The organism is Rhizobium sp. CG5 (assembly GCF_023701945.1).
GTDB lineage: Bacteria > Pseudomonadota > Alphaproteobacteria > Rhizobiales > Rhizobiaceae > Allorhizobium.
The window spans coordinates 168,443-281,650 of the sequence record NZ_JABAEF010000007.1 but is presented as its reverse complement, the minus strand read 5'-3'; the positions used below and the strand labels follow the sequence as shown (position 1 = coordinate 281,650).

General features: G+C 62.3%; 109 protein-coding genes and 2 pseudogenes (2 of these 111 only partly in view). 39 read left to right on the top strand and 72 right to left on the bottom strand.

Features of this window, described 5'->3' with window-relative positions; translation table 11 throughout:
• From HGO38_RS14265 to HGO38_RS14230, 8 genes are all read right to left on the bottom strand, one after another.
• Positions 1-70, bottom strand: the 5' end (the start) of a protein-coding gene (locus HGO38_RS14265) for an NAD(P)/FAD-dependent oxidoreductase (protein WP_250956562.1). 1,253 nt of this gene lie to the left of the window's left edge; 70 of the gene's 1,323 nt are visible here — the first part of the coding sequence; the start codon lies at positions 68-70; the stop codon falls past the left edge of the window.
• A 15-nt stretch (positions 71-85) separates the two neighbouring features.
• Complete coding sequence (locus HGO38_RS14260; RefSeq protein ID WP_250956561.1) at positions 86-970, bottom strand: ABC transporter permease; 885 nt, start codon at positions 968-970, stop codon at positions 86-88.
• A gap of 16 nt (positions 971-986) precedes the next feature.
• On the bottom strand, positions 987-1,937 hold the full coding sequence (locus HGO38_RS14255; protein ID WP_250956560.1) for an ABC transporter permease: 951 nt from the start codon (positions 1,935-1,937) through the stop codon (positions 987-989).
• A 93-nt stretch (positions 1,938-2,030) separates the two neighbouring features.
• The gene (locus tag HGO38_RS14250) at positions 2,031-3,707 is read right to left on the bottom strand and encodes a peptide ABC transporter substrate-binding protein (RefSeq protein ID WP_250956559.1); all 1,677 of its coding nucleotides are present in this window, start codon (positions 3,705-3,707) and stop codon (positions 2,031-2,033) included.
• A gap of 85 nt (positions 3,708-3,792) precedes the next feature.
• Positions 3,793-5,124 (bottom strand): NAD(P)/FAD-dependent oxidoreductase, encoded by a 1,332-nt coding sequence (locus tag HGO38_RS14245; RefSeq protein WP_250956558.1) that lies wholly within the window; start codon positions 5,122-5,124, stop codon positions 3,793-3,795.
• Positions 5,125-5,126: 2 nt separating this feature from the next.
• Positions 5,127-5,825, bottom strand: coding sequence for an SDR family NAD(P)-dependent oxidoreductase (locus HGO38_RS14240; RefSeq protein WP_250956557.1), 699 nt, complete (start codon positions 5,823-5,825; stop codon positions 5,127-5,129).
• Between the two features lie 23 nt (positions 5,826-5,848).
• Positions 5,849-6,334, bottom strand: a complete 486-nt coding sequence (locus HGO38_RS14235; protein WP_250956556.1) for a MarR family winged helix-turn-helix transcriptional regulator — start codon at positions 6,332-6,334, stop codon at positions 5,849-5,851.
• Positions 6,335-6,615: 281 nt separating this feature from the next.
• Positions 6,616-8,262, bottom strand: a complete 1,647-nt coding sequence (locus HGO38_RS14230; RefSeq protein WP_250956555.1) for an ABC transporter ATP-binding protein — start codon at positions 8,260-8,262, stop codon at positions 6,616-6,618.
• Between the two features lie 354 nt (positions 8,263-8,616).
• Here HGO38_RS14230 and HGO38_RS14225 point away from each other — a divergent pair, with 354 nt between their 5' ends.
• The 8 genes and pseudogenes from HGO38_RS14225 to HGO38_RS14190 all read left to right on the top strand — a co-directional run bounded on the left by HGO38_RS14225 (position 8,617) and on the right by HGO38_RS14190 (position 14,403).
• The gene (locus HGO38_RS14225; RefSeq protein ID WP_250956586.1) at positions 8,617-9,042 is read left to right on the top strand and encodes a helix-turn-helix domain-containing protein; all 426 of its coding nucleotides are present in this window, start codon (positions 8,617-8,619) and stop codon (positions 9,040-9,042) included.
• A gap of 624 nt (positions 9,043-9,666) precedes the next feature.
• Positions 9,667-10,869 carry a tetratricopeptide repeat protein gene (locus HGO38_RS14220; protein ID WP_250956554.1) on the top strand — a complete coding sequence of 401 codons (1,203 nt, stop codon included), beginning with the start codon at positions 9,667-9,669 and terminating at the stop codon, positions 10,867-10,869.
• Between the two features lie 13 nt (positions 10,870-10,882).
• The gene (locus HGO38_RS14215; RefSeq protein WP_250956553.1) at positions 10,883-11,101 is read left to right on the top strand and encodes a hypothetical protein; all 219 of its coding nucleotides are present in this window, start codon (positions 10,883-10,885) and stop codon (positions 11,099-11,101) included.
• Positions 11,091-12,293 (top strand): YcaO-like family protein, encoded by a 1,203-nt coding sequence (locus HGO38_RS14210; protein ID WP_250956552.1) that lies wholly within the window; start codon positions 11,091-11,093, stop codon positions 12,291-12,293. The genes HGO38_RS14215 and HGO38_RS14210 overlap by 11 nt, the downstream gene beginning before the upstream one ends.
• Positions 12,290-12,997: a TfuA-like protein gene (locus HGO38_RS14205; RefSeq protein WP_250956551.1), complete on the top strand. Its 708-nt coding sequence runs from the start codon at positions 12,290-12,292 to the stop codon at positions 12,995-12,997. The genes HGO38_RS14210 and HGO38_RS14205 overlap by 4 nt, the downstream gene beginning before the upstream one ends.
• Positions 12,998-13,113: 116 nt before the next feature.
• On the top strand, positions 13,114-13,350 hold the full coding sequence (locus HGO38_RS14200) for a hypothetical protein (RefSeq protein WP_250956550.1): 237 nt from the start codon (positions 13,114-13,116) through the stop codon (positions 13,348-13,350).
• Positions 13,351-13,553: 203 nt separating this feature from the next.
• A complete protein-coding gene (locus HGO38_RS14195) occupies positions 13,554-13,904 on the top strand; it encodes an MbcA/ParS/Xre antitoxin family protein (protein ID WP_250956549.1) in 351 nt (116 codons plus the stop codon).
• An 8-nt stretch (positions 13,905-13,912) separates the two neighbouring features.
• Positions 13,913-14,403, top strand: a pseudogene (locus tag HGO38_RS14190) (RES family NAD+ phosphorylase).
• Between the two features lie 207 nt (positions 14,404-14,610).
• On the opposite strand, the gene HGO38_RS14185 reads toward HGO38_RS14190, so the two are convergent.
• The 12 genes from HGO38_RS14185 to nifH form a co-directional block, all read right to left on the bottom strand.
• Positions 14,611-15,237, bottom strand: a complete 627-nt coding sequence (locus HGO38_RS14185; protein ID WP_250956548.1) for a nitrogen fixation protein NifQ — start codon at positions 15,235-15,237, stop codon at positions 14,611-14,613.
• A gap of 41 nt (positions 15,238-15,278) precedes the next feature.
• Positions 15,279-15,596 carry a ferredoxin III, nif-specific gene (gene fdxB / locus HGO38_RS14180; protein WP_250956547.1) on the bottom strand — a complete coding sequence of 106 codons (318 nt, stop codon included), beginning with the start codon at positions 15,594-15,596 and terminating at the stop codon, positions 15,279-15,281.
• Positions 15,596-15,796 carry a CCE_0567 family metalloprotein gene (locus HGO38_RS14175; protein ID WP_250956546.1) on the bottom strand — a complete coding sequence of 67 codons (201 nt, stop codon included), beginning with the start codon at positions 15,794-15,796 and terminating at the stop codon, positions 15,596-15,598. The genes fdxB and HGO38_RS14175 overlap by 1 nt, the downstream gene beginning before the upstream one ends.
• 27 nt (positions 15,797-15,823) lie before the next feature.
• The gene (locus HGO38_RS14170) at positions 15,824-16,309 is read right to left on the bottom strand and encodes a NifX-associated nitrogen fixation protein (RefSeq protein ID WP_250956545.1); all 486 of its coding nucleotides are present in this window, start codon (positions 16,307-16,309) and stop codon (positions 15,824-15,826) included.
• 13 nt (positions 16,310-16,322) lie between these two features.
• Positions 16,323-16,823, bottom strand: a complete 501-nt coding sequence (gene nifX, locus HGO38_RS14165) for a nitrogen fixation protein NifX (RefSeq protein WP_250956544.1) — start codon at positions 16,821-16,823, stop codon at positions 16,323-16,325.
• Positions 16,789-18,171, bottom strand: coding sequence for a nitrogenase iron-molybdenum cofactor biosynthesis protein NifN (gene nifN / locus HGO38_RS14160; RefSeq protein WP_250956543.1), 1,383 nt, complete (start codon positions 18,169-18,171; stop codon positions 16,789-16,791). Before nifN ends, nifX begins: the two co-directional genes overlap by 35 nt.
• A complete protein-coding gene (nifE, locus tag HGO38_RS14155) occupies positions 18,171-19,676 on the bottom strand; it encodes a nitrogenase iron-molybdenum cofactor biosynthesis protein NifE (protein WP_250956542.1) in 1,506 nt (501 codons plus the stop codon). Before nifE ends, nifN begins: the two co-directional genes overlap by 1 nt.
• Positions 19,677-19,852: 176 nt before the next feature.
• Complete coding sequence (locus HGO38_RS14150) at positions 19,853-20,245, bottom strand: type II toxin-antitoxin system VapC family toxin (RefSeq protein ID WP_250956541.1); 393 nt, start codon at positions 20,243-20,245, stop codon at positions 19,853-19,855.
• Positions 20,242-20,556 (bottom strand): type II toxin-antitoxin system Phd/YefM family antitoxin, encoded by a 315-nt coding sequence (locus HGO38_RS14145; RefSeq protein WP_250956540.1) that lies wholly within the window; start codon positions 20,554-20,556, stop codon positions 20,242-20,244. The genes HGO38_RS14150 and HGO38_RS14145 overlap by 4 nt, the downstream gene beginning before the upstream one ends.
• Positions 20,557-20,669: 113 nt before the next feature.
• The gene (gene nifK / locus HGO38_RS14140; RefSeq protein ID WP_250956539.1) at positions 20,670-22,211 is read right to left on the bottom strand and encodes a nitrogenase molybdenum-iron protein subunit beta; all 1,542 of its coding nucleotides are present in this window, start codon (positions 22,209-22,211) and stop codon (positions 20,670-20,672) included.
• Between the two features lie 167 nt (positions 22,212-22,378).
• The gene (nifD, locus tag HGO38_RS14135; RefSeq protein ID WP_250956538.1) at positions 22,379-23,890 is read right to left on the bottom strand and encodes a nitrogenase molybdenum-iron protein alpha chain; all 1,512 of its coding nucleotides are present in this window, start codon (positions 23,888-23,890) and stop codon (positions 22,379-22,381) included.
• Positions 23,891-23,987: 97 nt separating this feature from the next.
• Positions 23,988-24,887, bottom strand: coding sequence for a nitrogenase iron protein (nifH, locus tag HGO38_RS14130; protein WP_028738197.1), 900 nt, complete (start codon positions 24,885-24,887; stop codon positions 23,988-23,990).
• Between the two features lie 498 nt (positions 24,888-25,385).
• Between nifH and HGO38_RS14125 the strand changes: the two genes are divergently transcribed.
• From HGO38_RS14125 to nifA, 11 genes and pseudogenes are all read left to right on the top strand, one after another.
• Entirely contained in the window at positions 25,386-25,706 is a 321-nt protein-coding gene (locus tag HGO38_RS14125) for a HesB/IscA family protein (RefSeq protein WP_250956537.1), read from the top strand.
• A gap of 16 nt (positions 25,707-25,722) precedes the next feature.
• Entirely contained in the window at positions 25,723-26,136 is a 414-nt protein-coding gene (locus HGO38_RS14120; protein ID WP_250956536.1) for a NifU family protein, read from the top strand.
• Positions 26,137-26,159: 23 nt separating this feature from the next.
• Entirely contained in the window at positions 26,160-27,362 is a 1,203-nt protein-coding gene (nifS, locus tag HGO38_RS14115; RefSeq protein ID WP_250956535.1) for a cysteine desulfurase NifS, read from the top strand.
• Between the two features lie 30 nt (positions 27,363-27,392).
• Positions 27,393-28,544: a homocitrate synthase gene (gene nifV, locus HGO38_RS14110; protein ID WP_250956534.1), complete on the top strand. Its 1,152-nt coding sequence runs from the start codon at positions 27,393-27,395 to the stop codon at positions 28,542-28,544.
• A 14-nt stretch (positions 28,545-28,558) separates the two neighbouring features.
• A pseudogene (gene cysE, locus HGO38_RS14105) lies at positions 28,559-29,329 on the top strand (serine O-acetyltransferase); the annotation flags it as partial.
• A gap of 12 nt (positions 29,330-29,341) precedes the next feature.
• Positions 29,342-29,725 (top strand): nitrogenase stabilizing/protective protein NifW, encoded by a 384-nt coding sequence (gene nifW, locus HGO38_RS14100; RefSeq protein WP_250956585.1) that lies wholly within the window; start codon positions 29,342-29,344, stop codon positions 29,723-29,725.
• A gap of 273 nt (positions 29,726-29,998) precedes the next feature.
• Positions 29,999-30,853: an electron transfer flavoprotein subunit beta/FixA family protein gene (locus HGO38_RS14095; protein ID WP_250956533.1), complete on the top strand. Its 855-nt coding sequence runs from the start codon at positions 29,999-30,001 to the stop codon at positions 30,851-30,853.
• 16 nt (positions 30,854-30,869) lie between these two features.
• Positions 30,870-31,973, top strand: coding sequence for an electron transfer flavoprotein subunit alpha/FixB family protein (locus tag HGO38_RS14090; protein ID WP_250956532.1), 1,104 nt, complete (start codon positions 30,870-30,872; stop codon positions 31,971-31,973).
• Positions 31,974-31,985: 12 nt separating this feature from the next.
• Positions 31,986-33,293, top strand: coding sequence for an FAD-dependent oxidoreductase (locus HGO38_RS14085; protein ID WP_250956531.1), 1,308 nt, complete (start codon positions 31,986-31,988; stop codon positions 33,291-33,293).
• A gap of 53 nt (positions 33,294-33,346) precedes the next feature.
• On the top strand, positions 33,347-33,646 hold the full coding sequence (locus HGO38_RS14080) for a ferredoxin family protein (RefSeq protein ID WP_250956530.1): 300 nt from the start codon (positions 33,347-33,349) through the stop codon (positions 33,644-33,646).
• 244 nt (positions 33,647-33,890) lie between these two features.
• Positions 33,891-35,636 (top strand): nif-specific transcriptional activator NifA, encoded by a 1,746-nt coding sequence (gene nifA / locus HGO38_RS14075; protein ID WP_250956529.1) that lies wholly within the window; start codon positions 33,891-33,893, stop codon positions 35,634-35,636.
• 48 nt (positions 35,637-35,684) lie between these two features.
• Here the strand turns inward: nifA and HGO38_RS14070 are convergent, their stop codons facing one another.
• The 6 genes from HGO38_RS14070 to nifB all read right to left on the bottom strand — a co-directional run bounded on the left by HGO38_RS14070 (position 35,685) and on the right by nifB (position 39,838).
• Positions 35,685-36,569, bottom strand: coding sequence for an SIR2 family NAD-dependent protein deacylase (locus HGO38_RS14070; RefSeq protein WP_250956528.1), 885 nt, complete (start codon positions 36,567-36,569; stop codon positions 35,685-35,687).
• Positions 36,570-36,612: 43 nt separating this feature from the next.
• Positions 36,613-36,825, bottom strand: coding sequence for a putative nitrogen fixation protein NifT (gene nifT, locus HGO38_RS14065; protein ID WP_250956527.1), 213 nt, complete (start codon positions 36,823-36,825; stop codon positions 36,613-36,615).
• Positions 36,822-37,157 (bottom strand): nitrogen fixation protein NifZ, encoded by a 336-nt coding sequence (locus tag HGO38_RS14060; RefSeq protein WP_250956526.1) that lies wholly within the window; start codon positions 37,155-37,157, stop codon positions 36,822-36,824. The genes nifT and HGO38_RS14060 overlap by 4 nt, the downstream gene beginning before the upstream one ends.
• 3 nt (positions 37,158-37,160) lie before the next feature.
• The gene (locus HGO38_RS14055) at positions 37,161-37,970 is read right to left on the bottom strand and encodes a 4Fe4S-binding leucine-rich repeat protein (protein ID WP_250956525.1); all 810 of its coding nucleotides are present in this window, start codon (positions 37,968-37,970) and stop codon (positions 37,161-37,163) included.
• 143 nt (positions 37,971-38,113) lie between these two features.
• Positions 38,114-38,308, bottom strand: coding sequence for a 4Fe-4S dicluster domain-containing protein (locus tag HGO38_RS14050; RefSeq protein WP_250956524.1), 195 nt, complete (start codon positions 38,306-38,308; stop codon positions 38,114-38,116).
• A 48-nt stretch (positions 38,309-38,356) separates the two neighbouring features.
• A complete protein-coding gene (nifB, locus tag HGO38_RS14045) occupies positions 38,357-39,838 on the bottom strand; it encodes a nitrogenase cofactor biosynthesis protein NifB (protein WP_250956523.1) in 1,482 nt (493 codons plus the stop codon).
• Positions 39,839-40,228: 390 nt separating this feature from the next.
• Here nifB and HGO38_RS14040 point away from each other — a divergent pair, with 390 nt between their 5' ends.
• Genes HGO38_RS14040 through HGO38_RS14020 form a run of 5 tightly spaced genes read left to right on the top strand, consistent with a single transcriptional unit; the run spans position 40,229 to position 45,032 of the window.
• On the top strand, positions 40,229-41,368 hold the full coding sequence (locus HGO38_RS14040) for an ROK family transcriptional regulator (protein ID WP_250956522.1): 1,140 nt from the start codon (positions 40,229-40,231) through the stop codon (positions 41,366-41,368).
• A complete protein-coding gene (locus tag HGO38_RS14035; protein ID WP_250956521.1) occupies positions 41,365-42,135 on the top strand; it encodes an ATP-binding cassette domain-containing protein in 771 nt (256 codons plus the stop codon). Before HGO38_RS14040 ends, HGO38_RS14035 begins: the two co-directional genes overlap by 4 nt.
• A gap of 33 nt (positions 42,136-42,168) precedes the next feature.
• The gene (locus HGO38_RS14030) at positions 42,169-43,209 is read left to right on the top strand and encodes a sugar ABC transporter substrate-binding protein (protein WP_250956520.1); all 1,041 of its coding nucleotides are present in this window, start codon (positions 42,169-42,171) and stop codon (positions 43,207-43,209) included.
• Positions 43,210-43,269: 60 nt separating this feature from the next.
• On the top strand, positions 43,270-44,265 hold the full coding sequence (locus tag HGO38_RS14025; protein ID WP_250956519.1) for an ABC transporter permease: 996 nt from the start codon (positions 43,270-43,272) through the stop codon (positions 44,263-44,265).
• Positions 44,262-45,032, top strand: a complete 771-nt coding sequence (locus HGO38_RS14020) for an SDR family NAD(P)-dependent oxidoreductase (protein WP_250956518.1) — start codon at positions 44,262-44,264, stop codon at positions 45,030-45,032. The genes HGO38_RS14025 and HGO38_RS14020 overlap by 4 nt, the downstream gene beginning before the upstream one ends.
• A gap of 80 nt (positions 45,033-45,112) precedes the next feature.
• On the opposite strand, the gene HGO38_RS14015 is transcribed toward HGO38_RS14020, so the two are convergent.
• The 8 genes from HGO38_RS14015 to HGO38_RS13980 form a co-directional block, all read right to left on the bottom strand.
• Complete coding sequence (locus tag HGO38_RS14015; RefSeq protein WP_250956517.1) at positions 45,113-46,027, bottom strand: TIM barrel protein; 915 nt, start codon at positions 46,025-46,027, stop codon at positions 45,113-45,115.
• A gap of 30 nt (positions 46,028-46,057) precedes the next feature.
• Positions 46,058-46,807: a glycerophosphodiester phosphodiesterase family protein gene (locus HGO38_RS14010; protein ID WP_250956516.1), complete on the bottom strand. Its 750-nt coding sequence runs from the start codon at positions 46,805-46,807 to the stop codon at positions 46,058-46,060.
• A 34-nt stretch (positions 46,808-46,841) separates the two neighbouring features.
• The gene (locus tag HGO38_RS14005) at positions 46,842-47,723 is read right to left on the bottom strand and encodes an ABC transporter permease (protein ID WP_250956515.1); all 882 of its coding nucleotides are present in this window, start codon (positions 47,721-47,723) and stop codon (positions 46,842-46,844) included.
• Positions 47,724-47,734: 11 nt separating this feature from the next.
• Positions 47,735-48,661, bottom strand: a complete 927-nt coding sequence (locus HGO38_RS14000) for an ABC transporter permease (RefSeq protein ID WP_250956514.1) — start codon at positions 48,659-48,661, stop codon at positions 47,735-47,737.
• A 14-nt stretch (positions 48,662-48,675) separates the two neighbouring features.
• Entirely contained in the window at positions 48,676-49,662 is a 987-nt protein-coding gene (locus tag HGO38_RS13995) for an ABC transporter ATP-binding protein (protein ID WP_250956513.1), read from the bottom strand.
• Positions 49,663-50,661, bottom strand: a complete 999-nt coding sequence (locus HGO38_RS13990) for an ABC transporter ATP-binding protein (protein WP_250956512.1) — start codon at positions 50,659-50,661, stop codon at positions 49,663-49,665.
• 105 nt (positions 50,662-50,766) lie between these two features.
• Positions 50,767-52,401: an ABC transporter substrate-binding protein gene (locus HGO38_RS13985; protein WP_250956511.1), complete on the bottom strand. Its 1,635-nt coding sequence runs from the start codon at positions 52,399-52,401 to the stop codon at positions 50,767-50,769.
• A 133-nt stretch (positions 52,402-52,534) separates the two neighbouring features.
• Positions 52,535-53,254 carry an HAD family hydrolase gene (locus HGO38_RS13980; protein ID WP_250956510.1) on the bottom strand — a complete coding sequence of 240 codons (720 nt, stop codon included), beginning with the start codon at positions 53,252-53,254 and terminating at the stop codon, positions 52,535-52,537.
• Positions 53,255-53,448: 194 nt separating this feature from the next.
• Between HGO38_RS13980 and HGO38_RS13975 the strand changes: the two genes are divergently transcribed.
• Entirely contained in the window at positions 53,449-54,390 is a 942-nt protein-coding gene (locus HGO38_RS13975) for a sugar-binding transcriptional regulator (RefSeq protein WP_250956509.1), read from the top strand.
• Between the two features lie 24 nt (positions 54,391-54,414).
• Here HGO38_RS13975 and HGO38_RS13970 read toward each other — a convergent pair whose 3' ends face one another.
• The 11 genes from HGO38_RS13970 to HGO38_RS13920 all read right to left on the bottom strand — a co-directional run bounded on the left by HGO38_RS13970 (position 54,415) and on the right by HGO38_RS13920 (position 65,371).
• Entirely contained in the window at positions 54,415-55,302 is an 888-nt protein-coding gene (locus HGO38_RS13970) for a MurR/RpiR family transcriptional regulator (RefSeq protein ID WP_250956508.1), read from the bottom strand.
• A gap of 6 nt (positions 55,303-55,308) precedes the next feature.
• Positions 55,309-56,370, bottom strand: coding sequence for an ABC transporter ATP-binding protein (locus tag HGO38_RS13965; RefSeq protein WP_250956507.1), 1,062 nt, complete (start codon positions 56,368-56,370; stop codon positions 55,309-55,311).
• Entirely contained in the window at positions 56,367-57,116 is a 750-nt protein-coding gene (locus tag HGO38_RS13960) for a glycerophosphodiester phosphodiesterase family protein (protein WP_250956506.1), read from the bottom strand. The genes HGO38_RS13965 and HGO38_RS13960 overlap by 4 nt, the downstream gene beginning before the upstream one ends.
• 18 nt (positions 57,117-57,134) lie before the next feature.
• Positions 57,135-57,944, bottom strand: coding sequence for a carbohydrate ABC transporter permease (locus HGO38_RS13955; protein WP_250956505.1), 810 nt, complete (start codon positions 57,942-57,944; stop codon positions 57,135-57,137).
• Positions 57,934-58,803: a carbohydrate ABC transporter permease gene (locus tag HGO38_RS13950; RefSeq protein ID WP_250956504.1), complete on the bottom strand. Its 870-nt coding sequence runs from the start codon at positions 58,801-58,803 to the stop codon at positions 57,934-57,936. The genes HGO38_RS13955 and HGO38_RS13950 overlap by 11 nt, the downstream gene beginning before the upstream one ends.
• Positions 58,804-58,878: 75 nt before the next feature.
• Complete coding sequence (locus HGO38_RS13945; RefSeq protein ID WP_250956503.1) at positions 58,879-60,138, bottom strand: ABC transporter substrate-binding protein; 1,260 nt, start codon at positions 60,136-60,138, stop codon at positions 58,879-58,881.
• A gap of 346 nt (positions 60,139-60,484) precedes the next feature.
• Entirely contained in the window at positions 60,485-61,408 is a 924-nt protein-coding gene (locus HGO38_RS13940) for a ribokinase (RefSeq protein WP_250956502.1), read from the bottom strand.
• Between the two features lie 85 nt (positions 61,409-61,493).
• A complete protein-coding gene (locus tag HGO38_RS13935; RefSeq protein ID WP_250956501.1) occupies positions 61,494-62,321 on the bottom strand; it encodes an HpcH/HpaI aldolase family protein in 828 nt (275 codons plus the stop codon).
• Positions 62,322-62,392: 71 nt separating this feature from the next.
• On the bottom strand, positions 62,393-63,406 hold the full coding sequence (locus HGO38_RS13930) for a TRAP transporter substrate-binding protein (RefSeq protein ID WP_250956500.1): 1,014 nt from the start codon (positions 63,404-63,406) through the stop codon (positions 62,393-62,395).
• Positions 63,407-63,448: 42 nt separating this feature from the next.
• A complete protein-coding gene (locus HGO38_RS13925) occupies positions 63,449-64,729 on the bottom strand; it encodes a TRAP transporter large permease subunit (RefSeq protein ID WP_250956499.1) in 1,281 nt (426 codons plus the stop codon).
• 90 nt (positions 64,730-64,819) lie between these two features.
• Positions 64,820-65,371 (bottom strand): TRAP transporter small permease, encoded by a 552-nt coding sequence (locus HGO38_RS13920; protein ID WP_250956498.1) that lies wholly within the window; start codon positions 65,369-65,371, stop codon positions 64,820-64,822.
• A gap of 238 nt (positions 65,372-65,609) precedes the next feature.
• On the opposite strand from HGO38_RS13920, the gene HGO38_RS13915 reads away from it, so the two are divergent.
• Together HGO38_RS13915 and HGO38_RS13910 are read left to right on the top strand one after the other, a co-directional pair.
• Complete coding sequence (locus HGO38_RS13915; RefSeq protein ID WP_250956497.1) at positions 65,610-66,626, top strand: LacI family DNA-binding transcriptional regulator; 1,017 nt, start codon at positions 65,610-65,612, stop codon at positions 66,624-66,626.
• Positions 66,627-66,634: 8 nt separating this feature from the next.
• Entirely contained in the window at positions 66,635-67,399 is a 765-nt protein-coding gene (locus HGO38_RS13910; protein ID WP_250956496.1) for a hydratase, read from the top strand.
• Positions 67,400-67,474: 75 nt separating this feature from the next.
• On the opposite strand, the gene HGO38_RS13905 is transcribed toward HGO38_RS13910, so the two are convergent.
• The 3 genes from HGO38_RS13905 to HGO38_RS13895 are packed head-to-tail and all read right to left on the bottom strand — an operon-like array spanning position 67,475 to position 73,082.
• Positions 67,475-70,531 carry an efflux RND transporter permease subunit gene (locus HGO38_RS13905; protein ID WP_250956495.1) on the bottom strand — a complete coding sequence of 1,019 codons (3,057 nt, stop codon included), beginning with the start codon at positions 70,529-70,531 and terminating at the stop codon, positions 67,475-67,477.
• Positions 70,528-71,658, bottom strand: coding sequence for an efflux RND transporter periplasmic adaptor subunit (locus HGO38_RS13900; protein WP_250956494.1), 1,131 nt, complete (start codon positions 71,656-71,658; stop codon positions 70,528-70,530). Before HGO38_RS13900 ends, HGO38_RS13905 begins: the two co-directional genes overlap by 4 nt.
• Positions 71,658-73,082, bottom strand: a complete 1,425-nt coding sequence (locus HGO38_RS13895; protein ID WP_250956493.1) for an efflux transporter outer membrane subunit — start codon at positions 73,080-73,082, stop codon at positions 71,658-71,660. Before HGO38_RS13895 ends, HGO38_RS13900 begins: the two co-directional genes overlap by 1 nt.
• 148 nt (positions 73,083-73,230) lie before the next feature.
• Between HGO38_RS13895 and HGO38_RS13890 the strand changes: the two genes are divergently transcribed.
• Both HGO38_RS13890 and HGO38_RS13885 read left to right on the top strand, forming a co-directional pair.
• Complete coding sequence (locus HGO38_RS13890) at positions 73,231-73,917, top strand: response regulator transcription factor (protein WP_250956492.1); 687 nt, start codon at positions 73,231-73,233, stop codon at positions 73,915-73,917.
• A gap of 2 nt (positions 73,918-73,919) precedes the next feature.
• Entirely contained in the window at positions 73,920-75,206 is a 1,287-nt protein-coding gene (locus tag HGO38_RS13885) for a HAMP domain-containing sensor histidine kinase (protein WP_250956491.1), read from the top strand.
• Positions 75,207-75,341: 135 nt separating this feature from the next.
• Here the strand turns inward: HGO38_RS13885 and HGO38_RS13880 are convergent, their stop codons facing one another.
• From HGO38_RS13880 to HGO38_RS13840, 9 genes are all read right to left on the bottom strand, one after another.
• Positions 75,342-76,049 carry an ABC transporter ATP-binding protein gene (locus tag HGO38_RS13880; protein WP_250956490.1) on the bottom strand — a complete coding sequence of 236 codons (708 nt, stop codon included), beginning with the start codon at positions 76,047-76,049 and terminating at the stop codon, positions 75,342-75,344.
• Positions 76,046-76,789: an ABC transporter ATP-binding protein gene (locus tag HGO38_RS13875; protein WP_250956489.1), complete on the bottom strand. Its 744-nt coding sequence runs from the start codon at positions 76,787-76,789 to the stop codon at positions 76,046-76,048. The genes HGO38_RS13880 and HGO38_RS13875 overlap by 4 nt, the downstream gene beginning before the upstream one ends.
• The gene (locus HGO38_RS13870; protein ID WP_250956488.1) at positions 76,786-77,790 is read right to left on the bottom strand and encodes a branched-chain amino acid ABC transporter permease; all 1,005 of its coding nucleotides are present in this window, start codon (positions 77,788-77,790) and stop codon (positions 76,786-76,788) included. The genes HGO38_RS13875 and HGO38_RS13870 overlap by 4 nt, the downstream gene beginning before the upstream one ends.
• 2 nt (positions 77,791-77,792) lie before the next feature.
• Positions 77,793-78,653, bottom strand: a complete 861-nt coding sequence (locus HGO38_RS13865) for a branched-chain amino acid ABC transporter permease (protein ID WP_250956487.1) — start codon at positions 78,651-78,653, stop codon at positions 77,793-77,795.
• Positions 78,654-78,689: 36 nt separating this feature from the next.
• Positions 78,690-79,907, bottom strand: a complete 1,218-nt coding sequence (locus tag HGO38_RS13860; RefSeq protein ID WP_250956486.1) for an ABC transporter substrate-binding protein — start codon at positions 79,905-79,907, stop codon at positions 78,690-78,692.
• Between the two features lie 364 nt (positions 79,908-80,271).
• Positions 80,272-81,300: a SphA family protein gene (locus tag HGO38_RS13855; RefSeq protein WP_250956485.1), complete on the bottom strand. Its 1,029-nt coding sequence runs from the start codon at positions 81,298-81,300 to the stop codon at positions 80,272-80,274.
• Positions 81,301-81,324: 24 nt separating this feature from the next.
• On the bottom strand, positions 81,325-82,548 hold the full coding sequence (locus HGO38_RS13850) for an MFS transporter (protein ID WP_250956484.1): 1,224 nt from the start codon (positions 82,546-82,548) through the stop codon (positions 81,325-81,327).
• A 157-nt stretch (positions 82,549-82,705) separates the two neighbouring features.
• Positions 82,706-84,178 carry an aldehyde dehydrogenase family protein gene (locus HGO38_RS13845; RefSeq protein WP_502941556.1) on the bottom strand — a complete coding sequence of 491 codons (1,473 nt, stop codon included), beginning with the start codon at positions 84,176-84,178 and terminating at the stop codon, positions 82,706-82,708.
• 301 nt (positions 84,179-84,479) lie between these two features.
• Entirely contained in the window at positions 84,480-85,946 is a 1,467-nt protein-coding gene (locus HGO38_RS13840) for a carotenoid oxygenase family protein (protein WP_250956482.1), read from the bottom strand.
• 93 nt (positions 85,947-86,039) lie between these two features.
• Here HGO38_RS13840 and HGO38_RS13835 point away from each other — a divergent pair, with 93 nt between their 5' ends.
• Positions 86,040-86,660, top strand: coding sequence for a TetR/AcrR family transcriptional regulator (locus HGO38_RS13835; RefSeq protein WP_250956481.1), 621 nt, complete (start codon positions 86,040-86,042; stop codon positions 86,658-86,660).
• Between the two features lie 20 nt (positions 86,661-86,680).
• On the opposite strand, the gene HGO38_RS13830 is transcribed toward HGO38_RS13835, so the two are convergent.
• Entirely contained in the window at positions 86,681-87,433 is a 753-nt protein-coding gene (locus HGO38_RS13830) for an IclR family transcriptional regulator (protein ID WP_250956480.1), read from the bottom strand.
• Positions 87,434-87,699: 266 nt separating this feature from the next.
• Here HGO38_RS13830 and HGO38_RS13825 point away from each other — a divergent pair, with 266 nt between their 5' ends.
• From HGO38_RS13825 to HGO38_RS13815, 3 genes are read left to right on the top strand one after another with little or no spacing between them, the layout of a single operon-like run.
• The gene (locus HGO38_RS13825; protein ID WP_250956479.1) at positions 87,700-88,551 is read left to right on the top strand and encodes a VOC family protein; all 852 of its coding nucleotides are present in this window, start codon (positions 87,700-87,702) and stop codon (positions 88,549-88,551) included.
• A gap of 16 nt (positions 88,552-88,567) precedes the next feature.
• Positions 88,568-89,431: a fumarylacetoacetate hydrolase family protein gene (locus HGO38_RS13820; protein WP_250956478.1), complete on the top strand. Its 864-nt coding sequence runs from the start codon at positions 88,568-88,570 to the stop codon at positions 89,429-89,431.
• Positions 89,428-91,077 carry a bifunctional 3-(3-hydroxy-phenyl)propionate/3-hydroxycinnamic acid hydroxylase gene (locus HGO38_RS13815; RefSeq protein ID WP_250956477.1) on the top strand — a complete coding sequence of 550 codons (1,650 nt, stop codon included), beginning with the start codon at positions 89,428-89,430 and terminating at the stop codon, positions 91,075-91,077. Before HGO38_RS13820 ends, HGO38_RS13815 begins: the two co-directional genes overlap by 4 nt.
• Before the next feature lie 42 nt (positions 91,078-91,119).
• Here the strand turns inward: HGO38_RS13815 and HGO38_RS13810 are convergent, their stop codons facing one another.
• The 14 genes from HGO38_RS13810 to HGO38_RS13745 all read right to left on the bottom strand — a co-directional run bounded on the left by HGO38_RS13810 (position 91,120) and on the right by HGO38_RS13745 (position 107,752).
• The gene (locus HGO38_RS13810) at positions 91,120-92,292 is read right to left on the bottom strand and encodes a MalY/PatB family protein (protein ID WP_250956476.1); all 1,173 of its coding nucleotides are present in this window, start codon (positions 92,290-92,292) and stop codon (positions 91,120-91,122) included.
• 176 nt (positions 92,293-92,468) lie between these two features.
• On the bottom strand, positions 92,469-93,866 hold the full coding sequence (locus HGO38_RS13805) for a M20/M25/M40 family metallo-hydrolase (protein ID WP_250956475.1): 1,398 nt from the start codon (positions 93,864-93,866) through the stop codon (positions 92,469-92,471).
• 43 nt (positions 93,867-93,909) lie between these two features.
• Positions 93,910-95,124, bottom strand: coding sequence for a trans-sulfuration enzyme family protein (locus tag HGO38_RS13800; protein ID WP_250956474.1), 1,215 nt, complete (start codon positions 95,122-95,124; stop codon positions 93,910-93,912).
• 120 nt (positions 95,125-95,244) lie between these two features.
• Positions 95,245-96,021 carry an amino acid ABC transporter ATP-binding protein gene (locus tag HGO38_RS13795; RefSeq protein ID WP_250956473.1) on the bottom strand — a complete coding sequence of 259 codons (777 nt, stop codon included), beginning with the start codon at positions 96,019-96,021 and terminating at the stop codon, positions 95,245-95,247.
• 3 nt (positions 96,022-96,024) lie between these two features.
• On the bottom strand, positions 96,025-96,936 hold the full coding sequence (locus HGO38_RS13790; protein ID WP_250956472.1) for an amino acid ABC transporter permease: 912 nt from the start codon (positions 96,934-96,936) through the stop codon (positions 96,025-96,027).
• 3 nt (positions 96,937-96,939) lie between these two features.
• Positions 96,940-97,791, bottom strand: a complete 852-nt coding sequence (locus HGO38_RS13785; RefSeq protein WP_250956471.1) for an ABC transporter substrate-binding protein — start codon at positions 97,789-97,791, stop codon at positions 96,940-96,942.
• A gap of 236 nt (positions 97,792-98,027) precedes the next feature.
• Positions 98,028-98,903 carry a LysR substrate-binding domain-containing protein gene (locus HGO38_RS13780; protein ID WP_250956470.1) on the bottom strand — a complete coding sequence of 292 codons (876 nt, stop codon included), beginning with the start codon at positions 98,901-98,903 and terminating at the stop codon, positions 98,028-98,030.
• A 157-nt stretch (positions 98,904-99,060) separates the two neighbouring features.
• Positions 99,061-99,981, bottom strand: coding sequence for an ABC transporter ATP-binding protein (locus HGO38_RS13775; RefSeq protein WP_250956469.1), 921 nt, complete (start codon positions 99,979-99,981; stop codon positions 99,061-99,063).
• Positions 99,978-100,988, bottom strand: coding sequence for an ABC transporter ATP-binding protein (locus tag HGO38_RS13770; protein ID WP_250956468.1), 1,011 nt, complete (start codon positions 100,986-100,988; stop codon positions 99,978-99,980). The genes HGO38_RS13775 and HGO38_RS13770 overlap by 4 nt, the downstream gene beginning before the upstream one ends.
• A 69-nt stretch (positions 100,989-101,057) precedes the next feature.
• Positions 101,058-101,915, bottom strand: coding sequence for an ABC transporter permease (locus HGO38_RS13765; RefSeq protein WP_250956467.1), 858 nt, complete (start codon positions 101,913-101,915; stop codon positions 101,058-101,060).
• Between the two features lie 9 nt (positions 101,916-101,924).
• A complete protein-coding gene (locus HGO38_RS13760) occupies positions 101,925-102,842 on the bottom strand; it encodes an ABC transporter permease (protein WP_250956466.1) in 918 nt (305 codons plus the stop codon).
• 94 nt (positions 102,843-102,936) lie between these two features.
• A complete protein-coding gene (locus tag HGO38_RS13755) occupies positions 102,937-103,956 on the bottom strand; it encodes an NAD/NADP octopine/nopaline dehydrogenase family protein (RefSeq protein WP_250956465.1) in 1,020 nt (339 codons plus the stop codon).
• A gap of 59 nt (positions 103,957-104,015) precedes the next feature.
• Entirely contained in the window at positions 104,016-105,677 is a 1,662-nt protein-coding gene (locus tag HGO38_RS13750) for a hydantoinase B/oxoprolinase family protein (protein WP_250956464.1), read from the bottom strand.
• A gap of 5 nt (positions 105,678-105,682) precedes the next feature.
• Entirely contained in the window at positions 105,683-107,752 is a 2,070-nt protein-coding gene (locus HGO38_RS13745; RefSeq protein WP_250956463.1) for a hydantoinase/oxoprolinase family protein, read from the bottom strand.
• 144 nt (positions 107,753-107,896) lie between these two features.
• On the opposite strand from HGO38_RS13745, the gene HGO38_RS13740 reads away from it, so the two are divergent.
• The 6 genes from HGO38_RS13740 to HGO38_RS13715 form a co-directional block, all read left to right on the top strand.
• Positions 107,897-108,538: a GntR family transcriptional regulator gene (locus HGO38_RS13740; RefSeq protein WP_250956462.1), complete on the top strand. Its 642-nt coding sequence runs from the start codon at positions 107,897-107,899 to the stop codon at positions 108,536-108,538.
• Positions 108,539-108,656: 118 nt separating this feature from the next.
• Positions 108,657-109,499 carry an alpha/beta fold hydrolase gene (locus tag HGO38_RS13735; protein ID WP_250956461.1) on the top strand — a complete coding sequence of 281 codons (843 nt, stop codon included), beginning with the start codon at positions 108,657-108,659 and terminating at the stop codon, positions 109,497-109,499.
• 40 nt (positions 109,500-109,539) lie between these two features.
• Positions 109,540-111,051, top strand: coding sequence for an ABC transporter substrate-binding protein (locus tag HGO38_RS13730; protein WP_250956460.1), 1,512 nt, complete (start codon positions 109,540-109,542; stop codon positions 111,049-111,051).
• 158 nt (positions 111,052-111,209) lie between these two features.
• On the top strand, positions 111,210-112,667 hold the full coding sequence (locus HGO38_RS13725; RefSeq protein WP_250956459.1) for an NAD(P)-binding domain-containing protein: 1,458 nt from the start codon (positions 111,210-111,212) through the stop codon (positions 112,665-112,667).
• Complete coding sequence (locus HGO38_RS13720; protein WP_250956458.1) at positions 112,664-113,146, top strand: CMD domain-containing protein; 483 nt, start codon at positions 112,664-112,666, stop codon at positions 113,144-113,146. Before HGO38_RS13725 ends, HGO38_RS13720 begins: the two co-directional genes overlap by 4 nt.
• Positions 113,143-113,208, top strand: the 5' end (the start) of a protein-coding gene (locus tag HGO38_RS13715; RefSeq protein ID WP_250956457.1) for a peroxidase-related enzyme. The gene runs 501 nt beyond the window's last position; only the first 66 of its 567 coding nucleotides appear in the window; its start codon is at positions 113,143-113,145; its stop codon lies beyond the right edge, outside the window. Before HGO38_RS13720 ends, HGO38_RS13715 begins: the two co-directional genes overlap by 4 nt.

Genomic DNA, 113,208 nt, shown 5'->3' with positions numbered 1-113,208 from the left:
CCGTCGTTACTGGTGCGGGCGTTGCGGTCGCATACCACAGGGTCGTCTCGAACGGGGAAAACCGTGTCATCGCCTCGTCCTCCGTTCAACTGTGGTCGCTGCGGGCGTCGAGCGCATCGCGCAGGCCGTCGCCGATGAAGTTGAAACTGGTGACCGCCAGCGTGATGGCCACACCGGGCACGATCGCCAGCCATGGCGCGCGGTCGAGATATTGCTGGGCACCGTTCAGCATATTGCCCCAGCTCGGCAGTGGCGGCTGGATGCCATAGCCAAGAAAGCTGACATAGGCCTCCAGCAGGATAGCACGCGCCACGGTCAGGGTGGCGGCGACGATGATCGGCCCGATGACGTTGGGCAGCAGTTCCCGGAACATGATCCAGCTGTTGGAGAGGCCTAGCATGCGCGCCGCCAGCACGAAGTCACGCTCGCGCAGCGAGCGCACTTCGGCTTCGACGATGCGGGCGATTTCCATCCAGCTGGTGATGGCGATGATGACCGTGATCATGAACGGGCTGGGCTTGATGAAGGCGGCCAGCGCCAGCAGCAGAAAGATGCTGGGGAAGGACAGGAAGGCATCGACGAACCGCATCAGGGCAGCACCAATGCGGCCGCCGTAATATCCGGCGCAGACGCCGATGACCGTGCCGATCGCCGTCGACAGCAGCATGGCAAAGAAGCCGACCAGCAGCGAAATGCGGCCGGCCATGAACAGACGGGCGGCAAGATCGCGGCCGAGCGGATCCGTGCCGAAGATATGATAGCCGGTCAGCGGCGGCGCGAAACGGGCGCGCAGGTCGATGAACAGTTCATCGAACGGCAGGAGATAGGGCCCGATGATGCAGGAAAGCGCCAGGACGGTGATCATGACGACCCCCAGCATGGCCAGCCTGTGGCGGGCAAAACGCCGGAACGTCCGGCTCTGCCACCAATGGATTTTCGGGGACGTGGACGTGGACACGATGGCGGACATGTTCGTTCTCCTGATCCTAACCCAGCCTGATGCGGGGATCGACGAAGGCGACAAGCAGATCGGTGATGAGACTGCCGATCAGCACGAGGATGGCCGAAAACATCAACAGCCCCATCACGACCGGATAGTCGTTGTAGCCAAGACTATCGAGAAATAGCCGGCCCATTCCGGGCCATGTGAAGACTGTCTCGGTGACCAGCGCGCCGCCCAGGATGGTCGGCAATTGCAGGCCGGCGAGCGTGATCATCGGCAGAAGAGCGTTGCCGATCACATGCTTCATCAGCACCCGTCGCGCCGAAAGTCCCTTGGCCTTGGCGGTGCGGACGAAATCCTGGTTGATGACGTCGAGCGTCGCGGTCCGCATGTAGCGGCTCCAGACGGCGACATTGACCAGCGCCAGAACCACCGTCGGCATGATCAGGTGAATGGCATAGTCGCGGACCGAGCCATCGCCGATCGTGTACATGTTGCCGGCCGGCAGCCATTTCAGCCGCAGAGAAAAGAGATAGATCGCCACCAGCCCGAACCAGAAGGTCGGGATCGACAAAGCCACCATGGCGCCGACCGTCGCCGTATAGTCGAAGATCGAGTAGCGCTTGGTGGCGGCCTTGATGCCAAGCCAGGTGCCCACCGCGATCGACAGGACGGTCGACGAGCCCATCAGAAGCAGGGTGGCAAACAGGTGTCCGGTGATGATGCCGAGAACCGGCTGGCTGTCACGATAGGAGCGGCCCCAGTCTCCCTGCAGCAGATGCCACAGCCAGTCGAGATACTGGATCGGCAGCGGGCGGTCGAGACCCATCTGCTTGGCGATGCGGTCCAGCGCCTCCTGGGTCATGCCCGGTGTCAGCGCATATTGCGACAGCGGACCTCCGGGGGCGAGATTCAAAACCGCAAACCCGATCATCGACACGAGGAACAGCAGGATCAGGCTTTGCCAGAGGCGGCTGACGAGATAGCGCAGCATCGCAGGTCTCTCCGATTTCTATGGGTATGGTCGAAACACTCCGTTGAGCCCCTCCCCGCAAAACGGGGAGAGGATGTATCAACGGACCGTGTTTTACGAGGCCCAGTACCAGCTCCCCGGGTTCCAGCTGTCGATGCGGACATTGACGTTGTAGGCGATGCCCTCCGCGCCGGTTTTGTAGCCGCGGACCGTCGAATACTGGAACATCGGCAGGAACGGCAGATCGGCGCGCATGATCTCCTGGATCTTCAGGTAGATCTTCTTGCGCTCTTCCGGCACGAAGACCTGGCCGCCCTCGTCCAGCAGCTTGTCGACCTCGGGGTTGGCATATTGCCAGTTGTTCTGCCCGGCGCCGCCCTTGGCGCCGATCGACGTGGACTTGAAGTAATCCGAGGTATCGGGATCGGCGCCGGTCAGAAAGTCGAGGCCGACGACGACGCTGTCGAATTTCGACATCATCCAGTACTCGCCCCACATGACGGCCGGCGGCAGGTTGGAGATGGTCATCTCCACCCCGATATCCTTGAACGACTGCTGCATGAACTGCTGCACCTGTTCGCGGATATGGTTGCCCGCTGTCGTCGAGTTGGAGAAGGAGAGCTTGACGCCGTCCTTGGCGCGAATGCCGTCGCTGCCCGGCACCCAGCCGGCCTCGTCGAGGAGCTTCTTGGACTTTTCCGGATCGTATTCGTGCTTGGGCAGATCCGGATTGGCGTAGAAGGATTGCTGCGGCATGTAGCTTTCGGTCGGCGTCGGAAGGCCGTAATAGAGCGCCTCGATGATGGTTGCCTTGTCGATCGCATGATAGAGCGCCTGACGGACGGCCAGTTCCTTGAACTGCGGCTTCTCCATGTTGAAGGTTACGGATTCCACCGTCGAGCCCGGCACGACGACCACGGTCTTGCCGTCCAGCGCCTTGGCTTCCTCGTAGTGGTCCGGGGTGATCCATTGGAGGCCGGCAACGTCGATATCGCCGGTCTTGAACTGGGTGTAGAGCACCGTGAGGTCGGGAATATACTTGTAGATGATCCGCTCCAGATACGGTCCGTCGCCGAAATAGTCGGCATTGGCTTCGAGCGTGATGTGGTCGCCCGCGACCCGTTCCACCCATTTGAACGGGCCTGTGCCGATCGGCGCATTGTTGAACGGCGCAATGTTCTTGTCCTTTTCCGCGCCCAGCACATGCTTGGGCACGATGAAGGTGGAGGCGAGGATCGACGGATAGGGCGCAAACGGCTTTTCCATCTTCCAGGAGATCTCGGTAGGCGAAACCACGGTCAGCTCGCGAACCAGTTCGTGGCCCGTCTTGCGCCAGCTGCGGAACTCCGGATCAACCATCAGTTCGAGCGTGAACTTGACGTCTTCGGCGGTGAACGGCGTGCCGTCATGCCATTTCACGTCGTCGCGCAGCTTGACCTTCCAGGACAGACCATCGGCCGAGATGCCGCCGTTCTCGACGGTCGGCACGTCGATCGCGAGCGCCGGCGTGAACTTGCCGTCCGGATCGATGGCGAAGAGTGGATCGAACACGCTGAAATGGATGCCTTCGTCGACCTCGATATGCAGCATATGAGGGTTGAAAACGGTCGGCTCCTGCGAGAAGCCGACGATCATCTGGCCGGTCGGCTTGGCAGGCGGCGTTGCCGCAAAGGCCCGGTCCCGGCCGAGCAGATTGGGCATGACCAGACCGGAGGCGCTGGCAAGGGCCATCATGGTCAGGGCTTGGCGGCGTGTCGGATTGAGAATTGCATTGCTGGATTTGTCAGACATCAGTCTATTCCCTTTGCTGTTGCTCAGTCACTGTTCCACTTTGTTTTTCTTATCGTTTATGCGCTCTGCCTTCGTCTCGGGCAGACTAGAACCCGCTGATCAGCTCGATCTTCGAGCCGTCGGAAAAGCGGGAGAATCGGAAATCCTTCGGGTCGACGATCGGCGGTCTGCCGGTAACGATATCGGCCATCAGGCAACCCGCCGCCGGTCCGATGCCGAAGCCATGGCCGGAAAAACCGGTGGCGATGTGAAAGCCGGGGATGGCGTCTATGGCCGATATGACCGGCACGGCATCCGGCGTCACGTCGATATAGCCGGCCCAGCGCTGGGCGATCTCGGCCTTCTCGAAGACCGGAAACGCCTTTTTCAGATTGGCAAGCGCCAGGTTGGACAGCTTGGCGGAGGGCTTTGGATCGAGCACGCGGTTATATTCGAACGGGCTCGCCTCATCCAGGGACCAGCGGTTCGGGATGCGCGCCTCATCGAAGAAGCGGCCGCCGAGCCGGAACTTCAGCGAGCGCCATTCCGTGCCGAGTGCGGGCAGGAATTGCCGGGCATAGCGGAAGGATTTCGGCACGATGTCGACGATATTCTCGTGCCCGGAGGCGATCGTGTAGCCGCCATCCTGGCGCTTGCGCACCGCAAAGCCGTTCGACCAGATCGCCTGTTCCGGCCCACCCTCAAGCGGCTTAGTGCGCAGCACCGAATTCATCACCTTCAACTGCGGCAGGTCGATGCCGAAATTTCCCGAGAACAGACTGGACCAGGCGCCGCCGGCCAGAACCACGGCGCTGCAGGCAATGGATCCGCGCTCCGTCACAACACCGGAAATCCGGCCGCCGGAGGTTTCGATGCCACGCACGGCGCATTCCGTCAGGATGGTCGCCCCCTTCTCGCGGGCAGCTTCCGCAATGGCAGGCGCTGCCTTCTGCGGCTCGGCCCGTCCGTCGGCACTGGTAAACAGCGCGCCCTTCACGTCGAGATTGGCGGTTGGAAACATCGCCTTGAACTCGCCGCCGCTCAGCATGCGCGAGTCGAACTGGTAGCCCTCGAGATTGCGGTTCCAGCGCTCGTGCTCGGCATATTCCTTGTCGGTGGCGCAGGTGAACATGATCCCGGCGCGCGTATAGCCGAGATCGCGTCCGGTTCTCTTGTCGAGCGTGCTCCAGATGCGCAGCGCCTCCGCCATCAGCGGCACCTCACGGGGGTCGCGGCGCGAGATCCGCACCCAACCCCAGTTGCGGCTCGATTGCTCGTGGCCGATGCCGCCCTTTTCGCACACGGCAACCCGCAGGCCGCGTTCGGCCAGTTCAAGCGCTGTCGACGTGCCGATGATGCCGCCGCCGATGACGACGACATCCACTTCCTTCGGCAAATCACTGTCCCCGTGGACGGGAACGACATAAGGTCCGGGCATGATCAGTAGGACTCCTCAAGCTGGCAATTGATGGCAAATTCCGCGACGCTCGCCTCGTTCGGCAGGTCGAGCAGCATGGCAATGATGCGCGCCAGATCGCGCGGGTCGGTCATCTGGTCGTCGGCGCGGTTGGTCAGGCCTCGCGCCATGTCGGTGGCCACAAACCCCGGGCAGACGGCCGTGGCGCGGATGCCTGCATCCCAGCCGGCATGCCGGATGCCGTGGGCAAGGGCGACGGCTGCAAACTTGGACAGCGAATAAAGCCCGGCGCTGGCGCTCTTCACCCGCTTGCCGGACAGCGAACAGAGAATGATGACCCGGCCGCGGCCACTGGCCGCAAGGGGCTCCCAGGCGGCCTTGGCAAGCCGACGCGGCGCTCGGACATTGACCGCCATCGTTGCCTCGAAATCCGCTTCGTCCGCCTCGATGACGGTTTTCGGGATCATGATGCCGGCATTGGCGACGATGGCATCGATACGGCCGAAGGCGGCCATGACCTCTGCCACCCAGGCGGCTTCTGCCTCTATGTCGTCCGCATCATAGGCAAAGAGCCTGACCCGATCGGCATCCGCCCAGTCCGGCAATTCAGGCTTGCGCATGCCAAGCGAAAGGCTCCAGCCCTGGTCCCAGAGCGACCGGGCCACTTCAGCGCCGATGCCGCGATTGGCCCCTGAAATCAACGCTACACGTCCTGCCGTCATGGCATGGTCTCCAAGTTAAAGGCTCAGGATAGGCCGGCGATCCGCCGATAGGCCCGGCGCAGGATATCCATCAGCAGGGCCTGTTCGTCTTCCGGAATAAAATGGAAAAAGTCCTTGGACTGCTGGGTCACGATGGCGCGCACCTGCTCGGCCAAGGCTGCGCCCTTCGCCGTGATGTAGAGTTCCTGCGCCCGATTGTCGTCAGCCGATGTCTCACGGGTCAGAAGCCCGTGCGCTTCCATCTGATCGACCAGCCGGCCGGTTGCCGACCGGTCCTTCAAGATCAGCTGGGCAATGACGGAGGGGCGAATTCCCGGATGGCTGTCGACCATCAGCAGGGTGGTGATCTTTCCGGTGCCGCGCGCCACATCATAGCCTTCCAGCCGCTCGTCGAGATCCCGAGACACGGCCAGATTGACGGTGCGGATGTAGAAACTCAGCGTATCCTCCAGCACATCGAGATCGATGTCGCTGATGGAGACGGGCGGAGATTTCTTTCGATTACGCACGGCGAAGGCTCCGAAGAACAAAGGAATAGCGCCCCTGTTCTCGACACGAGAAAAGGATTGAACGGATGGGTGGCCGGCAGGGTCAGGCTGTCTTGCGAGGACCATGATTTGCCAGATAGTGGATAAATGCAATTATTTTTTTGAGGCCGCCGCCGGTATTTTATTCACGGCATTGCCGTGCCTATCCGATGGGCGGTCAACCTGTGCAGATGCTGCAGAAATGACAAAAGCCGCCCCGTTTCGCGGCTGGACGGCTTTGCAAAATCCGCGGATGCCTGTCGTCAGGCGGCAGGCTCCCATTCGGCGCCGGGAATGGCCGACACCAACTTGCGCGTATACTCATGGCGCGGAGCGCGAAAGATCTGCGAGGGCGGCCCGTATTCGACGATCTCACCCTTGTACATCACGGCCACCTCGTCACAGATCTGGCTGGCGACGCGCAGATCATGGGTGATGAACATCATCGCCACCTTGGTTTCCTTCTGGATCGCCGTCAGCAGCTCCAGAATCTGCGCCTGGATCGACACGTCGAGCGCCGAGACGGCCTCGTCGGCCACCAGCAGCACCGGGTCGAACATCAGCGCGCGGGCGATGCCGATGCGCTGCCGCTGGCCGCCGGAGAATTCGTGCGGAAAGCGGTCATAGGCGCCGTCATCCAGGCCGACGAGTTTCAGGGTTCGAAGCGCTTTCGCCTTGGCCTCCGCCGCGGAAACGCCGTGCGCCATCGGCCCGACGGTCAGCACTTTGCCGATCGTGTGGCGCGGGTTTAGCGAGGCAAACGGGTCCTGGAAGATCATCTGGATATAGGGACGCATCGAGCGAAAGTCATCGTTCGACATCGGCGCGATGTCACGACCGTCGAACAGGATCTTGCCGCCATCCGACTCCATCAGCTTGAGGAGAACACGGCCGAGCGAAGACTTGCCGGAGCCGGATTCGCCGACCACGCCGAGGGTTCGGCCCTTGCGGATCGAGAAGCTGACATCGTTGACGGCCTTCACCGTCCGTCCTTTGGAAAAGAAGCCGCCCGACGTCTGGTAAGTCTTGCTGAGGTTTGAGACTTCCAGCACGACCGGCGTATCGTCCGCCCCTTCGCGATCCCGAGCGGTCATGCGCGGCACAGCCGCGATCAGGCGCTTCGTATAGGGATGCTGGGGCGTCTTGAGCACCACCTCGGCCGGACCCTGCTCGACGAGATGACCCTTTTCCATGACGATGACGCGATCCGCGATCTCCGCCACGACGCCGAAATCATGAGTGATGAACATCACGCTCATGTTCTTGCGGCGCTGGATCTTGCGGATCAGGTCCAGAATCTGGGCTTGCGTGGTGACATCGAGCGCCGTCGTCGGCTCATCGGCGATCAGGACGTCCGGATCGAGCGCCAGCGCCATGGCAATCATGACACGCTGGCGCTGGCCGCCGGACAGCCGGAACGGATATTGATGCTGCAGCAGTGCCGGATCGGGCAGGCCGACCTCGTTCAGGAGATCGAGGATCTTGGCGGCACGGCTTTCGGAGGTTCCGACATCATGGGCCTCCATCACCTCGGCAATCTGGTCGCCGATCGTCATCAGCGGATTGAGCGCCGATAGAGGGTCCTGGAAGATGATCGACACGGCACGGCCGCGCAACGTCCGCAGTGTTTTTTCCTCGGTCCGGATCAGGTCCATGCCTTTGAACAGGATGCTGCCGTGGGTGACGGTGATGGCGGAGGAGAGCAATCCCATGATGGCATTGGCCGTCACCGACTTTCCCGAACCGGATTCGCCGATGATGCAAAGGATTTCGCCCGATCGCAGATCAAAGGAGATGTCGCTCACCGCATGGACCCGCTCCATGTTCTTCGGCAGGCTGACGGTCAGCTCCTTGACGGACAACACGATCCCGTCGTCGGCTTTCGTTTGTGTCGGCTCAGTCTGCGGCATGGCGGGGCCTTTTTTGGTTCGATTGTCACAGGATACTAAGCAAGAATGATGCCGAGTGCGAAGTCCACCCATTGAGTGGCGTTTGCCAAATCGGATTGCCCACGAGGGCAAGCATGCCCCAAGACTGCCATTTGGCAAGCGATTTTGGCCAAGGGGAGTCAACCGGATACGATCTGGCATATGAAGCGCGAGGCAGTTCGCCATTTCGCCGATAGGGTCTGTTAAATGCGGCCGACCACAGCTCAGGCGCGATCTGCGGGAGTGCCAATAACACTCAAGGCGTTCAAAACGCAGTTGCATAACGGTATAATTTCAAGCAAGGATGTAGGATCGACACCAAATGGTAGAGCCGAAATGAAAAAAATTCCTAATGCAATCGATATTCACGTGGGATCGCGGATCCGGCTTCGCCGAACAATGCTCGGCATGAGTCAAGAGAAGCTCGGCGACGGGCTCGGCCTGACATTTCAACAGGTTCAGAAGTACGAAAAGGGCACCAACAGGGTGGGCGCCAGCCGTCTCCAGCACATTTCGGAATTGCTGAACGTGCCGATCCCGTTCTTCTTCGAAGGCGGACCCGGCGCCATGTCGGATACGGATATCGGCCCAAGCGTTCTGACGGAATTCATGAATTCCAAGGAAGGCATCGCCCTTGCTGCAGCCTTTTCCGCCATCGAGGACAAGCGTGTCCGCCAGACCGTGCTCAGCCTGATCCGATCGCTGGGCGTCGATGCGGATGCGTCGCTGCCAAGCGAGGAAACTCGAAAAGCGGTCCAGTGATGAGCGATGGGTCTTGCCCTCACCACGTTTGGAACGTGCCGGCTTGAAGACGACGGCGGGCACGCCTTAAGGGTCCCGCTGATCTCCCTCGTCATGTTGGCCTATCTCTACGACAGGGGCCAACCCATATCGCGGCGAGAGCTGGCGACGCTGTTTTGGCAAGGCAGCCGGGAGACGGCTTACACGAACCTTCGTTCCACATTGCGCCGATTGGCCATGGCGACGGCCGAGACGCTTGCCCCGCTCATTGAGAGCGACGGCCAGACGCTTTCGGTCAATCGGGCAACGCTTCGCTGTGACTTGAGCCTTGTGGAGTTGGCCGATCCGATCGACCGGCTCCGGGCGGCCAATGACGCCGTTGCCATGCAGTTTCTGCCGTCCATGGGCCACGGAACAACCCAGCTCGACAGCTGGGTTCGCGACGTGCGCACCAGACTGGCCGGATTTCTTCGGTCCGAACTGATGCAGCATCATGCCTCGCTGAACACCAGTGCATGGCGAGGCGAGCTGAGACGGGCCGCAATCCTGCTTCTGGAATGCGATCCGGCCGACGATGAGGTCCGCACGCTTCTCACATCCGGATTGGATGCCAGGCGGCCAGAACCGGCAGCGGCCAGCATCCGTGTGGACGCGACGCCGCAACCCCTGGCTTTCAAGGATCCCAATTTCGGCGTGGCCGAGCAGCCGCCTCTGCGGCTCGCCTTGCTGCCACCTGAGACCGTGCAAAGTGCGCGGAGGGATGGATCGGTCGCCAATGCATTGATCGAAGATTTGACGATCAGCCTCTGCGCAAACCGAACGGTCTCGATCGTCGCACCGTACACGGCCGAACGGATCCAGGCCTCCAAGGACAAGGCAGCCGTTCTGCAGCAATACAATGTGGTCTACGCGCTGGATACAAAACGAACCGAGGATAGCCTGTTCGTCCAGCTGATCTTCATGCCTGCCGACGAGGTTGTCTGGGCCACTCGCTTCAAACTCGATGCCAATGCAATCGTCGAACAACGAACAGTGATCTCGACAGCCATCCAGCGGTCGATCATCGACAAAATATCGGTCAGCACCGAAATCGCCGGCGATTTCCGCCAACGGCCGGAAGCCTATTATGCCTATCTTCACGGCCTCACGGGCCTGTCGACACTGACTTTGCCGTCGATCAGAAAGGCCCGCAAGTATTTCAAGCAAGCGCTCGAAGACGAACGCGGCTTTGCTCCGGCTCTTGCCGGCACCGCACGAACGTTGAGCATGGAATGGCTGCTGACCGCCCGTGGCGATAATGAACTGCTTCTTCATGCCGAAAGGCTTGCCCAGACCGCCATCACCAAACACGGCCCCTCCGCCGGCGCGCTGAAGGAACTGGGCGTCAGCCAACTCTATCTGGGCAAGATCGACGAGAGCCTGGAGGCGCTCAGCGAAGCCGAAGCAATCAGCCCGCATTATGCCGACGCTCTTTACAGCCACGCCGACAGTCTGGTGCACGCCAGCAATCCCGCTGCAGCGCTTGCCAAGATTACCTCGGCCATCGCGCTGAACCCAATTCCGCCCGACACATATTTCTGGACAGCGGCTGGCGCCAGCTACTTTCTAGGTGAATATCAACAGGCACTCGGCTACATTGACCGCATGCGCGATAGCCGTCCCGCAAGCCGGCTGGCAGCCGCGAGTTGGGGGATGTTGGGGGAGGTTACGAAGGCACGCGCATGCCGCTTGAGAGTTCTAAAAGACAACCCCAGTTTCGATCTGAACCTGTGGCTGGAAATGATACCGCACAAAGAAAATTGGCAGACTGAACTTTATCGGGACGGCCTTTTGAGGGCTGGTTTTTAACAAGGAGAGCACAATGGCGAATGCTGCAATTATTGGCGTATCGGGTGAAACGGGTCTCTGGCTGGCCGACTTTGCGGCCGGAACGATCGTGGCTTTGACTGAGCCCTTGTCGGGCGAGCTTGCAACGACCGCATCCCTGCGCGGGCAAGGCGTGACGGTCATCAAGGGAATTGACGTTGCGGTTGCCCTGGCATCTGCGGCAGAGGTGGCATCCAGCCATCATGAAGGCTGATCGTAGCCGATTGGATCACAGCTTTTATCGTGTCTGTGCACCAAGCGAGACCCTTGCGAGGGTCTCGTCTCACCTGCTGCGCCTCGGCATCACACGAATCGCTCGACAAACAGATCTCGACCGCATCGGCATTCCGGTGTGGTGTGCCTATACCCCCAATGCCAAGGCCATTGTCATCTCCCAAGGCAAGGGGCTTGATGACGATGCCGCCAGGACATCGGCGGTTATGGAAGCCATCGAACGATCCGTGGCGACCGACCCTTCCTGTGCGGTGACCACCCAAAGCCTGCGATCGCTGCAATTGGAAGGGCGAACCGCCAATACGCTGGATTGCCTTCTGGCACGCGCCGCCCATTCCATCGACCTCGATGAGCCACTTCAGTGGACGCCTGCAACCGACCTTCAGACCGGCGGGATCGTCTGGCTTCCGTTCGAGGCTGTGCATCTTGACCGAACGGTGACGGCGCCACGATACTGGCAATCCTCCGATGGGCTGGCCTCGGGCAATACGCTGGAAGAGGCGATCCTGCATGGACTGCTCGAACGCATCGAGCGGGATGCGCTCACCCTTTGGCACGTGTCCTCGCCGGCAAGACGTTACGGCTGCAGGATCGACACAGACAGCATTGCCAATGCCGATCTGCAGGCTATCCTGAGCCGGATCCGAAATGCCGGCCACGATGTCGCGCTTTTCGACATCAGCAGCGACCTCGCCGTCCCTTGCGTGGTGGCCCTTCTAGGCCCGCAACAGCGCCGCGGCTTGTCACCGCTGCGGCATGTGGATGTCACCCTTGGAGCCGGTTGTTCGACATCACCCGGTCAGGCAGCGATCCGGGCGGTGACCGAGGCGGTCCAGTCGCGCATGACATTCATCGCCGGCGCACGGGATGATCTGCTGCCGGAGACCTACACCCGCCCCCTTCATCCAGAGACCCTGACGGCCTTCGATGCGCCACCATCTCGCAGGCTTGAGGATATGCCGGCCCTGCCCGTCACCTCGATCGACGAAGCAACCACCTCCATTCTCGGTCGCCTTGCGGCCCGTGGCATCTCCGGCATCTATGCTGTCAACCTCACACCGCCATGGTTGCCGGCCTTCGTCGCCAAGATCATCATCCCCCAACTCGAAAATCCCGAAGGCGAGCGCCGCCAGCGCTATGGATCTCGTGCGCTGAACAGGGCCTTTCAGTGAAGATCGCCTTTGTCGGACCGAGCCTGCCGCAGGCATCTGAGTTTGCCGGGCCGGACCTGGAGATCAGGCCGCCCGCCTGCCAGGGCGATGTCATGCGTGCCGTGGCCGACGGGGCAACGGTCATCGGACTGATCGATGCCCAATTTGAGTATGTCACGCCGGTCTGGCACAAGGAACTGCTCTTTGCCCTGTCGAACAATATCCAGGTGTTCGGAGCAGCCAGCATGGGGGCGCTTCGGGCAGCGGAATGCGCACCCTTCGGCATGATTGGCATCGGCCGGATCTTTGAAGACTTCATCTCCGGTCGACGGGTCGATGACGCCGATGTCGCCCTGTCGCATGGCCCCGCCGAGCTGAACTATCTCGCCTTGAGCGTGCCGATCGTCAGCGTCGATTCCACCTTGGAACAGGTGTGCGAGCTTCGGCTCCTGTCTGCTCAACGCTGCTCCGAGATCGCTGCGGCCGCCCGGTCTGTGTTTTTCAAGGACAGAAGCTGGAAGCGCATTGCACAGGCCGCCGGTCTGGACTGGGCCGCCCTACGGCCGATCATCGAACAAGCCTGGGTTGACCAGAAACGACTGGACGCCCTCGAACTGCTTGGCAGGCTCAACGGCCAGACGGCAGCAACAGCGCTTCAACGGGCCTGGCGTTTCAATGCGACGCCGCTGTGGCGGAAATTGTATCCGTCGGGCCAAGACCTATAGCTGACAATCGGAAATTCGCATGAATCACGCCACGCGTGTGCAACGGCTTTGCAACGCGCGCGGTGCGCTCTCTTGTGAGACTATGATTTCAGACGAAGCATACAGGGACCGCCAAAATGGCACACACAATCAGCGACCTACAGACGAGCGAACGGCAACAGGAGCTTTTGGCTCTGATCAACATGATGGGTTATGCCGTCGGCATAGCCGAAACGCTGGGGGTCACGACCGCCGCGACGCATCTCAATACGGCCCGCCAGACGCTTGTATCAGAGTTGCAGGGCGACCTGACCAATACACTGTCCATGGACGGCATCAAAAGACTGGCTTCAGCGCGCGCCGGCAATTGCTGATTGCACCGATCGGGTGCCATCGCGAGGTCCTTGCCTTGTCGCGTTCAGCCCTGGAGTTCAGGCCTTAGAGCGCTTGAGCCAAGGGCTTAACGTTGCTGATCCTCAAAACAGAACCGCTCCCTCCGGAAAACCGGATTGTCTTCCGCTGTTTCTGACGCTATATTGCGTCTAAATCATCGGCATTCAGCAGGGAGACAAACTCCATGGGCCTTGCCCAATATGCAGACGGCGGTCTTTTCTCGCCACGCAAGATCGCTGACACGCTGCGCACGACGAGCGAGGAAATCGCGCGCACGGCAGGGCTGGGGAAAGACGCGATCCAGCGCAAGGAGCGCATAAGGTCCGACAAGACGCAGCGGCGCTTGCGCGAGATGGCGGAAATCCTCAACAAGACTGAGCCGCGATTTGGATCGGCCCTGATGGCCTATGCCTGGTTTCGGTCCGAGCCTTTGACCGGCTTTTCCGGTCAGACCGCGATGCAACTGGTCCGTGACGGACGCGCTGACGATGTGATGGACTATATCGATGCCGTGGATGCCGGCATTCACGCCTGATCCAGCCGATGCATTTTAAGGGCAAACTCTATCGGGCGATCAACCCGATCTTTGCGCAAGACCCCTTGTCGGGCCGCGGTGAAGCCCTTTATGGCGGGCGTTTCAATCGCAAGGGCACCCCTGCGCTCTATACGTCCCTGTCCATCATGACGGCGTTGCGGGAGGCAATCAGGTTGGCAATCTGCAACCAACCCTGCTGGTCTCCTATGATGCGGATATCGAGCGGGTTTTCGATGGTCGAGACCAGGCCGCCCTCCAAGCCGAGGGTATGAATGCAACAGCACTGGCCGATAGGACATGGCGCGATCAGATGAAAGCGAGCGGCGAAGCCAAGACACAAGGTTTCGCCCGAAGGCTGGCGGAGGCCGGCTATTGCGGATTGCTGGTCGAGAGCTTCGCTGCCGGAGCAACCGGTGACGACCTCAACCTCGTTTTGTGGGCATGGAGCAATACGGCGCCTTGTCGGCTCACCCTGATCGACGATGAAAAGCGCCTATGACCGTCACCGTCGGCCAAGATCCGGCAAATCTGGATATCATGAATCTTTGCACGATCCCTTGGGTTGGAGCCTCAAAACAGATATTTCAGCTCAATCGCTTGAATTCCCCGCGTCACGCGATCTGCCAGCAGTGTCGCAAAATGGACAAGACCGTTGATCGACAAGCCGACCTGTCGAGCCCGATGAGTCAGAGCGCTGGAGCTATCGTCAGGCATGGGCCACCAAGCCGTTCTTCAGCCGCGCCAGACGGCTCTCGCCGCTCTCCTCGCCGAAGCACGCCTCGAAATCATTGCATTCGCGACAACTCGGTGCGCTGCACAGCGAAAAGCCTTCGGCCTCGCAGAGCCGGCGATAGAAATACTTCTTCCACTTCATATCGCTGGTATTGCCACGCGCCAGACCTGGGAAGTGACGGTTCAGCAGGCGGGTCAATTCGCGCCGATCGAACAGGCCCAGATCCTGCCAGAGATGATCGTCGCGCATGGCGCGGCGGGCGACGATATGAGCGAAAAACGCGCTGTTGATCTTGGCGCCATCGGCATGGTCCAGCAGCAGTGCCAGCAGCAGATCCTCCTCCACCTCCCGCTCTAGCTCGGTGCCGGCGCCGCCGACATCGAAGAAGCTCAGACAGACGCCAGGAAAATTGCAGGCAATGACCGAGGCCAGATCCCGCGAGCCGAGCCCGCAGGCTGCACCGAATGTTACAGAGCCGGCAAGCGCTTCGTCGCGGGCCATCGAAAGGGCGCAGGCCAGCGCGTGGTGGTCGAAGGCAGTGTCGGCATCGATGGCAGGCCATTGTCCGGCCATCAGGCAGGCGTAGTGATCAGCAAACATCGAAGCACTCCTCTCTGGCTCAGGTCGGACGGGCAACGGGGTCAGGCCGCAAGCGCCCCAGCCTTCACATGGGTCTGACAGTTTTTCGGACAGACGCGCGCACAGGCGCCGCAGCCGATACAGGCGCCGGCCTGGTCGACGACCATGATCATGCGGTTCAGGTCGCCGTCGAAATCGTCGCCATCATTGTCGCAACGACCGAGGATCTCACCCTCGTCATCGACGCCGTAGAGGTGCATCACCTCGCGCGAACAGACCTTGAAGCAACGGCCGCAGCCGATGCAGGTCGCCCCGTCGATCGCCGTCAGGTAGTCCGGCATCCAGGCAGATCCGTCGCGGGTTTCAAACGGGGCGGCCATCAGGCGTTCTCCAATGCGATCAATTGCTGCCTGGCCGCGTCCAGCTCGGCAAACACCGCATAGGTGCGCTCGGCCACCGCCTTGATCTCCGTCCAGTTGACCGGCAGGTCTTCCGCCAGGTCATGCAATTCCATCTTGGCATTGCCGGCCCGGGAGTTCAGCTTGCGGACCGTCTTCTGCAGTTCCTCGAGTTCGGACATGCGATGTCTCCTTGATCGAACAGGGTTTCAGTAGCGAGCCACCTCGGGATATTTCTCGATCATCTCGACGGCATCGCGCATCAGCTTGTCGCCGGCGTCCGACAGCTTGGCGAGCGTCTCGAAGCCGAAGCGGTGGACATCGCGCAGCGATTTCAGCACGACCACCAGCCGGCCGGCGGTCAGCAGCACCCGACCGAAACCCTCATGGCTCATCTTCATCATTGGCGAGGCGATGATGCCGGTCTCCTGCTCGATGGCCAGCCCGATGGCGGAATAGAAGATATCGAGCCGCCACAGCACATCAGGATCCGGATCGCCGATGATCGGAATCTCGCGGCGCTGTTCCTTGGTCAGGATGTAGTCGCCGAGGATCGACGCATCGGAGCGGCCCTCCCAGGCGTCGTAAGTGTCCTGGGCGCGCATCAGGCGCACCAGGCATTTCATGAAAGGTGTCGCGAGTGCGTCGACATCATCATTGGCGGCGAGCTTTTCCAGTACGGCTGTCGGGGTCATGATCGGTTCCTTTTCAATTGTCGTCGTCATCGAAGGAGGGTTTCGTCTCGCCAAGGCCGGCTTCGGCCAGAACCTTGCGCAGCCAGGGCGGCGGCGCGGTCTTCAGCATGGTCTGGGTCCGTGCCAGCACCTCGTCGATCGAGGACGGCTGCGGCACTTTGATCGGATGGATCTTGGCGGAGACGACCTTGGCGGCCGACGGGCCGCCGATCGCCAGGCAGAACAGCAGGTGGCAGCCTTTCAGCGCCTCCACCTTGGGCGTGATGCGGTCGTCGCCCTCGGATTTGTGATTGCCGCTTTCGTCTGACACGTCACCGAAACCGACGGCTTCCACGAACTGCCAGCCGGCGGGGGTGACGTCGTAGACGGCAAACAGCTTGGCAGAACCGAAATGGGCGTTCAGCCCCTTCATGTCCTGCGTGGCAATCGCGATGCGAAGCACGCCCTTCGGGCGCTCAGGTGCAGGTGCCGGCATCTCGTCAGTGACGAGTGATAGACGTCGGACAGCTGTCATTGTCGGTCTCCCTGTTGCGGAACGGGTTGAGGCCTTGCGGGGTCGGCGGCTGGATATTGGCCTGGAAGATATTCGCCGCCTCGAAGATCATGGTGCGGGCGCCCTCGTAGAGAACGCTCAGCTTGTGCTGGCTGCCGAGCCGGTCGAAGATCGGGAAGCCGACCCGCATCAGCGGAATGCCGAGGCGCTCGGCGGCCTGGCGGCCGTGCGAATGGGTGACCAGCAGATCGGCGCCTTCGGCGAGGAACTCGAGATCGGAGAGGTCTCCGACCTGCACGGTGTCGGTCGGCACTTTAGACAGGATGCGTGAGCCGCTGGTGGTGGTCACCGCGGCGGAGATCTCGGCACCAAGGCCGAGAAAGAACGTCGAGAGCTGGTAGAGATGATCGGGCTCGGCACCGATGGCGATCTTCTTGCCGCCGAAATGGAAATGGCCATCGAGCAGGGCATCCTGCAATTGCGCCCGGCGGCGGCGGATCGGCGCCGGCACCGGCTTGCCGGAGATGAGCGCCAGCATGGTGATGAAACGGTCGATACTCTTCAGGCCCGACAGTTGCTGGAACAGCGAATAGGGCACGCCGGTTCTCGCCTGCAACGCTTCGGCCGGCGCCCGCATGTGTTCGCCGATGGCGATCGCCTGGAAGCAGGTGCCGAGGTCGCGGATATCCTCGACGCTAGTGCCGCCATAGGTGGTCGGCACCCAGCGCTCCGGCACGGTACCGTCGAGCGAACCGGAGACATCCGGCAGGATGACCGGCGTCAGGCCGAAACTTTCCACCGTTTCGCGGATATGCTCGATATCGGCGACCGTCAGGTGCCAGCCGGGCAGGATCGCCACCTTTTTCGGATCGCGCACCCGGTCGCCCGCGATCGTCACGCCATCGATCATCGAGGTGACGGCCTTGGCCCAGCCCTCTTCGATGGCGCCGTCGAAATCCGGCGTGGTCGACAGCACAACTTCGGTGCCGGCCAATTCCTCGGCGCGGCGCGCCTTGATTGCGGCGACATCGCCGGCGAAATCCTCGCCGCGGGTTTCCACCAGCGCCGTGGTGCAGATGCCGATCAGCGAGGGCTTGGTGCGGCTCTTCAGGTTGAGGATCGCCTCTTCCAGGTGGTCGGCCCCGCCGAGAATGGTCGCCACCTCGTCCATGGCGGTGGTCTGCAGCGGGATGGTTTCCTTGAAATGGCGCACGAACAGCACAAGCGCGAAGGAGGTGCAGCCCTGGCTGCCGTGGAACAGCGGCATGGCGCCATCGACGCCGAGATAGGCGAAGGCAGCGCCCAGCGGCTGCGAGGATTTGAGCGGATTGACCGCCGCGGATTTGGTCTGGTGCAATACGCGGGCCATCAGCATTCTCCCATGTCGTCGGCGGTGGTGGACAGAAATTTTCGAAAGGCATGGGCTGGCGCCGGCAGCGCCGCCTCGTCGCCTGGCGGAGACACAACCGCGGCGATTTCGGCCGGATTACCCTCTCTGTCCCAGGGACAGGGTTCGCGCACCGTCTGCCAGACCGGATTGTGGATGGCGATGTCGATCTGGCGCACCAGTTCCACCATGCCGTCATAGCCGGCATAGGGATGATGGCGTTCCTGGTTGATATCGAGCCAGGGCATCTTGGCTTTCAGCGCGATGAACTGGGTACGCCCGCCCGACAGCATGATGTCGGCCTTGTGCTCGGCCAGCATGGCATAGAGGTCGCGCGGCGCCATCGAGTCGAACATATGGTTCTCGTCTTTGAGGATCTGCTTGATGCGCTCCTTGTCCTCAGGCGTCGACTTCTTGACCGATGTGCCGACGATCTCGATGCCGATTTCCTGCAGCGCATGCACCACCGACCAGGACTTCACCCCGCCGGTGTTGAGCAGCACGCGCTTTCCTTCAAGGCGGGGACGGAATCCCTCGAGGGTGGCCCAGGCGGCGGCCTCCTCTTCCTCGATGAGGGATTCCGTCCGGTCAAGGAGCTCAGGGGACGCTCCTTGATTGACCAGCAGCCGCGCCAGCTGGCGCAGGGCATCGGATGTGTCGGAAATGCCGTAGAACGAGCCTTCGAAATAGGGGATGCCCCAGCGCTCCTCCATCTTGCGGGCAAGATTGATGAGCGCGGTGGAACAGACCATCATCGTAGCCCGGGCGCGGTGGGCGGTCGCGACATCGTGGTAGCGGGCATCGCCGGGAATGCACGCACGGATGCGCATGCCGAGCTTTTCGAGCAGCGGCTTCACCATCCAGAACTCACCGGAGAGGTTGAACTCGCCGAGAATATTGACGTCCATATCGGTGACGTCGTCCGGCTCCTCGGTGCCGATCACATGGTCGAGCAGCGCCTCGCCGGCCAGCTTGTTGCCGAGGTTCTTCGAGCCGACAAAGCCCGGCGCGTTGACCGGCACCACGGGAAGCCCGAACTTTTCCGCCGCCCGCCGGCAGACCGCTTCGATATCGTCGCCGATCAGCGCCGTCACGCAGGTCGAATAAACGAAGATCGCAGGCGGTGCGTATGTCTGCGAAATCTCGCGGATCGCCTTGAACAGCTTCTTCTCGCCCTGCCCGAGCACGATGTCGAGTTCCGTCAGGTCTGTTGTGAACGAGGTGCGCCACAGATCCGGCCCAGAGGACGCCGCCCCGCGGTTGTCCCAGGAATTTCCCTCGCAGGCGAGCGGCGCGTGGATCAGATGGGCGACATCGGTGATCGGCTGCAGCACGATTTTGGCGCCATCAAAGGCGCAGCCGCCGGCCGCCGCCCCCGGCGTCAGCGGCTTGGAACAGCCCTTCTTGCGCGCCTTGGCATCCTTGCCCTGGTTCTTGTCGCAACCGGGCTCGTTGAACACGTCGTCGATCTTTGCTTTCAGCGACATTGGCGAGTTCCTTGTTCGAACCACCTCCGGAAAGGAGGCGACAAACAGGGTTCTGCAAACGGCATGCCAGCATCAAGAAAGGCAATTTTTCATAGGAAATTCATAACGTTCCGGAACTGCCCGGAATCCGGTTGCGACAAAACCGTTGTCGGCTTGTCAGCTTCCCGACAAAGTGGTCAGGCAAGGCCAATTGCCGGGCGGATATCGGTCCGCGCAAAATCGTTGCCGACGAATAGCAGCGGCAGATCGCGCTCCTTGGCCAGAGCGTAGGCGAAGCAATCGCCGAAATTGAGACCGGCAGGATGGAAGCCCTTGCCCCATTGGCGGTAGGCTTTGCCGATCATCGCCGACGAATGACTATCGACAGGAACTATCTCAGGTCGGATTTCGACCAGCAATTCTTCCAGCTTTTGCGACACAGCCCTGCCAAGGGCAACGATGCGTGCCTCAGCCAAGGTTCCAGCAGACATCAGAATCTGTTGTTCAGACGATAAAATCTGCTCGCAAGAACGGCTTTCCGGTTCTTGAAAAATGACCGCGAGAAGCGCCGAAGTGTCCGCAACGATCACTTGGGCAGCCCGGATTCGTCATAAAGGTAATCCTGACTTCTGGCGGCGGAGACGCCCTTCGGCAGGTTCATGGCTTTCACATCAGCCTGGATTTTCCTGATCGCCGCAAGCTTTTCTTCCGGGGATTTTACCGGTTTTTCGGCCTTCCGGTCTTCCTCTGTATAAACGACAGCAGCATCGGACGGATCGACCTCCGCCTTCAACCTTGCAACCGCTTTTCCAGCGTCGGTCAGGACAATCTCCTCTCCCGCTTCGGCACGGCGGACGAGTTCGGCAAGCTTTTGGGCGGCTTCGCTGACGGAAATGTTCATGACTGTCTCCATGGTCCGACCGACATATACCATGCCTGACTGCGAAAATCAGCGCCCAAAGCAAAACCGGCCCCAAGAGGAGCCGGTTTCGGTGTTGCAGGATGCTGCACGACTTAGCGCGTCAGGTCGAAGGAATAGTCCGTCTTCGACGGGACGATCGTCTGCTGGTCGTAGACGTCGAAGAACTTGTCGAGGATCGTCGTCAGGACCCGGAGACCGCCCTGGTAGCCCATGACCGGGAAGCGGTGATGGTGATGGCGGTCGAAGATCGGGAAAGTGAGGCGTAAGAGCGGCGTGCCGGTGTCGCGCTCCAGGTACTTGCCGTAGGAACTGCCGATCAGCAGATCGACCGGCTCGGTGAAGAGCAGCGAGCGCATGGCCCAGAGGTCCTTGCCGGGCCAGACCTGGCAATCCTTGCCGAACGGCGAGGAGGCGAACAGGTCCTTCATTTCCTCTTCCCAAGCCTTGGTGCCATTGGTGGCCAGGCAATGGGTCGGCTCGCCGCCGGTTTCCAGGATGAAGCGCGCCATGCCGTAGACGAAATCCGGATCGCCGTAGATCGCGTATTTCTTGCCATGCAGATAGGCCTGGCTGTCGGCCATGGCATCGACCAGGCGGCCGCGCTCCATGCGCAGTTCTTCGGGGATCTCCTTGCCGGTCATCTCCGAGACCTTCATCAGCAGGTCGTCGGTGCCGCGAACCCCCATCGGATAATGCAGCGACGCGACCTTCTGGCCAACCTCCTTGCAGTAATCCTCGGTCTTGCGGGTGTTGTAATGCTGCAGCGACAGGGTCCACTCGGCATTCAGCGCCGCCTTGACGTCATCGATCTTCGTGCCGCCGTCATACATGCGGTACTCGCCATCCGAGGGCGTGTCGTACTGGTCGGAGGCGTCCTGGATGAAGGTATAGTCGACGCCCATCATGGCCAGGATCCGCTTGATCTCGCGGTTGTTGCCGACGCAGAAGCCGTCGAAGCCGGGGATCAGGTTGAAGCGGCCCTTGATCTCGGTGCGCGGCTGCCCCTTCCAGAAATGCTCGAACACGCCGCGCACCATGTTGTCATAGCCATCGACATGGCTGCCGACGAAGGCCGGGGTGTGGGCAAACGGCACGTCGTAATCGGCCGGCACGGAGCCTTCGTTCTTGGCATTCTCGATGAAGCTGCGCAGGTCGTCGCCGATGACTTCGGCCATGCAGGTGGTCGAGACGGCAATCATCTTCGGCTCATAGAGCGTGTAGGTGTTGGCAAGCCCGTCGATCATGTTCTTGAGGCCGCCGAATACGGCGGCATCTTCCGTCATCGACGAGGAGACGGCGGACGACGGCTCCTTGAAATGACGCGACAGGTGCGACCTATAATAGGCGACGCAGCCCTGCGATCCATGCACGAAGGACATGGTCTTCTCAAACCCGGCGGCGGCAAACACCGCGCCGAGCGGCTGACAGGCCTTGGCGGGATTGACGACAAGGGCCTCGCGGGCAAGGTTCTTCTCGCGATATTCCCAGGTCTTGGTCAGCTCGCGCTGATCATCGACCCATTCGCCCGGATGCGGGCATTCGAAGTTTTCCTTCTTGTTCTTCAACATCTCGACATATTCGGGCTCGCGGAAGAGCGGGGCGTGGTCGAGTATTTTTTCAGCCGACTGTGGCATGACTGGTCACCTCCATCCTTGCAGGCCGCGCCATACGGCGGCACTGGGACATATGAGACATTGAAAGGAACCGGACGGGCACTGCCCACCGGCGCTGGTTCATTCCGCCGGTCTCGCCGGACCGGATGTCGGCATTCCCGTTTCGCGGACGAAGCGGGAATGGTTCTTCATTCGGCGGCGATCGCCATCGGAGCCGGAGCCTTGTTCTTCCACGGTGCGTCGTAGAGGCCCCAGACCGGGTTATTGATGGCCAGATCCATGTCGCGGGCGAAGATCGCGAAGCCGTCATAGCCGTGATAGGGGCCGGAATAGTCCCACGAATGCATCTGGCGGAACGGAATGCCCATCTTCTGGACCGGGTACTTTTCCTTGATGCCGGAACCGACCAGATCGGGACGGATGCCCTCGATGAACTTTTCCAGCTCGTAGCCGGTGACGTCGTCATAGATCAGCGTGCCACTTTTGACGTAGTGGCTGGTGCGCTGGTAATCGTCGTTGTGACCGAACTCGTAGCCGGTGCCGACGATCTCCATGCCGAGATCCTCATAGGCCGTGATGACGTGGCGGGGGCGCAGGCCGCCGACATAGAGCATCACCGTCTTGCCTTGCAGGCGCGGGCGGAAACGGTCGATCACGGCATCGACCAGCGGCCGGTACTTGGCGATGACGGCTTCGGCATTGGCCTCGATCTCCGGCCCGAAATACTTGGCGATCTTGCGCAGGCTGGATTCGATCTGGGAGGGACCGAAGAAGTTGTATTCCGTCCAGGCAATGCCGTATTTCTCTTCCATGTGGCGGCAGATATAGTTCATCGACCGGTAGCAATGGATGAGGTTGAGCCTGGCCTTCGGTGCCCGCTCGATTTCGGCAAGCGTCGCATCGCCCGACCAGTTGCCGACCACCCGCAGGCCCATTTCCTCAAGCAGGATGCGGGACGCCCAGGCATCGCCGCCGATATTGTAATCGCCGATGATGTTGACGTCGTAGGGGCCGGTCTCGAACTCGGCATGCTTGTCTTCGCCGGAGAATACCCAGTCGCGGATCGCATCGTTGGCGATGTGGTGGCCGAGCGACTGCGACACGCCGCGGAAGCCTTCGCAGCGCACCGGCACGATGGTCTTGTTGATCTCTTTCTTCTTCTTGCGCGCCACCGCTTCGATGTCGTCGCCGATCAGGCCGATTGGACATTCGGACTGGATCGTCACGCCATTGTTGAGCGGGAACAGCGCCTCGATCTCGTCGATGACCTTTTCGAGCTTCTTGTCGCCGCCGAAGACAATATCCTTCTCCTGGAAGTCGGAGGTGAACTGCATCGTGACGAAGGTGTCGATGCCGGTCGTGCCGATATAGTAGTTGCGGCGTTGCGACCAGGAATACTGGCCGCAGCCAACCGGTCCGTGGGAGATGTGGACCATGTCCTTGACCGGACCCCAGACCACACCCTTGGAGCCGGCATAGGCGCAGCCGCGGATGGTCATGACGCCCGGAATGGACTTGATGTTCGACTTGACGTCGCACTCGGACAGCGGCTTGCCGTCTTCGGCATCGACCTCTTCGCCTGTCTTGGCGACGTTCAGATGTTTCTTGCGGCGCTTGGCCGTCTTGTCGGGATAGTGCGACAGCACGTCCTCGATCAGTTTCTCGTGGAGCTGGCTGTCGTTTTCATAATCGAGGCTCATGGCAATCGACCCCTTCTTCGAAGATGGATGGCGGCAGATCCGCCGGGTTTGAAAGGAGCGCCGGGTCAAGGCCGGCGCCCGGTTTCGTCTGTGCCGATTACACCGCGGCAACGGCCTGCTTGGCGGCTTCCTTGGCGGCCAGTTCGGCCAGCATCTGCTCGTCGGTTTTCATGATGCCGAAGGCGAGCAGCATGTCTTCCAGCTCTTCCATGGTGATCGGGGTCGGGATGGTGCCCTTGCCCGAATTGTTATGGATCTTCTGGGCCAGCTGCCGGTACTCGTCGGCCTGCTGGGAATTCGGCGCATATTCGATGACCGTCTGCTTGCGCAGCTCGGCATGCTGCACGATGTTGTCGCGCGGCACGAAGTGGATCAGCTTGGAATTGAGCCGCGCCGACAGAGCCTCGGCGAGATCAAGCTCGCGGTCGGTCTGGCGTTCGTTGCAGATCAGGCCGCCCAGGCGCACGCCGCCGGAATTGGCGTATTTCAGAATGCCCTTGGCAATGTTGTTGGCGGCATAGAGCGCCATCATCTCGCCGGACATGACGATGTAGATTTCCTGGGCCTTGTTTTCGCGGATCGGCATGGCGAAGCCGCCACAGACCACGTCGCCGAGAACGTCGTAGGACACATAGTCCACGTCGTCATAGGCGCCGTTTTCTTCCAGGAAGTTGATCGAGGTGATGACGCCGCGGCCGGCACAGCCGACGCCTGGCTCCGGACCACCGGATTCGACGCACTTGATACCCTTGTAGCCGATCTTCAGCACGTCTTCGAGCTCGAGATCCTCGACGGAGCCTTCCTGGGCCGCGAGCGACAGGACGGTGTCCTGGGCCTTGGAGTTGAGAATGAGGCGGGTGGAGTCCGCCTTGGGGTCGCAGCCGACGATCAGAATCTTCTGACCCAGATCGACGAGAGCGGCCAATGTGTTCTGGGAGGTGGTGGACTTGCCGATGCCGCCTTTCCCATAAAATGCAATCTGACGCAGAGCTGCCATGACTTTTCCTTCCTTCGCTTAGGCAACCGCGGCAAGGCCGCGAGTTGGATACCGGATCGGCAGGCTTGACCGCCGCCGTCTCTCTCGTTTCAAAAGCCGTGCCAGTTTCGAAAAGCATCGGAGGAATTTTTATTTCTGCATATATTTCATAGACTTGAGAATTCCGGATGCAGCCAGAGCGCCCCGACACGCCGTGTCGCAGACCCGACAAAAGCGACAGGAACGTCTGCTCGGGATCGGTCCTGTCGGACGGACCGTCCGGTGATCGGAACGCCACGCCTGGATCTCCCTAAGACGGGGGCACAGGGTCGACTGCCCGGCGCAAGGCCGGCGCACGGATTGTCGCAGCGACGTCTCCATGTCGTGTGGACTTGCCGACTTTGTCGGATTGCCGACATTGATGAAATAGACCTATATCATTGATATTGAAGCGCTTTTATTGTTGGCACGCCCTGTGCATGGCTGTCTCTGTCCGCATCTCACCAAGGAGACAGTGCCATGATTATTCTGACCGACAATGCCGTTTCCGCCGTCAAATCCGCCTTGCTGCGGGCGAGCGAGCCCGCCGAAGGCTTGCGCATCATGGTTCAGGCCGGCGGCTGTGCCGGCTTCAAATACCTGATGGGCCTGGAATCGACGTCCCGCGATGGCGACGCGGTGATCGAAACCGATGGCGTCAAGGTCTATGTCGATGCCAGTTCGCAGCCTCATGTCGCCGGCATGACCGTCGATTTTGTCACCGGGCTCGAATCCTCCGGCTTCGTCTTCAACAATCCAAACGCTGCGGACAAATGCGCCTGCGGCAAGTCGTTCGGCTGAACCGGGGAGCGGGATCATGCAGAACAACAGCCATGCGGCACGCATCACGCTTTATGACGGATTGCGTGATCGCCCAGTAAAGCCGGCGGCCCTTTCGCTGCGAAACAGTGCGACGGCCGATCCGGGCGATGTCGGCGGCCGGCAGGAGGATGCCGCCGCCGATCCGGACGGCAAGGCGGCAGCGCTCAGGGCCGTTCTGATGGAACGCCGTCGTCCGCTGATCGAGGCAGCCCTCGAAGCGATCCGACCCAATCTGCGGCGAGACGGCGGCGATTGCGAACTGGTCGAGATCGTCGGCGATGCGGTGCGCGTCAAGCTGTCGGGTGCCTGCGTCGGCTGTCAGCTGGCCTCGCTGACCCTGAGCGGTGTGCGCCAGAAGCTGATCGAGGCAACCGGCATGCCGACGCTGCGCCTCATCCCGATCAACTGACGGCTTCAGCGGAGGTGCCGGATATGGATGCCGTCTATCTCGACAACAATGCCACGACCCGTGTGGCGCCAGCCGTGGTCGATGCCATGCTGCCGTTCTTTGGCGACCAGTTCGGCAATCCCTCGTCGCGGCACGCCTTCGGATCCGGCGTCAGCGGCGCGTTGAAGGCCGCCCGCCGGCAGGTCCAGGCGCTGATCGGCGCCGAGCACGACCATGAGGTGATCTTCACCTCCGGCGGCACGGAGAGCAACAGCACGGCGATCCTCTCGGCGCTGGAGACCATGCCGGGCCGCAACGAGATCATCACCACAGCCGTCGAGCATCCGGCGATCCTGGCGCTATGCGCCCATCTGGAACAGCAGCGCGGCATCCGGGTCCACCGCATCCCGGTCGATGGGCTGGGCAGGCTCGATATAGGCGCCTATCGCGCCGCACTGTCCAACCGGGTGGCAATCGCCTCCGTGATGTGGGCCAATAACGAGACGGGCACGCTGTTTCCGGTGGCCGAGCTGGCCGAATACGCCCGGCAGGCCGGCGTCCTGTTCCACACGGATGCGGTCCAGGCGGTCGGCAAAGTTCCTATCGACCTCAGGTCCACAGCCATCGACATGCTGTCATTGTCCGGCCACAAGCTGCATGGACCGAAAGGCATTGGCGTTCTCTATGTCAGGCGCGGCACGCCCTTCTGTCCGCTGCTGCGCGGTGGGCAGCAGGAACGCGGCCGCCGGGCCGGGACGGAAAACACGCCGGCTATTGTCGGGCTCGGCAAGGCCGCCGAATTGGCTCTTGGTCATCTCGGCGAAATGGGCGGCCGGGTCCGGTTCTTGCGCGACCGGCTGGAAGGCGCGCTCTTGCAGCGCATTCCCGATGCGAGGGTCACCGGTGATCTTGATCGGCGCATGCCCAACACGGCCCATATGACCTTTGCCGATGTCGATGCCGAGGGGATCGTCGCGCTGCTCGATCGCCAGGGCATCGCCTGCTCGACCGGCTCTGCCTGCGCCTCCGGGTCGATGCAGCCGAGCCATGTGCTGCTTGCCATGGGGTTTTCCGCCAGCGCCTCACACGGCGCTCTGCGCTTTTCGCTATCGCGCGACAGCACCGAGCGGGACATCGACCGGGTCATCGCGACCTTGCCCGGCATCGTCGCCCGGCTGCGGGATCTCCCGCCCGTCGGACGAGCGGCGGGCGCGACACCGAAACGTATCAATCCCGCTTTCGCCTGACGGCGGTAGAAGCGGCAAGGACAGGATCAGATGACTGACACGGTTTTCCTCAACGACACGACGCTGCGCGATGGCGAGCAGGCGCCTGGCGTCGCCTTTTCCCGATCGGAAAAGCTGGGCCTTGCCGAAGCGCTGGCGGCGGCCGGCGTGGCCGAAATCGAAGCCGGGACGCCGGCCATGGGCGAGGATGAGATCGCCGCGCTCCGAGACATCGTGTCGCTCAACCTGCCATTGCGAGTGATGGCCTGGTGCCGCATGACGGATGTCGATCTGAACGCTGCCCTTCGAAGCGGGGTCGAGGCGGTCAACCTGTCCCTGCCGGCCTCAGACCTGCAGCTGTCCGCCAAGCTCGGGATCGGCCGGGCGCAGGCGCTGTCGACCATCGACACCATGGTCCGCAGGGCTGTCGGCCATGGTCTCTTCGTCGCGGTCGGCTGCGAGGATGCCTCGCGGGCCGATCCCGCCCATCTTTCCGACGTCATTGCCGTGGCCGCCGGCGCCGGCGCCAGACGCGTTCGCCTGGCCGATACGGTCGGCATCCTCGATCCCTTCTCGACTCTGGAATTGCTAAAACCCCTTGCCGCCCGGGCGCCGATCGATCTGGAATTCCACGCCCATAACGACCTCGGGCTTGCGACCGCCAATACCTTGGCGGCCTATCGATCCGGCATCCGCCATCTGTCGGTCACCGTCGGCGGGCTCGGCGAGCGGGCCGGCAATGCCGCACTGGAGGAGGTGGTGGCCGGACTGAGCCTGCTGCATGGCAGCGCCAACACCGAGATCGACATGACCGCCCTGCCCGGTCTGGCTGCCCTGGTGGCGCAGGCCTCCGGCCAGGGCATCGCGCCCGCCAAGCCGGTGACCGGCGCCAATGTCTTCACCCATGAATCCGGCATCCATGTTGCCGGTCTGCTCGCCGACCGCCAGACCTACCAGGGCCTCGATCCCTCGGTGTTCGGCCGCGACCACCGTATCCTGATCGGCAAACATTCGGGCGCTGCCGCCATTGCCCATGTGCTCGACCAGTCGGGTCGCATGGCGCCGCGCCGCGATCTGGTCGAGGCGCTGGTCGCGCCGGTGCGGCGGCTGGCCACCGAGACCAAGGCTCCGATTGCGCCGACCGACCTCATCCGCCTGTACGACCGGCTGGCGTCCCGGCTCAACGAGACCTTGAAAGGATAGCCATGTCGTTCGTCATGCTCACGACATCAGCCAAAACAGGAAAACGGGATGTCCGGCCCAGACGGAAATCCCTTCGTCGCATCATCCTGGACGATATTGCCTGCGTCATGGCCCGCGATCCGGCCGCCCGCAACCGGTTTGAGGTTCTGCTGACCTATCCTGGGGTCCATGCGATCATCTGGCACCGGCTCGCCCATCGGCTCTGGCGGCGGGGGCTGCGCTTTCCGGCCCGCTTCGTCGCCTGGCTCTCGCGTCTCGTCACCAATGTCGATATCCATCCGGGCGCGACCATTGGCGAGCGTTTCTTCATCGACCACGGCGCGGGCGTGGTGATCGGCGAGACCGCCGAAATCGGCGATGACGTCACGCTCTATCACGGCGTAACGCTCGGCGGCACATCCTGGTCGGCCGGAAAGCGCCATCCGACCCTGAAGAATGGCGTCATGGTGGGTGCCGGGGCCAAGATCCTCGGACCGATCACCGTCGGCGACGGCTGTCGCGTCGGCGCCAATTCCGTGGTCGTGGAGGATGTGCCGGCCAGCATGACGGTCATCGGCATCCCCGGACGGGTGGTCCGGCCGGCAAGCGACCGGCGACGCATCGGCCATGGCCGCATCGATCTCGACCACCACCTGATCCCGGACCCTGTCGGCGAGGCGATCTCGGCCCTGATCGACAGGATCGAGTTCCTCGAAGTGCGGCTCGCCCATCTTCAGGGTCCGCGCGGTCCAAGGCACGACAACGCAGACCAGCCATCCACGGCCACGGCCGAACCATCTCAGCAAAGGGAGACCATCATGAGTGAGTGCTCGTCCAATTCGCGTCCCATCGACGTCGATAACATTCTCGAACGGCTGCGGGGCCTGTCCTCGGCGGAAGAGTTCTTCCACCAGCTCGGCGTGCTCTACGATCCGCAGATCCTCAATGTCGCGCGCCTGCATATCCTCAAGCGTATGGGTCAGTATCTTTCGGAAGAGGATTTCGAAGGCCTGCCCGACAGGGTCATCGCGGCGCGGGCCCGCTCGACGCTGGAACGCGCCTATGCCGATTTCGAGACGGCCTCGCCCCTGTCGCAGCGGGTCTTCAAGGTGCTGAAGGACCACGATCCCGACAAGCCGGCGGAAAAGCGCGGTGCCTTCGTGTCGTTCGATGCGGCACTCAAGCCCTTCGCCGAGCAATAGAGCCTTCCCCCGCGCTCCCGATCGGGGCGCGTTCCCGACTGGGCCGGTGCGCCAGGCGCGACCGGCCCCTTTTTTGTTCCGGACGCAGGCCGATAATTCTGCAGAGGACACGACGCGACAATGTCGAGAACCCGACAAATCCAACAAGCGCATCATCACGATTTTATATAACCGTTATTTATCAATGACCTGCACGACATCGACGCGTTTGGCACGGTTTATGCTGATGATCTTGCAGAGCATATTTGAACAATCAGGCTGGAGGTCGGGAGCATGCATATCGTCGTCTGTATCAAGCAGGTGCCGGACTCGGCGCAGATCCGCGTGCACCCGGTGACCAACACCATCATGCGCCAGGGCGTGCCGACCATCATCAATCCCTATGACCTGTTCTCGCTCGAGGAGGCGCTGCGCATGCGCGACACCCATGGCGGCGAGGTGACCGTTCTGACCATGGGTCCGCCGATGGCCTCGGATTCCTTGCGCAAGGCGCTGACCTATGGTGCCGATCGCGGCGTTCTCCTGACCGATCGCTATTTCGCCGGCTCCGATACGCTGGCGACGTCGTTTGCGCTGTCGGCGGCGATCGAAAAGATCGGCGCCCTACTCGGCAAACCCGACGTGATCTTCGCCGGCAAGCAGACCATCGATGGCGATACGGCCCAGGTTGGCCCCGGCATTGCCAAGCGCCTCGGCCTGCTGCAACTCACCTATGTGGCCCGGATCGGTTCGGTCGATCCGGATGCGGCAGAGATCACCGTCGAGCGGCGCGCCGAGGGCGGAACGCAGGTGCTGAAGACCCGGTTGCCCTGCCTCATCACCATGCTGGAAGGCTCCAACGAAATCCGTCGCGGCACGATCGACGATGCGTTGCGTGCAGCACGGGCCGAGATCGTCACCTGGAATGCCGCCGATGCCGGGATCGAGGATCTGTTGAAATGCGGCCTTCGCGGTTCGCCGACCGTCGTCAAGCGCGTCTTTGCGCCGACGGCGCGCCAGGACAAGGCCGTGCTGATCGGCGAACCCGGCGACCTGCCGCGCGACCTCGCCGACAAGCTGATCGCCGATCTCTTCAGCCGCAAACCCGCAATCGAGGCGGCGCTTGCCGCCGAAAACTGCCTCGCCTGAGCAAGGAGCATCCACCATGACAGACGCCCCGAAAGCTGCCCCCGCCGCCGGCCGAGCCGGCATGAAGAAGGAACTGCCCGAGCATTTCAAATCCTACAAGCATGTGTGGGTTGCGGTCGAACTGGAGCGCGGCCAGGTGCATCCGGTCTCCTATGAACTGCTGGGCTGCGGTCGCGTGCTGGCCGACAAGCTCGGGGTGCAACTGGCCGGCGCCGTCATCGGCCCGCCGGGCGAGGCCACCTGGCATGCCGTGGCCGAAAGCTTCGCCCATGGCGCCGACATGGTCTATCTGGTCGAGGATCCGGTTCTCAGGGACTATCGCAACGAGCCCTATTCCAAGGCGCTGACCGATCTGGTCAACGCCTACCAGCCGGAGATCCTGCTTTTGGGTGCTACGACGCTCGGCCGCGACCTTGCGGGGTCGGTCGCCACGACGCTCAAGACCGGGCTCACGGCCGATTGTACCGAACTCGATGTCGACGAGGACAAGTCGCTTGCCGCCACCCGCCCGACCTTCGGCGGCTCGCTGCTGTGCACGATCTACACGCTGAACTTCCGCCCGCAGATGGCAACCGTGCGCCCCCGCGTGATGCCGATGCCGGCCCGCCAGGAACGGCCGATCGGCCGCGTCATCCAGCACACGCTGTCCATGGTCGAGGAAGATATCGTCACCAAGGTGCGGAGCTTCATTCCCGACGCCCAGTCGTCCAAGGTCAATCTGGCCTATGCCGACATCGTGGTGGCCGGCGGGCTCGGCATGGGTGCCGCGGAAAATTTCCAGCTGATCCGCAACCTCGCTGCCACGCTTGGCGCCGAATATGGCTGTTCGCGACCCGTGGTGCAGAAAGGCTGGATGTCGTCCGACCGCCAGATCGGCCAGACCGGCAAGACGATCCGGCCGAAGCTCTATATCGCTGCCGGCATTTCCGGGGCCATCCAGCACCGGGTCGGCGTCGAGGGTGCCGATCTCATCGTCGCCATCAATACCGATCCCAAGGCGCCGATCTTCGATTTCGCCCATGTGGGCATCGTCACCGATGCCGTGCGCTTTCTGCCTGCCCTCACCGAGGCCTTCGTCAGACGGCTCTCGCCCCATAACCGCGACAAGCTCGCAAGCTGAGGAGCCCTGACCATGATCGAGGAAAAATTCGACGCGATCGTCATCGGTGCCGGCATGTCCGGCAATGCAGCCGCCTATACGCTGGCGAGCCGCGGGCTGAAGGTGCTGCAGCTGGAGCGCGGCGAATATGCCGGCTCGAAGAATGTGCAAGGCGCCATCATGTATGCCGCGATGCTGGAAAAGATCATCCCGGACTTCCGCGAGGACGCGCCGCTGGAACGCCATCTGGTGGAACAGCGGTTCTGGATGATGGATGACAGCTCCCATACCGGCATGCACTACCGCTCCAACGACTTCAACGAGGAGAAGCCGAACCGCTACACGATCATCCGCGCCCAGTTCGACAAGTGGTTTTCCTCCAAGGTCAAGGAAGCCGGCGCAACGGTGCTCTGCGAGACCACCGTCACGCAACTGGCACGCGACACCACCGGCAAGGTCATCGGCGTCCACACCGACCGGCGCGGCGGGGCGATCTTTGCCGACGTCGTGGTGCTGGCCGAAGGCGTCAACGGGCTTCTGGGCACCCGGGCCGGCCTGCGCGACATGCCGAAGCCGGAAACCGTGGCGCTCGCCGTCAAGGAGATGCACTTCCTGCCCGAGGAGGTGATCTGCCAGCGCTTCGGCCTGACCGGCAACGAAGGCTGCGTCATCGAGGCGGCCGGCACGTTCTCGCAGGGCATGACAGGCTTGGCCTTCCTCTATACCAACCGCGAATCCATCTCGCTCGGTGTCGGCTGTCTGGTGTCCGACTATGCCAAGACCATGGAAAGCCCCTATGCCCTGCTGGAGGAGTTCAAGAACCATCCCTCGGTCCGGCCGCTGCTCGTCGGGTCCGAGGTCAAGGAATATGCCGCGCACCTGATCCCGGAAGGCGGCTACAAGGCCATCCCGCAGCTCTATGGCGATGGCTGGGTGGTGGTGGGCGACGCCGCGCAGTTGAACAATGCCGTGCACCGGGAAGGTTCAAACCTCGCCATGACCTCCGGCCGCATTGCCGCCGAGGCCATCTTCCAGGTCAACAGCCGCCGCGATCCGATGAGCGCTGCAAATCTCAGCCTCTACAAGACCATGCTGGATGACAGCTTCGTCGTGAAGGACCTCAAGAAGCATAAGGACATGCCGGCGCTTCTGCATACCAATTCGCAGAACTTCTTCATGACCTATCCGCAACTGATGTCGGCTGCGGCGCAGAATTTCCTGCGCGTCGACGGTACCCCGAAGATCGACAAGGAAAAGGCGACGATCGGGCAATTCGTCAAGAACCGCAGCCGTTGGGGCATGGTCTCCGACGCCGTGAAGCTGGCGCTTGCCTGGCGCTGACAAGACCTTTGATTCCGCATGCCTTTCAACACACGTCAACGAGGAACTTTGCAATGACCATTGCCATCAAGGACGTCCGCGTCGAGGACAAGCTTTTCCAGAACCGCTACCTGGTCGATGTCGGCCGGCCGCATATCACGGTGCATCCGCACGAGACGCCCAGCGCCAATCTGCTGGCGCTGACCCGCGTCTGTCCTGCCAAATGCTACGAGCAGAACGACACCGGACAGGTCGAGATCACCGCCGACGGCTGCATGGAATGCGGCACCTGCCGCGTGCTGTGCGAGGCGACCGGCGAGATCGAGTGGAACTATCCGCGTGGCGGCTTCGGCGTGCTGTTCAAGTTCGGCTGAACCAACAGACCGAGCCGCCCGATCGCCGGCAGCCCCCTGCGCTGCTGGCACCAGGCGGTCACTCCGTGGCGTCAAAAACCAGTCATGAATCGCCTGAAAACCCCGCATTTGCGGGCCCTCTGGCGGTCAAGGCGAATTGACAAATGGGACGATGGGCGTAAGCTTGCATGCAAGATCAAAAAATACGGTTTAGGGAGGTTGCCCTTGGAACAATCCAACTGAGGATAGTCCAAGAGGTATACAGATGAACCAATATGTCGAGCGAGTTGCCCCCCCGTCGGCAGGGCAGAAGCTCTCCGAAACCGCGATCAGTTCCAACCGACGCGCCAATATATCGTTGAGTGGAATCTACGAAATCTCCAAGGTGCTGGCCGAGCCGGCGCGACTGGAAATTACCCTCGCCAATGTCGTCAACATCCTGTCGTCCTTTCTGCAGATGCGCAAGGGCGCGCTGATCGTGCTTGATGAAGACGGACTGCCAGAAATCATCTCGACGGCCGGATATAGCCATCGCGCCGGCGAAGATCATTTCATGCCGGTGCCGCAGGCGGTGATCGACCAGATCGTCGCCACCGGGACGCCTCTCGTCATCCCCGACACCAGCCGGTCGCACCTGTTCGCCGATGTCGAAACCTCCGGCCCGGCCGTGTGCTTCATCGGCGTGCCGGTCAAGGTCAATCATGCCGTGCTGGGCACGCTGTCGATCGATCGCACCCGCAAGGAAGGTGGCGACTTCACCCTGGACGACGATATGCGCTTCCTGACCATGGTCGCCAATCTCGCCGGCCAGACGATCCGGCTTCACCGGATCCTGAGCGAAGACCGGCAACGGCTGATCGAGCAGCAGCGACGTCTGGAAAAGACGATCGAATACGCGGCCGAACCGCAGCCGCGCCGCATGCCCGGCAAACCCAGCCGGATCGTCGGCGAAAGCGCCTCCGTGAAGACTGTCCTCGACACGATCAACATCGTCGCCAAGACCAATTCGACGGTGCTGTTGCGCGGCGAAAGCGGCACGGGCAAGGAGCTGTTCGCCCAGACCATCCATGAGCTCTCGCCCCGCCACGACAGACCTTTCGTCAAGCTCAACTGCGCTGCCCTACCGGAATCAGTGCTTGAATCCGAGCTTTTCGGCCATGAAAAGGGTGCCTTTACCGGCGCCACGAGCCAGCGCATCGGCCGCTTCGAACTGGCCCATGGCGGCACGCTGCTGCTCGACGAGATCGGCGAGATCTCGGCATCGTTCCAGGCCAAGCTGTTGCGCGTGCTGCAGGAAGGCGAGTTCGAAAGGGTCGGCGGCAACAAGACGATCAAGGTCGATGTCCGGCTGATCTGCGCCACCAACCGCGATCTTGAGGATGCCGTGCGGCGCCACGAATTTCGCGCCGATCTCTACTACCGGATCAGCGTCGTGCCGGTCACGCTGCCGCCGCTGCGCGAACGCAAGGGCGACATCCCGCGCATTGCCGAATCCTTTCTCGAGCGCTTCAACCGCGAAAACCGGCGCAAGATGACATTCAGCAAGAACTCCCTGGACCTGATCTCCCGATGCTATTTTCCCGGCAACGTCCGTGAGCTGGAAAACTGCGTGCAGCGAACCGCGACCTTGACCCGATCCGAGGTGATCGACACCCAGGATTTCGCCTGCAGCACCGGCCAATGTCTCTCGGCCCTGTTGTGGAAGGGAAACGGCAAGGGGCCGCCCAGTGCCATCGACGCGCTGGCCAGCGGCAGGACATTGCCGGTCGGCGCTGCCGAAAGGCCTGCACCGGCGGAGCGTGACGCCTCGCCGCGTCCTGCGCGGTCCTGCGATCCCGAGGATGCCGACTGTCCCGCCCAGGCCGGCCGGTTGACGGAGCGCGACAGGCTGGTCGATGCGATGGAGCGGTCCGGCTGGGTTCAGGCCAAGGCGGCGCGGATCCTCGGACTGACGCCGCGCCAGGTCGGCTATGCGCTGCGCCGGCACGATATCCCGGTGAAGAAGTTCTGATCGCGGCGGGGTCGGGCGGAACCGGCGTGGTGCGCCAGCCCTTCCCGGCTAAAGCCTGACCAGCCTGTCGATCGCGGCGCCAAGCGGCATGTCGACCAGCGTGATGCCGTTGTCGGCGAGGAAACGTCGCTCGTTTTTCGTCAGTTCCGCTGCGATCATCACGGCGAAATGCGGCCCCTTCGACCGTTTCATGATCTGGCGCGCATAGGTGCGCAACATCTGGTCGTGGAAGCGGCAGCCGAGGAAAACGAAGCCGAGGGCGCCGCGCCGCTCTTTGACCACGTCCGGAATGGGCGTCTGGATATCGATTTCCGTCAGGACCTCGACATAGTCGGAATCGGCAACCAGGAAATTGCCGGACGGCCGCGCGCCGCCATGCGGTTCATAGAGCACCGTCGTCGCTTTGTCAGCGGCCTCCTCATCGGTTTGCGTTCCGTCCAGCCGGTAGGCCTTGCTCCAGATATCGCGAAATTCCCCTGACCGGGTGATGCCCTGGATCGACACGACATCGTCCCGGCCGCTGTCCAGCAAGGCGGCACGCATCCCGCCATCATACCAGGTATCGACGACCAGCGGCAATGGCATTCGCGCCAGCCAGTGGTGCAGGGCGCAAGGCCGCGGCTCGGCGGCAAAGATCTCCGACATCCATTTGGCAAGCGTCGATCGATGGCGGCGCTGCTCGATGAACTGCGCGACCGACCACATGTTAGTGCGGATGCGCGATGGTGCCGGTGCCCGCGCATGGAGTTCGGCGGCCACCTGTTCCGGCGAAACCGGCACGGACGATCCAGCCTCGTCGAGCGACAACAGGCCGGGCCCGAGATAGGGGACGAGACGGCCCGCCAGGAGATCAGCACCGATCCCGTCAAGGGCCGCTTCGGCCTCCGCACCATCGACGGCGAAGAGAAAGTCATTGTTCAGTATGGCGTTCATCGGCTTGATCTCCATGGTCGCGTGAAGGACTGTGGCTGCAGTGTCAGTCATCCCCGGACAGTTTGCGGGCCTCGACGGTGATGGGAAGGCGGGTGTCGGCAGGCATATCGGGCAGATCCAGCCGCCAGCCGTTCTTCAGGGTCACGACCCCGCCCCAGAGCGTCTCGTTGTCCGCCTTGACGACCGGCTCCTCCAGATCCTTTTTCGGGACATAGACGGAAAAGCCGCGATCGGACTTCCGGATCATGATCTTCATGGCATTGCACTCCCGGCATCGGCCGTTTGGGGTTGGTCAGGCGCCGGCACCGGCGGCTTCACGGGCCTGTCGAGGCTCTCGAGTTCCCGGGCGCGCATGCCGACCAGCGTGCCGCGGTCGACCCACTCGACGGAATAGATGTAGAATTGCTGGAGAAATGTCCCGATATCGCGGACATAGCCGACGTCGCCCTTGCGCACGAGATTTTCGCCGATCTCCTTGCCGGGATAGGTGCCGTCATTCTTGACGTGGCGGGTGGCCCGCACCCGCTCTCCCGGATTGAGCACCGGCGGCCGGCGGATTTCCACGTCCTGTTCGCGTCCAAGTCCCATGGCTCAGGTCTCCTTGTTGTCGATGCCAAGATTGTAGATGCCAACCTTGTCTATGCCGGCGCGTTCCCGCGCGATTTCGCGCACCGCCTCGTCCTCGTCGGTGAGGAAGAGGGCAAGATCGTCCACGGCCACCCGCTCGGCGACCGCGTAGCGCACCCGGAAATCGGGGTCGCGACTGAGAAGATGCAGCCGACCGACCTCCAGCCGCCGCGCCACCTCGATGCGCACCAGCGGCTCGGGGTCGCCGACCAGCGCCGGCAGGTGAACATGATCGATCCGGCGCGCCGCCTCGCGGCGGATATCGGGCTCGGGGTCGTCCAGGCACGAGACGAGCAGCGCCGGTGTGGCGGCCCGCGCCGCCGACAGGCGCACCTGGTAATCGGGATCCGCCAGCAACGGCAGCAGATCGTCCCCGGACAGGCGACGCGCCAGCGCGATCCTGACACGCCGGTCGGGATCGCGGCGCAGGGCCAGCACCCGCGCCACCGGCAATCGCAGCGCCGCCATGGCCCGCACATCAGGTTCCGGGTCCGACAGCAAGGGAATGAGCCGGAACGGCGAGGCATAACGGGCCGCGATGGTGCGCAGCTCGAAGAAGGGGTGCGCGAGATAGTTTTCGGCCAGATCCGGATTGATCGAGAAGAACCGGTCGATCCGCCGGGCCCGCAGATCGCGCACGCAGGCCCGGCCGAGATCGCAACGGCCGGAGATGCGGTTTTCCTCATGCGGGCAATCGCCGCACGAGACCGGATTGCCGAGCCAGTCGATCGCCGGCACGTCCTCGCCCGGCGCCATGTCTTTCCCTTCGCTCATCATCGCTGCCGCCTTGCCGGTTGAAAGACGCCCGTCCTGTGCCGACGGGCTCTCGGGCGAGATCGTATCCGGGACAGTGCCCGGCTGCCGGCAGACGGGGTCAAAGCCCGAATGCGGCAGCCGGGTTGTCCGGCCCGGATGGATCAGGCGGGGACGCAAGTCTTGGGCACCGGACAGACCGCCGCACATTGCTGGGTCTCGAAATATCCCTCGCATTCGGTGCATTTGTTCGGGTCGATCACGTAGGTCTCGCCCTTGAACTTGATTGCCCCGGTCGGGCATTCGAATTCGCAGGCCGAGCACTGCGTGCATTGCGATGCGATGATCTTGAAGGCCATTTTTCCATCTCCTTTGGCATCTTCGGTTGCGGATCACGGGCTGGGATGTCAGGCGCTTTCGGCGAGCAGCTCCATCCCGAATTCGGCGGCATAAAGCGCGCCGATCGCCGATTCGATGTAGTCGAAGCCATAGGCATCGGTCGCCCTGATGCCGGCCTCGGTCAGTTGGTCTTTCGGGCAATCGCCGATCTTGGCGCACAACACGACATCGACCCCTTCCAGCGCCTCGATCACGCCGTCGAGCGTGGCGTCCTCACCGAAGCCGCCCAGGCAGTATTGCTCGACCTTGCGATGACCGACGAAGTTGATGCCCTTGGGCGAGGCCTCATAGACCTGGAATTCACGGGCATGGCCGAAATGCTCGTTGACCCGGCCGCCGCCCTTGGTGGCGACCGCCACCAGCAGCGCGCCGCGCGCCTCGGTCTCCTTGACGGTCGCGACCGCGGCCTGTTTGGCCGCCACGTGATCGCCGCGCTCGCGGGCCACGACCTCGCGATAGGTCTCGCGCTTGGCGGGATCGTAGGAGACCTCTTGCGGGATCTGGTCGAGCGTGAATTCCTGGCCGCGATCCTCACCGAGCAGGCCGACGGCATCGGCGCGACATTGGCGGCAATGGCGCATCAGCTTGGCGCCCCCCTCCAGCTTGTCCTGCAGGACCTTGAGCTCCATCGCCTTCGGCCCCCGCTGGCCGGTCAGGCCGTAATGGGTGCCGTGCGCCGGATCGGAAATCAGCGGCATGACATTGTGCAGGAAGGCACCGCGCTCCTTGACCCACTTGTTGACCTCGATGAGATGCTCGTCGTTGACGCCGGGGATCATCACCGAATTGACCTTGGTCAGAATGCCGCGCGCGGTGAGCATCTCGAGACCCAGCATCTGCCGCTCATGCAGGATCTGCGAGGCCTCCAGACCGGTGTAGCGGCGGTTCTTGTAGAAGATCCACGGATAGATCTTCGTGCCGATCTCCGGATCGACCATGTTGATGGTGATCGTCACGTGGTCGACATTCATCTCGGCGAGTTCGTCGACATGGTCGGGCAGCATCAGGCCATTGGTCGAAATGCACAGCTTGATGTCGGGGATCTCGCGGGAAACCTCGCTAAAGGTCTCCTTGGTCTTGCGCCAGTCGTAGCAGGCGTCACCAGGTCCGGCAATGCCGAGCACGGAGAGTTGCGGAACCTCATTGGCGACCGCGATCACCTTGCGCGTGGCCTGATCCGGCGTCAGCTTTTCCGAGACGACGCCGGGACGGCTCTCGTTGGCGCAGTCATATTTGCGGTTGCAGTAGTTGCACTGGATGTTGCAGGCCGGCGCGACGGCCACATGCATGCGGGCGAAATAGTGATGCGCCTCCTCCGAATAGCACGGGTGATCCTTGATCTTCTCCCAGACGGCCGGATCCATATCGTCCGGCTTGGCCGACGAGCCACAGGACGAGGAGGAACAGCCGCCCGAGCTTGCCTTGGCGAGCATGGCTTCCATGGACGTTGCGGAGGCGAGACTTTCCAGTGAGATGAGCGGTGCGGACATCGATGGCTCCGTTGCGGCGGGTGAACGATGCAAGGAAGGAAGCAAGGCGCGTGCCACCACGATTTGTCCTTGAGATACAAAGACTTGATGTTCAGTAAAGATCCCCGTTGTCGGATTGAAGACGTCTTTGTCGGATGCACGACAAAGCCCTCGACGGGCCGAATTCGAACCGGCCCGATCCTCGACCTGGTCAGTCCGACGCTTCTCGGCACGCGGCGGGGCCGGTCGTGACGTGCACGGATCACGCACACAAAGGCACGTGCGGAATACCGTTTCGATCGTCTTCGCCAGCTACCGATGACACATGACGCGTTGCTCGATTCTTTTTTGAAAACCATTTGACTAAATAAAAAAGCGATGTCAGTCTTTGGCCATTCGGAGGCGTTTGGCATGGCACTGCGCGGCACCAATCAGGAATCGGGAAGGCCCTTCAACCGGCGGATCGTCCTGGAATCGATCCGCCTGCAGGGACCGGTGACGCGCGGCGACATCGCCAGCCGGGTCGGTCTCACCGTCCAGACCGTGTCGACGATCGTCCGGGAACTGGAGGAGCAGGGGCTGATCCTGTCGGTGCGGGAAAAGCCGAAAGGCCGTGGCATTCCGCCCTCGGCTCTGACCATCAATCCGGAAGGTGGCCATGCGGTCGGCATTCACCTGACCCCGCTCGGCATCGAGACGGCCCTGGTCAATCTGCGCGGCGATGTCGTGGAAAGCCGCCGCCGCTATGCGTCCAACCCGATGCCGGACGATGCCTTTGCCCTGATCGGCGAGATGGTGGACGAACTCAAGGCAAGCCCGCGCCGCGGCCGTTTGCTCGGCGCCGGGCTGGCTCTGCCGGGACCGTTCGACGTGGAATCCATCAGCTTCATCGGCCCGACGACGATGACCGGCTGGCAGAATGTCGACATCCGCCAGCGCCTGACCGATGCGACCGGCCTGCCGGCCTTCATGGAAAACGACATGGCGGCAGCCGCCCTGGGCGAGCAACTCTATGGTCTCGGCCAACAGATTTCGGACTATTATTACCTGTTCTTCAGCGTCGGCCTTGGCGGTGCGATGATGCATGACGGTACGGTGATGCGCGGCGCCTGGGGCAATGCCGGTGAAATCGGCCATATCCCCGCCGTGCCGGATGGCGAGCCCTGCCCCTGCGGAAACAACGGCTGCCTTGAGCGCTATCTCTCGCTGGAGGCGTTCAAGCGGCGCGGCTTGTCCGAGGTCGATTGGGTACGCGAGATCGCGCCGATCTTCCGCAATGCCATCCGCACCATTGAAAACCTCTTCGACCCCGAGACCGTGGTGCTCGGTGGCCTGGCGCCGCAGTCATTGATCGAGCAGCTCGCCACCCTGGTCAACGGGCTGAACAATTCGATATCGGCCCGCGCCAACCGCAGCCATCCGCGCGTCGTCGTCGCCAGCGATTGCCAGCATTCGGCGCTTCGCGGCGCTGCCGCACTTGCGGTGTTCGGCGTCTTGTCACCGCGCTTCGGCCAGATGTTTGAAGCTTCAGAGAAAGGGATTTCCGAATGACCGAAAAACTGCTGGTCCTTGATGATATTCGCAAGAATTTCGGCGCCATCGAAGCCCTCAAGGGCATCAGCTTTTCGATTGGCAAAGGCGAGGTCGTCGCCCTTCTCGGCGACAATGGCGCCGGCAAATCGACATTGGTAAAAATCATCTCGGGCGGCCTGCAGCCGACGTCGGGCCGCATGCTCTTCGAAGGACAGGACTATCAGGCCAAGACCCCCGCCGAGGCCAAGGCCGCCGGCATCGAGACCGTCTACCAGGACCTGTCGCTGTGCACCAATGTCGATGTGGTCGGAAATTTCTTCATGGGCCGCGAAATCACCCGCAAGGTCGCCGGCATCCCCTTTCTCGATGAACGCGCCATGGAGGAGATCACAACGAAGGCTCTGACCAGCGCCGGAACCCGCATTCCCTCCATGCGCACCAAGGTCGAACATCTGTCGGGCGGTCAGCGCCAGGCGATCGAACTCAACCGCTTTGTCCATTGGGGCGGCAAGCTGGTCCTGCTCGACGAGCCCTTCGCAGCGCTCGGCGTCGAACAGACGCGGCGCGGGCTGGACATGATCCGCCATGTCGCCGACCAGGGCATCGGAGTCGTCATCATCACCCATATCATGCAGCAGGCCTTCCAGGTCGCTGACCGCATTGTCGTCATCCGCCACGGCGTCGTCGCCGGCGATGTCGAGCGAGCCAAAACAAGCCCGGATGCAGTGATCGAGATGATCACAGGGCAAACCCTTACCGGAGCCGGACCGGTGGGCAAAGAATGAAAAGGGGTCCGGCTCAAACTGGAGAGAACGATCATGAACCGAATAATGCGAACCCTGCTGAGCGTTCTGGTGCTCGGCCTGTCCATGCTCACGACGGCCGCCGCCCAGTCCAAGGGCACGGTCTATTATCTCGTGCCGACCTTGCTGGATGAATTCCAGACCGGCTCGGTCAGTGCCTTGGAGATGTTCCTGAAGCAGACCGGCTACGAGATGAAAACGCTCAATGCCGACAACAAGACCGATGCCCAGCAATCGCAGATGAACGACGTCATCGCACTCAAACCAGCGGCGATCGTTCTGGCGGCCGTCGATTTCAATGCGCTGAAGCCTTCCATCGAAGCGGCACGGGCCGCCGGGATCCCGGTCGTCGAGTTCGACCGCCAGATCACCTCGACCCCGTCCGATTTTACCTCCGTCGCCGGCACGATCGAGATCGGCCATGTCGCTGCCGACCAGGCAGAGGCGATGCTCAAGGCCAGACATGGCGACGTCAAGGGCAAGATCCTGCAGGTTCTCGGCGATCCGGGCGATCCCTACACGCTCGATATCCAGAAGGGCTTTGAGGAAAAGATGAAGGCCTTCCCCGGCGTCACCATCGTGTCGGTGCCGGCCCTCATGTGGGAAGCCAGCAATGCCGGGACGATCGTCTCCGACCAGATGCTGGCCAATCCCGATATCGACCTGATCTTCCTGCATGCCGCCCATCTCTCGGTTGCCGCCGTCGCCTCGCTGGAGTCGGCCGGCAAGAAGCCGGGCGACGTCATGATGATGAGCTCGAACGGCGCGCCGGTCGGCCTCGACCTGATCCGCAAGGGCTGGCTCAACGCGGAAGTGGAACAGCCGCTTTACGCCCAGGCCGCCGCCGTTGCCATGTTCATGGACAAGATCGTCGGCAAGCAGGAAATCAAGGCCGGCGACTATGACGTGCTTGGCCTGAAGGGCGTCGTGACGATCGAAGCCTGGGGTCCGAATATCAAGATCCCGGGTGCTGCGATCACCAAGGAAAATGTCGACGACCCGGCCTTCTGGGGCAACATGAAGCCGCCGACCGCAGCGGTCAAATCCGTCGAGTAACGACCCTTCATCCGGGGTCGCAAGACCCCGGACTCCTCCCCTCAAATCCGGATTTGCCGCATGACGCCTCGTACGCGCAAAACACTCGAATTCGTGCTCGACAATCTCGTCTGGTTCATGCTGATCCTCGTGCTCGCGCTGTTTTCGGCGCTGATCCCGAACTATTTCCAGATCGGTATCTTCACCAACATCATCGAGGCGTCGAGCGTGCTCGGCGTCATGTCGATCGGCCTTGCTCTGGTGATCATCACGGGTCACATGGACCTCTCGGTCGAATCCGTGGCCGCTCTTTCGGCCATGGCTGTCGGCATCCTGTTCTGCTCGGCAGGCATCGGCCTGGGCATCAAGCTGTCGCCGGAATGGCTGATGATCCCCGTTTCGCTGCTGATCGCCTGTGCGATCGGCGGATTGATCGGCCTCTTCAACGGCTTCCTCGTCGTCAAGCTGAAGATGAGCGCCTTCATCATCACGCTTGCCTCCTTTATCTGGGTGCGCGGTATCGTGCTGGCGGTCTCCGGCGGACGCTCCGCCCAGGATCTCGACCCGGCCATCCGCTGGTTCGCGATCGAGCGGGTGGCTGGCATTCCGCTCTCGGCCTGGATCGCCATCGCCTGTTTCGTTGTTTTCTCGGTGCTGATGGCCAAGACGCCGTTCGGTCGGCACCTGATCATGATCGGCGGCAACGAGACCGCCGCCTACCGCGCCGGCATTCGCGTTACCCGCAACCTGATCATCGCCTTCGTGATGGCCGGCGCCATTGCCGGTCTTGCCGGCTGGCTGCTGGCCGTTCGCACGTCGGGCGCCACCGCCAATCTCGGTGTCGGACTGCTGTTCAACGCCTTTGCGGCCGTGGTAATCGGCGGCGTCAGCCTCAAGGGCGGCGTGGGCGCCCTGCCCGGCGTCTATGCCGGCGTGCTGCTGCTGTCGTCGATCAACACGGCCATCAACCTGATGGGCCTGCCGGCCAACTATACCCAGGTCATCCACGGCTTCCTGGTGCTGGCGGCCGTTCTCCTCGACACGTTCAAACAAAAGCTCCGCCAGAGGCTCGCATGACAGACAGATTGAAAGACAAGGTGGCGCTGGTCATCGGTGCGGCGCGCGGCATCGGCAAGGCGATCGCCGTCCGCTTCCAGGAGGAAGGCGCAAAACTGGTGCTGGCCGATTTCGAGGCCGAAGAGGGCAAGGCGGCGGCCGATGAACTCGGCATCGACTTCGTCCATACCGACATCTCGAAGATGGAGGACGCCGTTGCTGCCGTCGCCTTCACGCTTGAGCGTTACGGCCGGCTGGACATCATCGTGCAGAACGCCGGCATTTATCCCTGGCAATTGATCGAGAACACCGAACCGGAAGACTGGGACCGGGTGATGGCGGTCAACCTGCGCGGCTGTTTCAATGCCGCGCGCGCTGCCCTGACGCCGATGAAGAAACAGGGCTCGGGGCGCATCCTGTTCACCTCGTCGATCACCGGCCCGCATGTCACCAGTCCGGGTCATGGCCATTACGCGGCGAGCAAGGCAGGCATCAACGGTTTCATCCGCTCAGCTGCGCTGGAGTTCTCGTCCTACGGCATCAACGTCAATGGCGTCGAGCCGGGCAATATCCTGACCGAAGCAATCCAGCTGCATCGCAGCGCCGCCTTTATCAAGAACATGGAAGACGCCATCCCGCTGGCCCGCCTGGGCTCACCGCGCGACGTCGCCAATGCCTTCCTGTATCTCGCCTCGGACGACGCAAGCTATGTGACCGGCACCACCATCGTCGTCGATGGCGGGCAGCTCCTGCCCGAGGGCGCCGATTTCAGACTGTTGCCCTCCTGACCGGTCGCCTGTGGACCGGCCGCAAGGCAGTCCAGGGGCGTTGCTTCTCGCAGCAACGCCCCTGAACGCAGCGCGAAGAACTACTCTGCAGCGACGGCCTGTCTGCCGTCGTTGAGCGCCAGGAGCTTGCGGGCGCGTGTGAGGCTTTCCGGCTGTTCCCGGCGATAGCGCGCACCGACTTCCATCATCGCCACCGTGCCGGGTAGGAAGGTGAGTTCGGAGAAGATGTCCTCCCAGTCGATGTCGCCCCAGCCGAGCGGCATGTGTAGGTCGCCAATCCCCATGGCGGTATTTTCCTGCAGGTGGTGGCCTTTATAGAAGCCCTGCGGACGGCCAAAGCTGTCATGCAGGTGCAGATGGCCGGTGACCGGCGCCATGGCGGCGATCTGTTCGCGGAAATTGAGGCCGCGATAGGTCGATTCGATATAGGCATGGCTGAAGTCGATCAGCGCCACGACATTGGGATGGTTGACCGCCTTCACCGTTTCGGCAAGCTCTGCCGGGGTCTGGCGGTACTGGCCAGGCTCGGTGGTAAAAATGTTCTCCAACGCGATGCGCACGCCGTAGGGCTTGCAGAATTCGGCAAGCTCGAGCAGGGCCTCGCGCTCGCGCTCGTCGGCGGCCGCGCGGTCAAAGATCTGCTCGGCGCGCAGGCAGCCGCCATGCTGGACGATGACGCGGGCGTCGATGCGGTCGCAGACCTCGACGAGCGCCTTGGCCGCGTCAATCTGGTAGCGGCAGGTGGCCGGATCCATGAAGTTCGACGAGACCAGGCCGTGCACCGTGTAGCGGAAATCGAACTGGCTGGTCATGGCCACAAGGGCGTCGGCCCGCTCCTTGATGATGCGGCCGCCGGCGATCAGGTCGAGCGTGGTCACGCCCAGTTCGACCGTATCGACGCCGATATCGGCAAGCGCGCTCAGATCCTGTTCCAGGCTGTCGATTTCGCCATTGTTCGAGGCGGCGTTGAAGCCGGTTGCAATGATATTGCCCATGATGGGTCTCCTGATGATCGGGGTTGAGGGTTATGCCGCGGCTGGTGTGTTCGCCCGCAGGGACAGGGCGATGTCCGGACTATCCGAAGTGAGATGGCCGATGCCGCGCTCCAGCCATTTGCGGATGAGGTCTTCGTCGTTCAGCGTCCAGACGCAGAGCCGCTCGAGCGGCAGGATCTTGGTGATCAGCGGCCATTGCGCCTCCATCAACTCGTGGTGGATCGCGACGATCTCGACCAGATCGCCGACCCGGCCGAGAAAGGTCTCCAGTCCGCCCTGCTTCTCGGCCCAGGCGGCGTTGACCGAGACGAGGCGGCCGATCTGCGGCGCATGGCTACGGCAATCCTCCAGCACGGAGACGTCGAAGGAGGTGAGCAGGCTGCGGTCGGCAAGCCCGAAGCGGGCGATCTCGGCTGCCACCTTGGCGGCGATCCCCGGATAGGGCGCACCGGTCTCGTCGCTCTTGATCTCGACATGCAGGGCGATACCGTCGGACGTCGAAAGGACCTCAAGAACCTCGGCGAGCGTCGGGATGGTCTCGTCGCTGTCCTTGAGCTTGACCGTGCCGCGGGCGTCTGGCGTCAGCGCCCGCACAGGCCCGTGCCCGTCCGTCGTGCGCTCCAGCGTTGCGTCGTGGATGACGACCAGTTCGCCGGCATCGGTCAGGTGGACGTCGAATTCGACGGCGTCGACGGCAAGGCCGAGGACGTTGCGAAAACCTGTGAGCGAGTTTTCGGGCCAGAGATTGCGGGCGCCGCGATGGCCGGTGATCAGTGTCATGAGTGTGTTCCTGCTATATTGGGATGCGTTACGGTCAGCGCATGGTCGGATCGAGCTTGTCGCGCAGCCAGTCGCCGACCAGCGAGATCGACAGCGTCGTCAGCATGATGACGACCGAGGGGGCGAGCATGATCCAGGGCGCGCGGGTCAGATATTCGCGGCCGAAGCCGACCATGTTGCCGAGGCTGGTTTCCGGCGGCTGCACGCCGAGGCCAAGGAAGGACAGGCCGCTTTCCATGAGAATGATTTCCGGAAAGGTCAGCGTCATTGAGACGATTAGCGTCGAGGCGACGTTCGGCAGGATATGGCGGAAATAGACACGGGAAGGCTTTGCCCCGAGCTGGACGACGGCGGCCGCATAGCCTTGGGCGCTGGCCGAAATCGCCAGCCCCCGGGCGATGCGGGCATACCGCTCCCAGCCGTAAAAGCCCATCAGGCAGACGATCAACACCATCGACGAGCCGAAGAAGGCCAGCACCGCCAGCGACATGATCAGGAACGGCAGCGCTGCCTGGAAATCGGCCAGCACCAGCACCAGATGTTCGACCCAGCCGCGGAATTTTGCCGCGGCAAAGCCGAGCACCGTGCCGAACACCGCCGAGATGATCGTGGCGCCAAAGGCAATCACCAGCGAGACGCGGATCGACTGAATCAGGCGTGACAGCACGTCGCGGCCGAGTTCGTCGGTGCCGAGCCAGTGCTTGGCATTGCCGGGCCCGGCAAGCCGGTTGGACAGGTCCATCGCCGTGATGTTGAACGGCCGCAGGCTATCGGCGAAACAGGCGACCAGCACCATCAGCGCCAGCCAGCCTATTCCGAGCCCAATCGAGAGCGGCAGGTTGCGGCGGAGGGCGGCGATCGGGCCGGCGGCGCGGCGGCGGGCCGGTATCGCCTGAACGGTGTCAGCAGAGGTCATGACATCTCCCCTCAATGAGCGGTTTGGGCGCGCAGGCGCGGGTCGAGCCAGCCGTAGAGCAGGTCGACGATCAGGTTGGAGACCACCATGGCCGCGGCGATGATCAGCAGGATGCACTGCACGACGGCCAGATCGCGGTTGGCGACCGAGACGACCAGAAGCCGGCCGATGCCGGGCCAGGAAAAGATCGATTCGACCACGACGGCGCCGGCGATCAGCGAACCGACCATGAAGCCGACGATGGTAACGATCGGCACGGCGGCATTCGGCAGAGCATGGCGCCAGACCACTTCCGGCCATTTCAGGCCCTTGGCCGAGGCCGTGCGGATATAGGGCTGGCCCATCACCTCGATCATGGCGCTGCGGGCAAAGCGCGCCAGGATGCCGATGCCGCCAAGGCTCATGGCAATGGTCGGCAGGATGCCGTGCATCCAGCTGTCCTGGCCGCCCGAGGGCAAGACGCCGAGCATCACCGAGAAGACCAGCACCAGCAGCAGACCCATGACAAAGGACGGGATGGTAAAGCCGAGGATCGCCAAAAAGATGACGCCGCGATCGATGACGCTCTGGCGGTGCAATGCGGCAAAGACGCCGGCCGGAATGCCGATCACCAGTTTTAAGAGCAGCGCCGGGATCGTCAGCTGCAGCGTGGCCGGCACGCGCTCCAGGACCAGATGCAGGGCGGACGCCTTATCGCGCATGGAGACGCCGAAATCGCCGGTGAAGATCGACTTGATATAGGCGAGATACTGGATCCACATCGGCTGATCGAGGCCCCAGGCCTTGCGGAAGGCGTCGACCGCATCCTGCGGCACATCCGGGCCGAGCATCACCTGGGCCGGATCGCCCGACATGCGCAGGACGACAAAGGCGAAGGTGACGACGGCCAGAATGGTCACGGCGGCGCGCAGCAGGCGCGAAAGAACGAAGCGGATCATCGTGCCATCCCCCTTTAAGCGGCGATCGGCGCGACTGCGCCTTCGACCATATGACAGGCAGCCGTGCGCTGCTCGCCGACCATGCGCAGCGGCGGAACAGACGTGCGGCAGATCGGTGCGGCAAGCGGACAGCGGGGGTGAAAGGCGCAGCCGGAGGGACGATTGGCCGGATTGGGCGGCTCGCCCTGCAAGATGGTGCGGCCGGTCAAGAGCTTGCCGGGAACCGGCACGCTGGAGACCAGCGCCTTGGTGTAGGGATGCAGCGGCCGCTGGAAGATGACGTCGGAGGAGGCCTCCTCGACGATCCGGCCGAGATACATCACGGCGACGCGGTCGGCGATATTGCGCACGACTTTCAAGTCATGGCTGATGAAGACCATGGCGACATGATTGTCCTGCTGCAGGTCGCGCAACATGTTGACCACCTGCGCCTGGATCGACACATCCAGCGCCGAGACCGGCTCGTCGCAGACCAGAAGCTTCGGGCGGGAGGCAAGCGCCCTTGCAATGACGGCGCGCTGGCGCTGTCCGCCCGACAGTTCGTGCGGATAGCTGCCGGCCTGATCCTTGCGCAGGCCGACCGCCGTCATCAGCTCCTCGACACGGGCGGCCCGCTCTTCCTTCTCCAGAAGACCGTGGATCTCCAGCGGCTCGCCGATCTGGCTCTCGATGGTCAGCCGCCGGTCGAGGGCTGCAAGCGGGTCCTGATAGACAAACTGCATGCGGGCCCTCAGCGCCCGCCATTCGGCCGTGCCGAAGGCCGGCATCGCCCTGCCCTCGAACCTAACCGTGCCGGACTGCGCCGGATCGAGGCCAAGCAGCATGCGCCCGAGCGTCGATTTTCCGGATCCGGATTCGCCGACGATGCCCAGCGTTTCGCCGGGCAGAACGCTAAGCGAAATGCCATCGACGGCGCGCACGCGGGTTATCTTGCCGAACACGCCGCGGCGCAGCTGATAGACGCGCGTCAGGTTGTCGGCTTCAATGAGCGGAGTGTTCACTTAGACGCCTTCCAGAATCGCTGTTTTGACCGGCTGCGAATGAGGGACCGGGACCGGGCTGAAACAGGCAAGCTGCCGGCCATCGTCCATCGGCTCCAGCAATGGCCGTTGGAAATCGCAGGCCTTCTCGGCGCGGCCGCAGCGCGGCGAAAAGGCACAGCCCGGCGGCAGGTGCTTCGGGTTCGGCACGGTGCCCTGGATGGGCACCAGCCGGCTGCGTGGGCCGTCGATCCGCGGGATGGCGTCGAACAGGCCGCGCGTATAGGGGTGGCGCGGTGCCGAAAACAGCTGTTCGATCGAGCCCTGTTCGACGACGCGGCCGGCATACATGACGCAGATCCGCTCGCAGACCTGGCTGACGGCACCGAGATCATGGCTGATGAAGATCGTCGCCATGCCGGTTTCGGCGCGAAGCTGGATGAGGAGGTCGAGGATCTGTGCCTGGATGGTGGCGTCGAGCGCCGTGGTCGGCTCGTCGGCGATCAGCAGGTCGGGTTGACCCGCCAGCGCCATGGCGATCATCAGCCGCTGACACTGGCCGCCGGAAAATTCATGGGCATAGTGGTCGACACGCCGGCGGGCATCGGGAATGCCGACCATGTCCATCAGCCGCAGCGCTTCCGCCCTTGCCGCCTCGCCAAACAGGCCGCGATGGACGGCAAGCGCTTCCGTGATCTGCCGGCCGATGCGCAGCACCGGGTTGAGCGAGCTCGAGGGATCCTGGAAGATCATGGCGATCCGCCCGCCGCGCACCGCTTCAAGCGCACTGCGCGGTGCGCCGCAGATCTCGCGGCCGTCGATCCGCACCGAGCCGCTGATGCTCGCCTTGCCCGGCAGGAGGCCGAGCGCTGCAAGCCAGGTGACCGACTTGCCGCAGCCGGATTCGCCGACCAGGCCAAGCGCCTCGCCGGGTTTCACATCGAGATCGATGCCATGCAGAACCTGAATGCCGTCGAAGGCGACTTTCAGATCGCGAAGTTCCACGAGATTGGGGGTCATGGCGGTCTCCTGCTTCAAGGCCCAAGCGGCAATGCCTCTGGCGCGCCGACGCGGCTGGAAGGAAAATCCGGCGGCCGAAAGACCGCCGGAGCGAACGGACGTTGATTACATCGTCCAGTTGTTGCTGCGGAAATCCATGGCAAAGGCGGGCGCTGCCTTCCACTTCAGCGAGGCCTTCATGCCGGTGAACACGGCGTTCTGGTGCAGGACCTGATAGACCGGGTCTTCGCGCTCGCAGATTTCCAGCATGCGGGCGAAGGCCTTCCTGCGCAGTGCATGGTCGGTCGAGGTCTCGAGGACGACGGACAGTTCGTTCACTTCGGCGTTGGTCCAGTCCTTCTTCTGCTGCATCTCGCCATTCGGGCCGAACTGGGTGACCATCGGGGTAACCGGATCGTTGATGCTGGCACCTGCCGACCAATCGCGCACGCCCTTGATGCCTTCCGGATCGTGGATCTGCGCCCAGTTTTCCTTCATCTGGATCTCGACATTGAGGCCGACCTGCTGCCACATCTCGACCATGATCTGACCGTTGGCGGTCTGGTTGGTGTAGTAGTTGTTGAGCAGGCGGTAGGGGATCGCCTCGCCCTTGTAGCCGGCCTGCTTCAACAGGTCCTTGGCGATCTCGGGATTGTATTCCGGCGGCTTCCAGCCCTCGATGAACATGTCCGTCGCCTTGTAGGATTCGAACTGCAGACCAGCCGGGATGACAGTGCGGCCAGCCCAAAGCGCCTCGACGATCGCCTGACGGTCGATCGCATGGGTCATGGCGCGGCGTACCAGCGGATTTGCCAGGACCTGGTTCTGGGTGTTGAACACCGAGATACGATGGTTCTGGATGGTCGAGCCCTGCACTTCGAAACCGGCCGTTGCCTGGATGGCGCCGATCTGGTCCGGCGGCAGGTCGCAGGCGAAATCGTATTCGCCAGACAGCAGGCCGTTGACGCGGGAGGAGACTTCCGGGACCTCGACGAAACGGATCTGTTCGAGCGGCGGGCGGCCGCCCCAGTATTCGTCGAAGGCCACCAGCGTCAGCGACACGTCCGGCTTGTAGTCGCCGACCTGATAGGGGCCGGTGGTGATGGGCTTGCGGGCCCAGTCGGTATAGGATGCAGCCTCGTCCCAGGAGCGCCGATTGGCGATCTGGCTGCCGAAGGCGTAGAGGCGGCCCTCAAGCGTCACGTCCGGTGTCGCATTGTGGAAACGCACGGTATATTTGTCGACGGCTTCGACGCCGGCCAGTGCCGGCCACAGGCGGCGGGCGATCCCCGGCAGGGCCGCGGGCAATTCCTTGACTGATGTCGGCTTGTGGTCTGCCTCGAAAATGGTCTTGCCGCCCTTCGGCTCGGTATTGCCGAACAGGCGCTCCTTGGAGAAGGAGAACACGACGTCATCGGCAGTCAGTTCGTCGCCGTTGTGGAACTTGACGCCCCGGCGCAGCTTCAGCTCGACGGTCTTGTCGTCAAGCCGCTTCCATTCGGTGGCCAGACCCGGCACCGGGCCCTGGTTGCCCATCCAGTCGCGCAAAATCAGGCCTTCCCACAAATTCGGGAAAAACACCCGTTCGCCGACGTTGGACTGCTCGTTCCAGATGTCGAGCGTGTTGTTGTTGGTGATCTTTTGCACCGCGATGGTCACGGATACGCGCTTGCCCTGGCTGAAGGCCAGGCGCGGAATGATCAGGCTGCCGGCGGTCGCGCCCATGAGGCCGAGCGCGCTGCGTCGATTGATGGAAAGCATCGGACATATCTCCTTTTGCAAAATGTACATCGGAAAGGCGGTGGGGTTTTCTACGCTTTCCAGATGTCTGTTTCCGGATGGGCTTGTGAATTTTCAGTGACGCACCCGCCGCGAAGACCGCGGCGGACATCGATCAGAGCGGGACCGCAACATCCGCGACGCGGCGTTGCGGTAGAGGGCGGAATGAAGTGGATAGAACCGTATCGAAAGCCTGGCGCAGTTCGTCGGCACCGCTGGCAACCAGCATGGCACCGGCCTCTTGCAGCACCGCATGGCGCCCCTTGCGCGGATCGGACGGATCGACAAAGCCGATTGCCCGCATGCCGGCGGCAACCGCGCCGACGATGCCGTGGGGACTGTCATCGACCACCAGGCAACGGGCCGGATCGACGCCGAGTTTTTGGGCGCACAGCAGGAACAGGTCCGGCGCCGGCTTGGGCCGCGCCACCATGTCGGCGGAGAAGATGTTGGGGGCGAACGCATTCCACAGGTCGAAGAGGCCGAGACTGTTCTCCAGCCGCTCCATGCTGCTGTTCGACGCCACGCATTTGGCATGGGCAAGCGAACCGATCAGGTCGGCGATACCGGGCATCAGGGTCAGCGAGCGGGCGAACTCGCCATAAAGAGCGGTGCGTGACCCCGCGAACACCGCTTCGAGATCGTCGAGACCCAGATCCTCCAGGCAGATGCGCCGAGCGTCTTCTTGCGAACAGCCGGTAAAACGATTGTGGACCTCGGCTTGCGAGATCGTCGCGCCGGCCCCTTGCAGGGCCTGCCAGACGACCCGGCTCGCCAATGGTTCGCTGTCGATCAGCACGCCGTCGCAGTCGAAGATGAGGAGTTCGGTGGTCATGAAGCGGATGCCCGGTTCCTGTGGGTCGAAATGGCTGATGCCGGCAACCGCATTCCCTTGAGGAATGGCCGCCAGGACGGGTTGCCGACCGACAGGCTTTCGTGAGAATTGCCTTCGGGGTCGCGACCGTCTATGCAGCGGTTCTAGGTTACATATGTTACGCGCATGTGACATTTGAGCGGGAGGGGAAACGCTTGGACAACCAGCAACTGATGGTGAAGGCGGCGTGGCTCTATCATGTCGAGGGCCTGACCCAGGCCCAGATCGGCGAGCGGATGAACCTGACCCGGCGCCGCGTCAACGAACTTCTGGCCGCGGCGCTGGAAAGCGGCGTCGTGCGCATCAGCTTCAGTTCACCGCTGTCGGAAAATGTCGAACTGGAGGGCGAGCTGTGCCGCCGTTTCGGCCTGCAGGAGGCGGTTGTCGCCCCGACGCCGTCGGACCCCGGGCATATGCATGCGGTACTCGGCCGCAGCGCTGCCACCTTCCTCGATCGCCTGATCGAGAGCCGTCAGCCGCGATCGATCGGCGTCGGCTGGGGGGCGACCCTGAACGAAACCGTGCAGCAGATGACGCCGGCCAACGCACCGCAGATCAAGGTGCTGTCGCTGATGGGCGGCCTGACGCGCGGTTCGGAAATCAACACGTTCGAGATCGTCCGGCGCTTTGCCAAAGTGCTGAAAGCCGAATGCCATTATTTTGCGGCACCGATCTACGCCGACAGCATGCAGTCGCACGACGTGATCATGGCTCAGCCAGTGTTCCGCGAGTTCCTGCGCGAGAGTTCCAGCGTCGATCTTTCATTCCTGAGTGTCGGCGACGTGACCGGTCAATCGCTGCAGGTCCGCTACGGCCTGCCGCCCCAGACCGATATCGGAGAACTTGTCCGGGCCGGTGCGGTTGGCGACCTGCTCGGACACTATCTCGACGCCGACGGAAAGCCGATCGATCACCCGCTCAACCGTCAGGTCATTTCGCTCGACCTCAACGCCTACCGCGACATTCCCAGTCGAATCATCGCCTCGGGCGGCCTGCACAAACAGGCAATCCTGCGGGCCACCCTGAAGGCGGGGCTTGCAACCGCGATCGTGACCGACGCTGACAGTGCGCGGGCCCTGCTGGCCAATCCGGGGTGATCGTGACCCTTTCCGAACCGGATGTCAGCAGAGATTGGCAGAGAGACCGGATCCGGCCCTGAACGCCTTGAACTGCTGCAGCGAGCGCAGAGACCGGCCGTGGTCGATGGCCGCCAGATCGAGGATCACCGCGTTGGCAATCGTCATCGGCACGACCAGCGACTGGGATTCGCCGGGCTCGCCGCGCGACACCAGGATCTGGTGATCCGGCACGGGGTCGATGCGGGTTCCGCCGACATCGGTGATCGCCAGGATTTTCGCGCCGCATTTTGTGGCGATCGCACAGACTTCCTGCAGAAGCGGCGGCGCCCGGCGAAAGGCCAGCAGCCAGACGACGTCTTCGGAGGTCAGCGTCGCCAGCGCCTCGGCCAGTTGATGCATCTGGCTGGCAAGATCGACGGAGTCATAGCCTGAACGGTTGAGCCGCAAGGCAATCAGTGACGACAAGGCCGCGAAATGCCCCCGGCCGAAAACAAAGACCCTTCGGCAATCGCGCAGGCTTTCGGAAAAGGCGCGGATATCGGCATCGGACACGCTGTTGCGGGCCTGTTGCAGAGCGGCGATCTCGCTATCAAGCACGGAGGCCAGCAGGCCGCCTTCCTCGGCGCGGACAAGGCGAGCCGCCATGCGGGCGGCCGGGCTTTCGAAATCGTTGCCGCCTTCCAACAGATTGGCCTGCAGGAAGCTGCGGAATTCGGGATAACCCTTGAATCCCAATCGGCGGGCCAGGCGCACGGCCGATGCCGGATGAACCCCGGCGCGGAACGAGACATCCTTGCCGTTTTCCATGGCCGCACGGATCGGATCCTGGATCAAGACGTCGAGCAGGCGCGTATCGGCCTCGGTCAACCGGGTGGAGTAACGGCTGATCAGGTCGCCCAGGGCCTGCGGCATCGGTTCCTGCTTGTCCATCAGTCCTCAATCCTGCGTGGCCCGGACGCTTTGACGGTCGCCGGCCAGATCGACCCGTTCGCCGGTCTGATTGTCGAAAAACAGGGCACGGTCAAGGTCGCAGGAGATCCAGATGTCGCTGGCGTTGTGGGGCACATCCCGGCGCGGCGCCGAGACCGTCAGCCGGCCGGCGGCAGTGTCGCAATGCAGCAGCATGTCGGAGCCGGTCATTTCCGACATCATGACCCTGGCCGGCAAGGCCGGGCCAGCAGGTGGGCCGGCGTGAATGGACAACATTTCCGGCCTGAGGCCCACCGTCAATGCCGGCAGATGCTGCAGGCCAGGGAGTTTTTCGGACGGCAGGAAGTTGATCGGTGGCACGCCCAGGAACCCGGCCACGAAACGGTTGCGCGGCCGGTCATAGATCACATCCGGCCGGTCGAATTGCAGAAGATGGCCGTCCTTCAGCACGGCAACCCGATCCGCCAGCGACAGAGCCTCGGTCTGGTCATGGGTCACATAGACCATCGTAGCGCCAAGCTGCCGGTGCAACTCCTTGATCTCGGTGCGCATGGCGACGCGAAGGGAATTGTCGAGGTTGGACAGCGGCTCATCCATCAGGAAGGTCGACGTGTTGCGCGCCATCGCGCGCCCCATCGCCACGCGCTGGCGCTGGCCACCGGAAAGCGCGCCCGGTTTGCGGTCGAGATAGGGCTCGAGCTGCAGCATTTGGGCGACCTCAAGAGCCCGCGCATGGCGCTCCGCCTTCGGCACGCCGCGCAGTTCCAGGCCAAAGGCGATATTGTCACGCACGCTCATATGCGGATAGAGCGCGTAATTCTGGAAGATCATCGCGATGTCGCGATCCTGCGGCGCCAGATCGTTGGCGCGCCGGCCGCCGATCTCCACCTCGCCGGCGTCACAGCGTTCAAGGCCGGCAATGAGCCGCAACAGGGTCGACTTGCCGCAACCGGACGGACCGATGATCACGACGAATTCGCCTTCCTTGATGTCCATCGACACCCCGTGCAGAACGGTTGGCCCACCCGGATAGGCCTTGCGAATGTCGCGCAGTGAAATGCCGCTCATGCCGTGATCTCCCGGCGATATTGGTTGCGGATGGAAATGGCCAGGCTCGGCCGGTCGGTGGTGAAAACCGAAACCCCGAGCCGGAGCGCCTTTTCGATCTGTGCGGGGCTATGCGCCGCCCAGCAGCCGAAGGTAAGACCAGCACCGGTGACACGCTCCATCAGGGCGTCGTCCGCCGTGTCGATATGGACGCCGATCTCCGGGATACCGTGCGCCTGCGCCACCTCGATAACCACGTCGGGCCCGAGTTGGCGGAGCACGGCCGGACTGACCAGCCACAACCTTGGCCGATCGGTCGCGGCCGCAAGCTCGTTGACCGACCTGACGAGGAAGGACGAAAAACTGGTGCGCTCCAGCATCCCCTTGTCGGCAAGCGTCGCGATGACTTTCGGCACGAAATCCTCGTAGGGCCGGCCGCCAAGACCAGGCTTGATCTCGCAGCGGAAATTCACCCGGCTGCCAGCGTAGAGGGCGCAGAGATCATCGAGGGTCAGCGGATGTCCGCCAGCGCCATAGTTGATGACGGCCGACTGCACCTCAGCCAGCGTCAGTTTGGCAATCTCGCCCGTCCTATCGGTCGTGCCGTCGAGGGTCGCATCGTGATGGACGACGATGCCGCCGTCTGCGGTCGGATGGACGTCGAATTCCACTTCCTCAAGGTCCATGCGGGCGGTTGCGGCAAAACCCTGCGGCGTGCTGTCGCCGAATTCCAGGGTTCCACCGCGATGGGATGCTATGCGTGTCATGATTGTCCTGTCCTTGAATTACTTGACGGCGCCCATGGTGATGCCGCGCACGAGATGACGCTCCACCAGCAGAAAGCCGATGAGAACCGGCAGGATGGTGATGGTGGACGCGGCCATGACCAGCGGCCAGTCGATCAGACCTTCGCCGGGATTGATGCGATAGAGCCGGGAAAGCCCGATCTGCAGGGTGTAGAGGTCCGGCTTGCCGACCGCGACCAGCGGCCAGATATAGCTGTTCCATTCGGTGATGAAGATGTAGAGCGCCATCGACGAGATGGCCGGCCGCGACAGGGGCACGATGATGCGCCAGAGGACCTGCAACGGTGTCGCGCCATCCATATAGGCGGCCTCGTCCAGGGCCTTGGGAATGCCGCGGATATATTGCCGCAGGAAAAATGCCGCAAAACCGTTGGAGATCGCCGGCAGGATCAGCCCCGCATAGGTATCGAGCAGACCCAGCTTGGCCAGCGACAGATAGTTCGGGATCAGGCTGATATGGCTCGGGATCATCAGCGTTGCCACGGTCGCCCCGAACAGCAGATCGCCGCCGCGAAAGGTGAAGCGTGCAAAGGCGAAGGCCGCCAGGGTGGCCAGCGTAATGCCGATCAGGGTCACGAGCCCCGATACGATCAGGCTGTTCAGCAGGTAGCGGGCAAAATGGAACTGGCCGATGGCGCGTCCGTAATTCTCCAGCGTGAACTCCAGCCCGCCGGCATAATAGGCCGCCGACGTCTGGAAGGACATCCAGATCGAATAGAGCACCGGCGACAGGAAGATCAGGCCGGCGACAAGCGCCAGCCCGGCTCGAAACGGATTGTCAGGCTTCATAATGCACCTTGCGTCCGACGATGCGGGATTTGAGGATGGCGAGGCTGACCAGGAGGACGAACAGGATGACGGCCAGCGCCGAGCCGCGACCGATATCGAACAGAACGAAGCCGACCTCGTAGAGCAGGTTGACCAGCATGTCGGTGGCGCCGGCCGGTCCGCCATGGGTCATCACGTTGACGATGGTGAAGACCTGGAAAGCTTCGATGACCGAGATCACCAGCAGGAAATAGGTGGTCGGCATGACGAGCGGCAGGGTGATACGCCGGAAGATATGGGCACGACGGCCGCCATCGACGGCGGCGGCATCGTAGAGTTCCTGCGGTATGGCCTGCAGCCCGGCAATGTAGATGACGATATCGTAGCCGATCTGTTTCCAGGTGTTGACGAAGATCAGCACCCACAGCGCCAGATGCGGATCCTGCAGCCACGGCACCTTTCCAAGTCCCAGCAGTCCCAGCATCCCATTCATCATGCCGTAATCCGTGGAGAACACCCAGGAGAACACCACGGCGATCGACACCGTCGATGTCACGAAGGGAAGAAAGAGGGCTCCGCGCAACAGGCGGGACGGCAAGGTCTCGCGCGCCAGATAGCTGGCAATCAAAAGTGCCGCGCCAAGCCGCAGCGGCACGGAAAAGACCGCAAACAGCGTGGTCACCCAGAGCGAGTTCCAGAATTCCCGCGACGAGAAGAGATCCTGATAGTTGCGTAGCCCGACAAAGGGCATGTCCGGTGTCAGGAAATTCCACTGCCGGACGCTCAGGTTGAGGCTGGCGAGGATCGGCACATAGGTGAAGGCCGCGATGAAGATCATCAGCGGCGCAACGAACAGGTAAGGCGTGAGCTTGCGGATCATGGGCAATGGCACTTCATGCTATGGCAAGCACCGGCGGGCTTTCGACAGGCCCACCGGTGGCGTTTTAGGGGAGGATCAGTTGCTGGCGCGCTGGCTTTCCTTGCGCGTCTGTTCGGCAAAATCCTTCAGAGCGTCGGCGGCGGTCTGCTGTCCGAATGCCATGGCTTCCCACACCTTGTATTCCGTGGAGCGCATCCAGGTGACAACCGTTGAGCGGGCGCGACCATGGGCGACGGGCAGCGAGTCGATCGCCACATCGATGCCGGGCTGCGTTTCAAGCGCCTTTACGGCGACGGGAAGTGCTGCGCTCTTCTTGTTGATCGGCAGATAACCGGTCGCGGCGAACCAGATGGCATTGGCCTCAGACGATGCGGCATAGCTGACGAACTTGTAGGCTGCATCCTGCACCTCCTTCGGCGAGGAGGCCATGATGCCGATCCCGGCGCCGCCGATCGGCACGGAGCAGATCTTGTTGCAGGGCATGGGCCGCACGGCGAGATTATCGCCGATCGCCTTCTTGGCGCCGCCGTAGTTGCCGGTGGAGTTCATCATGATGCCGACCTTGCCGGCAAGGAAAGCGTCGCGGCCATTATCCTCATCGGTCACGCCGTCGGGAGAGGCGACCTTGTGCTCATGCACCAGCGAGGCCATCCACTGATAGGCTTCGATCGTGTTCGGCGTGTCGAGCAGGATCTCGTTGGTCTTGGCGTCGATCAGATCGCTGTCATTGGCCATCGCAAGGCCCCAGCGGACGAACTGGCCGGGTGCGGCAATGCCGGAAATGCCCTCGGCGCCGAGCTTGTTCGAGATGGTCTTGGCGGCGGCCAGGATTTCGTCGAAGGTCTTCAGGGACGTATCGGCGGCAAGGCCGGCGCGGGCGAAGATGTCCTTGTTGAAGTAGAGCACCGGCGTCGAGGAGTTGAACGGCACGATATAGTTCTTGCCGTCGATCACGCCCACTTCGCGGGCATAGTCGTAAAGGTCGTCCTTCAACGGATCGGCGTCGACATAGGGCGTCAGATCCGTCAGAATGTTGTTGTTGGCGAAGAGACCATAGCGGGTCACTTCAAGGATAACGGCATCAGGCGCGCGGCGCGCCGGGATCGCCGCCTGCAGCTTGGCGACAACGTCGTTGTAGTTGCCGACGAATTCAGCCTGGACATCGATGTCGGGGTTGGCGGCCTCGAAATCGGCAATGATCTTGTCGAGCGCCTCACCGTTCCCCTTGTTGAACGTATGCCAGAAGGTCACAGTCGTTGCGGCTTCGGCGGTGCCGATGCTGGCAAACAGGGCAAGGACGCTGGCAGCGATGGTCGTGTGCAATCTGCGTGTCATCTCTCTCTCCTTTGCAATATGAATTGCATGACCCCGTTTAGCGCGGCTGAGAGACGGTTTGGTGAAGCTTGCAAGAACCTTTTGTGACAACGCACAGGCCCGAGATAACGGACGTCAACTTGACGGCAGACCGCAATGCCTCTTCGAATCATCCTCGGCCTTGAGCCGAGGATCCATATCTTTCAACGGGTTATGAATGGTCGGGTCAGGCCGGACCATGACGAAGGAGAGATTGCCGCACGTTTCCGAGCGTCTGCCATCCGTGATAACCGCGTGCGTGATAGCAGCCGGACCTCATGCTGGACGCATTTCGATCCGTCGATCCTTACGCAAGAGTGATGTCAGGTCAGCTCAGGGCTTCAGCCGCCGCGAGCATAGCCATATCGACCTCGGCCTGAAGGGGAATGGCGGCCTGCGCGCCGCGGTTCAGGCAGGCCAGCGATCCTGCGACCGCGGCATGGCGAAGGGCGGCGCCAAGATCCGCGCCACGGTCCAACGCAGCAGCGAGGTAGCCGCAAAACGTATCGCCGGCACCCACCGTGTCGACCGGCGTGATCGCAAGCCCATGGGCGCGGAAGAACTGGCCTTCCTGCATGGCCATGGCCCCCTCGCCACCAAGCGTCACGACGATGGTCTGGCCACTCTTGGCATGCAGCTGTCGCAGCATCGCCTCGCGCGCGCCGGTGCTGTCCAGCACCTCGCCCGCCAACAGCTCGAATTCCGTTTCGTTGGCGATCACGATGTCGGCAAGATCTGCCAGCCGCCGTGCGTCCGCCACCAGCGGTGCGAGGTTCAAGATCGTGCGGATGCCGCGCTGCCGGGCGAGATTGAGGGCCTGTTCGACGATGGCCGCCGGTACTTCGAACTGCAGCATCAGGATATCGCCGGCCTGCATGCCATCGAGCGCTCGTTCGGTATCCGCCGCAGTCAGGGCGCCATTGGCGGCTGCGATCACGGTGATCATATTCTCGCCGTCACCGCCAACCAGGATCAGCGCCGTCCCGGTGCTGCCCGGCACGGTTTTGACCAGCGTCAGATCGGCCCCGGCCTGGCGCAGCAATGCGACCGCCGGCTCGGCGAAGGCATCCGTGCCAACCGCCCCTGCCATGCGCACCATGCTGCCGGCGCGGCGCGCCGCCAGGGCCTGGTTGGCACCCTTGCCGCCGGCAACCGTCATGAAGCTGTCGCCGGAGACCGTTTCGCCGGGACGCGGCAACCGGGCCGGCGTCGCCACGAGATCCATGTTGATGGAGCCGAGCACCGTGATCATCGAAGGTCCTGTCGTCGCTGGGAATGACTAAAACAATGGCAGAGGCGGACCCGGAGGCCCGCCTCGTCTGGCAGGTCGGATGCGCTCAATAGGACCGGGCGAGGCCGCCGGCCGCAGCCGATCCGTCACCCTTGGCGCGCGCGTCCACAAGCGCCTTGTAATCGTCCATCGCAGCACGGCCGGCATCGCGCAGCAGCGCCACGTCATGCGGGCCGGCGATGATGCGATAGCCACGCTCGAGCAGTTCGCCCACCGATGCGCCGCCGTTCGGCACAGTGCCCATGATCTTGCCCGAAGCGAGGATGGCCTGCTCGGCCTTCTTGACCAGCGCCTGCACATCCGGATGGCCGGTCTGTTCCAGACGGCCGATCGAGCCCGCGAGATCGTTGACGCCGATGAAGATGATGTCGGCACCTTCGACGGCGGCAATCTCGGCGGCATTGTCGACGGCGGTGAAGGATTCCAGCTGCACCGCGATCAGCATCTCGGCATTGGCCTTGTGGATGTAATCCGGCTCCAGCCCGAAGGTCGAGGCGCGCACGACGCCGGCGGCATAACCGCGGATGCCATGCGGCGGGTAAAGGCAGGCAGCGACAGCCGCGCGCGCGGCCTCAGCCGTGTCGACCGACGGGATCATCACCGACTGCACGCCGGCATCGATGACCCGCTTCAAGAAGACATGGTCGTTCCACGGAACGCGCACCAGGGCCGGTGTCGGCGTCGTTTCGATCGCCCGCAGGGTCTCCATGATTTCGCGCGTCTCACCGATACCGTGTTCGTGGTCTGCCAGCAGGAAGTCGAAGCCGGCATGGCCGAGGATCTCGGCATTGGTCGGAGATCCGCCCCCGACCCAGCAACCGTAGACGGTCTCGTTGGCAAGAAGTCGGGCCTTCAGGCGGTTGGGCTTGTACATCGGATAACCTTTAAATGACAGAATAGAAAAAAGGGACGCGGAGGCTTACCCTCCGCGTCAGGCGGGGAGAACTATTTGGCCGCGCGGACCTGCTGGATGGTGTCGTTCATCAGCTTGACCAAAGCCGGATCGGCGGCGGCAGAAAACTTGTCGGCGACAGGCTTGGTGGCTTCGCGGAACCGGGCAACTTCCTCCGGAGCAAGCTTGGTCACGGTCATTCCGGATGCCTCGAGCGCCTCGACGGCCTTGGCATCGGCGTCCCGCGACGTCTGGCGCTGGAAGGCGGCGGCCTCGCTGGCGGCCTGCTGGATCAGGTCTTTCTCATCCTGGTCGAGCTTGTCCCACAGTGGCTTGGAAAACAGCATGACCATCGGATTGTAGGTATGACGGGTCAGCGTCATGTAATCCTGCACTTCGTTGAGCTTGGCCGTCAGGATGGACGGAGCAGGGTTTTCCTGACCGTCGACCGTGCCGGTCTCCAGCGCCGTATAGACTTCCGGGAACGGCATCGGCACGGCATTGGCACCGAGCGCCTGGAACATTTCCAGATAGATCGGCGACTGCACGACACGGATCTTCAGACCCTTGATGTCCTCGACCTTTTCCACGGCATGGCGGCTGTTGGTCAGGTTGCGGAAGCCGAGCTCCCAATAGGCCAGCACGACAAGGTTCTTGGCGTCGAGTTCCTTGGCGAAGATCTTGCCGACCTCGCCGTCCATCACGGCATCGGCTTCCTTGGCGTTTTCAAACAGGAACGGCAGGTCGAGCAAGGCGAAATTCGGGGCAAGGCTTGCCATCAGGCCGGCATTCATCACCGACATCTGCATAAGGCCGCCCTGCAGCGCAGTGACGGACTGCATGTCGCCGCCGAGCATGCCGGCCGGGAAGACCTTCACGTCGATCTTGCCGCCGCTCTTTTCCTTGACGATCTCGGCAAACTTGCGCTGGCCGATGACCAGCGGCGAACCTTCCGAGCCGGCGCTGGAAAAGCGGATGACCTGTTCATGGATCTCGGCCTTGGCCGGAAATGCGGCGACGGATGCCAGCATGGCGCCGACGAAGAGTGCATTGACGAGCTTGCGCATATGTTTCCTCCTGGTTGTTATGCGAAAACGGATTTCATCGGGTCAGCGCGACAGCCAGGCGGCCGGAACGGTGACGAGTTCGGGAAAGACGATCATCAGACCCAGCATGATGAGCTGGGCGATCATGAACGGCGTGACGCCGCGGATCACCGCATCCATGCTGGTGCGCGTCACGCCTGCCGTCACATTGAGCACGGTTCCGACGGGCGGCGTGATCAGGCCGATCGAATTGTTGATGATGAAGAGCACGCCGAAATAGATCGGTTCGATCCCGGCTGCCACCACCACCGGGACCAGAACCGGCCCGAGGATCAGAATGGTCGGCGCCATGTCCATTGCGGTGCCGACGACGACGATCAGGATCATGATGACCAGCATCAGCAGCCGCGGGCTTTCCATGAAGGGAGCGAGCAGTTCCACGACCTGGCCGGGCAGATCGGCAATGGTGATCAGCCAGGCGGAAACCAGGGCGGCCGAGACCATGAAGATGACGACGCTGGTGATCTTGGCCGAGGACACGAAGACGCCGTAGATCTGGCTGAGGCTCAGTTCGCGGTAGATGACCATGGAGACGAACAGCGCATAGACGGCGGCGACGACGGCGGCCTCGGTCGGCGTGAACAGGCCGAATTTCAGGCCGAAGATGATGATGACCGGCAGGCCAAGCGCCCAGAGGCTCTCGCGCAGGACCTTCAGGCGTTCCGCAGCCGAGGTGCGCGGCCGCAGCTCCGTCTTTTCCTTGCGGGCCACGATGAACCACGCCACGGCGAGCGCAAGCCCGATCATCAGGCCCGGTGCAATACCTGCCATGAACAGCTTGGAAATCGACAGATTGGTGGTGACGCCGAGCAGAATGAAGGCGATCGAGGGCGGGATGATCGGCCCGATGATCGAGGCCGAGGCGACCAGACCGACGGAGCGCGCCTTGTCGTGACCGGCCTTCACCATCATCGGCACCAGCAGCGCGCCAAGCGCCGCAGCGTCAGCGGCGGCCGATCCCGACAGCGCCGACAGGATGCAGGCGGCTATGATCGCGACATAGCCGAGGCCGCCGCGCACATGACCGACCAGCGTCAACGCCAGGTTGACGATGCGGCGCGACAGGCCGCCGACATTCATCACCTCGCCCGCCAGCATGAAGAAAGGAACCGCCAGCAGCGTGAAGCTGTCCGTGCCGCCGACCAGGTTCTGCGCCAGGATCTGCGCATCATACATGTCGAGTTGCAGCATGAGCGCAACGCCGCAGAGGATCAGCGCATAGGCGATCGGCATGCCGATGGCCATGGCAGCAAGCAGCGAGGTGACGAAGATCAGAATTGTCATGGATGTGGTTTCCGGCAGGGACGGGACGCCGTGCGCGCCGCGCTGTCATGCTTGGTTGTTGAACGAGGGGCCGGCGGTTTCGCCGAGCTTTCAGGACTTGCCGTCGTCCTTCTTTCGATAGGCGTCGATATCCACCTCTTCCTCGCTTTCGCGCACGCTGATCAGTTCTTCGTCTTCAATCCGGCCCATCAGCGTGCGCAGGATCATCAGGCTGAACCAGCCGGCCGATATGGCGGCAAACACCAGAAGCGGCGCATAGAACCAGCCCTGCGAAATCCCCATGACCGGCGAGGTCATGCCGAGATTGATTTCAAACTGTTTCCAGGTGCCCGTGGCGATCAGCCAGGTGGCGTAAAGCATCAGCGCGTTGGAAAGCGCAAAGCAGACGATGCGGCCGGACCGCGGCAAGGCATGGACCAGCGTATCGACACCGAGATGGGCACGCTCGAACAGGGCCGCCGCCGCTCCGAGAAAGACCATCCATACGAAGAGCAGTCGCGACAGTTCGTCGGAGACCGAGATGCCGCTGTTCATCGTATAGCGCAGCACGACATTGCCGAAGACCAGCAGCAACATCACGGCCAGGCAGCCGGCGATAATCGCTTCGATGGGCTTGAGCAGGTTCTTCTTGACCGCGTCCATGGTCTCTCCTCCGCATACGCGCCTCCGGATCCGGCGTCCAACCGCCGCTTCCGCCTCCAGGCGCTACATAAATGTAAGCGCATACATATCAGCAAAAGCAAGGCTGTCAAGCAATCGGCACTTGATCCCGGCGTCAGAACCTTTATCTCATTGTACGCGAATACATAATTTTGAAAGGGAGCGGATGGGGCGGGGAGCAAAGGAGAGAGGCAAGGCGACAGGGCCACGGGCGCTCGATGTGGCAGCGGCTGCCGGCGTGTCGACGGCGACGGTGTCGCGCGCCTTCAACGCGCCGGAAAAGGTTGCCCCCGAGATCCGCGAGAAGATCCTGAAGATTGCCGCCGATCTCGGCTGGATGCCGCATCCGGCAGGGGCCGCCCTTGCCAGCCGCCGCACCTGGCTGGTCGGCGTACTGATCCCCACCCTCGACAACGACGTCTTCGCCTCGCAGGTCGGAGCCCTGCAGACACGGCTGGCGGAGGCCGGCATCACCGTCCTGATCGGCTGCTCCAACTACGATGGCCGGCAGGCCGAGGCCCAGGTGCGCGCCATGCTGGCCCGCGGCGTGGAGGCGCTGGCGATTGTCGGCGAATCCCAGCGCGACGGCGTGTTCGATATGATCCGCGCCCGCGGCGTGCCCTATATCGTCATGTATTCCTATCGCGCCGAAGCGACGCATCCCTTCGCCGGCTTCGACAACAGGGCGGCCTTTCGCCGGGTGGCCCGTCATCTTCTCGATCTTGGCCACCGGGATTTCGGCCTGATCCATCAGCCGGCCTTCGACAACGACCGCGTGCTCGCCCGGCTGGAGGGTTTGCGGGGAACGCTTGCCGAAGAGGGTATTGCGCTGCGGCCGCACCATGTGCACGAGGGTCCGCCGACCATCGTGTTCGGACGACAGAGCCTCAAGGCCATCATGGAGGCGCCCGGCCCCCGCCCGACGGCGATCGTCTGCGGCAACGACACCCTGGCGATCGGCGCCCTGATCGAGGCGCGCGCACTGGGCATCAAGGTGCCGGACGAGCTGTCGATCACCGGTTTTGACGATGTCGCCATGGCCGAACAGATCGACCCGCCGCTGACCACGATGCGGGTCGAGAATGCCGAGATCGGCCGCCGCGCCGCCGACTATCTGCTCGCCTGCCTCGAACAGGGCCACCCCATTGACCCGCCACCGGTCGAAAGCCAGCTTATGATCCGCGGCTCGACCGCCAAACCGCCATCCCGTCCTGACCAACACTCTATTTCCGGATGATCCCCGCCATGTCCCAAGTTATAAACATCCACGACCTCGCCAAGGTCCTTTCTGCGGCCGGTGACCGCCTTTCCGCGCCAGATCTGCCTGTGCCGGCAACTGTCACGGAGGCCATGGCGGTCCAGAAAGCCTCCTATGAACCCGCACCTGCCGGGCCGGTCGGCTATAAGGTCGCCTGCTCCCCGGATGGCATTGCCGTCATCGGCCGGCTGCTGCCGCTGGCGATCGAAACCGATCCGGTCCCGGCCCTCCCCTGGCGCAAGGGCGCGCGGATCGAAGTCGAGATTGCGGTGCGGTTTGCGACGGCCCTGCCGCCGCGACAAGGCGGCTACAGCCGCGACGAGGTCAAGGCTGCCATCGGCAGCGTTCATCTCGGTATCGAGATACTCGACAGCCGAATCGCGGAAGGCAGCAAGGCGCCGTATCTGCTGTTTCTCGCCGACCGGATTGGCAATGCCGGCTACGCGCTCGGCCCGGAACTGCCGAACGATATGCTGGAAACCGTCGGGGGGAACCCTTTGGAGGTCCTTCTGGAGGGATCGTCCATCCATGCCGCAGACGCCCGTCACCCCGCCGATGACGCGATGGCCTGGCTGATGGATTGGGCCAATGACAGCACGCGCCCGCTGGACACGCTTTCGGCCGGCGAAATCATCACCACCGGTAGCCTCTGCGGCGCGCTGGATATCAGCGGCCCCGGCCTGCTGCGCACCCGGCTCGCCGAGACCTGGGAGATGAGCCTTATCCTGGAGGATCGCCTGCGCGGCGATTGACCTGCGCCGGGGATCCCGGCTTTTCGTAAACTCAACCGAAGCGCCTCTACAGATGCGCTTCGGTTGAGCAGGGCCTCAGGCCGCAGTTTTTCCCACTCTCGCACGGAGCCATACCACCACATCATCCAGAAATGTGAACACCACCGGGATGACGAGAAGGCTCAGGAACGTCGAGGTGATCAATCCACCGATCACGACGATGCCCATCGGTTGGCGGAAGCTCGAATCCCCCGACACGAGACTGAGGGCGGCCGGTAGCATGCCGCCTGCCATGGCGATGGTCGTCATGATGATCGGCCGTGCGCGCTTGTGGCAGGCATCGACCAGCGCATCATAGCGCGACATGCCTCCCCGGCGCGCCTCGATGGCGTATTCGACGAGCAAGATCGAGTTCTTGGACACGATCCCCATCAAAAGAAGCAGACCGATCACCGCGGGCATCGAGAAGCTGGTCCCGGTCAGCACCAGGGGCAGCAGGGCACCGCCAAGCGCCAGCGGGAGTGCCATCAGAATGGTCACGGGCTGCAGGAAGTCGTGGAAGAGAAGCACCAGAACCGCATAGACGCAGAAGATGCCGATTCCCATGGCCAGACCGAAACTGCTGAACAGCTCGCTCTGACGCTTCAGTTCGCCCTGCTCGACGAATTTGATCCCCTGCGGCAGATTCTTGTAGCTGGAGAGCTGCGCGGCCTCCGCCGTGACCTCCGACAGGCTCCTGCCATTCAGTTCAATGGTCAGCGAGACATTGCGCGACCGATCGAGCCGGTCGATCTGACTGGGGCTGGATCCCATCGAAATATCGGCAACCGCACCCAGAGACACATTGCCCTCGGCGCCCTCGACAGGGATCAGGGATATCGCGTCGAGCGACTGCCGGCTTGATGTGTCGAGCATGACCCGGATCGGCACCTGGCGTTCCGGAAGGTTAAGCTGCGACAGGGCGGCATCATAGGCCCCGGATGTGGCAACCCGGATCGCCTCGGCGATCGCCTGAGAGGTCACGCCAAGAGATGCGGCCTGCGCCAGATCCGGCTTGATTGTGACCTCGGGCGCTTGCCGGGCAGCAGAGGATGTCACATTGCCGATGCCCGGCAAGGTGCGCAATTCGGCCTCGAGGCTGCCTGCTGCCTCCTCCAGAAGGTCGGAGTCATCGCCAGCCAGGGTGAGCGTGAGTTCGGTGCCATTGCCGCCAGAGCCTATCTCGAGACGAACGCCCGGCAACGCCTCCAAGGCCTTGCGCAGATCGTCTTCGATCTGCGACTGCTTGACATCGCGATCGTCGATGGGCGTCAGATTGACGACGATCGTGGCGCTGTCGGTGCTCGAACTCGTGGAACTGTTCGCGCCGCCGGTCGACGCTGTGCCCGTCGCCTGAAACACCGAGGTGACATGGTCGACGCCGGCGATGATTTGCGATGCCTTTTGTGCCGCGGCATCGGTAAATTCAATCGTCGATCCGGGAGGCGTGGTGACGGAGACCTGGGTCTGCCCGTCATCCGACGCCGGGAAGAATCCGGTCGACAGATGGCTCAGCAGCAAGGCCGAGAATGCCAGGAACGCGACAGTGCCAAGTACCGGGATCCAGCGATGCCGAAGGGCGCCTTTGACAAGCCAGAGATAGCCACTCATCAGGCGGCCGTCGTCTTCATGGGTCTTGCCGGTCGCCTTCAACAGATAGGCCGCCATCATCGGCGTGACCAAACGTGCCACGACAAGCGAGGCCAGCACGGCGACCGACGCCGTGATCCCGAATTGCTTGAAGATAATGCCGGGAATTCCGCCCATGAAGGCCGTCGGCAAGAACACCGCGACCAGCGTGAACGTCGTGGCGATAACCGCCAGGCCGATCTCGTCTGCGGCCTCCATTGCCGCCTCGTAAGGGCTCTTGCCCATATTGAGGTGTCGCTCGATGTTCTCGATCTCGACGATCGCGTCATCGACAAGAATCCCGACGACCAATGATAGGGCCAGCAGCGTGATCGTGTTCAGCGAGTAGCCAAGCAGATACATGACCAGAAACGTCGGTATGATCGACAGGGGCAATGCCACGGCGGCCAGAAGCGTGGCGCGCCAGTCGCGAAGAAACAGCCAGACCACGAAGATTGCGATGATCGCACCCTCATAGACCATGTGCATCGACGATTCATAATTCTGTTCGGTCGGCACGATGGTGTTGTAGGCTTCCTCGATGGTCACACGCGGATTGGCTTCAGCAAAGGCCACCATCGCCTCGCGGACATCGTCGGTGACCGCAATGTCGGAATATCCCTTGGAACGCTTGATCTGCGCCGCAATGACCGGCTTGCCGTTCAGATAGGCAAGCGAACTGAGATCGCTGTGGGAATCGGTCACGGTACCAAGTTCGTCCAGCCGGACCCAGCTGCCCTTTGGCAGCGGGATCGGCATAGCCTTAAGCTGCTCCGCGCTGTCTGCCGCCGCCAGGGTGCGAACCGACTGGCTTTCGCCGCCAATGCGCCCCTTGCCGCCGGACAGATCGGACTGCACCGCTTCGAGCTGCCCGTTGACGTCGTTTGCCGTCAAGCCCAAGCCGTCGAGCAGGTTTGCGTTGAGCTCGACCCTGATCTCCCGGTCGACGCCTCCCAGGCGACCGACTTCGCCGACACCATCCACGGCCATCAGCGCGCGCGCCATGTCATTGTCGATGAACCATGACAGTTCCGCATCGTCCAATGTGTCGGAGCGCACCACATAGGTAATCAGCGGTGACGAGTTCAGCGACTGCTTCGAGACGGTTGGCGCATTCATTTCCTCCGGCAGGTCGTCCTGCGCCTCGTCGACGGCGCTTTTGACCTCGTCAAGCGCTTCTTGCGTGTCTTTGCCGACTTCGAAGGCGACGGAGATACTGACAGAGCCGTCGGTGATCGTCGTGGTGACCGAATCCAGCTGGACCAGGCCCGTCAGCTCATCCTCGATCTTGCGCGCCACCTCCGTTTCCAGCTGAGAGGCGGCCGCTCCATCGAGCGAGGCGCTGATCTCGATCGTTGGAAGATCCATGTCCGGGAAATTCTGGATGTCGAGACGATTGAAGGCCCATAGGCCACAGGCGGTCAGCAATGCAAAAAGCAGGACCGGCGGAACGGGATTGCGGATGGACCAGGAGGAAAAATTCATTTCGAAGCCTCAGTCTGGGCCGCGGCCGACACGTCGGTGACCCGCACGACCGAACCGTCCGCAAGGAATGCACCGCCTGCTGTCACGACTGCGTCGGCTTTCTCGATTCCCGATACGATCTCGATGCGATCATCTTGTCGCCGGCCGGTCTCGACGCGTTTTCGCGCCACTGTCGCCGGGTCTCCCTCGTTGACAACGAACACGTAGGAAAAGCCGTCCCGCATGATGACGGCGGTCGCGGGCACCGTAAGGGCATCGGTACGGTCAAACTCGAAATAGCCACTGATCAGGATGCCGGTCTTTGGTTGCGGCATGCCGACGGCGGGCTGCAAGGCCACATAGACCGTCACCCGACCGTTGTCGGTCGATGTGGTCGGCGCAATCAGCCTGACCTCGCCCCTCACCTCGCCGAGCGGCGTGGGGATGACCGCCGAAGTGCCTTCCTTGACGTCCGCCAGGCGCTTGACCGGCAGCTCGGCCTTCCACTCGACCCGGTTCTGCCGGATCAGCTTGAACAACTCGTCGCCGGCCGTGACGACCTTGCCAAGCGAGGCCGAGCGTTCGGAAATCACCCCATCGTCGATCGCGTAGATCTTGGTGCGGTCCAGCGTCAGCTGGGCGGATGCCAATGCGGCGCGCGCCGAGGACAGTTCGGCTTTCGCCTTGCGCTCGGTAATCAGATATTCCGTGATCTGCTGGCTCGACAGCGCACCCGAGCCCGTCAGTCCCCGTGCGCGGTCAGCGTTCGCCACCGCCTGATCAAGATCGGCTTCAGCCTGCTCGACCGAGGCTTTCTCCTGGTCAAGGTCTGCCTGCGCGGTCTCGGGGGCGAACTGAACGAGCAGATCGCCTTTCTTCACGGACGTTCCGACATCTGCCCTGATATCCGTGATCCTCTGCCCGCTCACCTCCGCGGCAACGATGGCTTCATGCCATGCAGCAAGACGGCCACTTGCCGGGATGGTCACCGACCATGACTTTGTCTCCGGCTTGGAGGCGCTGACCGTCAGGGCCGCTGCCTGACTGCTGCTCTGTTCGGCATCCTGGGCCTGGGCCGAGATGCTGAGCGCAAGATAGGGTGTGCAGGCGAGGACCGCCGCGACAGGAAGAAAGGCAAATCTACGCATCAGTGTATTCCGTTGACAGAGGCTGTTGAGACGGCATCCGGAGCGGACCATCCGCCTCCCAGAGCTTTATAAAGTGCGATCCAGTATCGAATCGCGTCGCGCCGGATTTCGATCAGGGTGATCGCCGCTGACTGTGCCGAGCGACGCGCTTCTTCGCGATCGAGGATACTAGCCCCTCCGGATTTCCAGTTCTGGTCAACCGAATTGAAGTAGCTTTGATAGTTGTCAGCCGCGATCTTGGCATCAGAGATGCGTCTGAGCGCCGTATTGACCTGGACAAGAGCCGTCTCGACGTCGGAGACAGCCGTCAGAACGCCAGATTTGTAACTCGCGACCGCGACATCGTAATCCGCGACAGCACTTCTGACCGCTGCGCGTCTGGCTCCGCCATCGAGCAACGGTATCGAGAGCGCCGGACCGAACGACCAGGGGACAGATGTGCCGCTTAACGAGGACTCGCTGATGGAGATCGATCCGCTCAGGCTGAGACTGGGGTACAAATCGGCCTTGGCGGCACCGACGTCGGCAATGGTCGCTGCGACTTCGGCTTCCAGGGCATTGACATCAGGTCTTTGCCTCAGGACCTCGGCGGGCACGGAGACGATCCGCAATGCAGATGGCTGCGGAATGCGGCTCTTTCCCTGGTCCAGGAGCTTTCTGACGAGGGGTTCATCACCACCCGTCAGCTGGACCAGCGATTTCACGATGATGTCGCACTCTCCGCGCTGCTCCGTCAGGCTGGACGACGATGATGCGGCGCTCGCCCGGGCCAACGCCAGATCGGCCTTCGAGGTAAATCCCGACTGCGCCGATTTCTCCGTCGCACGGATTGTTTCGCGCTGCGACGCAAGCTCGTCCCGGTAAAGCCATTCCAACTGGCGGCACGCGCGATATTGCACATAGTAGTCACCGACTTCGGCCGCCACGGACACCCGTGCGTCATGCCACGACCAGACCTGACCCTCGGCGCGCAATGCCGCAGCCTGCGTCTCCTTCTTGGTCTTGCCAAAGAGGTCAAGCTCCCAGGAAGCATCAAGAGCGCCATCCTTGCTGGTTGTGGCCCCGACCCTATTGGCTTTGTCGCCTTTATCGCCTCCCCGCGTCGCAGAGGCCGAGCCATCGAGCGACGGAAAAAGCCCGGCTGCCGCGCTATCTAGCGAGGCCCGAGCCTTGTCGATATTGGCGACCGCTTCCTGGACGGTGGGATTCTCGCGTTCCGCCAGACCCAGCAATTCAGTCAGCGACGGGTCTTTGAAACTTGCCCACCAGGCCACCAAATCGGTCGAACGACCGCCATGCGGCAATGTCGCGTGCCAATAGGCGGCCACCACAGACGTTGAGGGCTTGAGTGTGCCCAGGCTCGTGCAGCCGGAGAGAAACGCCACCGTGGCCAAGATCGAAATGGAGGAAAATATGACGCGCATGGTATCCGTGCTGCTTCGAAAGCTATCGGCCGCACTATAGGGATCGCGATGTAAATGTCGGTCAAGAACGTGTTAAGATGTGTAAAAGTGCTGTATTCCCGGCCTGCAAGGATTAAAGGTGCACGCATCGACCGGACGGATGCAAGACATGACCAAGGTGCTTTTGATCGATGATGATATCGAACTCACGAATCTGCTCAGCGAATACCTGACCGAGGAAGGTTTCTCCGTGGAAACAACCGCGGATGGCCGGATCGGGGTCGCCGAGGCGATGGCGTCCTCGACCGATCTCATCGTGCTGGATATCATGATGCCGCGGATGAACGGCATAGAAGTCTTGCGGAAAATCCGACAGGTGAGCGATGTGCCGGTGCTGATGCTGACGGCGCGCGGCGACGATATCGACCGGATCTCCGGTCTCAATCTGGGCGCAGACGATTATGTCGCCAAACCCTGTTCGCCGGGCGAACTGGCAGCCCGGATCCGGGCGATTTTGCGTCGTTCCGGCCGTGCCGGCCGCGAGGGCGCTGTCGAAGAAATCAAGACCGGCGCGCTGGTCCTTTATCCGTCGAACAGGAGAGCCGAGTGGCATGGCAGCCAGCTTGAGCTGACGGGCACGGAATTCAGCCTGTTGGAGGTGCTGGTGCGGTCTGCTGGCCAACTCGTCTCCAAGCAGGAGATCTCGCTTCGCGCCTTCGGCCGGCCCTTGACCGCATTTGACCGACGGATCGATGTGCATATCAGCAGTATCCGGCAAAAGCTTGGGGCGCGGGCGGACGGACAATCCTGGATACAGGCGGTTCGGGGCCGTGGTTACCAGCTTCTGGAAGGCTAGTCATGAGTCGATTGTTCTGGAAGTTCTTCAGCGTCGTTTGGTTGGCCATGGCCGGATCCATAGCGCTGCTCTTTGCGATCAGCACGCTGTTTCAGTCGCCCTTCGAGGAAGAGGCCGTCAACCGTGAACATGCTCTCGTGCTGGAAACGGCAGCGCAGCTTCTGCAATCCGACGGACTGGACGCAGCAACGCATCTGATCACGGCCGTTCAACGGACGGGCCACGTGGTCCCGATCGGCATTACACAGATTGGACCGGCAATCGACTGCACTTCGACCGACGGGAAGGGTTTCGTCAGACATGCGGTCAGCGACGGGACTTGCTATCGGCTGGAGATTGCCAGATCGGCGCAGAGCGCGATATCCAGGGTCTGGCCGCGGGCAGTTCCCTGGCTGGCGGCCCTTTTTGCCGCGGCTGCCGCCGCATACTGGCTCGCCCGTTACTTCATCACGCCCGTCGAACAGCTTCGATACGGACTCCGGGCCCTGGCAAACGGCCAGCTCGATGTTCGGATCGCCCATACGATCGGCAGCAAGCGCGACGAGATAACCTCTCTCGCCCATGACCTGGACATTACCGCCACGCGGCTTCAGGCGCTCCAGGTTGCCCAGCAGCAGCTGTTCCATGACGTCTCCCACGAACTGCGCTCGCCCCTGTCCCGGCTCCAGGCCGCCATCGGCGTGCTGCAGCAGAACCCCGCGCGACTGACGGCAATGATCGAGAGAATGGGACGGGAGGTCGAACGCCTCGACGAACTGGTGGGCGAAATCCTGACCCTGGCCAGGCTCTCCGAGCGCAGCACCCCGCGCTTCGAGCGGCAGACCCTCGATGTTGTCGATCTCGTTCGGGAGATTGTCGAAGACGCCGGCTTCGAGGGGCAAGCCCGCGGCATCGTCGTGACATATAAAGGCGTCGATTCCTTTGTCGCCTCCGTCAATGGCGAGCTGATCTACCGGGCGATCGAGAACGTGATCCGCAACGCGATCGCCCATACCGGGGCGGGCACGTCGGTCCTCGTCGCCTCTGAGGTCCGGCACAAGCAGCTGATGCTGTCGATCGAGGACGAAGGCCACGGCGTGCCGGAAGCGGAACTGGAGGCGATTTTCCAGCCATTCTCTCAAAGTTCGACGGCGACCACGCGCTCAGGCTTCGGCCTCGGGCTGGCGATCACGCGACGGGCCGCCGAATGGCATGGCGGCAGGACAACGGCCAGGAACACAGAGTCCGGCGGGCTGCGCGTCGAGATTACCATTCCGGAACATCCCGCCAGCGACACCAAGTCTCGATAACGGGAAACGTCCGACCGGCGGGACGTATGGCCGCCGGCCGACAGGCACAAGTCAAAGGCGGATGCAGCGGGCACCCAATCGATGCCGCTTGCCATCCGGAACGCCGGCACGTCCCGCCTCAATGGGTGACGGCCCTCAATGGGTGACGGCGAGCATATCCTCGATCTCCTGCCACCGACCGAGCAGGTCTTCCTTCGTGCCTTCAGTCCGAATCCGTCCGCGCTCCACGATGATGGCCTGTTCGGCGATCTCCAGCGCCATCCGCGCATGCTGCTCGACAATGATCAGGGACAGGGCACTTTCTGCCCGCAGACGGATCAGCGCCTCGAGCAGCATATCGACGATGACAGGTGCCAGGCCTTCGAAAGGCTCGTCCAGCAGCAGGCAGACCGGATCGCTCATCAGCGCGCGCGCCAAGGCCAGCATCTGCTGCTCGCCGCCGGAAAGCTGCCCGCCGCCGTTTCGGCGTCTCTCCGCCAGCCGCGGGAACAGGTCGTAGACGCGCTCGACGCTCCAGCCGCGGCCGAGATCGGCCACACGCAGGTTTTCCTCGACGCTGAGCGTGGCAAAGATCTGCCGCTCCTGGGGAACGAAGCCTATTCCCCGCCGGCAGCGTTGGCTGGCGGGTAGAGTTCCGATGTCCGCACCGGCAAGGCGGATACTGCCTTCCTTCAGGGGAAGACGGCCGGCGATCGTGCACATCAGCGTCGTCTTGCCCGCACCGTTGCGGCCGAGAAGGGCCAATCCGCCACCCGCCGGCAGGGAGAGACTGACGCCGTCGACGATTCGTGTCGGACCGTAGCCGCTGACGATATTGCTGATTTCAAGCACGGCTTCGGTCATGAACGATTTCCCAGATAGGCGGTACGGACCTGCGGATCGTGACGGATCTCGTCGGGCGTGCCGCGCGCTATGACGGTTCCCTCTGCCAGCACGGTGATCTCTCGGGCAAAGCGGAAAACGAGCGGCATGTCATGCTCGACAAGCAGGACCGCCACGTCCGCCGGCAATTCGTCAAGAACGCCGAGGATAACCTCATGGTCCGAGGCAGGAAGCCCTGCGGCCGGCTCATCGAGCAGAAGCACTTTCGGTCTGAGGGCCATCGCCACGCCAAGTTCCACCAGCCGCTGCTGACCATAGGCGAGATCGCGGACCGGCATATGCGGAACCTTGGCCAGGCGCATGCGACGGGCGATCTCCTCGGCTTCCTGCACCACTGTCGTTGGAAATCCATGGTGACCCGCCACCGAAAGCCCGTATCCCTCCCGCTCGCTGATCGCCAGCGCGATGTTCTCCATTGCGGTAAAACTGGTGAAAAGATTGGTCACCTGGAAATTGCGGACAAGCCCCATCCGCGTGCGCCGGTGTTGCGGCAAGCCCTTGAGATCAGCCCCGTCCAGCAGGACGGTGCCCTTGCGCGGCGCCAGCCGGCCGGTAATCAGATTGATCAGCGTCGTCTTGCCGGCCCCGTTCGGACCGATCAGCGCGTGGCGCGCGCCTTTTTCAAGGGTCAACGACACGTCGTTGGTGACCATCAGCCCGCCGAATTGCAGCGTGAGGTTGCGGAGTTCCAGCGCGCTCATCGGCCAAGCCTTTCTCTCAGGCGGATATACAATTGCGTGAGGCCGCCGGGCGCAAACAGCACCAGGCCGACAATCAGGATGCCGAGCCAGAGCTGCCACAGAACCGGATTGTCTTTTGACAGCATGTCCTGGGCCACCAGATAGACCACGGGCCCGAGGATGGCGCCGTAGAGCCGGCCGGATCCGCCAAGCGCCAGCATGACGAGGATGGTCGCCGACAGCTCGAAGCTGATATCCTTCAGGCCGACGAACTGATTGATCTCGGCCTGCAATGCGCCGGCAAGCCCTGCAATAAAGCAGGATATGACGAAGATCAGCAATTGTCGCGGCAGGACCGCCATGCCGATGGCCGCTGCCCGTCCGGGATTGTCGCGGATGGCCATGATCGACAGGCCGAGCGGCGAGTGTACCAGGCGGCGAACGGCCATCCACACCACCAGAAACACCGCTGCCGCAAACCAGTAGCCGGCGCGTCCAAACAGGTCGAATTCGAATGTGCCGAAGATCGGCCAGGTCTCCATGCCCAGCAGGCCGTCGACCCCGCCGGTAATGCTGGTCGCCTTGTTGGCAATTTCGCCAAACAGAAAGACGGTGCAGAGCGTGATCATCAGCAAGGTGAACCGGGACGTGCGCAGCACGATCGCACCGATGACAACCCCGGCCAGGGCCGCGGCAATCCCCCCGATCAACAGGCCGCTCAAGGGTTCCCCCCAGCCGCGTTGCGAGGCAATGCCGGCGGCATAGGCGCCGACGCCGAAGAAGGCGGCATGTCCCAGCGTCACGATGCCGGCATAGCCGACCAGCAGATCGAGGGAGAGCGCAAAGATGATGGCGACGAGGATCTGCGCACCGAGCGCGTAATACTGGTCGCCGAACAGCGGCACCAGCGCCAGAGCGACCAGGATCAGGCCTTCAGCCGGGCGCAGGCCGTGCTTGCGGCGCAAGACATCCGCGAAAGCCGCTTGCTGCGGGGTGGGGGGCGGAGAGACAGGTATGTTCACGTTCAGATCCTTCCGAACAGGCCGCGCGGCCGGAACAGCAGCAGGACGAAGACGGCGAGAAAGAGGATAAAGGTGCCGAAGGCCGGCAGATAATAGGCCGAGACGGTCTGGATGATGCCGACCAGCAGGGCTGCGATGAAGGAGCCGCGCAGCGTGCCGAGACCGGCCACCGCCACGACGATCTGCACATAGACCAGAATGTCGAGGGCGTAGGACGGGTTGAGGCCGAACACATCTGCTCCCAGCATGCCGCCGAGCGCTGCCAGCGCGCCCCCGAAGGCGAAAGTCGCGGTGAAGACGAATTTCGTGCGCACGCCGACGGACTCCGCCATGCCCCTGTTTTCGACTGCGGCGCGAATGACGGCGCCGATCCTTGTGCGCTCCAGCGCAATCAGAATGGCTCCAGCGGTCAGGGCGCCGATGCCGACGACGACCAGTTTATAGACATAGAACGAGGATTGTCCGATCGCCACGCTCTGCATCAGGCTTTCAGGCAAGTCGATGGGGCGCATCAAGGGTCCGAAAAACATGCGGGCCAACGCCCCGACGATAAAGATCAGGCCGATGCAGAACAGCACCTGATCAAGCTCCGAGCGGTTGTAGAGACGCCCATACAGGGTCTTTTCGGCAACCGCCGCCAGCACGGCAACGGCCAGCGGCGCACACACGAGCATGACGAGCCAGGGCGCGCCCCAGTCTGCGATCGCGACGGCGGCAAAATAGCCGCCCGCCATCGCGAAGACGCCATGCGCCAGATTGACGAAGCCCATCAGACCGAGCGTGACAGAGAGCCCGACCGAGATGAGATAGAGGACGCTCGCATACGCGAGCGCCTGAAAGGCGATTTCGACCACTGTATTCATGCGTCTCTCCAGGGAACCGACAGGTTTGGCGGAATATCAGAGAGGATGTTCCGCCTTCCATGGATCCTTGACGCCCGGAATGGTCTCGATCTCGACATTGGCCAGTTCGCCGCCAACCTCACGAACCTCGCGAATGTAGATGTTCTGGACGATGTCACGGGTTTGCGGATCGATCGAAATCGGGCCGCGCGGGCTTTCGGCGCTGAATGTCGTCATGGCCGCCATGGCGGCAGGGGCGTCTGCGGTTCCGGCCGTTGCCGCAATCGCAGTGCAGATCAGATGCATGCCGTCATAGGCACCGGCTGCCATGTAATTGGGCCGCACGGGCGAAAACGTATAGGCCTTCTTCCACGCCTCGACGAAGGCATGATTGGCGGGACGGTCTCCTGCCATGCTGTATTGCCCGGCGGTAATGACGCCGAGAGCCGCAGCACCGATATTGGGAAGTTCCTCGTCGCTGGTCAGGTCGCCTGGGCCGACGAGCTGGATGCCGGCGCCCCGCAGGTCCGCTTCCTGGCAGGCCCGCATGAAGGCCGACGCCTGCACGCCGCCGGGATGAAAGGCAAAGACCACGTCCGGCTTGGCATTCTTGGCGGCCAGCAGGAAGGGCACGAAGTTCGGGCTCTGGATCGGCATTTTCACCGAATCGATGACCTCGCCGCCCTTTGACGTGAAGCCTTTCGTGAAGGCCTCTTCGGCATCATGCCCCGGAGCAAAGTCGGTGGTCAGCAGGTAGGCCTTCTTGAAGCCTTTTGAGCCGGCCGCCCACTCGCCGAGCGGCTGGTTTACCTGCCAGTGGGTAAAGGCGGTGCGCGCAAACCAGGGCGCAAGCTGGGTCGTGTTGGCGCCCGATGCATTGAAAAGCACGCAGGGCAATTTCGCCTGCTTGAGCAAAGGCGCAATGGCGTTGGCGTTCGGCGTCCATTGAAACCCGCCGAGATACTGGACCTTGTCGCGCGTCACCAGTTCCTGCACCAGCCGCTTGGCCACATCAGGATTGGCGCCGCCATCGTCGCGGATGACGAGTTCCACCGGAATGTCGCCCAGTACCTTCTTGCCCTCGGTCTCCAGATAGAGCTTCGCCGCATTGGCCATGATCTGTCCGCTCGATGCGAACGGGCCGGACATGGTGAGCACGAGCCCGATCTTGACCGGTGCGCCGGCGGCGCGCGCCTGTACGGCCCAACCGGCCAATGGCGCGGCGGCAAACAAGCCAAGCGCCCTGCGGCGCGTCAACTGCAATCCTGTCGACATATTATCTCCTCCCAAGAGCGTTCTTCAGACATGAGCCAACCGGCACTAGACGCGGTCATTCGTGCGCTGAATCCATCCGATTCCGGAACAATCTCCGCTTTGCCGCTGCCTTTGCTCCGGCCTCCACCTCCCGATGCAGGCCGGTGCCCAGCGACGCCCTTGAGTATTCTCAGATTTTGATAAAGATCAAGATGTTTCTCAAATTACGCTATCTCATTATGGATATTTTTTCACAATTATCGTTTTTCGATATTTATAACGAATACACGTGATGGAAATCGAGCAGAAAACATGGGGCTAGGCCGCCATCCCGCTCGCAACCGGTGGCATTCCCCCCATGTTGCGAGCAGGCAGGCAAGAGGTCTCACCAGATCTTACGAATGAAGCTCAACTGCAGATAGTCGCCGTCGAAAGCGTTGCGGGTATAGACATCGGTCAGGTATTTCAGCGACACGGTCGTGCGCTGTTCCGGGAAATCGATCGCCAGGATCGGACCCAGCCGGATCGATTTGTGGCGTTGTCCGTCGGAGGCCGGTATGGCCGGCGACCCCTCGTCGTCTTCGATCTGCCAGCGGACGTTTCCGGCCAGACCGAACTGGAACCGATTGTAACGCTCGGTCACCGCAAAATCCGCCGAGAGATAGTCGCCGTCTCGATAGTCGAAGCCGCCGGTCGAATCCTCCCGCTCGAAGTTGTGATTGTAGTACACCCGCCCCGAGAATTCCGTGGCATCCAGCAGGATCGGCCTGGTTCGATAGGTGAACGCGACATTGGGCGACAGCACCCAATTGTTGAAGCCGGGATTGCCGACTTCCTGATTGTCGAAAACGCCGATCGGAATGGTGACGCCGAGGCCGAGGCCGAGCGTGAAGCCAACCGGCATGGGCGGCACGAAGTCGGCAGTCGGCTTCGGCTGGCCCGGCGCGCCGGGCGGTGGGCCTTCGTACCAGCTCTTCGACCAGAAGAAGAGATCGGAATAGGCGTCGAAGGAACCGGTGGTCTCGCTGCTGAGGTCTGCCGGTGTCGTCTCGGTAATGGTCATGTCATGCTTGCCGTAGGCGAAGATCAGCGAGGAGGCCATTCGTCCGCCGAGGTATTCGCCTGGGTAGACATAGAGTCCCCCCAACTGCCCCTGCAACAGGGTCTCGTCCGTATCGGGAAACATCGCGTTTCCGTCCCCGTCGTTCAGCCGATCGCGCCAATTGCCCCAAAGACCGCCGATCGCATAGAAGCCGGCCTCCGGCGGCAGTTCTGCTGCCCTGATGTCTGTGGTCGCCCCCGGCGTCGTGGTCTGGTAGAATTCGGCTGCCTGCGCGGCAGAGATGGTCCCCAGAAGACACAGTCCAGACAGAGCAGCAGAGCCCCACCCGGTATTTGCTGTTCGTTTTGCCATTTCAGTTCCCCCGTTAAAAAGATGTCAGTGTGTCGCAATGATGGGCGCACCGGTTGCCGCAGGCTCGCGCAACGCCCGGCCGGATGCGAAACCCATGACGAGAAGAAGCGCCACAAACCCGGTAAACGTGGCGAAGAACGCCATTGCGGCGACCATGCCGCCGCCCAGCGTGGAGACGGCAGAGACCCAGAGCGGACAGACGAACTGGCCGATAAAGAACATCGACGTCCAGGCTCCGGAGGCGCGGCCGCGATACGCATTGGGCAGCCTGCTCATCGTGTAGGCCAGCACGAGAGGCAGCGAGACACCGCAGCCGACATTGTTGATGAACATGCCGACAACTCCGCCGATCAGTGACGGCTGCGTATAGAGAATGACGAAGCCCAAGGATTGCGCCGCCAATGCCGCGATCAGCAGGATCCCGATCGAACGTTTGGACTGGAAGCGGAAGATCGTTGCCCCGGCCACCACGCCAAGCGAGCCGATGGCGCTGGCCAGGCCCAGCATGGCCGGATCCGCAATGCCACGCTCGCTGAGCACCAGCGAGATGTGGACGGGCGTGACGTAAAACAGGGCCCCGCACACCAGCGTTATCCCCAGGCAGCCGATGAACCGCGCCGTGAACAGACGCTGGTCATCCTCCTGCGGAGATTGGGCCGGTGTCTCATTCCCGGCGCCGCGGACCGGCTCGAAGATGATCAAGAAGATCAGCGGAATGAACAGGGCGGTCGCTCCGTAGACCAGGAACGGCGCACGCCAGTCGTAGCCCCCCAGAATTCCGGCGAGCACGAAGCAGACCGTCGCGACAAGCGAGGCCGATCCGAACTGCACGGAGAGCCAATGGGCCCGCCGCCTGCCGGTGAAATAATCGCAGATAAGGGCGGTGCTGGCCGTCATGACGCCCGCTTCGGCGATCCCGACCACGGCCCGGGTCAGGATGATGACGTAAAGATTGTCGAGCCAGAACGGTGCGACGCCCGCCAATGCATAGAGCGCGAGTGACGCCATCAGGATGCGCTGCCGGCCGATGCGATCGGTCAGCATGCCGGCAAGAGGGGCAAGCAGGGCCACTAAAAGGGCCGGCGTGACCAGAGCGATCGGCGCGAGCAGGGCGGCGTTCGGCACGTCGGCAAAATGCGCGATCATATGGGGCAGAACCGGCGCGAACAGGGTGGATCCTATTGGCGCCAGCCACGCGACCGCGACCAGCAGCAACCCATGACGGGCGCTGGCTTCGAATTTCTGCATGCTCTCTTCCTCCTTAAAGGGCACACGTCATCCTTCCCTCGCAAGGCGAAGGGCTAACTGTTTGTCCTTGTGCGTAAATGACGTCTCAGTGCCGAGCGCGACCCGCCGGCTCAAAAAGGTGGTCCGGCGCCCTTGTCCTCCGCGGGCGCCGAGCCGTTTATCGCTGGATCGAGATGAAGTGATCCGTGGTGAATTCCTCGATAATCCATTTGCCGTTGAAGCGGCCGAGGCCGGAGTTCTTTTCGCCGCCGAACATCACATGCGGATAATCATGGATCGTGATGTCGTTGATATGGGTCATGCCAGCCTCGATTTGCTGGGCGAATGCCAGGCCGCGGGCCTCGTCGCGCGTAAAGACCGCGCTGGAAAGACCGAATTCCGTGTCATTGGCAAAGGCCAGCGCCTCCGCCTCGTTGGCCGCCTTGATGATCGGCGCGACGGGGCCGAAGATCTCGTGGCGGGCAAATTCCGAAGAGTTCGTCACGTCGGCAAAGACATGCGGCGCCACCACGCGGCCTTCGATAGGGCCCGACACGCATTCCCGAAATCCGCTTTGGCGCGCACGGGCAATGCTGTCCGTCACGTTGCGCAACTGGCTGTCGTTGCAGAGCGGGCCGACCAGCGTGTGAGGATCGTTCGGATCGCCATATTTCACCGTCTTGACCGCTTCGGTAAAGGCCTCAACGAAGCGGTCATAGATCGAAGCGTCGACGATGATGCGGTTGGTGCTCATGCAGATCTGGCCCTGATGCATGAACCTGCCGATCAGGGCGGCACCGACCGCCTTTTCGAGATCGGCATCGTCCAGCACCACCAGCGGCGCATTGCCACCGAGTTCGAGGCCCAGCCGTTTCAAAAGGGACGATTCCCCCGCCACTTGCGCAATGTGACGGCCGACGGGCGTGGAACCGGTGAAGGTCAGCACGCGCGGCACGGGATGCCGGGAAAAGGCATCGCCAATCACCGCGGAACTGCCAACGACGACATTGAGGACGCCGGCCGGCAGTCCGGCCTCCTCGTAGATTTTCGCCAGCAGCAGGCCACCGGTGACCGGCGTGTCGTTCGACGGCTTCAGCACCACCGCATTGCCAAGCGCCAAGGCCGGCGCAACGGAACGGTTGGAGAGATGCAGCGGAAAATTCCACGGGCTGATGACACCGACGACGCCGACCGGCTTTTTATAGACGCGGGCTTCCTTGCCGGGCTTGTCGACGGGAATGATATGGCCTTGGGCTGCGGCCGGCATGGTCGCCGCCTCCAGCATGCCGGCCCGCACCGCGCCCCATTCGACGCCCGCCTTGATGCGCGAGCTACCCGACTCGCGGATAAGCCAGCTGACGATTTCCTCCTTGCGGGCATCCATGACCGAGACGGCCTTTAGAAAGACCGATGCCCGCTCGCTGGGCAGCGTGCGCGCCCAGGCTCCCTGCGCCGCCTTGGCAGCATGAAAGGCCTGATCGAGATCTGCCAGGCTCGCCTGGGAAATTTCCGCCAGGACAGAATCGTCATAGGGGTTTCTGTCAACGGTGGTCGAGCCCGCCGTGCCGGCGATCCATCGACCGGCGATATATTGTCCGTCAAACCCATTGTAGGCGGGCCTGGATGAAGGCTGTTCGTTATTGTGTTGCAAAGCAATTCCTCCTTGTGCGGCCCTCACCCACACCATTTGTCCGGCAAAGATGTGGTGACAAATAATGTCTTGAGGCTCCTCCTGCCGGTGATTTAGGCACCGGATTTACCATTCGTCAATACCATTATCATATTTTGATAAAACTATTTTATATGAAAATAATATTTATCATTATTCGATAATAATAGATATCGACATCCACTCAGCCCTAGGGGTCTGTGGATCCTGCCGGATTTAAATATCGATCGTGCGATTGGCGAGATTCACACCCGCCAGCGCTGATCTTTAAGGCCAAAAACCCTCAGGAGGGCCGGAGCACGGCGCCCGGGACCCAATTGCCATGCAGCGACATCCGCAACCGCACGGGCAACTTGATCGTGGCAATCGGCCCCTCGTCAATCTGCTGGGCATCCAGCACCAGAAGATCGGTCGTGCGGTCCGCCAGACGGTTGCACAGGCCGATCACATAGCCGACGCCCTCTGGCGCATCCGCATGTTTCGGCACGAAGATCGGCTCCTGAAAGCAGGATTGCGCGTCGGCAAACCAGGTCTTCGTCTGACCGTTCGTGACGTTGATATGGGCCAGCTGATTGAAGAACTGGAAGGGTCGCGGTCCGATACGCGCCTCGTCGAAGGGCTTGGTCGGGTCCATGGCAATGACGAAGCCGTGCTGGTAGGGCCGTCCCATATAGCGGTCGTCGCTGCGCGGAAACTCACAGGCAAACCGCGTCAGCGGCGTCATGTCCAACCCGTTGCTGCGCCCGTTCATGTCGATCGTCAGCCGCATCATATTGGACGACAGCGTTTCCGGTGGCGGAACTTTCCCATCGGCCTGCGGAAAGAAATAGAAGATGTTGCCGCTGGTGATCGGCATGTCGATGTAGATGCGACCGCCGTCATCGAAGGCGTTCAATGTATGGCCCTGGAACCCGTTGGGGGCCGTGAACCAGCGTATGTCGCGGCCATCGCCGTGGCGTCGAAGCACGCCGAACAGCTGATCGAGACCCGGCTGCCACTGGAAATGCTTGCCACCGTCTTTCAGGCGCTGCAGATCGGAGGTCAGCGGCATCAGCGGGAATATGACGTAATTTTCAGTGACCGCAAAATCGTGGATCATGGCGGCATAGGGCGCAACGATCCAGGTTTCGCGCTTCATCCGCCCCTTGGCATCGATCTCGTAATAGACGATGTCCGGCGTCGCGTCGCCCTTGGCCTCATATCCGAAACAGAGCAGATCGCCGGTCGCCGGGTCGATCTTGGGATGGGCCGTGAAGGTGGCACTCGTCAACTGGCCGTCGAAATCCCACAGGCCGATGGTTTCCATGGTGATCGGATCGAGCGCATAGGGTGCGCTATCCTCTTTCAGCGCCAGAAGCTTGCCGGCGTGGACGACCACATTGGTATTGGCGGTGCTGTTGTTCAGATCACAAACGCTCGGGTCGTTGGTATACGGATTGCGGTAGACGCCGTGCAGCGAGGCTCTTGCCGCCCGCTGCGCCTTCAACCGCTCCGTCATCACATAGCGTCGCTTGAAATCGACATGACCGTTCTTGAATTCAAAGGCGCTGATGGCCCCGTCGCCGTTGAAGAACATGTCCTGGCCGAGCATGGGCGGATATTGCGGATCCGGCGCCACCTGAAAAAATGTCCCGTCGATTTCGTCGGGGACCTTGCCCTCGATCTCCAGATCAAAGATCTCGCCCTCGAATCGGGCAGGCGTGTACAATGCGCCGGTGAACTCGGGCGCATTCGGGAATGGTGCTGTCATTGAATCCTCCCCATAACAGTACCAATGTGTACTATTATAAACTTTGCAGTTTGTCAACTTAACAGTACTGACCTTTACGTTTATAAGGCAGCCATGCGCGTCAAGACCGAGAAGAAACGAAATGAAATCATAGCCATTGCCGGCGAGCTTTTCCGCTCACAAGGCTACGGCACCGTCTCCATGGCAACGATCGCATCAGCGGTCGGGGGCTCCAAAGGCACGCTCTACGGCTACTTCGCCTCCAAGGAAGAGCTTTTCGCTGCCTTTGTCGTCACAGCAGGTCAAATGCGATGGCAGGAATTCATAGCCCTTCCCGATCACGGCGTGGGCATAGACGCCAAGCTCCGGGCGCTCGGTCGCAACTATCTGCGCTTCCTGCTGTCGGACGAGATCATGTCAGTGAACCGGCTGGTGATCGCGGAGGCCGTGCGCTTCCCGGAGTTGGGGCGCATCTTTTACGAAAACGGCCCAAGAGGCGTGATCGGCGTCATCGCGGACATCCTGCAGCAGGCTGCCGAGGCTGGGGAACTGGATATCGCCGACGCCACCGAAGCCGCCTGGAGGTTCAAGGCGCTCTGCGAGGCCCGTCTGGTCGAACAGGCCTTCTGGGCGATCCGCAGCAGCGTCACCGATGCGGAAATCATGGCGAATGTCGAACCGGCCTGCCGGATCTTTTTAAAGAGCTTCGCGCGCAGCGCAGTCGACGACGGATAGGCACGGAACGCTCTCAGCCATCAGGCCGATGCGTTCGGGACGATGTCGCGCAGCTTGCGGGACAGCAGATCGGCGGCCGGCATGATGGTCATCAACAGCCGCCGCTCGATGCTCTCGCTGCTATCGGCAGCGCGGATGATCAGGCTCATGCTGGCGTGTATGGCAGCCTCCGGACAGGAGACCGGCACCGAAATACCGACCAGCCCGCTATCGACCTCACTCCGGGTAATCGCGTAACCCTGGCGTCGAATGGCGGACAATTCGGCAACGGCCTCCTCCTTGAGGACATGCTCATGGCCCTTTGCCTTGATGACCTTGCCGAGCCGCGCCTTCGACAATTGCGCCAGAATGACCTTGGAGGTCGCCCCCCGCAGCAACGGCATGGGACGACCCCGCTCGTAACTGCTTTCGACGGCCACGTCCTGGGTCGCGCGATCCGCCACGCAGATGACCTCGTCGCGATAAAGCCGTGCCAGCACCGCGACGCAGGGCACATTTGCCGCGGCCATCACATCTGCCAGCATCGGATCTCCCTCGCGGATCAACGGATCGGAAATGCGCAGGCGCCGATCGAATTCGATGAAGGCAGCACCCAAGCGGTAGTGCGCTTCGATCGACGGATCGAGAAACCCCTGCCCCACCAATTCACGGACCGTGCGATAGACGGTGCTGGCCGGAACATTCATGGCGCCGGCCATTTCCTGGATCGTCCAGTCCGGCTTGCGCTCATCGAAAAGTCTCAAAATTTCGACAAACCGGTCGAGTCCCGCCATGATCTCTTCCTAGGAAATGCCAAATAAGAGCGTTCAAGTGCATTCTTGTTCGCATTTGACACGCGCCGAAGTCAATCCGCACGGATGATTTTGTCACGCCAGCTGAGCCAGGGCGCCATCGCCGGCGCAAGCCTCACTGGCGGCAAGAACCGATGATTTCACAATCGTGAGCAATCGTAATTATCAAAATATAATAATTTTGGCATTCTCCTATTGCCATATTGGGTTTTTTCGATAACTTTGCTGAGAAGCAATTGGAGGATCCGATGACATACAACGCAGTTCAGGCTGGTGCATACCTGCACCACGTCGCCTTTGAGAGTTCAGACCCGAAGCGGCTTGCGAGCTTCTATGCCGCCAATATGGACATGGAGCTGATCGAAGTATCGCCGGACGAATATCGCTGCGAGGGACCGCTTCGCCGCTTCGTCGCGGTGAAGGGAGAGGACAAGGCGCTCGCCTATGCCGGCATGGCCTGCCGCAATGCCGACGTGCTGGCGGGATTGCGCCTTCACGCCGAGAAAAATGGCGTGGAGATCCTCGAAAGCGTCTCTCCCTATTTTGAAGAGGGCGCGTTTGCCGTGCGCGACGGCGACGGCCATCTGATCTGCTTTGGCGTCGGCTCCGACCGGACTATTGCCTATGCGCCAGGTCGCGAGGGCATCCATGCCCCGACCCAGCACCTGACCTTTGCCAGCCAGAACGTCCAGGGTTTCAAGGAATTCTACGTCGACAAGCTTGGCTTTTTCCTGTCCGACCGCGTCCTGCACGAAAATGGCGATCTGGCGACCGTGTTCACCACATCGAACCATGAGCACCACACCATTGCCTGCTTCAAATCCGATCGCACCGGCGTCGACCATCATTCCTACGAGGCCGGTACCTTCGAGAATATCAAGAAATTCTGCGACCGCTTCGCATCCAACGATGTGTTGCTGACCTGGGGACCGGGCCGCCATGGTCCGGGCAACAATCTCTTCGTCTTCTACACCGACCCGGACGGCAACTGGATCGAGATCTCGGGCGAGCTTGAGACCATCTACGATCGCGAGGTCATCGACTGGCCGCAGCATCCGCGCACGCTCAACAAATGGGGCCGGGCGATCCTGCGATCGTAACGGGAGGAGACAGATCATGAAGCTTATGAGTTTTGTACGACTGGGCAAATGCGGCTTCGGCGCGCTGGTTGACGATGGCATCATCGACCTGACCGACCGACTGGGATCCGGCATCAACAGCCTGAAGACTTTCCTTGCCGCCGACCTGCTCGATGCGGCCGTGGCGTTCGTCGCCGGACGCCGTCCGGATTTTACCGTTGCCGATGTCACGCTTCTGCCGGTCATCCCGGATGCGGGAAAGATCCTCTGCGTCGGTCTCAACTATGAGACCCACCGCGCCGAGACCAAACGGCCGGACAACCAGCACCCCACCATGTTCACGCGCTATGCCGACAGCCAGATCGCCCATGGCCAGCCGATGATCGTGCCCACGGTCTCGGACCGACTGGATTTCGAGGGTGAGATGGCCGTGATCATCGGCCGCGGCGGACGCTCTATCCCGGAAGACAAGGCGCTTTCCCATGTCGCGGGCTATGCCTGCTACAATGACGGCACCATTCGCGACTGGCAGCGCCACACCCATCAGTTCGGCCCGGGCAAGACCTTTCCCGGCACCGGCGGGTTCGGCCCCTATCTGGTCACGCCGGACGAGGTCGGTGACTACACCAAGCTGTCTATCAAGACCCGTCTGAACGGCGAGATCATGCAGTCCGCGACGCTTGCCGACCTGATCTTCCCGGTCGAGCGGCTGATATCCTATATCTCGACCTACACGCCGCTATCGGCCGGCGATGTCATTCTGACCGGCACGCCGGGCGGCGTCGGCGATCGGCGCGAGCCGCCGCTCTACATGAAGGCCGGCGATGTGATCGAAGTCGAAATCAGCAAGCTGGGACAGCTGGTCAACCCGATTGCCGGAGAGGCTGCGATCGCGCCATGAACGATGCTCGGGAGGAAACGGACGTCCTGGTGGTCGGCGCCGGCCCCACCGGGCTGCTGCTGGCCAATCTGTTGGGATCGATGGGAGTGAGCACGATCCTGATCGAGCGCAACGAAACGACGGTGCCGGAACCCCGCGCCGTGTCGATCGACGACGAATCCCTGCGGGCGCTTCAGGCCGCAGGTCTCGCCGAGAAGATCGCGGCGATTACGGTGAAGGGATACGGGTCCATTTACCGGGGACCCGACGGGCGTGGCTTCGCCGAGGTCAAACCATTCGTCAAGGAATATGGGTTCGACAAGCGCAACGCCTTCGAGCAGCCGCTCTTCGAGGCAACCCTGCGCGAGGCGCTGTCCCGGCACAAAAGTGTCACGGCGCGCTTCGGCGTCGACCTGGTCAACTTCTCGCAGATGAGCGATCATGTTCTTGCCGAGGTGAAGCAGGGCACACAGACGCGAACGCTGCGTGCCCGCTACATGGTCGCTGCCGACGGCGGGCGCTCGGCCGTCCGCAAGGCGCTGGATATCCCGCTTGAGGGATCGACCTTTCAGGAACCCTGGCTGATCGTCGATCTACACTCGACCCGCAACCGGTGTTTTCACACCGAGGTCTTCTGCGATCCGCGTCGTTCGGCCATCACCCTGCCGGGCCCTGGCGGCATCCGGCGCTACGAGTTCAAGCTCAATCCCGGCGAAACCATCGCAGAGGCCGAACAGGAAAGCTTTGCCCGCAAACTTTTGGCCGACGTCGGCCCGGACGGAGACGAACCGATCCGTCGTCAGAAGGTCTATACCTTCCATGCGCGTATCGCGGCGCGCTGGCGCGAAAAACGCGTCTTCCTCGCTGGCGACGCCGCCCACCTGACCCCGCCGTTTGCCGGCCAAGGCATGAACAGCGGACTGCGGGATGCCCATAATCTGGCATGGAAACTCGACGAAGCCTTGCGGATGGCGGACCCCGAGCCGCTGCTCGACAGCTACGAGACCGAGCGCAAACCCCATGCCTGGTCGATGATCGAGCTGGCGCTGCGCATGGGCAAGGTGATGATGCCCGTTTCCGTGCCGCGCGGCACGATGATCCGGGCCGGCTTCCGGCTGTTAGGCCTCTATGGCCCGGCCCGCGATTATTTCGCCCAGATGAAATACAAGCCAAAGCCAAAGTTCGCCGCCGGGCTGATCCGTCCGGTTATAAACGGTCCCGGTGCTGCCGCCATCGGCCGGATGATCCCGCAGCCGATCGTGGCAACGCTGGACCGTCAGCAGATCCTGTTCGACACTTGCCTTCCCGATCGTCCCGTCGTCCTGGTGTTTGCCGAAATGCCGGATCAATGGGTAGACGACGACATGCTGGAGCGGCTGCGCGCGCTCGGCAGCGAGGTCATCGGCCTGACGCCCGAATGGATGAACCCTGTCGCGGCGGCCTTCCCGATCGTGCGCGATCAGAGCCGCTTTTTCTCGGAAAAGCCGTTCCGCGAATGCCTCGGCCACGCCCTGCTGCTGCGCCGCGACCGTTACGTTGCCGCCATCGAACCGGTCGGATCGCTGGCCAATCTGATACCGATGATCACGCGCTTGACGACGGAAACGAGCGCCCTTCAGGCGACCACGCTTGACGAAGAGAAGGGAGTGCGGGCGACAGCCCTTTGACAGCCTGTCGCCTTCAGCCCGCAACGTCCATACCGGATCGGCCTATTGCAGATCCGAGAATGCAGCCTGCAAGCGCACGACCGCTTCATCGACCATCGCTCGCGGGCACGCGAAGTTGAAGCGCAGGAAGCCGTCGCCGCCAAGCCCGAAGGTTTGACCGTGATTTACGGCGATACGGGCTTGCTTCTCGACGCGCGTGACGAATTCCTGGCTGCTGAGGCCGGCGCCGGATCCGTCCACCCATGCCAGATAGGTGGCCTCCAGCGGCATGGAGCGCAGACCGGGAATGCTGGCAATCCCGGCATCGAAAGCCTGGCGATTGCCATCCAGATATAGCATCAGCGCATCGACCCATTCGGCCCCTTCCGAGGAATAGGCTGCCGTCACCATGTGCATGCCAAACGAATTGGGCGAAATGCCCATGGCCTGGTGGCGCTTGGAAAAGGCGCGTCTCAGCTTTTCATCGGGAATGATGACGTTGCCGACATGCGCACCGGCAATATTGAACGTCTTGGTCGAGGCCGTCAGCATCACCAGACGGTCGATGACGTCAGGCGCCGCAAGGGTCATTGGGATATGCCGGTGCCCTGCAAACACCAGATCGGCATGAATCTCGTCCGAGACGAGGATGAGATCGTGACGCTTTGCAAACTCCGCCACGTCCCGCAGTTCCTCGGCGGTCCAGACCCGTCCGCCGGGATTGTGCGGCGAGCACAGGATCAACATCTTCTCCCGGCCGGTCATCAGACCGTGCCAGTTGTCGAAATCCATTTGGTAGCGGCCATCCTCCTGGACCAGCGGCAATTCGCGAACCTCGCGCCCAGCCGCCTTAATGACCCGAGCAAAGGCATGATAGACCGGCGTCATCAGAACCACGGCATCGCCCGGTTCCGTCCAGGTGTCGACGCAAAGGGCTGTGCCGTTGACCAGGCCATGGGCGGTAAAGATCGAAGCCGGATCCACCTGCCAGCCGTGACGGTTCGCCATCCACCAGCAGATGGCGTCCTTGTAGGCACTTTCGTCGCCGAAATAGCCGTAGACGCCGTGGTCGATCATGCGCTGCAGGGCCTGCTGCACCACCGCCGGAGGGCGGAAATCCATGTCGGCCACCCACATCGGCAGGGCATCGTCGGCCGAAATACCGTAGAGCTGCTCCACCATATCCCATTTCGCACAATGGGTTCCGCGCCGATCGACGATCTCGTCAAAATTCATCATTCACTCCGCTTGCAGATTTCCGAGTCTCTCTTACACTGAAAACACCCTTATATTTCATCGGGCGTCCGGACCAGACCCAAACCGCGAAGTTGCGCGAGACAACGATATGTCAGGGTATCAAACGCCAGCCGAATGCATTGTCTTCAAGCGGCATTGTCACCGGCAGCATCTTGCTAGTTCGCGGTGTGTCCATGAATGTCCCCGAAAATCCGCACCCAGCTTCGAATTCCTCTGCGCAGGCGCTCGGTATCGTAACGCTCGTCCGGCGCATGGATGGCGTCGCCTGCCAGGATGAAGCCGATGACCACGCATTCGGCTCCGAGAACCTCGTGGAATTGCTGGACCAGGGGAATGGCGCCGCCGGTTCCGATGAGGATGGCGGGCTGTTCCCATTCCAGTTCGAGACCGCGCGCCGCCGCCGCCAGGAAGGGGCTGTCCTGCGACAGAACGACCGCGGAACTGCCGCCCTGCCCGACGAAGTCCACGCGGCAGCCTTTGGGCAACCTCGATTCGACAAAGGTCCGGAAGAGCTGACGGATTTTCTCCGGCTCCTGTCCCGCCACAAGCCGGAAGGACAGACGGGCTGTGGCGCTTGCCGGCAAGACGGACCGTTCGCCAGGCCCCTGGTTGCCGCCCGTGATGCCATTGATATCGACCGTTGGCCGACCCCACATGGCTTCAAGGACGGAGTAGCCCTCTTCCAAGACACCACCGGTCAGGTCGATATCGTCGAAAAGGCCCGGATGCCGTGACAGGGCGTGCCATTTCTGGCGGAGAGCCTCGGGAATATCCTGCACATCGTCATAGAAACCGTCGATGGCCACCCGTCCCTTCTCGTCGTGAAGGCCGGCCAGGATGGCGCTGAGGATCCGGATGGGATTTGCGGCGACCGCGCCATAGTGGCCCGAATGGACATCGGGATTGGGCGTATGGACCGTCACGCGCTCATGGACGAGGCCCTTGAGCTGGGTCGTGATGGCCGGCTGGGTGGGGGACCACATTTCGGCATCGCAGATGAAGGCGACGTCACATTCAAGCGCGTGCCTGTGGGCGGCGATGAAGTCCGGCAGGCTCGGCGAGCCGCACTCCTCCTCCCCCTCCAGCACGACGACGATGTCGGCTGGAAAATCGCCGTGGACAGTCCTCCAGGCGCGCAACGCCTCGATGAAGGTCCAAAGCTGGCTTTTGCTGTCGGATGCACCCCGGCCGTAGATGCGATGAACGCCGTCTTCCTCGATAACGGCCGGCTCGAAAGGGGCATGTGTCCACTGCTCGAGTTCGCCGACCGGCTGAACATCGTAATGTCCGTAGAACAGCAGGCGCGGACGCTTGCCCGGCACCGGTTCGGAGGAATGCGCCAAAACGACCGGATGTCCCTTGGTCTGGATGACCTCTGCCACAAGGTCGATGGACGACAACGCCTCTGCCAGCCATTCCGCGGCGCGAAGGATATCCGGTCCGTTGGACGGATCGCTTGAGATCGACGGTATCGAGATCAGCTCCAGCAGTTTTCTGATCGACACGTCGAAATTTTCGTCGATCTCGCGCAGCACGCTTTGCATATCCGCCATATTTGGTCCTTGTCGCGTTCTGGAGACGTGTTCGGCAGGTCGCTCAGCCGCGGCTGGAGGCCGTGCGCCACGCTTCGCCCGCTCCGTCCTTTGTCCGACCCTCGATATCCACCAGAAGGCGCTCGATATCAGCCCAGAGTTCGCCCTCGTCTTCCAGACCGACACTCAGGCGCAAAATGACATTGGGGCCGGACCAGGCCGTGGCGCTGCGAAAGCCGTCAATGGACATGGGCGCCGCCAGGCTGCGGGTGCCTCCCCAGGAGGCCCCGATCGCGAAGAGTGTGAGTGCGTCGAGCGCCGCAGCGACATGGGGGGTGGCCGTGTCCTTGAACACGACGCTGAAGACGCCGCTGGATCCCAGGAAGTCCCGTTTCCAGATCGCATGGCCGGGGAAGGTCTCGAGCGCGGGATGCAGCACCTGTTCGACCAGGGGATGGCGCTCGAGCTTGCGGGCAAAATCGAGGGCCACCCTTTCGGAATGCCGCAAACGGACACCAAGGGTCTCGAAGCCGCGCAGCACCAGCGAGGCGTCGTCAGGCGAAACGCCAACCCCCATCCGACCGATCAGAGAGCGGATGGGTTTGATCAGATCGGCATTTCCGACCGTAATCGAGCCCATCAGCACGTCCGAATGGCCGGAGACAAATTTGGTCAGTGCCTCGGTGACGATGTCGGCGCCGTGGGCCAGCGGCTTGAGATTGAGCGGGGTGGCCCATGTGTTGTCCACGCCGACCAGGGCGCCCTTGTCATGTGCTATGGCGGTGATCCTGGGCAGATCCAGGATCTCCATCGTCGTCGAGCCGGGGCTTTCGCACCAGACGATCCGGGTGGTGTCGCGCATCTTCGAAGCGACGTCTTCGGGAGACAGGGGGTCGAAAAACCCGACCTCCACGCCCAGCCGTCGCAGATCGGTCTCCGCCAGATCCCGCATCGGCGGATAGGCTGTATCGGCGATCAGAATGTGATCGCCTGCGGCCAGGAATGGCAGAACCGCAAGCGCGTTGGCGGCCTGACCCGATGGCGTCAGGAACGTCCAGGCGCCGCCCTCCAGAGCGGTCAGTTTGGCTTCGAGGGTGCGCGTCGTCGGCGTGCCGTAGAGACCATAGGAATAGCCCTCATACCCCCGATCCCCGCGGGCGGCATAGGCCGCCGCATCGTCAAACACGATCGTCGAGGCACGGTGCACGCCGACACCGAGCGGTGCAAACCCCTCGGTCGGGACGTCCGGGGTCAGAACGCATTGGGTCAGATCATTCATGGTGAAGGCCTTTCCAGGAGCTCACACGGCCGTCAGGACGATCTACTCCCGATGCGGTTCCAGCGAACTCTCTCTATTCACATGGGTTGTTGATATCGCCTGTGAGGCACATGGTCCGCCTCACAACACCTTGGACAGGAAGGCTGCGGTGCGCGGGTTTTGCGGATTGGCGAGCATCGCACGGGGTTCCCCTTCCTCGACCACCTGACCCTGATCCATGAACACCAGATGGTTTGCGACCTCGCGGGCAAAGCCGATCTCGTGGGTGACCACCACCATGGTGATGCCGCTCAGCGCCAGGGTCTTGATGACGTCGAGAACTTCACCCACCAGTTCCGGGTCGAGTGCGGAGGTCGGCTCGTCGAACAGCATCACCTCCGGCTCCATGGCCAGCGCGCGCGCAATCGCCACACGCTGCTGCTGCCCGCCGGAAAGCTGTCCCGGATAGCGGTTTCCAAATCCCTCAAGCCCGACGCGCGCCAGAAGTTCGTCGGCCTTTGCGCGGGCTTGTTGCCGGGGCCATCCCTTGACATGCAAGGGGCCCTCCATGACGTTTTCCAGTGCCGTCATGTGGGGGAAAAGGTTGAAGCGCTGGAACACCATGCCGGTCAGCCGGCGTTGCGCGGCGATCTGGCCCGATGCCAGGGGATGGAAGCGACCGCCGCGCTCCAAATAGCCCTGGAGCTGCCCTTTCAGGAAAACGCGCCCCGCCGATATGCTCTCCAGCTGGTTGATGCAGCGCAGAAGCGTCGACTTGCCGGAGCCCGATGGGCCGATCGCCACGCAGACTTCGCCGCGCCGAACCCGTAGGTTGACGCCTTTGAGGGCATGCACCGAGCCATAGAATTTGTGAATATTCTGCATCTCGACGCAGACTTCGGAGATGGTCTGATCCATGGCCTATTCCACCCGCGCAGGATGAACGGAAACGCCTTTTCCGAAATGGCGCTCAAGGTAAAATTGTCCGACCATCAGCAGGCTGGTAATGGCGAGATACCAGGTCGCGGCCACCATCAGGAGCGGAATGGGCAGGTAGATCCTGTTGGAGATCGCATTGGTCGCGAATGTCAGATCGAGCGTAAACGGAATAGCCAGTACCAGAGACGTCATTTTCAGCATTCCAATCGCTTCGTTGCCGGTCGGCGGAATGATCACCCGCATTGCCTGGGGCATGAGAATGCGCCACCAGATCTTGGCCCGGCGCATGCCAAGAGCCTGGGCGGCCTCGGCCTGTCCCCGATCGATCGAATTGAACCCTGCCCGAAAGATTTCGGTCAGATAGGCGGACTCGTTGAATCCGAGGCCAAGGATCGCTGCAAGCGCCGGCGTCACGATATACTTGGTCTCGACACTGACGATCTCCGGACCAAACGGCACCGTCAGGCTGAGGTTCGGAAACAGCACGGCGAACAGGCCCCAGAACAGCAGCTGCGTGTAAACGGGCGTGCCGCGGAAGAACCAGACCCAGGCATAGGCAATGCCGCGCAGGATCGGATTGTCGGTGTCGCGAACGACGACGAGCAGGCCTGCGACGACGATCGCGACCGTCATGGCGACGACGGTCAGCAGAAGCGTCCAGCCCACGCCGCGCACCACCTGCGGTGAAAACAGGTAGGTCAGGTAGACATCCCAGTGGAAATTGGGATTGACGGAGATCGCCTGGGCGAACTGAAGGGCGAGGATTGCCAGCACCGCCACCGCCAGCCACCGACCGGGATGGCGCCGCGGAACCACGATATTGCGCGTCACGTCCGGCTGTTCCATGGGGACCGGCGTCACGCCGGCCCCTGTCGTTGCAACGTCGAGCGCCATGTCTCAGATCTTGACTTCAGGATTGACCAGCGCCTTTTCGGGGATCACCGAGCCGACACCCCAGGTGTCGAGCAGAGCCTTGTAGGTCCCGTCGGCAATCAGCGCGTTGATCGTGTCTGCGACGAGTTCCGTCAGCGCCATGTCCGACTTCGGGACGGCGATGCCGTTGGGACCGTGCTCGCTCAGCTCTCCGGCGGTGGGTTTCAGGGTTTCAAGGGCACCGTTCGACTGCTTTGCCGCATAGCCCGTGCCGGCTTCACCCGAGACCGTGGCATCCGCACCGCCGGCCGCCACCCGCGTCAGGGCTTCCGGCTGCTTGGAGAACGGCAGAAGTTCGATCTCGGCCTTGCCGGCAGACTTGCAGCGGTCGTTTTCCGCGAGCATGGCCTTCTCGAAATAGGTTCCCGACTGGATGGCGATCTTGCGGCCGCAGACATCGTTAGGATCGAACTTCGTCGGGTTTCCAGCCTTGACGGCCCACAGGCTGCCCGTGTCCGCATAGCTGACGAAATTGACGGCCTTCAGCCGTTCATTGGTGACGGAAAAAGCCGAGACTCCGAGGTCGAACTTGGTGCCGAGCGCCGGCAGAATGGCCTCGAATGCGGAGGTCTGGAAATCGATCCTCAGGCCAAGCTTTCTGCCGATGGCATTGGCAATATCGACATCGATGCCCTCCGGGGTCTGGCCGTCCTTCTCGCTGAGAAATTCCCAGGGTGCATAAGCGGTGTCCGATCCGATGGTCAGCACGCCGGCGGCCTTGATCTTGGCCGGAACGCGGGCCGCCAGGGCCTCTTCGACTTTGATAGACGCGGTATCGAAGGACTGGGCGGACACGGAATTTGTTGAAGCCGTCATGGCGAGTGTTGCCATCACTGGCAGGCAAATAAGCGATTTGAACATTGACGTTCCCCATCTTGTTGTTGTGACCTTGGGCTGCGCTTGGAAGGATCGCTGGCCGCTCGTCCCGCGCACTATGCGAACTGTCATCTACGCCGTCCAATAGTAAGATCGATGCACTCTATTCGCACAGGTTATTGCTTGCGCCGGCGTTGTGGTTCGATGGCTCACCTTGAAAGCAGACACTCGCCCTTTCAAATCGCCTCGCGCAGGTCTTCGATGAATTCCTGCAGATGGCGGGAGGCCATGCGGTTGGGCGGGGTGATCAGAAGTGTGCGGAAATGCAAGGCCGGCTCGAACGGCTTGAGCGTCAGGCCGCGTCCGATATAGGGCTCGGCGGTCAGCGGATCGACGAGTCCTATGCCGATGCCGGCCGCCACCATGGCACAGATCGTGGTCGAATACGGCGTTTCCATCACCGTCCTGACCTTCACGCCGGCATTGTGAAAGGCCACCTCGGCTTCGCCGCGGGTCGTATCCTCCGGCGCCAGGGCAATGAAGGCATGGTCAACCAGGTCTTGAGGGCGAACCGTTTCGCAACTCTCCAGGGGATGTCCGTCCGGCACCGCCACAGCCACCCGAAATCGCGCGAAATCCGTGACGGCGACACCGGTCTTGTCGATCTCGTCGGCAACAATGCCAAGATCGAACTGTCCCGAGGCGACGAGGTCGCGCACCGTCGAGGACATGCGCGCCTGAAACGTCACCGCGATATTCGGATTGCGGACCATGAAAGCTTTCAACGCGCGGGGCAGCACATTGGTCGACAAGGCCGAAAGGCAGGCAATCTTGATTTCACCGGAGCCAAAGTCGCGGATGCGCGCCGCGGCACCCCGCAGATGGGTCAGGCCGAGGAATGTCTGTTCCACCTCCCGAAAGAACAGCTGCCCTTCCGGAGTGGGATGCAGGCGTCCCTTGAGGCGGTGGAACAGTGCGAAGCCGAGCGAACGCTCAAGCTCCTGGATCATCTTGCTCACCGCCGGCTGGGATACATGCAGTACCTCGGCTGCTCGCGCCGTGGTGCCATTGGTCATCACAACGCGGAAGACTTCGACCTGCCTGAGATTCACCCGATCCTCCGCACAACGTTATAACTATTTGGAATAGTCGTGCCTCAGATGCAAAGCCATCGCAATGGAAATTCTGACCGAACTCAAGCAGGCGATCGACGCATTGAAGGAGGTCGAAGGCCGTCTGGATGGGCTGCCGGGGGATCAGGGTCTGGCGTTACAAGGCGAAATGCTGTTCGCCGACCCGCTTCAATGTCGCTTCCGCGGGGATCGGATTGGCGTTCACATCAAAGGCGATCGGCCGGCGGTTGCGTTCGATCTTCGGGTCGGGGATCGGGATCGCGGAGAGCAGCGCCCGCGTATAGGCGTGTTGCGGGTTCTCGAAGATGGCCTCGCAAGGCCCGATCTCGACGATCCGCCCGCGCAGCATCACCGCCACCCGGTGGCAGAGATAGCGGATCATCGACAGGTCGTGAGCGATGAACAGATAGGTCAGCCCCAGTTCGTCCTGCAGGTCCTGGAACAGATTGACGATCTGCGCCTGGATCGACACGTCGAGCGCGGTGATCGGCTCGTCGGCGACGATGAAGGCGGGATCAAGCGCAATGCCACGGGCAATGCAGACGCGCTGGCGCTGTCCGCCGGAAAACTCGTGCGGATATCGGGTCATGAAGGAGGGATCGAGGCCGACCTTTCGAAACAGTGCCGCCACCCTGTCACTCCGTTCCGATCTGTTGCCGCCCAGACCATGCACGACAAGCGGTTCGGCAACGAATTCGCCCACCGTCATCCGCGGATTGAGCGACGAATAGGGATCCTGGAAGATGATCTGCATGTTGCGCCGATGCGGCTTGAGCAGCGACTTCGACAGACCGGTCAGGTTCTGGCCGTTGAAAATGATGTCGCCGCTGGTCGGCTCTTCGAGCTGCAGCAGAACGCGGCCCGTCGTGCTTTTGCCCGAGCCGGATTCGCCGACCAGGCCCAGCGTCTCGCCTGGAAAAATCTCGAAACTGACGTTGTCGACGGCCTTTAGAGCCGGCGCGGTCAGGCCGAGCAGGCTACGCCCGCCGCCGAAGGTCTTGCACAGACGATCGGCGATCACCAGGGGCTTCTGCGGCAGTGTCTTGTCCGCGCTCATGGCTGTGCCTCCTCAGCGCGCCGTTCCTGGCGCAGGTCGTACCAGACCGCGGCCTTGTGGCCGATGACACTGTCGTCCACCTGCTTGAGCGGTGGCGTCTCGGTCAGGCATCGCTCGGTCGCAAATGCATTGCGCGGTGCAAAGGGATCGCCGATCGGCTCGCTGGTCAGGTGGGGCGGATTTCCGGGGATCTGATAAAGACGCGTGTCGCCGCGCTTGCCGCCATGCGGCAGCGACTTCAGCAGACCCCAGGTATAGGCGCTGCGCGGATCGTCGAAGACCGCATCGACCGGGCCGCGCTCCATGATGCGTCCGCCATACATGACCTGGATCGTGTCTGCGAGGCCAGCGACGACACCCATGTCATGAGTGATCCAGATCACGGTCGTGCCGATCTTCTTTTTCAGGTCCCGCACGAGGTCGAGGATCTGCGCCTGTACGGTTACGTCGAGGGCCGTCGTTGCCTCGTCGGCAATCAGGAGCTTCGGGTTGCAGGACAGACCGATCGCGATCATCACGCGCTGGCGCATTCCGCCGGAAAACTCATGGGGATACTGGCCGATGCGGGCCCGGGCATTGGGAATGCCGACAAGATCGAGCAATTCCACCACGCGCTCGCGCGCCTGGGTCTTCGACAGGTTGAAATGCCGGCGCAGCGGTTCGGCAATCTGCCGCTCGACCGTCAGAACCGGATTGAGCGAGGTCATCGGGTCCTGGAAGACGAAGCCGATTTCCTTGCCGCGCAGATTGCACAATTCATGTTCCGGGAGCTTCAGCAGATCTCGACCGTTGAAAAACACCTCGCCGCTGACGATGCGGCCCGGCGGGCGGGCGATCAACCCGACCATGGACAGCGCATGCACGCTTTTGCCCGAGCCGGACTCGCCGACGATGCCGAGCGTTTCGCCTTCCTCGATCGTGTAGGAGACATCGTTGACCGCATGCACGATGCCGGCAGGCGTATCGAAGACGACGGTGAGATTGCGGACATCGAGAAGCGGTGCCATGGCGTCAGACCTCCGTAGAACCGTTGATCGCAGGAACCCCGTCCGGGGCGGCGCGGAAAGGAATGGCCATCATCGCGCGCTCCTCAGTTTCGGGTCGAAATAGTCGCGCAGCCAGTCGCCGAGCAGGTTCACGCTCAGGACGGTGAACAGAATGGCAAGGCCCGGAAAGGTGACGATCCACCATGCGGTGGTGATGTAGACCCGGCCATCGGCCAGCATGCGGCCCCAGCTCGGGCTTGGCGGCTGAACGCCCATGCCCAGAAAGGACAGGGCGGCATCCATGATGATGATGCGTGCGAGCTCCAGCGTCGCGATGACGAGGACCGGGGTCATGACGTTCGGCAGCAGGTGCTTGATCATGATCCGCCACGTGCCGGCGCCGATCGCATGGGCGGACAGGATGAATTCCCGTTCGCGAAGCGCCAGCACCTGACCGCGGATGATGCGGGCGTAACGAAGCCAGCTCGTCAGGGCCAGGACGACGACAAGGTTCTGGGTCGACGGACCGATCGCCGCGACCACCAGCAAGGCAAGAAGCATCAACGGCAGCGCCAGCTGGATATCGACGATACGCATCAGGACCCGGTCGACCATACCGCGATAATAACCGGCGACGATGCCGAGCAGGGTTCCGAGCACACCACCGAGGATGACCGCGCCGGCGGCGATCAACAGCGTGGTGCGGCTCCCATGCAGAATGCGGGAGAGGATATCCCGGCCGAGTTCGTCGGTGCCGAGCGGGTGCGCACCGGGGGAAAAGATGCCGGACCAGGTCGGCGCGACCATGCGCGAGGCCAGGCTCGAGCGGGTCGGCGACGGCAATCCGAGATAGGGCGCCAGAAGGGCCCCGGCGATGAAAAGCAATACCAGCACGAAGCCGAACAGTCCGGCGCGGCTTCTGAAAAGGGCAGACAGGAAAGATCTCATGACCGCAGCTCAGCCTCGCCGAATTCGGGGATCGAGCACGCCGTACAGCAGATCGACCAGCAGGTTGACGAAGACGAAAATGGCGGCAACGAGCGTGACGCCGGCCTGGATGACGGGAAAGTCCTGCGCCTGGATGGCCTGCACGATGACGCGCCCCACGCCTGGCCAGGCAAAGACTGTCTCGATCACCACTGAACCGCCCAGCAACTCGCCGGCGATGATGCCGATCATCGTGACGACGGGGATCAGCGCATTGCGGGCGATATGCCAGAAGAACACGGTGCGCGGCAACAGGCCCTTGGCACGGGCGGTGCGAACATAGTCCTCTCGCATGATATCCAGCAGCGACGAGCGCAGGAGACGCGCGATCGACGCCGAGACGAAGACCGAGAGCGTCAGCCCAGGCAGAACGAGATGCTGCCAGGTGCCGGCACCGCCCGTCGGCAGCAGACCGAGTTCGACCGAGAACAACAGGATCAACATGATGCCGAGCCAGAAGGTCGGCGTCGCCTGGCCCAGCAATGCGGCGATCATGACAACGAGTTCAGCCACGGTGCCGCGCATCAGGGCAGCGATGGCGCCGGCGGCCGCACCGATCAGCGTGCCGAACAGCAGAGCCAGGCCGGCAAGCGATGCCGTGGCCGGCATGCGCTCCAGCACGACGTCGAGCGCCGGGCGCGTGTGCTGGAAGGACATGCCGAAATCGCCTTTCAGCATGGAGGCGAGCGAATAGAAATACTGTTCGGCCAGTGGCCGGTCGAGGCCGAGAACGACGCGAAGATTGTCGATCTCCTGCTTGCCCGCACCGACAGGCACGAGCAATACGGCGGGATCGCCCAGGATGCGGCTGACGAAAAAAACGATCGTCACGACACCCCAGATGGCAATGAAAGCCTCGACAAACTTCGTCAGCAGATAGCGCGTCATATCCGGCCCCCGACCTGGGCTGCGGCGAAGATCGGCCCTGCCTGTTCTTTATGAATCATCGTCATGCGTTCCGGAAGATTACGACATCGCGCGGTTAAGTCACATAGGAAAGAAGATCATTCGCATTCTCGAAATTTCGCCCGTACAAGGCGTTGACGACCACCAGGCCAGCCTTGTGCAGGGGCACCACCACACCGCGCCTTTCGGCAAGGGCAATGACCGGCACGATGCCGAAAGGCACGTCCTCGGTGATGAAGCGGGTATCGGTCGTCACCGGACCGGGTGGCCCCTTGCGCTTCTCATGAACCGCGGCGGCCATGTCGGCCAGCGTCATGCCCGGCTCGAAACCGAAGGTCAGGTGGTAATGATCATGAACGGTCCGCACCTTGACGCCATAGGCCTTCGCCACATCAAGCCGCTCGGCATCGAGCGCCTCGATCATGCGTGCGACGGATGGCGTTATGCCGTCGTAATTGGCCCAGTATTCGGCCTTTTCGATACGGGTGAAGTTGCAGAGCGCGCTGGCAAGATGGATCGGCGGATTGAGATTGCTCAGCGCAATCGCCATGATATCCGGCACTTCCGTAAAGCGCTCACCGAACAGGTCTCGACAGATATCGATCGCAGAGCCATCGCTGCCGGCCGGCAGAACGGCCGCCTCGAGCTTCGTGCGGATGCCGCCGATCGAAACGCTTAGAGGACCGGACCGTCGCGACATCAGCGCCGTCGTCGCCCAGGCAACCACCTCTGCCGTCACACCACGGGCCAGCAGACGTTGCGACAGATATGTCGCACTCAGGGAAAGCTCAGCACTGACGATGAAGGTCTGGCCGTTTTTCGCAAAGGGGACGATGGCATCGATGACCGCCTTGTGCCCATAGCCGGGCACGGCGATGATCACGACCTCGGCATGGTCGATCAGGACCTGCGCGTCCCATGCCATGACAGGACGGAAGCGCATGTCCAGAATTCCGGAAACCTCGATCTCGGCACCGTGCAGTCCCTCGCCACCTTTGCCCGAGGGCGACCATAGGACAACGTCGTGGCCTTCCTGGGTCAGCATTGCTGCATAACCAAGAGCAATGCCGCCACATCCGACAATGCCAATACGCATGCCCGTTCCCCTTGTTGGTTGGCGTCGATGCGTCGATCGTTGCGACGCCCGCAGCATTCTCAGATATCCAGGCCGTAGATCTCCCTGGCCGACTGTTGCGAAATCCGCCCTTCGCGAAGGTCTTTGAGAACCAGGTCGCGATCCCGTTCCTTCGGATCGCCATAACCGCCACCGGAAGAGGCGACCATGGCGATCGTCTGGCCGGCGCCGACGATGCCGGCACGGCGCTTGAGCGGCGCGACACCTTCGCCGAGTTCGACCATGGTCGTCCGGCCGTCCTTCCCGCCGAACAGACCCCAGGGCGGGATGATCGCATTTGTACCACCGGCGGAAATCGTTGCCGTGTGATCGAGGATCTTGACCTTGCGGCGCATCGTCATGCCGCCTCGGAACTTGCCGGGACCGCCGGAATCCTCGACGAGCTCGTAGCGCTCGACCATGATCGGATGCTCGTATTCCAGCGCCTCGATCGGAATATTGGCCGTGTTGGTCGTGTGCACCTGCACGCCGTCCACCCCGTCCATATGGGCGCGGGCGCCCATCGAACCACCGCACATCTCGTTATAGACATAGAAGCGGCCGGTCCGCGGATGCGTGCCGCTGAAGGTCAGGAGTCCGCCCCCGGTGCAGGCGGCGCAGACTTCCTCGGGAATTGCCTGGGACAGCGCTGCAAAGATCAGGTCGACCAGACGCTGTCCCGGATCGGTGCGGCTGTAGACCGCAGCCGGCGCGACTGCGTTGAAGAGGGTGCCTTCGGGTGCCGTGACGTGGATTGCCCGGTGAAACCCGGAATTGGCCGGAATATCCGGATCGACCAGTGCCTTGACGGCGAAATAGACCGTGGCCAGCGTTGCTGTCATCACCATGTTGATCGGCGCGCGCACCTGATCGGGATTGCCGGCGAGATCGAAGAAGATCTCGTCGCCCTTCACCTCGATCTTCACCTTGAGGTCCATGACCTCCTCGACGAGGTTGCTGTCGAAACGGCAGCTGTGCTCGTAGATCCCGTCCGGAATGCGCGCGATGCCGGCGCGTGTCTTGCGGTCGGCATAGTTCAAAACCTCGACGCCGGCAGCCGCGACGACCTGCTTGCCGTATTTTTCGCACAGCGCCTGGTAACGCTGGACGCCGAGACGATTGGCCGCCATCTGGGCACGGAAGTCATTGATGCGCTCGCGCGGCACCTGGCAGTTGAGCAGGATCAGGTCCATGATATCCTGCTGCAGCACGCCCTTGCGGTAAAGCCGGATCGGCGGAATGCGCAGGCCTTCCTGGAAGATATGCGCATGGCCACGGTCGACGAAATCGGAGTGGTGCGCGAGATTGGTCACCCAGGCGACGAGGTCGCCCTCGACGAAGACCGGCTCCAGGAAGACAATGTCGTTCAGATGGGTGCCGCCACCCGTATGCGCATCGTTGCCGACGAACACGTCACCCGGCTCGACGGTGGACAGGTCACAATTCTTCAGCACGTAGTCGGCGATACCGAGCAGCGAGCCGAGATGGACAGGGATGCGTTCAGCCTGGGCAAGCGTCCGCCCCTCTGCGTCGAAAATCACGGTAGAGCAGTCCTGCCGCTCCTTGATATTGGTCGAATAGGCGGCGCGAACGATCGCCTTGCCCATTTCCTCGACGATCGTCGAAAGCGCGCTGCCGATCACCTCGGTCGTGACGGGATCGACCGCAGGCAGTTTCGTGGTCGGTGAAACAGTCTGGTTCATGGCGCTTACTCGATGATCAGGTTGAGTTGGGAATCGACGGTTGCCGACTGGTTCGGCAGGATCAGCGTGGTGGAATCCATCTGCTCGACAATGGCCGGGCCGGCGACCACGTGGCCGGGCCCGAGCAAGGTGCGGTCGTAAAGCGGGCACGGGGTGTAGCCGCCGAGTTCCGGCAGGTAGACGCTACGCTCGCCCACCACCGCAGTGTTCACATCGGTGGTCGCGGCCGGATAGGAGCTGACTTCCGCCTTCGCCACATTGCCGATCGCCTCGATGCGCAAGGTAATGATCTGGATCGGCTCTTCGGCGGCGACGTACCCGTAGAGCTGCATGTGGGCACGCTCGAAGCCTGCCTTCATCGCGTCCAGCAGTTGCTCGTTGGAAAGCCCTTCGGGACGGTCGATGGTCAGTTCGTAACCCTGCCCGCCATACCGCATGTCCATCGCCAGCGACAGCCGCCGGTCGGCAACCGCGATCTTCTCCTGTTCGAACCATTCTTCGGCGCGTTCGCGCAATTGCGCGAAACCATCGTCGATCGAAGGGAGCGCCGCGGAGGTTAGTGGTGCCATGCGGGTCAGCGAGATATTGGTGCGCAGATCCGCCTGGAGCAGGCCGAGCGCGCACATGATCCCCGGATGTTTCGGGATCATCAGACGCGGAATGTCCAGCTCCTTGGCGAGCCGCGCCGCATGGATCGGGCCGGCGCCGCCAAACGCGAGCATGGTGTAGTCGCGGGGATCATAACCGCGCTCGACGGAAATGACGCGAATGGCCTTGGCCATATTGGCCGTGACCACCCGGATGATCCCCTGGGCAGCGTCCATCACGCCGATCCCGAGATCGCCGGCAAGCCGCGCCACGGCCCGCTTCGAGGCCTCGGCATCGATCGCCATGCGACCGTTCAGGAGATGGGTCTGGTTGAGAATGCCGAGCACGATATTGGCATCCGTCACCGTCGGCTCCTCGTTGCCGAGGCCGTAGCAGACCGGGCCGGGATTGGCGCCGGCACTGCGCGGACCGACCTTCAGCAGACCGTTGTCGACATAGGCGATGGAACCGCCGCCGGCGCCGACCGTATGGATGTCGAGCATCGGAACTTTCAGCGGGTAGCCGTGCACGACGATGTCATTGGCCATCTGCGGCTTGCCGCCGTCGATCAGCGAGACATCGCTCGATGTGCCGCCCATGTCAAAGGTGATGAGATTGTTGCTGCCGGTCGCCTTGCCGATCTCGAGCGCCGCCGTCACACCGGCGGCCGGGCCGGACAGCACGGTGCGGACCGGCTGCTTCTTGGCCGTATCGCAGGAAATGACGCCACCATTGCTCTGCGTTAGATGGGGCTCGGCATGGATGCCGGCCGCCTCCAGCCGCGGCGTCAGCCGATCGAGATAGCCGCGCATGATCGGGCCGAGATAGGCATTGACCACCGTGGTCGAGACGCGCTCGTATTCGCGGAATTCCGGGGCGATTTCGTGCGAAACGCTGATGAAGGCGTCCGGCATTGCCTTTTCGACGATCTCACGGATCCGCTTTTCGTGGCCCGGCTCGACGAACGAGAACAGCGTGCAGATGGCGATTGCCTTAATGCCGGCGTCTTTAAGTTCCTGGACCGCCTTGTGCACATCGTCCTCGTTCAGCGGCACAGCGACCGTGCCGTCAAACAGGATGCGCTCGCGCACTTCCTTGCGCATGTCGCGAGTGGCCAGCAGCGGCGGCTTGACGGTCTGGAGCGAATAAAGGTCCGGACGCTTCTGCCGGCCGATTTCCAGCACATCGCGGAAACCGTCGGTGGTGATCAGTCCGGACGCAGCACCGCGCCCCTGGATGAGCGCGTTCGTGCCGACCGTGGTGCCGTGGCCGAAATAGGCCACCGCATCCGGGCTCGCACCGCCGTCCGGCAAGGACTGCAGCCCCTGAACCATGCCATTGGCGATCCCTTCGGACGGATCAGCCGGGGTCGAAGACACCTTCCAGACGAACATTTCCCGCGTCGTCTCGTCGAAAATGCATACATCGGTAAAGGTGCCGCCGGAGTCGACTCCGATGCGGTAACGGGAAACTGCGTTCTGTGCCACGATCATCTGAACCACTGTTAGACTGATATTTTCACCAATATTGGCGCCAATCTTGGATAGTGTCAACGCATCAATTCGCTGATAGGATAAAATGCGCAAGCCGGCCAATCGCAGAAGGACGGCGACCAAGGTAGGAAACGGCACATGGATACGACGATTGATGTAGGCGGCGAAAAAGAGACCAGACCGCTGATCGAACAGATCGAGACCGACATCTACAGCGGCAAACTCGCGCCCGGAATGTGGTTGAAGCAGATCGACCTGGAGGAGCGCTACCAGTGTACGCGACTGACGCTGCGCCATGCCCTGGAGCAACTTCAATCGCGCAAGATCGTCCAGCGCGTGCCCAATCGCGGCTATTACGTGCCACCGGTCGATCAGGCCTATGCCAACAATGTCCGCAGGGCCCGCGCCCACGTGGAAAAATCCATTGCGGACGAGTTGATCGCCAACGTGACCGGGGACTCCCTCGCCCGACTGTCCTATCTGGCCAGCATCTATTCCGAGGCCCTGAAAACCGGCACGCTGTCCGATCAGGACCACGCCAATCTCGCCTTTCATCGGGAACTGCTGACCTCCTGCAAGAACCCGGTCATGGTCGACATCATCTGGGATCTGCGCCGCCGTGTGCCGCTCGCCGCACAACGCGCCAGCAATACGCCAGCCGAACTTGAGCGTGCGGCACGCGAGCATTTCGAGATGATCGAATGCCTGCGCACCCGCGACGCCGACCGACTGCGTTTCGTCACCGAAAAGCACGTGGGAGTTCGACCGATTCAGAATTGATCAGAGCCATCGCCTCATCACGAAAAATTTCGTTTGAAATTGGCGCCATTTCATGTTCTCATTTTCGTAACAATTCAGGAGCAGCAGCAACTGCTCCCAAAAACGGGAACATATCCGGATGCCTACGGTGGAGCTCAATGGAGCGACGTTCGTCTACGATGACGTCGGCGACAGAAATGCCGAAGTCATGTTCGCCCTTCATGGCGGTCGCGGCATCGGCGACCGCAAGGGCGAGTTCAACGCTTACAAGGCGCTCGCCGACCGCTACCGCCTGATTGCCTACGATCAGAGGGGCTGCGGCGAAACGAGCCTTACCCCGCCTTATAATTTCGACCAGTTTGCCGACGATCTCGAGGCCTTCCGCCGACATTTCTGCGGCGACCGGAAAATCATCCTGCAGGGCGGCTCTTTCGGCGGCATGATCGCGCTGACCTATGCCGTGCGCCATCCGCACGGACTGTCCCGCCTCATCCTCAGGGGCACAGCCCCCAGCCATCACAATGAAGACGACGCGTTTGTCACCTTCAAGGAAAGGCTGCACAAGGCACCCAGCGCCTCGGTCGCCATGCTCGAGAAGCTGTTCTCCGACACGGTGAAGGACGACATGGAGCTGAGGCTGATCTGGCTGGCGCTTCAGCCGCTCTATTACGAGGAATTCGACCCTGACGCAGCGCTTGAGCGCACCCGGACCATGCATCTGCATGCCGAAACCCACAATGCGCTGTTTGCCGAGCGGGTCTACGACGTCCGGGACCGGCTCAAGAATATCGACGTGCCCACGCTGGTCATCTGCGGCGCGAAAGACTGGATCTGCCCGCCGAACCATTCCCGCTACATCGCCGAGCACATCCCCAAGGCCGAGCTTCTCGAAGTCGCCAACGCCAATCACGCCGTTCACGTCGAAGCCAATGCCACGGTTGTTTCGGCAATCCGCGAATTCCTGGCGCGCACCGCGTCCTGACATGCAGTTCCCATTCACCCCTCTCTCAAGGAAGTCCGAAATGCGCTTTTCCAAGACCGCCTTCGCCCTTTACGGCGCAACGTTCCTGTCCATCGCCGGCCTTTCCGCGCCGGCCCTCGCCCAGTCCACGGACCAGGTGACGATCGCACTTCGCGTTTCGGTCAACACGCTGGACCCGCATATGAGCGCGTCGGTCGGATCGGACCTCAGCGTCATCAGCCATATCTATCCGGCGCTCATCATCCGCGGTCCCGATCTCAAGCTGAAGGGCGACATTGCCACCAGCTGGACGATGGTCGATGCCAATACCTGGCGTTTCGAACTGGTCGAGGGCGCCCATTTCGCCAATGGCGAGAAGATCGATGCGCAGACGGTGAAATGGAATATCGACCGCGTTCTCGACAAGAGCGTCGGTGCCCGTATCGCCGGCTGGTTCAGCCTCGTCTCGAGCGCCAACGTGATCAGCCCGACAACGCTCGAAGTGAAGACCTCCTCACCCTATCCGGCGCTCGCAGACCAATTGTCGATGTTCTTCCTGCTGCCGCCGGAGTGGGCAAAGACCCACAAGCCGGCCACCGAGACCATGTCCGGCGGCCCCTACATGATCCAGGAAAACCTGCCCGGCGACCATATCACGCTCGTCCCCAACCCTGAATACTGGGGTCCGAAGCCGGACTTCAAGACCGTCAACTTCCGCATCATTCCGGAATCGGCATCCCGGACCGCAGCGCTTGAAGCCGGTGAAATCGACTTCATCACCGGCCTTCCGACCACCGAGATCAAGCGCATCAACGACAGCGGCCGCGCCAAGGCCGATGCGATCGATTCGATCCGCACCATGCTCGGCAAATTCAACCACCAGAAGGCGCCGTTCGAAAACCTCAAGTTCCGCCAGGCGCTCAACTATGCGATCGACAAGGAAGGCATCGTTGCCTCGATCTTTGATGGCAAGGCAACGGTCTCCAATTGCCAATTGATGACGCCGGCCTATTTCGGCTACAATCCGGATCTCAAGGCATACCCCTACGACCCGGACAAGGCGATCGAACTCCTCAAGGAATCCGGTGTCGATCTCAGCCAGGAGATCGAGATCGAAGTCCCGACCGCCACTTATCTTCAGGGCGAAGAAGTCACGCAAGTGCTTGCCTCGCAGCTTCAGGAGGTCGGCCTGAACGTCAAGATCACCGAGATCGAGTTCGGTGCCTTCATGAACAAGCAGATCAAGGAGCGCAACCTTGCGCAGATGGCCGTTCAGGGTCTGGCCTGGCCGACGATCGATGCGGACGGCATGCTGACGATGTTCGCTCCGGGCAATGTCTACGATTACTGGAACAACGCCGATTTCGGCAAACTGCTCGACGCCGGCCGCGCGTCTACCGTTCCGGACGAACGCAAGAAGATCTATGCCGATGCTACCAAGCTGATGTGCGATCAGGCAGGAGCGCTGTTCCTCTACGCCCAGCCAGCCACCTACGGCATTTCCAAGCGGATCACCTGGCAGGCCCGCGGTGACGACTGGGTGCGTGCCTTCGACATGAAGCCGGCGAACTAGGCTCTCAACGGCCGCCAATCTTGACGCTCAAGAGATCGCCGGCTGACAAGCCGGCGACTTCGTTCGAGGGGACGGGCGGTGGACATCTCCAGACCCGGCCGGTCCTTGATCGGTTACGGCCGCGGGCGCGATCCAATATGGTCACGGAATTGGGAATTATGCAGACAATACAGCAGACCGGTCTCTCCTCCCTGGAGGCGCAACTCGCGCAGGATCTCGAATTCCTTGAGCTGCCCGCCAAGCCATGGGTCCCCGAACGCAAGCATGACGGCAAACCGGTTCTGGATGTCGTGGTCATCGGGGGCGGCATGTGTGGACTTGCCGCCACCGCCAAGCTCATCCTGTCCGGCATCACCAACGTCGTCGCCTATGATGCGGCCCCCGCCGGGCTTGAAGGCCCCTGGGTCACGTTTGCCCGCATGCAGACCCTTCGTTCGCCGAAGGGGTTGAGCGGCCCGTCTCTTGGTCTGCCCCAACTGACATTCCGCGCCTGGTTCACGGCGCAATGGGGTACGCAAGCCTGGCACCTGCTGGACAAGATCCCCAAGGGGCAGTGGATGGATTATCTGGTCTGGTACCGCAAGGTCCTCGGTCTGCCGGTGCGCAACGGCGTGCGGATGACCGGTGTCACGCCCGTCGATGATCTGATCGCCATCGATATCGACGGTGCCGAAACCGGCCGCATTCTGACCCGTCGTCTGGTTCTCGCCACCGGCCGGTCCGGGCTTGGCGGTTTCGCGGTGCCCGATTTCCTCAAAGGCGTCGATCGCGCCTACTGGGCACATTCTGCCGACGACATCGATTTCACCGCGCTGAAGGGCAAGCGCATCGCCGTCATCGGCGCCGGGGCGTCGTCCATGGACAATGCCGCCACAGCGCTTGAAGCCGGCGCCGGCGCCGTCGATATGCTGATCCGGCGCAAGGACATGCCGCGCATCAACAAGATGACCGGCATTGGCAGTCAGGGCGTCGTTCACGGAATGCACGAACTGCCTGACGCCTGGAAATGGAAGTTCGTCGACTACACGGCCACCACCCAGACCCCGCCGCCACGCTCGTCGACGCTGCGGGTATCGCGCCATGCCAATGCCCGCTTCCTTCTTGACTGCGGAATCGTCACGGTCCGTGAGGACGGGGATGGTCTATTGATCGAGACCACACAAGGCCCCCTGCGTTACGACTTCCTGATCGCGGCAACCGGCTTCTCGAACGATTTTGACGGACGACCGGAATTCGCAGCACTGGCTCCCCATATCCGCAAGTGGTCGGACGGCCGGCAAACGCCGGACATGGGGCCGCCCCGCAGAGGCATGTCGGAGGCCCCGGATCTCGGACCTTCGTTTGAATTCCGCGAACGTGTAGCCGGTGCGTGCCCCATTCTGGCGCGTATCCATTGCTTCAACGACGCCGCGATGCTGAGCCATGGCAAGGTGTCCGGCGATATTCCGGCTGTCAGTGCCGGAGCGGATCGTCTGGTGCGCGGCATCGCCGCATCGCTGTTTGCCGAAGACGTGGACACGCATTTCGCCAATCTCGTCGCTTACGATACCCCCGAACTCCACGGTGACGAATGGACCGATTCAACCCCCTTCCTTCACAAGGAGACCGCGGCGTGACCGACGCGATTGACAAGGCTGCCGGACTTGCACCGGGTGATGCCATATTCGAAGCACGACGGTTCCGGCCGGAATTCGTGCAGGGCGCTGAGCAATGCCGTGTCTCTGTGCTCACGCCTGAACATGGTTTGGGGCTGGAAACAGCGTTGCGGATTGCGCTGGCCCGCCGGATGGCGTCGCTGAATGCCGATCCGGTGCTGACCGCCGAATATGACGCTCAACTGGCCGCACTGGGTCCGACGGAGCAAATCGTCGCCATGGCACATGGCAAGACGGATCTGGTCGAGCCGCTTGCAACCATTGCCCGCCATGCCGATCTGGTGACGCTGACGCCGAGCGAGGCAAAGGCAGGCGATATCGCCCTTTTGGCGCAGGCAGGCCTCAGCAATCCGCAGATCGTAGCACTTTCGGAACTGATCGCTTTCGTCAACTTCCAGACCCGGGTCGCCGCCGGCCTGCGATTGATGAGGTCGCTATGATTTCCTCGGTCCGCCTCAAGCCGCTCACCTGGCATCCGCATATCGCACCGGTCGAGCTTTGC

Excerpts from the sequence above, each read along its gene's own strand:
- HGO38_RS14260 (WP_250956561.1), bottom strand. The coding sequence starts at position 970 with ATGTCCGCCATCGTGTCCACGTCCACGTCCCCGAAAATCCATTGGTGG.
- HGO38_RS14255 (WP_250956560.1), bottom strand. The coding sequence starts at position 1,937 with ATGCTGCGCTATCTCGTCAGCCGCCTCTGGCAAAGCCTGATCCTGCTG.
- HGO38_RS14250 (WP_250956559.1), bottom strand. The coding sequence starts at position 3,707 with ATGTCTGACAAATCCAGCAATGCAATTCTCAATCCGACACGCCGCCAA.
- HGO38_RS14245 (WP_250956558.1), bottom strand. The coding sequence starts at position 5,124 with ATGCCCGGACCTTATGTCGTTCCCGTCCACGGGGACAGTGATTTGCCG.
- HGO38_RS14240 (WP_250956557.1), bottom strand. The coding sequence starts at position 5,825 with ATGACGGCAGGACGTGTAGCGTTGATTTCAGGGGCCAATCGCGGCATC.
- HGO38_RS14230 (WP_250956555.1), bottom strand. The coding sequence starts at position 8,262 with ATGCCGCAGACTGAGCCGACACAAACGAAAGCCGACGACGGGATCGTG.
- HGO38_RS14225 (WP_250956586.1), top strand. The coding sequence starts at position 8,617 with ATGAAAAAAATTCCTAATGCAATCGATATTCACGTGGGATCGCGGATC.
- HGO38_RS14215 (WP_250956553.1), top strand. The coding sequence starts at position 10,883 with ATGGCGAATGCTGCAATTATTGGCGTATCGGGTGAAACGGGTCTCTGG.
- HGO38_RS14210 (WP_250956552.1), top strand. The coding sequence starts at position 11,091 with ATGAAGGCTGATCGTAGCCGATTGGATCACAGCTTTTATCGTGTCTGT.
- HGO38_RS14200 (WP_250956550.1), top strand. The coding sequence starts at position 13,114 with ATGGCACACACAATCAGCGACCTACAGACGAGCGAACGGCAACAGGAG.
- HGO38_RS14195 (WP_250956549.1), top strand. The coding sequence starts at position 13,554 with ATGGGCCTTGCCCAATATGCAGACGGCGGTCTTTTCTCGCCACGCAAG.
- HGO38_RS14185 (WP_250956548.1), bottom strand. The coding sequence starts at position 15,237 with ATGTTTGCTGATCACTACGCCTGCCTGATGGCCGGACAATGGCCTGCC.
- fdxB (WP_250956547.1), bottom strand. The coding sequence starts at position 15,596 with ATGGCCGCCCCGTTTGAAACCCGCGACGGATCTGCCTGGATGCCGGAC.
- HGO38_RS14175 (WP_250956546.1), bottom strand. The coding sequence starts at position 15,796 with ATGTCCGAACTCGAGGAACTGCAGAAGACGGTCCGCAAGCTGAACTCC.
- HGO38_RS14170 (WP_250956545.1), bottom strand. The coding sequence starts at position 16,309 with ATGACCCCGACAGCCGTACTGGAAAAGCTCGCCGCCAATGATGATGTC.
- nifX (WP_250956544.1), bottom strand. The coding sequence starts at position 16,823 with ATGACAGCTGTCCGACGTCTATCACTCGTCACTGACGAGATGCCGGCA.
- nifN (WP_250956543.1), bottom strand. The coding sequence starts at position 18,171 with ATGGCCCGCGTATTGCACCAGACCAAATCCGCGGCGGTCAATCCGCTC.
- nifE (WP_250956542.1), bottom strand. The coding sequence starts at position 19,676 with ATGTCGCTGAAAGCAAAGATCGACGACGTGTTCAACGAGCCCGGTTGC.
- HGO38_RS14145 (WP_250956540.1), bottom strand. The coding sequence starts at position 20,556 with ATGAACATTTCCGTCAGCGAAGCCGCCCAAAAGCTTGCCGAACTCGTC.
- nifK (WP_250956539.1), bottom strand. The coding sequence starts at position 22,211 with ATGCCACAGTCGGCTGAAAAAATACTCGACCACGCCCCGCTCTTCCGC.
- nifD (WP_250956538.1), bottom strand. The coding sequence starts at position 23,890 with ATGAGCCTCGATTATGAAAACGACAGCCAGCTCCACGAGAAACTGATC.
- nifH (WP_028738197.1), bottom strand. The coding sequence starts at position 24,887 with ATGGCAGCTCTGCGTCAGATTGCATTTTATGGGAAAGGCGGCATCGGC.
- HGO38_RS14125 (WP_250956537.1), top strand. The coding sequence starts at position 25,386 with ATGATTATTCTGACCGACAATGCCGTTTCCGCCGTCAAATCCGCCTTG.
- HGO38_RS14120 (WP_250956536.1), top strand. The coding sequence starts at position 25,723 with ATGCAGAACAACAGCCATGCGGCACGCATCACGCTTTATGACGGATTG.
- nifS (WP_250956535.1), top strand. The coding sequence starts at position 26,160 with ATGGATGCCGTCTATCTCGACAACAATGCCACGACCCGTGTGGCGCCA.
- nifV (WP_250956534.1), top strand. The coding sequence starts at position 27,393 with ATGACTGACACGGTTTTCCTCAACGACACGACGCTGCGCGATGGCGAG.
- nifW (WP_250956585.1), top strand. The coding sequence starts at position 29,342 with ATGAGTGAGTGCTCGTCCAATTCGCGTCCCATCGACGTCGATAACATT.
- HGO38_RS14095 (WP_250956533.1), top strand. The coding sequence starts at position 29,999 with ATGCATATCGTCGTCTGTATCAAGCAGGTGCCGGACTCGGCGCAGATC.
- HGO38_RS14090 (WP_250956532.1), top strand. The coding sequence starts at position 30,870 with ATGACAGACGCCCCGAAAGCTGCCCCCGCCGCCGGCCGAGCCGGCATG.
- HGO38_RS14085 (WP_250956531.1), top strand. The coding sequence starts at position 31,986 with ATGATCGAGGAAAAATTCGACGCGATCGTCATCGGTGCCGGCATGTCC.
- HGO38_RS14080 (WP_250956530.1), top strand. The coding sequence starts at position 33,347 with ATGACCATTGCCATCAAGGACGTCCGCGTCGAGGACAAGCTTTTCCAG.
- nifA (WP_250956529.1), top strand. The coding sequence starts at position 33,891 with ATGAACCAATATGTCGAGCGAGTTGCCCCCCCGTCGGCAGGGCAGAAG.
- HGO38_RS14070 (WP_250956528.1), bottom strand. The coding sequence starts at position 36,569 with ATGAACGCCATACTGAACAATGACTTTCTCTTCGCCGTCGATGGTGCG.
- nifT (WP_250956527.1), bottom strand. The coding sequence starts at position 36,825 with ATGAAGATCATGATCCGGAAGTCCGATCGCGGCTTTTCCGTCTATGTC.
- HGO38_RS14060 (WP_250956526.1), bottom strand. The coding sequence starts at position 37,157 with ATGGGACTTGGACGCGAACAGGACGTGGAAATCCGCCGGCCGCCGGTG.
- HGO38_RS14055 (WP_250956525.1), bottom strand. The coding sequence starts at position 37,970 with ATGAGCGAAGGGAAAGACATGGCGCCGGGCGAGGACGTGCCGGCGATC.
- HGO38_RS14050 (WP_250956524.1), bottom strand. The coding sequence starts at position 38,308 with ATGGCCTTCAAGATCATCGCATCGCAATGCACGCAGTGCTCGGCCTGC.
- nifB (WP_250956523.1), bottom strand. The coding sequence starts at position 39,838 with ATGTCCGCACCGCTCATCTCACTGGAAAGTCTCGCCTCCGCAACGTCC.
- HGO38_RS14040 (WP_250956522.1), top strand. The coding sequence starts at position 40,229 with ATGGCACTGCGCGGCACCAATCAGGAATCGGGAAGGCCCTTCAACCGG.
- HGO38_RS14035 (WP_250956521.1), top strand. The coding sequence starts at position 41,365 with ATGACCGAAAAACTGCTGGTCCTTGATGATATTCGCAAGAATTTCGGC.
- HGO38_RS14030 (WP_250956520.1), top strand. The coding sequence starts at position 42,169 with ATGAACCGAATAATGCGAACCCTGCTGAGCGTTCTGGTGCTCGGCCTG.
- HGO38_RS14025 (WP_250956519.1), top strand. The coding sequence starts at position 43,270 with ATGACGCCTCGTACGCGCAAAACACTCGAATTCGTGCTCGACAATCTC.
- HGO38_RS14020 (WP_250956518.1), top strand. The coding sequence starts at position 44,262 with ATGACAGACAGATTGAAAGACAAGGTGGCGCTGGTCATCGGTGCGGCG.
- HGO38_RS14015 (WP_250956517.1), bottom strand. The coding sequence starts at position 46,027 with ATGGGCAATATCATTGCAACCGGCTTCAACGCCGCCTCGAACAATGGC.
- HGO38_RS14010 (WP_250956516.1), bottom strand. The coding sequence starts at position 46,807 with ATGACACTGATCACCGGCCATCGCGGCGCCCGCAATCTCTGGCCCGAA.
- HGO38_RS14005 (WP_250956515.1), bottom strand. The coding sequence starts at position 47,723 with ATGACCTCTGCTGACACCGTTCAGGCGATACCGGCCCGCCGCCGCGCC.
- HGO38_RS14000 (WP_250956514.1), bottom strand. The coding sequence starts at position 48,661 with ATGATCCGCTTCGTTCTTTCGCGCCTGCTGCGCGCCGCCGTGACCATT.
- HGO38_RS13990 (WP_250956512.1), bottom strand. The coding sequence starts at position 50,661 with ATGACCCCCAATCTCGTGGAACTTCGCGATCTGAAAGTCGCCTTCGAC.
- HGO38_RS13985 (WP_250956511.1), bottom strand. The coding sequence starts at position 52,401 with ATGCTTTCCATCAATCGACGCAGCGCGCTCGGCCTCATGGGCGCGACC.
- HGO38_RS13980 (WP_250956510.1), bottom strand. The coding sequence starts at position 53,254 with ATGACCACCGAACTCCTCATCTTCGACTGCGACGGCGTGCTGATCGAC.
- HGO38_RS13970 (WP_250956508.1), bottom strand. The coding sequence starts at position 55,302 with ATGGACAAGCAGGAACCGATGCCGCAGGCCCTGGGCGACCTGATCAGC.
- HGO38_RS13965 (WP_250956507.1), bottom strand. The coding sequence starts at position 56,370 with ATGAGCGGCATTTCACTGCGCGACATTCGCAAGGCCTATCCGGGTGGG.
- HGO38_RS13960 (WP_250956506.1), bottom strand. The coding sequence starts at position 57,116 with ATGACACGCATAGCATCCCATCGCGGTGGAACCCTGGAATTCGGCGAC.
- HGO38_RS13955 (WP_250956505.1), bottom strand. The coding sequence starts at position 57,944 with ATGAAGCCTGACAATCCGTTTCGAGCCGGGCTGGCGCTTGTCGCCGGC.
- HGO38_RS13950 (WP_250956504.1), bottom strand. The coding sequence starts at position 58,803 with ATGATCCGCAAGCTCACGCCTTACCTGTTCGTTGCGCCGCTGATGATC.
- HGO38_RS13945 (WP_250956503.1), bottom strand. The coding sequence starts at position 60,138 with ATGACACGCAGATTGCACACGACCATCGCTGCCAGCGTCCTTGCCCTG.
- HGO38_RS13940 (WP_250956502.1), bottom strand. The coding sequence starts at position 61,408 with ATGATCACGGTGCTCGGCTCCATCAACATGGATCTCGTGGCGACGCCG.
- HGO38_RS13935 (WP_250956501.1), bottom strand. The coding sequence starts at position 62,321 with ATGTACAAGCCCAACCGCCTGAAGGCCCGACTTCTTGCCAACGAGACC.
- HGO38_RS13930 (WP_250956500.1), bottom strand. The coding sequence starts at position 63,406 with ATGCGCAAGCTCGTCAATGCACTCTTCGTCGGCGCCATGCTGGCATCC.
- HGO38_RS13925 (WP_250956499.1), bottom strand. The coding sequence starts at position 64,729 with ATGACAATTCTGATCTTCGTCACCTCGCTGCTTGCTGCCATGGCCATC.
- HGO38_RS13920 (WP_250956498.1), bottom strand. The coding sequence starts at position 65,371 with ATGGACGCGGTCAAGAAGAACCTGCTCAAGCCCATCGAAGCGATTATC.
- HGO38_RS13910 (WP_250956496.1), top strand. The coding sequence starts at position 66,635 with ATGTCCCAAGTTATAAACATCCACGACCTCGCCAAGGTCCTTTCTGCG.
- HGO38_RS13905 (WP_250956495.1), bottom strand. The coding sequence starts at position 70,531 with ATGAATTTTTCCTCCTGGTCCATCCGCAATCCCGTTCCGCCGGTCCTG.
- HGO38_RS13900 (WP_250956494.1), bottom strand. The coding sequence starts at position 71,658 with ATGCGTAGATTTGCCTTTCTTCCTGTCGCGGCGGTCCTCGCCTGCACA.
- HGO38_RS13895 (WP_250956493.1), bottom strand. The coding sequence starts at position 73,082 with ATGCGCGTCATATTTTCCTCCATTTCGATCTTGGCCACGGTGGCGTTT.
- HGO38_RS13890 (WP_250956492.1), top strand. The coding sequence starts at position 73,231 with ATGACCAAGGTGCTTTTGATCGATGATGATATCGAACTCACGAATCTG.
- HGO38_RS13885 (WP_250956491.1), top strand. The coding sequence starts at position 73,920 with ATGAGTCGATTGTTCTGGAAGTTCTTCAGCGTCGTTTGGTTGGCCATG.
- HGO38_RS13880 (WP_250956490.1), bottom strand. The coding sequence starts at position 76,049 with ATGACCGAAGCCGTGCTTGAAATCAGCAATATCGTCAGCGGCTACGGT.
- HGO38_RS13875 (WP_250956489.1), bottom strand. The coding sequence starts at position 76,789 with ATGAGCGCGCTGGAACTCCGCAACCTCACGCTGCAATTCGGCGGGCTG.
- HGO38_RS13865 (WP_250956487.1), bottom strand. The coding sequence starts at position 78,653 with ATGAATACAGTGGTCGAAATCGCCTTTCAGGCGCTCGCGTATGCGAGC.
- HGO38_RS13860 (WP_250956486.1), bottom strand. The coding sequence starts at position 79,907 with ATGTCGACAGGATTGCAGTTGACGCGCCGCAGGGCGCTTGGCTTGTTT.
- HGO38_RS13855 (WP_250956485.1), bottom strand. The coding sequence starts at position 81,300 with ATGGCAAAACGAACAGCAAATACCGGGTGGGGCTCTGCTGCTCTGTCT.
- HGO38_RS13850 (WP_250956484.1), bottom strand. The coding sequence starts at position 82,548 with ATGCAGAAATTCGAAGCCAGCGCCCGTCATGGGTTGCTGCTGGTCGCG.
- HGO38_RS13840 (WP_250956482.1), bottom strand. The coding sequence starts at position 85,946 with ATGACAGCACCATTCCCGAATGCGCCCGAGTTCACCGGCGCATTGTAC.
- HGO38_RS13835 (WP_250956481.1), top strand. The coding sequence starts at position 86,040 with ATGCGCGTCAAGACCGAGAAGAAACGAAATGAAATCATAGCCATTGCC.
- HGO38_RS13830 (WP_250956480.1), bottom strand. The coding sequence starts at position 87,433 with ATGGCGGGACTCGACCGGTTTGTCGAAATTTTGAGACTTTTCGATGAG.
- HGO38_RS13825 (WP_250956479.1), top strand. The coding sequence starts at position 87,700 with ATGACATACAACGCAGTTCAGGCTGGTGCATACCTGCACCACGTCGCC.
- HGO38_RS13820 (WP_250956478.1), top strand. The coding sequence starts at position 88,568 with ATGAAGCTTATGAGTTTTGTACGACTGGGCAAATGCGGCTTCGGCGCG.
- HGO38_RS13815 (WP_250956477.1), top strand. The coding sequence starts at position 89,428 with ATGAACGATGCTCGGGAGGAAACGGACGTCCTGGTGGTCGGCGCCGGC.
- HGO38_RS13810 (WP_250956476.1), bottom strand. The coding sequence starts at position 92,292 with ATGAATTTTGACGAGATCGTCGATCGGCGCGGAACCCATTGTGCGAAA.
- HGO38_RS13805 (WP_250956475.1), bottom strand. The coding sequence starts at position 93,866 with ATGGCGGATATGCAAAGCGTGCTGCGCGAGATCGACGAAAATTTCGAC.
- HGO38_RS13800 (WP_250956474.1), bottom strand. The coding sequence starts at position 95,124 with ATGAATGATCTGACCCAATGCGTTCTGACCCCGGACGTCCCGACCGAG.
- HGO38_RS13795 (WP_250956473.1), bottom strand. The coding sequence starts at position 96,021 with ATGGATCAGACCATCTCCGAAGTCTGCGTCGAGATGCAGAATATTCAC.
- HGO38_RS13790 (WP_250956472.1), bottom strand. The coding sequence starts at position 96,936 with ATGGCGCTCGACGTTGCAACGACAGGGGCCGGCGTGACGCCGGTCCCC.
- HGO38_RS13785 (WP_250956471.1), bottom strand. The coding sequence starts at position 97,791 with ATGACGGCTTCAACAAATTCCGTGTCCGCCCAGTCCTTCGATACCGCG.
- HGO38_RS13775 (WP_250956469.1), bottom strand. The coding sequence starts at position 99,981 with ATGAGCGCGGACAAGACACTGCCGCAGAAGCCCCTGGTGATCGCCGAT.
- HGO38_RS13770 (WP_250956468.1), bottom strand. The coding sequence starts at position 100,988 with ATGGCACCGCTTCTCGATGTCCGCAATCTCACCGTCGTCTTCGATACG.
- HGO38_RS13765 (WP_250956467.1), bottom strand. The coding sequence starts at position 101,915 with ATGAGATCTTTCCTGTCTGCCCTTTTCAGAAGCCGCGCCGGACTGTTC.
- HGO38_RS13760 (WP_250956466.1), bottom strand. The coding sequence starts at position 102,842 with ATGACGCGCTATCTGCTGACGAAGTTTGTCGAGGCTTTCATTGCCATC.
- HGO38_RS13755 (WP_250956465.1), bottom strand. The coding sequence starts at position 103,956 with ATGCGTATTGGCATTGTCGGATGTGGCGGCATTGCTCTTGGTTATGCA.
- HGO38_RS13750 (WP_250956464.1), bottom strand. The coding sequence starts at position 105,677 with ATGAACCAGACTGTTTCACCGACCACGAAACTGCCTGCGGTCGATCCC.
- HGO38_RS13740 (WP_250956462.1), top strand. The coding sequence starts at position 107,897 with ATGGATACGACGATTGATGTAGGCGGCGAAAAAGAGACCAGACCGCTG.
- HGO38_RS13735 (WP_250956461.1), top strand. The coding sequence starts at position 108,657 with ATGCCTACGGTGGAGCTCAATGGAGCGACGTTCGTCTACGATGACGTC.
- HGO38_RS13730 (WP_250956460.1), top strand. The coding sequence starts at position 109,540 with ATGCGCTTTTCCAAGACCGCCTTCGCCCTTTACGGCGCAACGTTCCTG.
- HGO38_RS13725 (WP_250956459.1), top strand. The coding sequence starts at position 111,210 with ATGCAGACAATACAGCAGACCGGTCTCTCCTCCCTGGAGGCGCAACTC.